At 60.2% G+C, this 114188-nt stretch carries 104 protein-coding genes and 4 pseudogenes (1 of these 108 running past the window's edge); 57 read left to right on the top strand and 51 right to left on the bottom strand.

Annotated features, from left to right (window positions below):
* The first annotated feature begins 4 nt into the window (after positions 1 to 4).
* From QKE52_RS04760 to QKE52_RS04730, 7 genes are all read left to right on the top strand, one after another.
* Positions 5 to 985, top strand: coding sequence for a 1,4-dihydroxy-2-naphthoyl-CoA synthase (locus QKE52_RS04760; protein WP_347948271.1), 981 nt, complete (start codon positions 5 to 7; stop codon positions 983 to 985).
* A 1377-nt stretch (positions 986 to 2362) separates the two neighbouring features.
* Positions 2363 to 3001 carry an HAD-IA family hydrolase gene (locus QKE52_RS04755; protein ID WP_347948270.1) on the top strand — a complete coding sequence of 213 codons (639 nt, stop codon included), beginning with the start codon at positions 2363 to 2365 and terminating at the stop codon, positions 2999 to 3001.
* Between the two features lies 1 nt (position 3002).
* Positions 3003 to 4082, top strand: a complete 1080-nt coding sequence (ugpC, locus tag QKE52_RS04750; RefSeq protein ID WP_347948269.1) for a sn-glycerol-3-phosphate ABC transporter ATP-binding protein UgpC — start codon at positions 3003 to 3005, stop codon at positions 4080 to 4082.
* On the top strand, positions 4082 to 5035 hold the full coding sequence (locus QKE52_RS04745) for a sugar ABC transporter permease (protein ID WP_347948268.1): 954 nt from the start codon (positions 4082 to 4084) through the stop codon (positions 5033 to 5035). The genes ugpC and QKE52_RS04745 overlap by 1 nt, the downstream gene beginning before the upstream one ends.
* 8 nt (positions 5036 to 5043) lie before the next feature.
* A complete protein-coding gene (locus QKE52_RS04740; RefSeq protein ID WP_347948267.1) occupies positions 5044 to 5874 on the top strand; it encodes a carbohydrate ABC transporter permease in 831 nt (276 codons plus the stop codon).
* Positions 5874 to 7181, top strand: coding sequence for an extracellular solute-binding protein (locus tag QKE52_RS04735; protein WP_347948266.1), 1308 nt, complete (start codon positions 5874 to 5876; stop codon positions 7179 to 7181). The genes QKE52_RS04740 and QKE52_RS04735 overlap by 1 nt, the downstream gene beginning before the upstream one ends.
* Positions 7182 to 7204: 23 nt before the next feature.
* Positions 7205 to 7900 carry a DUF1868 domain-containing protein gene (locus QKE52_RS04730; protein ID WP_347948265.1) on the top strand — a complete coding sequence of 232 codons (696 nt, stop codon included), beginning with the start codon at positions 7205 to 7207 and terminating at the stop codon, positions 7898 to 7900.
* Between the two features lie 60 nt (positions 7901 to 7960).
* Here QKE52_RS04730 and QKE52_RS04725 read toward each other — a convergent pair whose 3' ends face one another.
* Positions 7961 to 9019 carry a LacI family DNA-binding transcriptional regulator gene (locus QKE52_RS04725; RefSeq protein WP_347948264.1) on the bottom strand — a complete coding sequence of 353 codons (1059 nt, stop codon included), beginning with the start codon at positions 9017 to 9019 and terminating at the stop codon, positions 7961 to 7963.
* 522 nt (positions 9020 to 9541) lie between these two features.
* Between QKE52_RS04725 and QKE52_RS04720 the strand changes: the two genes are divergently transcribed.
* From QKE52_RS04720 to menE, 5 genes and pseudogenes are all read left to right on the top strand, one after another.
* A complete protein-coding gene (locus QKE52_RS04720) occupies positions 9542 to 11473 on the top strand; it encodes a glycerophosphodiester phosphodiesterase family protein (RefSeq protein WP_347948263.1) in 1932 nt (643 codons plus the stop codon).
* Positions 11474 to 11497: 24 nt separating this feature from the next.
* Positions 11498 to 11872, top strand: a pseudogene (locus QKE52_RS04715) (enoyl-CoA hydratase-related protein); the annotation flags it as partial.
* Positions 11873 to 11975: 103 nt separating this feature from the next.
* A complete protein-coding gene (locus QKE52_RS04710; protein ID WP_039673551.1) occupies positions 11976 to 12194 on the top strand; it encodes a hypothetical protein in 219 nt (72 codons plus the stop codon).
* Between the two features lie 84 nt (positions 12195 to 12278).
* A complete protein-coding gene (locus QKE52_RS04705; protein WP_010189743.1) occupies positions 12279 to 12440 on the top strand; it encodes a hypothetical protein in 162 nt (53 codons plus the stop codon).
* Positions 12441 to 12451: 11 nt separating this feature from the next.
* A complete protein-coding gene (gene menE / locus QKE52_RS04700) occupies positions 12452 to 13600 on the top strand; it encodes an o-succinylbenzoate--CoA ligase (RefSeq protein ID WP_347948262.1) in 1149 nt (382 codons plus the stop codon).
* Here menE and QKE52_RS04695 read toward each other — a convergent pair.
* Positions 13597 to 14286, bottom strand: a complete 690-nt coding sequence (locus tag QKE52_RS04695) for a metal-dependent transcriptional regulator (RefSeq protein WP_046647781.1) — start codon at positions 14284 to 14286, stop codon at positions 13597 to 13599. The two genes, menE and QKE52_RS04695, sit on opposite strands and share 4 nt — an antisense overlap.
* Positions 14287 to 14393: 107 nt before the next feature.
* Between QKE52_RS04695 and QKE52_RS04690 the strand changes: the two genes are divergently transcribed.
* From QKE52_RS04690 to QKE52_RS04670, 5 genes are read left to right on the top strand one after another with little or no spacing between them, the layout of a single operon-like run.
* Positions 14394 to 15320, top strand: coding sequence for a zinc ABC transporter substrate-binding protein (locus tag QKE52_RS04690; RefSeq protein WP_070521016.1), 927 nt, complete (start codon positions 14394 to 14396; stop codon positions 15318 to 15320).
* On the top strand, positions 15320 to 16030 hold the full coding sequence (locus QKE52_RS04685) for a metal ABC transporter ATP-binding protein (protein ID WP_010189751.1): 711 nt from the start codon (positions 15320 to 15322) through the stop codon (positions 16028 to 16030). Before QKE52_RS04690 ends, QKE52_RS04685 begins: the two co-directional genes overlap by 1 nt.
* Entirely contained in the window at positions 16027 to 16881 is an 855-nt protein-coding gene (locus QKE52_RS04680) for a metal ABC transporter permease (protein ID WP_010189752.1), read from the top strand. Before QKE52_RS04685 ends, QKE52_RS04680 begins: the two co-directional genes overlap by 4 nt.
* On the top strand, positions 16878 to 17732 hold the full coding sequence (locus tag QKE52_RS04675) for a metal ABC transporter permease (RefSeq protein ID WP_010189755.1): 855 nt from the start codon (positions 16878 to 16880) through the stop codon (positions 17730 to 17732). Before QKE52_RS04680 ends, QKE52_RS04675 begins: the two co-directional genes overlap by 4 nt.
* Positions 17733 to 17737: 5 nt before the next feature.
* Positions 17738 to 18622, top strand: coding sequence for a 1,4-dihydroxy-2-naphthoate polyprenyltransferase (locus QKE52_RS04670; protein WP_347948261.1), 885 nt, complete (start codon positions 17738 to 17740; stop codon positions 18620 to 18622).
* A 6-nt stretch (positions 18623 to 18628) separates the two neighbouring features.
* Here QKE52_RS04670 and QKE52_RS04665 read toward each other — a convergent pair whose 3' ends face one another.
* A complete protein-coding gene (locus QKE52_RS04665; protein WP_347948294.1) occupies positions 18629 to 18970 on the bottom strand; it encodes a DUF4229 domain-containing protein in 342 nt (113 codons plus the stop codon).
* 43 nt (positions 18971 to 19013) lie between these two features.
* Here QKE52_RS04665 and QKE52_RS04660 point away from each other — a divergent pair, with 43 nt between their 5' ends.
* Positions 19014 to 19307: a hypothetical protein gene (locus tag QKE52_RS04660; protein WP_347948260.1), complete on the top strand. Its 294-nt coding sequence runs from the start codon at positions 19014 to 19016 to the stop codon at positions 19305 to 19307.
* On the opposite strand, the gene QKE52_RS04655 is transcribed toward QKE52_RS04660, so the two are convergent.
* The 7 genes from QKE52_RS04655 to hemL form a co-directional block, all read right to left on the bottom strand.
* Positions 19304 to 19570 (bottom strand): helix-turn-helix transcriptional regulator, encoded by a 267-nt coding sequence (locus tag QKE52_RS04655; RefSeq protein ID WP_070537506.1) that lies wholly within the window; start codon positions 19568 to 19570, stop codon positions 19304 to 19306. The genes QKE52_RS04660 and QKE52_RS04655 overlap by 4 nt on opposite strands.
* Positions 19571 to 20587 carry a c-type cytochrome biogenesis protein CcsB gene (ccsB, locus tag QKE52_RS04650; RefSeq protein WP_039673531.1) on the bottom strand — a complete coding sequence of 339 codons (1017 nt, stop codon included), beginning with the start codon at positions 20585 to 20587 and terminating at the stop codon, positions 19571 to 19573. It abuts the gene before it with no gap.
* A 125-nt stretch (positions 20588 to 20712) separates the two neighbouring features.
* Positions 20713 to 22344 (bottom strand): cytochrome c biogenesis protein ResB, encoded by a 1632-nt coding sequence (locus QKE52_RS04645; protein WP_347948259.1) that lies wholly within the window; start codon positions 22342 to 22344, stop codon positions 20713 to 20715.
* Between the two features lie 14 nt (positions 22345 to 22358).
* Positions 22359 to 23177, bottom strand: a complete 819-nt coding sequence (locus QKE52_RS04640) for a cytochrome c biogenesis CcdA family protein (protein ID WP_347948258.1) — start codon at positions 23175 to 23177, stop codon at positions 22359 to 22361.
* Positions 23174 to 23773 (bottom strand): TlpA disulfide reductase family protein, encoded by a 600-nt coding sequence (locus QKE52_RS04635; RefSeq protein ID WP_347948257.1) that lies wholly within the window; start codon positions 23771 to 23773, stop codon positions 23174 to 23176. The genes QKE52_RS04640 and QKE52_RS04635 overlap by 4 nt, the downstream gene beginning before the upstream one ends.
* Entirely contained in the window at positions 23773 to 24381 is a 609-nt protein-coding gene (locus tag QKE52_RS04630) for a histidine phosphatase family protein (protein WP_204099037.1), read from the bottom strand. The genes QKE52_RS04635 and QKE52_RS04630 overlap by 1 nt, the downstream gene beginning before the upstream one ends.
* A gap of 32 nt (positions 24382 to 24413) precedes the next feature.
* Positions 24414 to 25751 (bottom strand): glutamate-1-semialdehyde 2,1-aminomutase, encoded by a 1338-nt coding sequence (gene hemL / locus QKE52_RS04625; protein WP_347948256.1) that lies wholly within the window; start codon positions 25749 to 25751, stop codon positions 24414 to 24416.
* Between the two features lie 204 nt (positions 25752 to 25955).
* On the opposite strand from hemL, the gene QKE52_RS04620 reads away from it, so the two are divergent.
* From QKE52_RS04620 to QKE52_RS04600, 5 genes are all read left to right on the top strand, one after another.
* On the top strand, positions 25956 to 26462 hold the full coding sequence (locus QKE52_RS04620; RefSeq protein ID WP_347948255.1) for a hypothetical protein: 507 nt from the start codon (positions 25956 to 25958) through the stop codon (positions 26460 to 26462).
* Between the two features lie 144 nt (positions 26463 to 26606).
* Entirely contained in the window at positions 26607 to 28214 is a 1608-nt protein-coding gene (locus tag QKE52_RS04615; protein ID WP_347948254.1) for an HlyD family efflux transporter periplasmic adaptor subunit, read from the top strand.
* A complete protein-coding gene (locus QKE52_RS04610) occupies positions 28211 to 28885 on the top strand; it encodes an ABC transporter ATP-binding protein (protein WP_347948253.1) in 675 nt (224 codons plus the stop codon). Before QKE52_RS04615 ends, QKE52_RS04610 begins: the two co-directional genes overlap by 4 nt.
* Entirely contained in the window at positions 28882 to 30177 is a 1296-nt protein-coding gene (locus QKE52_RS04605) for an ABC transporter permease (RefSeq protein ID WP_347948252.1), read from the top strand. Before QKE52_RS04610 ends, QKE52_RS04605 begins: the two co-directional genes overlap by 4 nt.
* Positions 30178 to 30318: 141 nt before the next feature.
* Positions 30319 to 31044, top strand: coding sequence for a hypothetical protein (locus QKE52_RS04600; RefSeq protein WP_284807303.1), 726 nt, complete (start codon positions 30319 to 30321; stop codon positions 31042 to 31044).
* A gap of 136 nt (positions 31045 to 31180) precedes the next feature.
* Here QKE52_RS04600 and QKE52_RS04595 read toward each other — a convergent pair whose 3' ends face one another.
* Complete coding sequence (locus QKE52_RS04595) at positions 31181 to 31495, bottom strand: SMR family transporter (RefSeq protein WP_070669568.1); 315 nt, start codon at positions 31493 to 31495, stop codon at positions 31181 to 31183.
* Positions 31496 to 31568: 73 nt separating this feature from the next.
* Here QKE52_RS04595 and QKE52_RS04590 point away from each other — a divergent pair, with 73 nt between their 5' ends.
* From QKE52_RS04590 to QKE52_RS04565, 6 genes are all read left to right on the top strand, one after another.
* On the top strand, positions 31569 to 32408 hold the full coding sequence (locus QKE52_RS04590; protein ID WP_347948251.1) for an NAD(P)-dependent oxidoreductase: 840 nt from the start codon (positions 31569 to 31571) through the stop codon (positions 32406 to 32408).
* A gap of 407 nt (positions 32409 to 32815) precedes the next feature.
* Positions 32816 to 33394, top strand: coding sequence for an ATP-binding cassette domain-containing protein (locus QKE52_RS04585; protein ID WP_347948250.1), 579 nt, complete (start codon positions 32816 to 32818; stop codon positions 33392 to 33394).
* Positions 33394 to 34410, top strand: coding sequence for an ABC transporter permease (locus QKE52_RS04580; protein WP_347948249.1), 1017 nt, complete (start codon positions 33394 to 33396; stop codon positions 34408 to 34410). The genes QKE52_RS04585 and QKE52_RS04580 overlap by 1 nt, the downstream gene beginning before the upstream one ends.
* Before the next feature lie 84 nt (positions 34411 to 34494).
* Positions 34495 to 36006 (top strand): ATP-binding cassette domain-containing protein, encoded by a 1512-nt coding sequence (locus QKE52_RS04575; RefSeq protein ID WP_347948248.1) that lies wholly within the window; start codon positions 34495 to 34497, stop codon positions 36004 to 36006.
* Positions 36007 to 36074: 68 nt separating this feature from the next.
* A complete protein-coding gene (locus tag QKE52_RS04570) occupies positions 36075 to 36332 on the top strand; it encodes a type II toxin-antitoxin system prevent-host-death family antitoxin (RefSeq protein WP_070701461.1) in 258 nt (85 codons plus the stop codon).
* Between the two features lie 5 nt (positions 36333 to 36337).
* Entirely contained in the window at positions 36338 to 36592 is a 255-nt protein-coding gene (locus tag QKE52_RS04565; RefSeq protein WP_010189797.1) for a Txe/YoeB family addiction module toxin, read from the top strand.
* A 195-nt stretch (positions 36593 to 36787) separates the two neighbouring features.
* Here the strand turns inward: QKE52_RS04565 and QKE52_RS04560 are convergent, their stop codons facing one another.
* The 9 genes from QKE52_RS04560 to QKE52_RS04520 all read right to left on the bottom strand — a co-directional run bounded on the left by QKE52_RS04560 (position 36788) and on the right by QKE52_RS04520 (position 46004).
* Positions 36788 to 38170: a protoporphyrinogen oxidase gene (locus QKE52_RS04560; protein WP_347948247.1), complete on the bottom strand. Its 1383-nt coding sequence runs from the start codon at positions 38168 to 38170 to the stop codon at positions 36788 to 36790.
* Positions 38171 to 39211: a uroporphyrinogen decarboxylase gene (gene hemE, locus QKE52_RS04555; protein ID WP_102234349.1), complete on the bottom strand. Its 1041-nt coding sequence runs from the start codon at positions 39209 to 39211 to the stop codon at positions 38171 to 38173.
* A 38-nt stretch (positions 39212 to 39249) separates the two neighbouring features.
* Entirely contained in the window at positions 39250 to 39747 is a 498-nt protein-coding gene (locus QKE52_RS04550; protein WP_046647804.1) for a hypothetical protein, read from the bottom strand.
* Positions 39744 to 40457 carry a hypothetical protein gene (locus tag QKE52_RS04545; protein WP_102234350.1) on the bottom strand — a complete coding sequence of 238 codons (714 nt, stop codon included), beginning with the start codon at positions 40455 to 40457 and terminating at the stop codon, positions 39744 to 39746. Before QKE52_RS04545 ends, QKE52_RS04550 begins: the two co-directional genes overlap by 4 nt.
* 10 nt (positions 40458 to 40467) lie before the next feature.
* Positions 40468 to 41445 carry a porphobilinogen synthase gene (gene hemB / locus QKE52_RS04540; protein ID WP_049154862.1) on the bottom strand — a complete coding sequence of 326 codons (978 nt, stop codon included), beginning with the start codon at positions 41443 to 41445 and terminating at the stop codon, positions 40468 to 40470.
* A gap of 85 nt (positions 41446 to 41530) precedes the next feature.
* Positions 41531 to 43213: a uroporphyrinogen-III synthase gene (locus QKE52_RS04535; RefSeq protein ID WP_347948246.1), complete on the bottom strand. Its 1683-nt coding sequence runs from the start codon at positions 43211 to 43213 to the stop codon at positions 41531 to 41533.
* A 178-nt stretch (positions 43214 to 43391) separates the two neighbouring features.
* Positions 43392 to 44282 carry a hydroxymethylbilane synthase gene (gene hemC, locus QKE52_RS04530; protein ID WP_070513451.1) on the bottom strand — a complete coding sequence of 297 codons (891 nt, stop codon included), beginning with the start codon at positions 44280 to 44282 and terminating at the stop codon, positions 43392 to 43394.
* Positions 44283 to 45659, bottom strand: a complete 1377-nt coding sequence (locus tag QKE52_RS04525) for a glutamyl-tRNA reductase (protein WP_347948245.1) — start codon at positions 45657 to 45659, stop codon at positions 44283 to 44285.
* Between the two features lie 105 nt (positions 45660 to 45764).
* Positions 45765 to 46004, bottom strand: a complete 240-nt coding sequence (locus QKE52_RS04520; protein ID WP_070513456.1) for a glutaredoxin family protein — start codon at positions 46002 to 46004, stop codon at positions 45765 to 45767.
* Between the two features lie 106 nt (positions 46005 to 46110).
* Between QKE52_RS04520 and QKE52_RS04515 the strand changes: the two genes are divergently transcribed.
* Positions 46111 to 47127 (top strand): HAD-IB family hydrolase, encoded by a 1017-nt coding sequence (locus tag QKE52_RS04515; protein ID WP_347948244.1) that lies wholly within the window; start codon positions 46111 to 46113, stop codon positions 47125 to 47127.
* On the opposite strand, the gene QKE52_RS04510 is transcribed toward QKE52_RS04515, so the two are convergent.
* The gene (locus tag QKE52_RS04510; RefSeq protein ID WP_070681434.1) at positions 47124 to 47702 is read right to left on the bottom strand and encodes an LURP-one-related family protein; all 579 of its coding nucleotides are present in this window, start codon (positions 47700 to 47702) and stop codon (positions 47124 to 47126) included. The genes QKE52_RS04515 and QKE52_RS04510 overlap by 4 nt on opposite strands.
* A 152-nt stretch (positions 47703 to 47854) precedes the next feature.
* Between QKE52_RS04510 and QKE52_RS04505 the strand changes: the two genes are divergently transcribed.
* Entirely contained in the window at positions 47855 to 49120 is a 1266-nt protein-coding gene (locus QKE52_RS04505) for an HNH endonuclease signature motif containing protein (RefSeq protein ID WP_347948243.1), read from the top strand.
* A gap of 119 nt (positions 49121 to 49239) precedes the next feature.
* On the opposite strand, the gene QKE52_RS04500 is transcribed toward QKE52_RS04505, so the two are convergent.
* From QKE52_RS04500 to QKE52_RS04480, 5 genes are all read right to left on the bottom strand, one after another.
* On the bottom strand, positions 49240 to 49341 hold the full coding sequence (locus QKE52_RS04500; RefSeq protein WP_003855542.1) for an AURKAIP1/COX24 domain-containing protein: 102 nt from the start codon (positions 49339 to 49341) through the stop codon (positions 49240 to 49242).
* A 242-nt stretch (positions 49342 to 49583) separates the two neighbouring features.
* Positions 49584 to 49772 carry a helix-turn-helix domain-containing protein gene (locus QKE52_RS04495; protein ID WP_010189818.1) on the bottom strand — a complete coding sequence of 63 codons (189 nt, stop codon included), beginning with the start codon at positions 49770 to 49772 and terminating at the stop codon, positions 49584 to 49586.
* 200 nt (positions 49773 to 49972) lie between these two features.
* On the bottom strand, positions 49973 to 50764 hold the full coding sequence (proC, locus tag QKE52_RS04490; RefSeq protein WP_070681431.1) for a pyrroline-5-carboxylate reductase: 792 nt from the start codon (positions 50762 to 50764) through the stop codon (positions 49973 to 49975).
* 216 nt (positions 50765 to 50980) lie between these two features.
* Positions 50981 to 51850: a hypothetical protein gene (locus QKE52_RS04485; protein WP_347948242.1), complete on the bottom strand. Its 870-nt coding sequence runs from the start codon at positions 51848 to 51850 to the stop codon at positions 50981 to 50983.
* 9 nt (positions 51851 to 51859) lie between these two features.
* Positions 51860 to 52789, bottom strand: coding sequence for a Ppx/GppA phosphatase family protein (locus QKE52_RS04480; RefSeq protein WP_083312729.1), 930 nt, complete (start codon positions 52787 to 52789; stop codon positions 51860 to 51862).
* A gap of 33 nt (positions 52790 to 52822) precedes the next feature.
* On the opposite strand from QKE52_RS04480, the gene QKE52_RS04475 reads away from it, so the two are divergent.
* On the top strand, positions 52823 to 53704 hold the full coding sequence (locus QKE52_RS04475; protein WP_347948241.1) for a hypothetical protein: 882 nt from the start codon (positions 52823 to 52825) through the stop codon (positions 53702 to 53704).
* On the opposite strand, the gene QKE52_RS04470 is transcribed toward QKE52_RS04475, so the two are convergent.
* The 3 genes from QKE52_RS04470 to QKE52_RS04460 form a co-directional block, all read right to left on the bottom strand.
* Entirely contained in the window at positions 53701 to 54399 is a 699-nt protein-coding gene (locus QKE52_RS04470) for a response regulator transcription factor (protein WP_347948240.1), read from the bottom strand. The two genes, QKE52_RS04475 and QKE52_RS04470, sit on opposite strands and share 4 nt — an antisense overlap.
* Positions 54396 to 55661: an ATP-binding protein gene (locus QKE52_RS04465; RefSeq protein WP_347948239.1), complete on the bottom strand. Its 1266-nt coding sequence runs from the start codon at positions 55659 to 55661 to the stop codon at positions 54396 to 54398. The genes QKE52_RS04470 and QKE52_RS04465 overlap by 4 nt, the downstream gene beginning before the upstream one ends.
* Before the next feature lie 75 nt (positions 55662 to 55736).
* Complete coding sequence (locus tag QKE52_RS04460; protein ID WP_102234371.1) at positions 55737 to 56486, bottom strand: phosphoglyceromutase; 750 nt, start codon at positions 56484 to 56486, stop codon at positions 55737 to 55739.
* 147 nt (positions 56487 to 56633) lie between these two features.
* Between QKE52_RS04460 and QKE52_RS04455 the strand changes: the two genes are divergently transcribed.
* Positions 56634 to 57665 carry a hypothetical protein gene (locus QKE52_RS04455; RefSeq protein WP_102234358.1) on the top strand — a complete coding sequence of 344 codons (1032 nt, stop codon included), beginning with the start codon at positions 56634 to 56636 and terminating at the stop codon, positions 57663 to 57665.
* Here QKE52_RS04455 and QKE52_RS04450 read toward each other — a convergent pair.
* Entirely contained in the window at positions 57662 to 58174 is a 513-nt protein-coding gene (locus tag QKE52_RS04450; RefSeq protein WP_257995546.1) for a TetR/AcrR family transcriptional regulator, read from the bottom strand. The genes QKE52_RS04455 and QKE52_RS04450 overlap by 4 nt on opposite strands.
* A gap of 254 nt (positions 58175 to 58428) precedes the next feature.
* On the opposite strand from QKE52_RS04450, the pseudogene QKE52_RS04445 reads away from it, so the two are divergent.
* From QKE52_RS04445 to QKE52_RS04435, 3 genes and pseudogenes are all read left to right on the top strand, one after another.
* Positions 58429 to 58809 (top strand): annotated as a pseudogene (locus tag QKE52_RS04445) (flavin reductase family protein); the annotation flags it as partial.
* Positions 58810 to 58879: 70 nt separating this feature from the next.
* Positions 58880 to 59311 (top strand): LLM class flavin-dependent oxidoreductase, encoded by a 432-nt coding sequence (locus QKE52_RS04440; RefSeq protein ID WP_219722557.1) that lies wholly within the window; start codon positions 58880 to 58882, stop codon positions 59309 to 59311.
* The gene (locus QKE52_RS04435; RefSeq protein ID WP_219722559.1) at positions 59308 to 60198 is read left to right on the top strand and encodes an LLM class flavin-dependent oxidoreductase; all 891 of its coding nucleotides are present in this window, start codon (positions 59308 to 59310) and stop codon (positions 60196 to 60198) included. Before QKE52_RS04440 ends, QKE52_RS04435 begins: the two co-directional genes overlap by 4 nt.
* Before the next feature lie 248 nt (positions 60199 to 60446).
* Here the strand turns inward: QKE52_RS04435 and mshA are convergent, their stop codons facing one another.
* A complete protein-coding gene (gene mshA / locus QKE52_RS04430; protein ID WP_102234361.1) occupies positions 60447 to 61712 on the bottom strand; it encodes a D-inositol-3-phosphate glycosyltransferase in 1266 nt (421 codons plus the stop codon).
* Between the two features lie 76 nt (positions 61713 to 61788).
* On the opposite strand from mshA, the gene QKE52_RS04425 reads away from it, so the two are divergent.
* Both QKE52_RS04425 and QKE52_RS04420 read left to right on the top strand, forming a co-directional pair.
* Positions 61789 to 63501, top strand: a complete 1713-nt coding sequence (locus QKE52_RS04425; protein WP_347948238.1) for a long-chain-fatty-acid--CoA ligase — start codon at positions 61789 to 61791, stop codon at positions 63499 to 63501.
* Positions 63502 to 63679: 178 nt separating this feature from the next.
* The gene (locus tag QKE52_RS04420) at positions 63680 to 65419 is read left to right on the top strand and encodes a long-chain-fatty-acid--CoA ligase (protein WP_049154639.1); all 1740 of its coding nucleotides are present in this window, start codon (positions 63680 to 63682) and stop codon (positions 65417 to 65419) included.
* Here the strand turns inward: QKE52_RS04420 and QKE52_RS04415 are convergent.
* A complete protein-coding gene (locus tag QKE52_RS04415; RefSeq protein WP_293776285.1) occupies positions 65416 to 66342 on the bottom strand; it encodes a hypothetical protein in 927 nt (308 codons plus the stop codon). The genes QKE52_RS04420 and QKE52_RS04415 overlap by 4 nt on opposite strands.
* 371 nt (positions 66343 to 66713) lie before the next feature.
* Here QKE52_RS04415 and QKE52_RS04410 point away from each other — a divergent pair, with 371 nt between their 5' ends.
* From QKE52_RS04410 to QKE52_RS04400, 3 genes are all read left to right on the top strand, one after another.
* Positions 66714 to 75692 carry a fatty acid synthase subunit beta domain-containing protein gene (locus QKE52_RS04410; protein ID WP_347948237.1) on the top strand — a complete coding sequence of 2993 codons (8979 nt, stop codon included), beginning with the start codon at positions 66714 to 66716 and terminating at the stop codon, positions 75690 to 75692.
* Positions 75693 to 77175: 1483 nt separating this feature from the next.
* Positions 77176 to 78237 carry a ThiF family adenylyltransferase gene (locus tag QKE52_RS04405; RefSeq protein WP_347948236.1) on the top strand — a complete coding sequence of 354 codons (1062 nt, stop codon included), beginning with the start codon at positions 77176 to 77178 and terminating at the stop codon, positions 78235 to 78237.
* Positions 78238 to 78258: 21 nt separating this feature from the next.
* A complete protein-coding gene (locus QKE52_RS04400) occupies positions 78259 to 79494 on the top strand; it encodes an MFS transporter (RefSeq protein ID WP_083280740.1) in 1236 nt (411 codons plus the stop codon).
* A gap of 262 nt (positions 79495 to 79756) precedes the next feature.
* On the opposite strand, the pseudogene QKE52_RS04395 reads toward QKE52_RS04400, so the two are convergent.
* The 3 genes and pseudogenes from QKE52_RS04395 to QKE52_RS04385 form a co-directional block, all read right to left on the bottom strand.
* Positions 79757 to 79909: pseudogene (locus QKE52_RS04395) on the bottom strand (IS3 family transposase); the annotation flags it as partial.
* Positions 79910 to 79940: 31 nt separating this feature from the next.
* A protein-coding gene (locus QKE52_RS04390; RefSeq protein WP_347948235.1) for an IS3 family transposase occupies positions 79941 to 81133 on the bottom strand; the annotation gives its coding sequence in 2 pieces (ribosomal slippage) (positions 79941 to 80854 and positions 80854 to 81133; 1194 coding nt in all).
* Between the two features lie 73 nt (positions 81134 to 81206).
* Positions 81207 to 82163, bottom strand: a pseudogene (locus QKE52_RS04385) (IS3 family transposase); the annotation flags it as partial.
* A 201-nt stretch (positions 82164 to 82364) separates the two neighbouring features.
* On the opposite strand from QKE52_RS04385, the gene QKE52_RS04380 reads away from it, so the two are divergent.
* On the top strand, positions 82365 to 83642 hold the full coding sequence (locus tag QKE52_RS04380; protein ID WP_347948234.1) for a Fic family protein: 1278 nt from the start codon (positions 82365 to 82367) through the stop codon (positions 83640 to 83642).
* Positions 83643 to 83782: 140 nt separating this feature from the next.
* Here the strand turns inward: QKE52_RS04380 and QKE52_RS04375 are convergent, their stop codons facing one another.
* Positions 83783 to 84943 (bottom strand): RtcB family protein, encoded by a 1161-nt coding sequence (locus QKE52_RS04375; protein ID WP_347948233.1) that lies wholly within the window; start codon positions 84941 to 84943, stop codon positions 83783 to 83785.
* Positions 84944 to 85457: 514 nt separating this feature from the next.
* Here QKE52_RS04375 and QKE52_RS04370 point away from each other — a divergent pair.
* Together QKE52_RS04370 and QKE52_RS04365 are read left to right on the top strand one after the other, a co-directional pair.
* Positions 85458 to 86093 (top strand): hypothetical protein, encoded by a 636-nt coding sequence (locus tag QKE52_RS04370; protein WP_071410249.1) that lies wholly within the window; start codon positions 85458 to 85460, stop codon positions 86091 to 86093.
* Positions 86094 to 86257: 164 nt separating this feature from the next.
* A complete protein-coding gene (locus QKE52_RS04365; RefSeq protein ID WP_347948232.1) occupies positions 86258 to 86461 on the top strand; it encodes a hypothetical protein in 204 nt (67 codons plus the stop codon).
* 179 nt (positions 86462 to 86640) lie between these two features.
* On the opposite strand, the gene QKE52_RS04360 is transcribed toward QKE52_RS04365, so the two are convergent.
* Positions 86641 to 87833 (bottom strand): IS3 family transposase gene (locus QKE52_RS04360; RefSeq protein ID WP_347948231.1). Its coding sequence is split into 2 segments (ribosomal slippage): positions 86641 to 87554 and positions 87554 to 87833, totalling 1194 coding nucleotides; the frame shifts between segments, so codons are not numbered across the junction.
* Positions 87834 to 87879: 46 nt separating this feature from the next.
* Here QKE52_RS04360 and QKE52_RS04355 point away from each other — a divergent pair.
* The gene (locus QKE52_RS04355) at positions 87880 to 88908 is read left to right on the top strand and encodes a hypothetical protein (protein WP_347948230.1); all 1029 of its coding nucleotides are present in this window, start codon (positions 87880 to 87882) and stop codon (positions 88906 to 88908) included.
* A gap of 2 nt (positions 88909 to 88910) precedes the next feature.
* Here the strand turns inward: QKE52_RS04355 and QKE52_RS04350 are convergent, their stop codons facing one another.
* Complete coding sequence (locus QKE52_RS04350) at positions 88911 to 90077, bottom strand: YihY/virulence factor BrkB family protein (RefSeq protein WP_070510563.1); 1167 nt, start codon at positions 90075 to 90077, stop codon at positions 88911 to 88913.
* 84 nt (positions 90078 to 90161) lie between these two features.
* On the opposite strand from QKE52_RS04350, the gene QKE52_RS04345 reads away from it, so the two are divergent.
* Positions 90162 to 90638 (top strand): S-ribosylhomocysteine lyase, encoded by a 477-nt coding sequence (locus tag QKE52_RS04345; RefSeq protein ID WP_046647829.1) that lies wholly within the window; start codon positions 90162 to 90164, stop codon positions 90636 to 90638.
* Positions 90639 to 90675: 37 nt separating this feature from the next.
* On the opposite strand, the gene QKE52_RS04340 is transcribed toward QKE52_RS04345, so the two are convergent.
* Positions 90676 to 90873, bottom strand: coding sequence for a hypothetical protein (locus QKE52_RS04340; protein ID WP_070682411.1), 198 nt, complete (start codon positions 90871 to 90873; stop codon positions 90676 to 90678).
* Between the two features lie 74 nt (positions 90874 to 90947).
* Positions 90948 to 92069, bottom strand: a complete 1122-nt coding sequence (locus QKE52_RS04335) for a UDP-N-acetylmuramate dehydrogenase (protein ID WP_347948229.1) — start codon at positions 92067 to 92069, stop codon at positions 90948 to 90950.
* Positions 92070 to 92093: 24 nt separating this feature from the next.
* Here QKE52_RS04335 and QKE52_RS04330 point away from each other — a divergent pair, with 24 nt between their 5' ends.
* The 3 genes from QKE52_RS04330 to QKE52_RS04320 are packed head-to-tail and all read left to right on the top strand — an operon-like array spanning position 92094 to position 94243.
* Positions 92094 to 92585 (top strand): DUF2505 domain-containing protein, encoded by a 492-nt coding sequence (locus tag QKE52_RS04330; protein ID WP_046647832.1) that lies wholly within the window; start codon positions 92094 to 92096, stop codon positions 92583 to 92585.
* Positions 92586 to 92612: 27 nt separating this feature from the next.
* Entirely contained in the window at positions 92613 to 93422 is an 810-nt protein-coding gene (locus QKE52_RS04325; RefSeq protein ID WP_347948228.1) for a class I SAM-dependent methyltransferase, read from the top strand.
* Positions 93423 to 93445: 23 nt separating this feature from the next.
* On the top strand, positions 93446 to 94243 hold the full coding sequence (locus tag QKE52_RS04320) for a DUF2993 domain-containing protein (protein WP_046647834.1): 798 nt from the start codon (positions 93446 to 93448) through the stop codon (positions 94241 to 94243).
* A 3-nt stretch (positions 94244 to 94246) separates the two neighbouring features.
* On the opposite strand, the gene QKE52_RS04315 is transcribed toward QKE52_RS04320, so the two are convergent.
* From QKE52_RS04315 to QKE52_RS04290, 6 genes are all read right to left on the bottom strand, one after another.
* Positions 94247 to 94696 (bottom strand): deoxyribose-phosphate aldolase, encoded by a 450-nt coding sequence (locus QKE52_RS04315; RefSeq protein ID WP_070510557.1) that lies wholly within the window; start codon positions 94694 to 94696, stop codon positions 94247 to 94249.
* Positions 94696 to 94986, bottom strand: coding sequence for a DUF2516 family protein (locus tag QKE52_RS04310; protein WP_049154440.1), 291 nt, complete (start codon positions 94984 to 94986; stop codon positions 94696 to 94698). The genes QKE52_RS04315 and QKE52_RS04310 overlap by 1 nt, the downstream gene beginning before the upstream one ends.
* 13 nt (positions 94987 to 94999) lie before the next feature.
* The gene (locus QKE52_RS04305) at positions 95000 to 95461 is read right to left on the bottom strand and encodes a CGLAU_01105 family protein (RefSeq protein WP_049154438.1); all 462 of its coding nucleotides are present in this window, start codon (positions 95459 to 95461) and stop codon (positions 95000 to 95002) included.
* 15 nt (positions 95462 to 95476) lie between these two features.
* On the bottom strand, positions 95477 to 96811 hold the full coding sequence (locus tag QKE52_RS04300) for a DUF445 family protein (RefSeq protein ID WP_049154436.1): 1335 nt from the start codon (positions 96809 to 96811) through the stop codon (positions 95477 to 95479).
* A 115-nt stretch (positions 96812 to 96926) separates the two neighbouring features.
* Positions 96927 to 97412, bottom strand: coding sequence for a hypothetical protein (locus tag QKE52_RS04295; protein WP_049154434.1), 486 nt, complete (start codon positions 97410 to 97412; stop codon positions 96927 to 96929).
* Entirely contained in the window at positions 97409 to 97732 is a 324-nt protein-coding gene (locus tag QKE52_RS04290) for a phage antirepressor KilAC domain-containing protein (protein WP_232761147.1), read from the bottom strand. Before QKE52_RS04290 ends, QKE52_RS04295 begins: the two co-directional genes overlap by 4 nt.
* A 311-nt stretch (positions 97733 to 98043) precedes the next feature.
* On the opposite strand from QKE52_RS04290, the gene QKE52_RS04285 reads away from it, so the two are divergent.
* Together QKE52_RS04285 and QKE52_RS04280 are read left to right on the top strand one after the other, a co-directional pair.
* Positions 98044 to 98961, top strand: coding sequence for an Abi family protein (locus QKE52_RS04285; RefSeq protein ID WP_070682406.1), 918 nt, complete (start codon positions 98044 to 98046; stop codon positions 98959 to 98961).
* A gap of 436 nt (positions 98962 to 99397) precedes the next feature.
* The gene (locus QKE52_RS04280; RefSeq protein ID WP_347948227.1) at positions 99398 to 99670 is read left to right on the top strand and encodes a hypothetical protein; all 273 of its coding nucleotides are present in this window, start codon (positions 99398 to 99400) and stop codon (positions 99668 to 99670) included.
* Positions 99671 to 99897: 227 nt separating this feature from the next.
* Here QKE52_RS04280 and QKE52_RS04275 read toward each other — a convergent pair whose 3' ends face one another.
* Genes QKE52_RS04275 through QKE52_RS04260 form a run of 4 tightly spaced genes read right to left on the bottom strand, consistent with a single transcriptional unit; the run spans position 99898 to position 103858 of the window.
* On the bottom strand, positions 99898 to 100269 hold the full coding sequence (locus QKE52_RS04275) for a membrane protein (protein ID WP_049157597.1): 372 nt from the start codon (positions 100267 to 100269) through the stop codon (positions 99898 to 99900).
* 47 nt (positions 100270 to 100316) lie between these two features.
* Positions 100317 to 101066: a succinate dehydrogenase/fumarate reductase iron-sulfur subunit gene (locus QKE52_RS04270; protein ID WP_046647843.1), complete on the bottom strand. Its 750-nt coding sequence runs from the start codon at positions 101064 to 101066 to the stop codon at positions 100317 to 100319.
* Entirely contained in the window at positions 101066 to 103087 is a 2022-nt protein-coding gene (locus QKE52_RS04265) for a fumarate reductase/succinate dehydrogenase flavoprotein subunit (RefSeq protein WP_046647844.1), read from the bottom strand. The genes QKE52_RS04270 and QKE52_RS04265 overlap by 1 nt, the downstream gene beginning before the upstream one ends.
* A 15-nt stretch (positions 103088 to 103102) precedes the next feature.
* Positions 103103 to 103858 carry a succinate dehydrogenase cytochrome b subunit gene (locus QKE52_RS04260; RefSeq protein ID WP_046647845.1) on the bottom strand — a complete coding sequence of 252 codons (756 nt, stop codon included), beginning with the start codon at positions 103856 to 103858 and terminating at the stop codon, positions 103103 to 103105.
* 401 nt (positions 103859 to 104259) lie between these two features.
* On the opposite strand from QKE52_RS04260, the gene ramB reads away from it, so the two are divergent.
* Complete coding sequence (gene ramB / locus QKE52_RS04255; RefSeq protein WP_046647846.1) at positions 104260 to 105666, top strand: acetate metabolism transcriptional regulator RamB; 1407 nt, start codon at positions 104260 to 104262, stop codon at positions 105664 to 105666.
* 498 nt (positions 105667 to 106164) lie between these two features.
* Here ramB and lpdA read toward each other — a convergent pair whose 3' ends face one another.
* Positions 106165 to 107577 (bottom strand): dihydrolipoyl dehydrogenase, encoded by a 1413-nt coding sequence (gene lpdA, locus QKE52_RS04250; protein ID WP_070511293.1) that lies wholly within the window; start codon positions 107575 to 107577, stop codon positions 106165 to 106167.
* Positions 107578 to 108252: 675 nt separating this feature from the next.
* On the opposite strand from lpdA, the gene QKE52_RS04245 reads away from it, so the two are divergent.
* The 5 genes from QKE52_RS04245 to QKE52_RS04225 all read left to right on the top strand — a co-directional run.
* Positions 108253 to 109674, top strand: a complete 1422-nt coding sequence (locus QKE52_RS04245; RefSeq protein ID WP_070511291.1) for an alpha/beta hydrolase family protein — start codon at positions 108253 to 108255, stop codon at positions 109672 to 109674.
* Between the two features lie 38 nt (positions 109675 to 109712).
* Positions 109713 to 110792, top strand: coding sequence for an alpha/beta hydrolase family protein (locus QKE52_RS04240; RefSeq protein WP_070511289.1), 1080 nt, complete (start codon positions 109713 to 109715; stop codon positions 110790 to 110792).
* Between the two features lie 94 nt (positions 110793 to 110886).
* The gene (locus tag QKE52_RS04235) at positions 110887 to 112245 is read left to right on the top strand and encodes a M1 family metallopeptidase (RefSeq protein WP_049157605.1); all 1359 of its coding nucleotides are present in this window, start codon (positions 110887 to 110889) and stop codon (positions 112243 to 112245) included.
* 20 nt (positions 112246 to 112265) lie between these two features.
* Positions 112266 to 113261: a dTDP-glucose 4,6-dehydratase gene (gene rfbB / locus QKE52_RS04230; protein WP_347948293.1), complete on the top strand. Its 996-nt coding sequence runs from the start codon at positions 112266 to 112268 to the stop codon at positions 113259 to 113261.
* 6 nt (positions 113262 to 113267) lie between these two features.
* Positions 113268 to 114188, top strand: partial view of a bifunctional dTDP-4-dehydrorhamnose 3,5-epimerase family protein/NAD(P)-dependent oxidoreductase gene (locus QKE52_RS04225; RefSeq protein WP_070511285.1) — the 5' portion only. Its footprint extends 444 nt past the window's final position; the window shows 921 of its 1365 coding nt (coding positions 1–921); the start codon lies at positions 113268 to 113270; its stop codon lies off the right edge, out of view.

The following is a 114188-nucleotide window of genomic DNA, read 5'->3' as shown; positions in this document are numbered from 1 at the left end:
TGCCATGAGCGAGCAGAAGAACTACAGCACCGATAATCCTTTCAAGCCGGAGCTCTGGCAGACCGTCGAGGGCTTTGAGGACCTGACGGATATTACCTATCACCGGCTCATCAGTGATAGTCCGAAGCCACAGCGTAAAGATGGCATCGTCCGCATCGCTTTTGACCGCCCCGAGGTGCGCAATGCATTTCGCCCGCACACGGTGGATGAGCTTTACCGCGCGCTGGACCATGCGCGTCGTACCCCGGATGTTGGCACAGTGCTGCTGACTGGCAACGGGCCATCCCAGAAAGACGGCGGCTGGGCATTTTGCTCCGGCGGTGACCAGCGCATCCGCGGCCGCTCCGGGTACCGCTACGCCACTGAGCACGCGCACGATGACGCGACTGCAGACGAATCCACGGTAGACACCGCCCGCGAAAAGGTCGAAGGCGGCCGCTTGCACATCCTAGAAGTCCAGCGCCTCATCCGCACCATGCCCAAGGTGGTCATCGCCGTGGTCAACGGCTGGGCCGCCGGCGGCGGTCACTCCCTACACGTGGTGTGCGATATGACCATTGCCTCCCGCCAAGAAGCACGCTTCAAGCAAACCGACGCCGACGTCGGCTCCTTCGACGCCGGCTACGGCTCGGCCTACTTAGCCAAGATGGTGGGCCAAAAGTACGCCCGCGAAGTCTTCTTCTTGGGGCGCACCTACGACGCCCAGCGCATGTACGAGATGGGCGCGGTCAACGAGGTGGTTGACCACGCCGAGCTGGAGGACGCCGCCATCCAGATGGGACGTGAAATCAATATGAAGTCCCCCACCGCCCAGCGCATGCTCAAGTTCGCCTTCAACCTCACCGATGACGGGCTCATGGGCCAGCAGGTCTTTGCGGGCGAAGCCACGCGCCTGGCCTACATGACCGATGAGGCCGTCGAAGGCAAGGAATCCTTCCTGGAAAAGCGCGAGCCCAACTGGGATAACTTCCCCTACTACTACTAGGAAAAGTACGGGAACGCGTTGCGCCCTCAGAGTTCGCTTCAGTTTTCTCGTCGAGCCCAAACGGACGGTCTCTCCGTCGGCAAGAAAGAGACGAGGGGTTAAAGCACACGCACCATTGCTACTCCTGGAAACACGAGAATCAATTCGACCAGACGCGATATCTGAAGGCGCTGGCGTGATGTGCCCAACAACCCTCAAGCTTCAATTACCTGACCGCAGATGCTCGTGCCGGCGAGCATGCAGATCACGATCATTCCCGTACCAAGCATCGGCGCGAGCATTGCGTCACTGACAGCCAAAAGGCGCCGAAAATACCGCCAATTCACATCCACCACGGTCCGAGTTCAACCCCAGAAAGAATCTCTCTACGTGAGTTGAGCAACGAGAGGCTCAGAATGCACAACAGAGTCGAACCGTCTGCCAGATTCACCGATCCAACTTGGAGAGAACTACTAGAACCGTTCCCAGATATCGGTTGACCGTGGTTTAGGTGGCTAAGCACATTCCCATTATCGCGCTAATTGCACGCCAAAACTACACAGATGCCTTCCCCGCATCTCCTTCTGCGGCAGGGACTGAGAACTCTCCGGGGCGCGCACTGCATGGACCAACATGGTTCCTCCAACAACCACAGAAGCACCGAAGAGGCGCCAAAAGCTGACCCGTTTTAAAATGCCCCAAACAAGGCCAAGTGGTCAATCGCCAACGCCATCATGACTTGACCAAGAAACGGAATGACGATCGTCTCAACCATGCCCAGCTTGGGAAAGATGATCACTTTTCCAGATATGAAGACCACCTCTATGATTCCCCCGATCCAAACCCACCACGGCTCTCCTGCGGCCCGTGCAAACTCAAATAAGCCGCAAGCGACCAAAAGGGGCGACTAAACCTGTGCATGAGAAGGCGGAAAGCACCGAAAAGAACACTGTGGGGATGGGAGCACCGATACTGGCGCGCAAACGATCGTTGACGGCTGTCTGAAAAGGTACGAACTCCTCTAAGGCGAGAGCTCTTCAAAAAGCATGGATCGCACTTCTTTCTAAGGGGCCAGTTTCCATTGCCCAAGGGAATGCTTCGGCTACACCTCGTTGCAGAAGGGCTCCTATTATCACCGGTCGCAGAGGCAGCCTCGGAGAGACTGTTACTTTTCTCGAAGTCCCCTCTCTTTCGTTGATGCGAGCGCAAGAGCAAGTCTTCGAACGGTAAGACGAACCGCGAGTTGCAAACTAACTCCGTGAGCAAAATCTACTACGCTACCGGCATGAAAGCGTTCCCAACCGTTTAGAAGATATTCAACTGAATCTCACCTTCCGGACACCCCCTTGAGGTTTATTGAGAACGTTCCCATATATTTGCTCAAGGAAGGGGAGACGGATGACTGACGTTGTCGTTTTCGACATCGGTGGAGTTCTGGTGCCAGAAGGAAATCGAATGGAACAGCTCCAGGAATTTCTTGTTTCGCATGTTGGTGAGTTCGACCGCGATGCGTTCAAGACGGCTTACTGGGACCACCGTGATGACTACGACCTCGGTCTGTCCGATTCCCTCTTCTGGTCCCCCGTTTTAGATGCGGCGGGGGTCGACGCAAATGGAGCGGTCATCGAGCTTGCGGCGGAAAAAGATGCAAGCCTCAACTCTCAGATTGCGCGGGAACCCCTTCAGTTGGTCAAGGATCTCGTGGCAACCGGTGTGCCACTTGGAATTTTGAGCAACGCTCCACGCCGGATGGCGGAGCAGGTGCGTCAGAGTGAGTGGGCGTCAAACTTTTCCCACCTCTTGTTCTCTTCGGATCACGGGATCAAGAAACCTGACGCAACTATCTACGCACATGTGCAAAACCAGTTCTCCGGCGTGGAGTCACCCATCTTCCACTTCTTTGATGACCGAGAGGTCAACGTGATCGGCGCTAACGAAGCTGGTTGGCAAGGCCATCTTTGGACTTCATCCGAACAGGCTCGTGATGTGCTTCAAGACCACGATGTCATTTCAAAGAACAACCCAAAGGGGAAGTGACATGGCAGCAATTACCTTTGACAAGGCGACCCTCCAATACCCCGGCAACCCCCGCCCAACCATCAACAACATGGATTTGGAGATTCGCGACGGCGAGTTCGTAGCCGTCGTCGGCCCCTCCGGGTCGGGAAAATCAACCACACTTCGTATGGTTGCGGGGCTCGAAAAGTTGACGGGAGGTGAAATCTTTATCGGTGATGTCCCTGCGTCTACCTTGGCACCGTCCAAGCGTGACGTGGCGATGGTGTTTCAGTCGTACGCCCTCTACCCACACATGACTGTCGCGGAGAATATGGCGTTCGCCCTGAAAATGCAGAATATCAAGAAGGATGAACAGGATCGCCGCGTGGCGGAAGCCTCGCGCCTACTCGATCTCGACCAGTATCTTGAGCGCTACCCTAAAGCACTTTCCGGCGGCCAGCGTCAGCGCGTAGCGATGGGTCGCGCTATCGTTCGCGATCCACAGGTGTTCTTGCTCGATGAGCCACTGTCCAATTTGGATGCCAAGCTGCGCGTTTCGACTCGTGCGGAAATCAGTCAGTTGCAACGTCGCCTGAACACCACGATGCTCTACGTCACTCATGACCAGACCGAAGCCATGACTATGGCTGACCGGATCGCGGTTCTCGAGGGCGGCAACATGCAGCAGGTCGGAACCCCTGAAGAGCTGTATATGCAACCTGCCAATGCTTTTGTTGCAACGTTCATTGGCACTCCTTCTATGAACCTGGTCACGGGAACGATAGAGGGCGATCAGATTGCGATTGGTCACATTCACTTGCCTCTCCCTGTACTCAAGAGCCAGCCAACTGCCGACCGTGTTCTCGTGGGCATGCGTCCAGAGAACTTTCGTCTTGTTTCTGCGGAGGAGAGTTCAGCGAAAGCACGTGCCGAGTACGTGGAGAATTTCGGCGCTGACAAATACGTTCACCTATCCATCGACGGATTGAACGACCTCGGTGACTTCCTCATTCGCGTACCGAACACGACCAAGGTCATGCAGGGAGACGTACTAGGCATCGAATTCGATACCAAGTACATCCACCTCTTTGATGGAGAAACGAAGGAGAGGCTGAACTGATGACAACGTCGTTGAAGGGCAATGCGGATAAAGCTCCGGACCAAAATACAGAACTCGAAAACACGAAGGTAAAAGGCGCCCCTCGAGAGAAGCCTGAACCGTGGGCTTGGTTTTGTCTCTTACCAGCTCTGCTGTGCTTTTGTATCTTCGACTTCTTCCCTTTTTTTCGGGCGATTTACTTGTCGTTCTCCTCGACTGACTTGTTTGGCCGTCCGGCCGGGTTCGCAGGGTTTGATAACTACGCGAATATGTTTGCGGACCCGACATTCCTTTCCACATTTGCACGCACCCTGATCTTCACAGTGCTCTCGGTCATTTTGAAACTGGTGCTTGGGCTCGCAATCGCGCTGCCTCTGTCCTACCGGTTGAAGGGCACCTTCTGGATGCGGCCGGTCGTGCTTGTCCCGATGGCGGTTTCCACTGCTGTGGGAACACTCGTTTTCCGTCAAATGTTCGCCCCCATCGTCGGATTTTTCGACCAAGCCGCCGGCCTAATGGGATTCGGACAAGTGGGATGGTTAACGAGTCCAAAGGTGGCGATGATCTCGGTCTTAATTACCGATGTGTGGATCGGTATCTCTTTCGTGGCGCTGCTCATGATGGTGGCAATCGATGGAATCTCTAGCGAAATGATCGAAGCAGCAAACCTCGACGGTGCAACTGGCTTTAGGTACATCCGCTACATCATTCTTCCGTCCATCGCTCCGATGCTGCTCGTGCTTTCAGTCACGCAAGCTATGGCAGCAATGAAGGAATTCACCATCTTCCAGGTGCTCACGGGTGGAGGTCCCGGAAACTCGACTCGCACGATGGTGCTGGATATCTATGACCTGGCGTTTGGCGGAGGCACAGCCGATTTCGCCGCAGCTTCTGCTCGAGGCATGGTCCTGTTCCTCATCATCCTTGTCCTCACCCTGATCCAATTCCGGCTGACAAGCCGAGAAAAGAAGTAGGTGCAGCAATGAACAACAATCTGCGCTCTCCCTTTGCAACTGTCGTAATATGGATTTGGCTGCTGCTTGTCTGTCTGAGCATTGCGTTTCCTGTGCTCTACGCGCTTATCGGCTCATTCCGCGCATCCGGTGATATCCAGGCCGGTCTACAATCCCTCTTTTTCGGAGACCCGACCTTCGATAACTATCCCCGCGCATGGAATCAGTCATCGATCGGGCAGCAGCTCATTAATTCCGTAATTGTGACCATTTGCCAAACTACGGGGCAGTTCATCACGTCTGTCCTTGCCGCATACGCGCTGGTCTTCGGACGTCTTCCATCGGCATCGAAATGGCTCATTTTCTTCTTGCTCCCGATGATGATCCCCTCCGAAGTCGCCGTCATCGGTAACTACTTGACGGTGCGACAGCTGGGCTTCTATGACACTGTAATTGGCATCTTCTTGCCCTACCTCGCATCCAGTTTCACCCTGTTCCTCTTCTATCAGGCGTTCCGTGATTTCCCTAAGGAGATCCAGGAGGCAACCGTCCTAGAAGGCGTTGGACCATTCAAATTCCTGTGGTCCTTCCTTCTTCCCCTCAACCGTTCAGTCTGTATGACCGCGATTGTCACCGGGGCAATCGCCGCATGGAACGGCTACATGTGGCCGTTGCTGATCACCCAGTCAGCATCGGTCCGAACCATCCAACCCGGTATCAAGGCGCTCGCAGACGAAACTGCTGTGGATACCGGCCTCGTTCTCGCCGGTCTCATGATCGCCGTCATCCCAACTGTCCTGCTCGTGGTCTTTGGTCAGAAATATCTGACACGCGGGCTTACCGAAGGAGCTGTTAAGTAATGAAGAAGTTTCTCGCACTCACCACTGCCACCCTTTTCGCCTCTACCACCCTCGTTGCCTGCGGCGGAACCGGCGGCGACACCGTGAAGAACGAAGACGGAGAAATCATTGTCGATTTCTGGCACTCGGCATCCGGCGCTGCTGCGACTACCCTCGACGAACTCGTGAAGGACTTCAACACCGCCCACGAAGGTGAGATTGAGGTCAAGGCTTCGTACCAAGGTTCTTACGAGGACTCCATCTCGAAGTTCATTGCCTCCGTTCAAACCGGCGAGTTGCCGGCCATGCTCCAGGCTTCCGACGTTCAAACCGCTTACCTGCGCGATTCTGGAGTGATTTCCCCAGCAGAAGAAATCACCGACGACTACAACTACGACAATCTGGTAGCCGCGGTGAAGAACTATTACCAGTTCGATGACAAGGTCTATTCGATGCCGTTCATGGTTTCGCAGCCAGCCATCTACACAAACGATGATGATCTACAGAAGGCCGACATTAGTTCCGATGATCTCAAAACCATCGAGGGCATGCTTGACGCAGCAGAGAAGATTCACGAGAAAACTGGCCACGCGGGTCTGACCTTCCATCAGTCCGGTTGGTATATGGAGGAATTCCAGTCATCGATGGGCGACTTCATGTGCTCTCCCGAGAACGGAGTCAGCGAAAAGGCTACCGAATTCAACCTCGAATCTGAGGACAACGTAGCCCTGTGGAATCGCATCGGAGAACTGTACTCCAAGGGCGTAATTCACAACCCCGGTACCGACGGTTCCGCGGCAACGGGCGCTTTCCTGTCAGGTGAAGCATCCATCCTGCTCAACTCTTCGGGTAACTACGGCAACATCATGAGCGGTAATCCCAACTTCGCTTGGTCAATTCGCTCTCTGCCACGTAATACCGACGAGGCTGGTGCCGTCCCAGGTGGCAACTCGCTCTGGTCCATCAAGGAAGGGCACTCTAAGGAAACCCAGGAAGCCGTTGCAGAGTTCATGAAGTACGTGGGTTCGGACGATGTCCAGAAGAAAATCTTTGAGGAAACCGGATATCTCCCCACCACAACCGGTGCAAGCGAGAACCTTTCTGGACTCTCACCCCAGCAAGACGCACTCATCGAGCAGCTTCAGAGCACACCTGAGAACACAGTGACTGCTGGCTGCAAGACCGGTGCTCTCAATGCCGCACGTAAGTCCTACCAATCCGCCATGTCCTCCATTGCGAATGGTTCCGACGCCGAGACCGCTCTCGCTGAGGCCCAGCAGGGAGCGAACAACGAGATCACGTCGTACAACGAGCGCGCTGGCAAGTAATTTCGATCGGAAGTTTCACCTTAATGTCTGTACTCCCACTCGCTCCAAATCAGAAAACATTCGAGAAGTTCACGCCGAACGGCGTTGCGAAGAGGCATCGTGGCTCGACCTTTGTTGCTCACGTAGTTCCAAATAGCAAGAGCTACCAAATGTGCGAGCGCATTCAGAAGGATGTCCGCGAACGCGGGCTTGGGGAGCACTTCGCGTTGCTTCCTCCTTCAAGCTTCCATATGACGGTCTACCCTGGGCTGAAGGGTCGAGAGTTCGAAGGCGAGGAAGATCGGTGGCCCGACTGGCTCAAGGCGGCACCGACCATGACCGCGGCGGCAGGACTCATGTACTGCCGCCTGCGAGAGAATTCCCACCAAATTCCAGAGCTGCCGGAACTACGTATGCGACCCACGGGAGTCTATGACCTCGGAATCTCCCTCACTGTGGGTTTAGAACCGGCAGACGATGATATGGCCGTCGCATTAAACCATTTTCGAGAGACGCTCCGAGATCTTCTTGAAGCCAAGGATAAGGACCTCGATAGCTACAAATTCCACTGCAGTCTTGGTTACCGTCTGACCGATCCGGAGCTCACGAGCAATGTCAATCGAGAACTCTCCGAGCTCTACACAAGTTGGGCAAAAGAATTGAACATTTTGGAACTGGAACGACCGGCATTCAACGTTTTTGATGACATGCTAGCTTTTCCTCCACTGATGTTCTTCTAAACCAAACCGATTAAAGTCGCCTCCGAATAATGGAGGCGACTTTTTCATTAATCAATGCCATCACTTGGGGCGAGCCGTCGTTCTCCCCACGATGAGTTCGCCTGCATGATACTCGTGCAACGGACTGGAAATACAATCAGGAGAATCCACAAGGCGGACAATCCGTTTCGCGGCTCTTCTGCCGACAGTTTCGACCGGTTTCTTGATGGTCGTCAACCCGATGAGATCGAGACCATCCAAGACTCCATCCGACCCGGTCACAGAGACATCGCCCGGAACGTCGATCCCTAGATCGTTTGCAGCACGGAGTACCTCGAGTGCTTTTCGATCATATAGCGCGGTTATCGCCGTAAACCCGAGATCCAAAGTTTTCTCGAGCCACTCCCGAAGTTCCGTGCCATGCATACCGAAAACGTTCTCGCTGCACACCTCTAATCCAATGGATTTTGCATACCTCTTCTGTGCTTCCGCACGGGTCCATGTGCCCATCGACCGATCTTTCGGCGCACCCTGCATCATTATTCGTTCATGCCCCAGCGCGACGAGGTGGTCGATTAACATACGTGCGTGCTGTTCCTCGTCAAAGCCGATTGCATTCAGGGATCTGGTGGGATCCGGACGCCCCACGACGACGAGAGGAAGCCGATCAGCGAAGCGACGAAGTTGCTCGGGCTCGGCCCCACCCACTGATACGACCATTCCCTGGATCGGCATCCGTGCAAGATTCTCCATCACCGCTTCACGGTTTTCGTGTGACGAATTGACGATGGTGTTCTGGATGACGTGATATCCCTGCGCTGCGAGCTCCTCATGCAGATAGCGATTGAGTTGCGCAAACAACGGAATTTCGACGGAGCTCAAGAAAAGCCCAATGGTCGGAGCGGGCTCTGCCCGCATCATCTGAGCTGAAAAAGCCGGAACATACCCGAGCTCCGCTATCGCTGCTTGAACGGCTTCCCTAGTTTGATCAGCGACCCTGGAATCCTCTTGGATGACTCGGGAAACTGTCGATTTGGAGACACCCGCGACTTTGGCGACATCCAAGATTGTGGGCTTTACATCTTTTCCTCGCCCTCGTCGTGCACGTTTCGGAAGGACAAGTTTCTTCTCGGTAGACATTTTAGGCTTTTAGGTTGCTCGTAGGTCCAACAGTAATTCACATGCCGAGATCTTTAAAAGGCAATGATCGCAAAACTAAATCCTTAATCTGCGGGACAAGATCTGAAACACAGTATTTTCCTTCTTTATAACTAGTCACTAAACCCGCTTCGCGCAAGATTCGAACGTGCCGAGAGAGGACTGCAGCGGAAACGCCTAAATGCTCGGCGAGTGCGACGTGGCGCACAGGACCCTTACACAATACACGAACAATATGCCACCGTACTGGATCGCAAATTGCCCGCAACACCACTCCACACCCTCCTGGGATGGTGTAACAGTCACTAATTCGCCTGAGTCTTGACTCCAAGAAGAGGTATCTCGTTGTGTTCACGCAGGAAAGAATATCCGCATTCGGGTCAAACTCTTACAAAATCAAAGGATTCTACAACTGAGATATAGCTCATAACCTGCGGAGACTCGTCGAGCTTATGTTGTTTTCAGCGTTCAATCCCGAACGTAACAACAGAAAGGAAAGATAACATGAGGAGATTCTCTGCATCCGTTCTCATAGTTCTTTTCCTGTTGGCATATCATGCCGCCAGGGAAGAGATCAATGCGTCCGCTCAACACGTGGAATGTACTTCTTGGAAAACGCAGTACAGTGAGCTCGTTTCCCCCTCGAATAACGACAAGGTAATAGCTGCCCGCCACCGTGGATCATTCGATGAATCGTTACCGGAGAACAGCCTTTCAGCGTTTTTGAAATCCTTCGCCGAATGCAGACCAGCAATCGAAACCGATGTTCGGCTAACTCAGGACGGAGTTCCAGTTCTTTTCCACGACATCCGCCTCGGACGAGTATTGGAACCAGATTATGACCAGGAAACCAATAAAGGCCCAAATCAGCTTTTGTCCGACACCACTCTGCCAGAGCTGAAATCAAAGTCACTGCTACGAAGCGACCGACATGCCTCAAAAGAAAAAGTCCCCACAGTTGCGGAATATCTCCAATTGATCGTAGAGGAAGACCCCGGAGCGATTTCGCACCTCGAGGTTAAGGAAGCTGCGGCCATCATCCCGACCGCTCGCGAGCTCTACGAGTTCGACAAAGCCCATCCCGAAGTTAAGATCCTCCAGCGCGTCATACTGAAGATTTCTATGAACGAGTTTCCAACTCCTGAGGCTTGGGAAGAAGCAGTCTCTTACGCAGGTATTCCCGCTGACTATCTCCTGATGCCGAAGATTAATCCGAGTATTGCAGCAGCTATTGATAAGCAGAAAGAGATTCCCGATGTCGAGGAACTTCATTTTGACAGCAATGCCGCGCGTGCCGTAGCTCAGTGGGCCGCAGCGCCACACGGTTTGGCTCCCGCAATCGAGGTAAACCTCAAGGATTCATCCGAGTTCCTGCGCACTTCCCCCTCCATAAAAAGCAATTTCGGGAACTTTGATGATCCTGTATCAACGGGGCTGGACAACACCAGAAAGCATTCGATGGCCGAAATGGCTAGCATCGTCCATTTCTTTGAGAAGAAGCTAGCTGCATTCGTCCCGGTCCCCGATTATCTGCTGTTCACAGAAGGCCCCCGGGCTGGCTTCACCGTCCCCAATCTTTTCGGCGATAGGAAACCTATTCCGGCAACTGAGGCGTTTTCCCACAATGATTCCAGTTGCTGCTACCGCCTCTCCGACCGTCGCGTATCGAGTCCATACGCCGCTGAAAAACATGACTGGCGCGACAACCTCGACTGGCAGCGATCCGTCGGAGCGAACCTACTGACTTCTGATGACACAGACACGATTGAGCTTTATGCGAAGCAGAATGGATATCTGAATGAAACAGCTCGCCCAACCGTCACTCCTCCCCCAAAGGAAATGAACTCAAGCTTATACACACGCATGCGTGGATTCTCCGTACCCGATTCAGATATCGTCAGGATCAAAGGATGGAACGGGGAAGCTGCTTCGGCATGGGGAGGTCAAGTATGCCTGTGGAGTGACCCTGGATATTACCTGTGGACCGTGGCATGCCAGTACGAAAACCCGGCGTTCAACAAAGACTTAGAAATCCGGAGTATTGGTGAGGGCCATATGCAAATTCGTGATCCCTATAGCGGGCAATGCATTTATTCAGACCCTGCGAGGGATGACATAGTTCGTTGGCACCATGACTGCAATTCACCACGTGCTCGTTGGACACGGACATCAGACCATCGTTTGATCGATGCTGATGGACGACAACTCAATTTCCAGTGGGATGACCGATATGCATACGGATACCCCTACGCCTACAACTATCTCACTCGCGGCGACACCAGTACCTGGTCGATATGGAAATTCGAGTCCACACGAATTTCCGATTCCCTACCAGGTCAAGGAGACGCGGATCTAAAGTCGCCCCCACTCAGCCCCGAAAGCGGTAACCGTCCAGGCCCACAGCCTCATGAGGAACAGCGGCATCCGGTGGGCTGAGACCTAGAGTTGCTAGAAAAGTAGTTCGACGCCGGCTACGGCTCGGCTTACCTGGCCAAGATGGTGGGCCAGAAGTACGCCCGCGAGATCTTCTTCCTGGGCCGCACCTACGACGCCCAGCGCATGTACGAGATGGGCGCGGTCAACGAGGTGGTTGACCACGCTGAGCTGGAGGACGCCGCCATCCAAATGGGGCGCGAAATCAACATGAAGTCCCCCACCGCCCAGCGCATGCTCAAGTTTGCATTCAACCTCACCGATGATGGTCTCATGGGCCAGCAGGTCTTCGCTGGTGAAGCCACGCGCCTGGCCTACATGACCGATGAGGCCGTCGAAGGCAAGGAGTCGTTCCTGGAAAAGCGCGAGCCCAACTGGGATGACTTCCCGTACTACTACTAGGCCTCCATCGAGGGCTCGTGCCTTCTCTTCCACCCGAAATAAAAAACGAGGGTAATACCCGGGACAGTTAACGCCAGTAACTATAGCTCCCACGGAGGCAACCTTGACCACGGAGAAAATCAATCAGATAACCCGCCCAATCGGACTTGTCCTCTGCCTAATCCTTTTGGTTTCCCTGCGGCACTTTACCGAATGGTCCTGGCTGCTAAGGGCGGGCGTCGCCGTTGGCGCAACCATCGCCGCCATGCTGGTGCTGATTTTTGTCCTAGGTTGCTTCTCCACGGAAGAAGACACCCCCGAGACACACGAGGCCACTTCTTAAGGCTTAAGCCAGTAGGGAGGGCAGGTAGGGACCTGCCAGCTATCCTAATTACCACCAATCACCTTCACCCAGGGAGAGCCTGAAGTGCTGTATTTCGCCATTGCCCTCGCGGCCATCGCGCTCATTGCCGTCATTGCATCGCGAGTGTGGATGTTGCGGCGCATCCAGCAGGCTCAGAGGGACGGTGAGCGCCCCTTCGATCAGGAGGACGAACTCATCAACCCCTATGAGCACCGCGGGCGGTAACCTAACTAACCGTGACTTTCCTCTCTCCTCTGCCCGTCGATCCGCGTGACCCTGCCGCCATCCTCCCTGATCTGGAAGCGGCCATCGCAGGACAAGCCACCTTCCTGCCCATTCCGGCGGAGGACCGCACCCGCGCGCAGCTGCTGCGCAACCACATGCGCGCAGGAGAACCTATTGACTCCTCCATCGCACTCGTCGTGGCCACCTCTGGGTCCACGGGCACACCGAAGGGCGCGCAACTCACGGCCGCCAACTTGGTGTCTAGTGCCGATGCCACGCACCGGACTTTAGGCGGCACCGGTCAGTGGCTACTAGCCATGCCCGCCTCCCATATCGCGGGCATCCAGGTATTGGTGCGCTCCCTCGTCGCGGGCGTGGAGCCGCTCTGCCTTGACCTGTCGGAAGGTTTTTCCATCCCCAGTTTCGCCCGCGCCGCGCACGAGCTGGCCGCCACTGGGGATCGCTCATACACGGGCCTGACCCCGATGCAGCTAGCCAAGGCCATGGATTCGCTAGAAGGAATCGAGGCCCTGCGCACCTTTGATGCCATCCTCGTCGGAGGTGCTGCCACCCACCCGCAACTATTGGACTCTGCGAAAAAGCTGCGCATCAATATCGTCACCACCTACGGTTCCTCAGAAACTTCCGGTGGATGCGTCTACAACGGCCGTCCCCTCGATCGCGCTCTTGTTCGCATCGGCGACGAGGGGCGCATTTACCTTGGCGGGCCCATGATTGCGCAGGGCTATCGAAACGTGGACTCAGATGCCTTCGTGGTCGATGAGTCCGGCACCTCGTGGTTTGCTACCTCCGACGCCGGCGCGCTTCACGACGGCCACCTCACCGTCACCGGGCGCCTCGACAACATCCTGAACACCGGCGGGCTCAAGCTCCACCCAGAGCAGCTCGAGCAGCACATCCTTCGCGTGCCGGGAGTGGACGGCGTGTGCGTGGTCGGCATCCCCCACCCACGCTTGGGACAGATGATCGTCGCTGCCTATACCGGATGGGCGGATGTCGGCGATATCCTTGTGGCTCTCGACGATAGTGGCCTTCCCCGGTGGCAAATCCCCAAGGACTTCAAGCGCCTGGCCCAGCTCCCCACCACCGGTCCCGGCAAGGTTGACCGCCTCGCCGTCGCCCGCATGTGGGACAGCTAAGCCTCCGCTTCGCCAAAGCTGCGTACGGCAATGCCGCGCGCAGCGGATTCCCCGAGGGGGAAGTGTGAACCTTCATCGACGGCAACCTCGAGCACACCCGCAACCGAAGGGGCAACGACGGTCAATTCTACTCCCGGCCGCACTCCATATTTATCCAGGTAGCGCAAAAATTCGCCATCAGCGTCAGTGACCTGCTCCACGGTGACGGGGGTCTGCGCGGGGACGTCGATAAGCGTAATGCGCGAGACCGGCTCGGCAGTGCCATCCGGGGCAGGTATGGGATCACCATGCGGATCGCGGGCGGGGTTGCCCAGGAAAGAATCAAGACGTTCAACGAGCCTGTCGGACGTCGCGTGCTCTAGCATTTCTGCCTCATCGTGCACCTCATCCCAGGTATAGCCCAGAGTGCGCACGAGGAAGGTTTCCAGGAGCCGATGCCGGCGCACCATTGCCACAGCCAGCCGCCGGCCTTCCTCAACAAGCCGAACACCGAAGTAGCGTTCGTGTTCCACCAGCCCCTTCGCGGCCAGGCGCTTGACCGCCTCCGACGTGGTGGGCAGCTTCTGCCCCGCCGCTTTAGCTAGGTCCCCCAGCGGCATCGCGGTATTAGCGCCCTCTTTCTCCTCATAGGTCCAGAGGATCTTGAGGTAATCCTGGGTGCGTTCGGGCAGCTCACTGATGTGCATACCCCCATCGTAGTTCAGCCTATTGCTCCCAAAGGTTTCAGGACTTATGCTCTTTCAAGTTCAATCTATTGAACATCGACATTCACTTTTAATAAGAGAGGTTTCCCGTGAAGAAACTTATTGCGCTTCCCCTCGCTTCCCTCGTGGCTGCCACCGCGCTGACTGCCTGCACCAGCAGCGACTCCGCCGAAGCCCAGGACGACAATCTGACGATCTTCGCCACGACTGGTTACTTGGCTGATGCGGCCGCCAATATCGCCCCGGACGCCGACATCACCACCATGGTCGGTCCCGGCGGCGATCCGCACACCTACCAGCCCACCACGCGCGATATTGAAAAGATGCAGGACGCCGACCTCGTCCTCTGGAATGGCCTTCACCTCGAGGCGCAAATGGTGGACCAGCTCTCCTCCCTCGGTGAGAAGCAGCTAGCTGTCGGCGAACAGCTCGATACTGCTGACCTTCTGCCGTGGCCCGAGCAAGGTGACAAGGGCGAAAAACTCTACGACCCGCACATCTGGAATAGCCCCGAGCTGTGGAGCCAGGTCGTCGATCACATCGGCACCAAACTCGGCGAAATCGACTCTGACAATGCCGAAGACTATGCCGCGGCCGCCGATGAATATGAAGACAAGATTGCAGCCGCGCATGACAAAGCGGCTAAGGAACTCGAAAACGCCTCCCCGCGCGTCCTCATCACCGGCCATGACGCCTTCAACTACTTCGGCAAGACCTTCGACTTTGAAGTCCAAGCCACCGACTTCGTGACCACCGAAGCCACCAAGTCCGCCACTGAGATCTCCGAGCTCGCGGATACGATCGCGGAGAAGAAGGTCCCCGTTATCTTCCAAGATAACCAGGCGAACCCACAGGCCATCACTTCTCTCAAGGAAGCCGTAGAAACCCGCAACTGGACAGTCACCATCTCGGATGAAGAGCTCTTTGCCGATACCCTCGGCCCGGAAGCCCCAACCGATACCTACCTCGGAGCCTTCGAACATAACGCTAGCGCCGTGGCGAAAGCACTAAGCTAATGCTCAGCGTAGGAAACCTCACCGCCGGCTATCCCCGCACGCCGGTGCTTCACGACGCCTCCTTCACCCTCACCCCCGCGACTATCACCGGGCTGGTGGGTGCGAACGGGTCGGGAAAGTCTACTCTGGTCCGCACGCTGGTAGGGCTCCTTCCGCCTCTAGCCTGCGGGTCGATGACCTTCGATGGCGTCGATCTGGCACATTTTCGGCAGCGTCTCGGATATATGCCACAACATGCGGATATCGACTGGAATTACCCTGCCACCGCCTTCGACATCGCCCTGATGGGCCGCACCGCCGGGCTGCGCTGGTGGCAGTGGCCCAGCCGCGCTGACAAAGACGCCGCTCACGCCGCGCTTTCCCGCACCGGAATGCAGGCACACGCGCAGCTGCCGATTTCCGCCCTGTCTGGTGGTCAGCGCCAGCGCGTGTTGTTGGCGCGCACGCTCGTTAGCGAGCCGGAATTCATCATCCTCGACGAGCCCTTCGCTGGTGTCGATGCCGCGAGTCAGCGCGCCATCATGGATGTACTCAAGGAACTGCGCGAGAACGGCGTGACCATCCTGCTGGTGCATCACAACCTGGCGGAGGTCGCCGACTTTTGCGATGAGGTCCTCATGGTCGGCCACGGCCGGCTCATTGCTGCTGGCCCCACCGAGCAGGTACTTACCGAGTCCGCCATTGCCGACATGTTTTCCCTGCCATCATGAACCCACTCGAGCTTCTTCAGAACTACACCTATACCCAGGCACTCCTGGGCACCGTGCTCATCGGTGGCTGCGCTGGCGCGCTAGGCCCACTGGTATATGTTCGCCGCACCAGCCTGCTGGCCGATGCCATCTCGCATTCTTCCCTGCCTGGACTGCTCACCGCCTTCCTCGTGGCCACCGCCATTGGCTGGGACGGGCGAAATGTCTGGCTTCTTTCTTGCGGCGCCCTGCTCACCGGAACCCTCGCGGTGGGGTGCATTCACCTCATCCCGCGGTTAACTCCCCTGGGGCAAACCACTGCGATGGCGGCCACGCTAACCACATTTTTCTCGGTGGGAATGCTGCTCATGCAGTATATTTCCCGCCGACCATTGCCTGGCAAGGCCGGAATCCAGGATTATTTGCTGGGAAATGCCTCCACGCTCACTCGCGCGGATGTACGGTCCACACTCATCATCGGTGGCTGCGTGCTGCTTTTTCTTTTCCTCATTCACACCCGGCAGGCCGCAGTCACTTTTGATTCAAGTTTTGCCCAGGTAGCCGGCATCCGCACCTCGTTCCTCAACGCGGCTAGTTTCTTCGCCCTCACCGCCATCACGGTGCTCGGCGTCAAAGTCGTCGGCGTAGTGCTCATGGTCGCCGTGGTCATCAGCCCTGCCGCCGCTGCCCGCCCCTGGACCACGCGCTTGCTACCTTTCATCGCGCTCTCCGGGTTCTTCGGCGCGGCCACCGCTGCTCTCGGCTGCTATGTCTCCATTGCGCACGGCCCGCTGCCCACCGGTCCGGTCATCGTCCTGGCTCAGGCGGCGCTCGTCACTATCAGCCTCACCAGTAGAAAGCTAGCCTCATGACCCTCGCCGCGACCGCTTGTCTCCTTGCCGTTCTGACGGCCTTGGCCTGTGCTATCCCCGGCACCTTTGTTGTCCTCAAAGGCCAGGCCATGCTTATCGACGGCATCGGCCATGCCGTCCTTCCCGGAATTGCCGTCGGCTACCTCTTTACCGCAGATCTAGATTCACCCATCTTGCTCGTTACCGCGGCCGCTGGCGCCTTGGTGGTGGCGTTGGGAACTGACGCACTACAGCGCAGCCCGCTGGTGACTGCTGATTCCGCCCTCGGATTGGTCTTTCCCGCCCTGTTTGCCGCCGGAGTCATCCTGATTTCTACGCACATGAGCCACGTGCACCTTGATGTCCACGCCGTTCTCGTCGGTGATCTCAACCTCGCGGCCTTCTCCAATCCCAACTATTGCTACATCATGGCCGCAGTGCTGGGTATCAATGCTCTCTTCCTCGCCCTTACACTGCCGCGTTTATCCGCCACGACTTTTGACGCCGATTTTTGTGCCGCACGCGGGGTGCCCACGCGCGTTCTTCACATCATATTTATGACCGTGGTTGCCTGCACCGCCACCGCCGCCTTTCACGCTGCCGGTGCCATGCTGGTCATCGCTCTCATGGTATTCCCGACGATGACCGCGCGGCTGCTTACTCAGCGCGTGCCCACGCTGGTGTTGACCGCCTGTGGCGTTGCCGCTATCAGCGCGGTCGTGGGATTTTGGGTTGCCTATGTCCTTGACGCGGCTACCTCTGCCGCAATGACAGTCACCAATGCCGTTATTTTCGTTGCAGTGCTCATCATCTACCGCTTTCGCCAACGCACCAGCTCATTGCCGCAGCACACCACACCAGTGGCACAATAGTGAGCATGTCTGCCTTTTCCGCCACTCCTGCCGATTGGCTCCAGGGTGCTCGCCCGCACACCTGGGCCAATGCCTTTGCTCCCGTTATCGCTGGTACCGGTGCCGCTGCCGCGGCCCACGGCCTGCACTGGGGCCGGGCGTTGCTGGCGCTCATCGTGGCCTGGGCGCTTATCATCGGCGTGAATTACGCCAACGATTACTCCGATGGCATCCGCGGCACCGATGATGACCGCACCGGCCCCCAGCGGCTTACCGGGGGCGGGCTGGCCAAACCACAGCACGTCAAGTTCGCCGCCTTCGTCTCCTTCGGCGTGGCGGCCATCGCCGGCATTTCGCTCTCCCTAGCTGCCAACGCGGCCTGGTTCATCCTCGTCGGCGCCGTGTGTATCGCTGGCGCCTGGTTCTATACCGGCGGCAAGAACCCCTACGGCTACCGTGGGCTGGGCGAGGTTGCCATCTTCATCTTCTTCGGCCTCGTCGCAGTCCTCGGCACCGAGTACACGCAGGCCGGCCGCATCACATGGACGGGCCTTGCCTTGGCCGTGGGCATCGGCGGTATGAGTGCCGCGGTAAACCTGGCCAACAACATCCGCGACATCCCCTCCGATGAGGCCACCGGCAAGATCACCCTGGCTGTGCGCCTGGGTGATAAGAAGTCCCGCACGCTATTCATGACCCTGTTGCTGCTCCCAGTGCTGCTTACCGTGGGCCTGGCCTTCGATTCCTGGGCGGCGCTGGCCTCTTTGCTCTACTTCCCCCTCGCACTAGGCGCTATCCGCACCGTCAACCGCGGTGCGCGCGGGCCCAAACTCATCCCGGTGCTCGGCATGACTGGCCGCGCAATGCTGGTGTGGGCAATCATTAACGCCCTAGCGCTTGCCTTTGTCTAACTGCTTTTAGCGGCCAGCCAGTTCTGCCTGTACCCACTCCTTGTGGGCCTTGCGCTGTGCGGAATACTCCGCCAGAGTCTGGGTAGCTTCCACGCGCCACGAGGAGAAGATCAGCATCGACAGCGGCAGCGCCACGAACAACGCCAACAGAGCCGACACCAGCACGGGGATGGCCACACCAATAGCCATCGACAGCAGCTGAATCACCACGGTCAGCAGGATGAAGAGCACCAGGCGGGCGGCACCATACTTCCACAGAGCCACACGTGAGCGGCGCTTGAGCGCCGGGTCCGGCTGGGGTGGCTCAGGGATCTGGGACTCGTTGGTCATGTTGTCTGTCTGGCTCATCATTCTCACTTCTGCTTCGCGGGCATTCCGTAGAATACAACGCATGGGTCGTTTGATACTACTAGTCCTGTTTATCCTCGTGGCACTTCTCGTGTGGAAGGCATTTGGGCCATCCAGCTGGAAGAATAAGGCGCAGCAGCAACAGCAGCCGCAGCGCCCCGCAATCAAGGGCCCCGATGATGACGAAGAGTTCCTCTGGAACTTGGAAAAGCAGCGCTTCAAAGAGCGCCGCGCGAAAGAGCGCGAGGCACAGCGCAAAGAAGAAGAAGAGCGCCGCCGGCGCGCACCCAAGCCTCAGAAGCCGGAAGACCCTGACGCTACCGGGGAAGACAACTAGTTCTTTGGTGTCTTAGGCGTAAACGTCATCTCCAGGTCGAGGGCCTCCGCCACCGCCGCAATCTTCTCCCAGCGCACACCGGAGCCGCCGTGCTCGATGGTGTGCAAGGTAGAGCGCGACAGACCGGCTTTCTCAGCTAACTCCTGCTGCAGAATGCCTAACTCGCGGCGTCGCTCAGCAAAGACATCACCTAAAGCAATGAGCTGCGGGTTATCGCCAGCCGGTTTACCCTGTTTGTGCCGGGGTTTATGTGTATCCGCCATTTAGTTCAGCCCCGCGTAGGAGTGCAGGCCGGAGACAACCATGTTGATGAAGAACAGGTTGAAGACCATCAACAGCATCGCCGCGATGTTGAGGTACGGGGCAGCTTTGCGAAACGCCGGGGTGGCGCGGGCATGCAGGTAGGCAGCGTAGAGGATCCAGGTGGCAAAGGAGACAGTTTCCTTCGGGTCCCAACCCCAGTAGCGGCCCCACGCGGACTCCGCCCAAATAGCGCCCAGCACAATACCCAGACCCAAAGTCGGCAGGGTCACCACTCCTAGGCGGTAAGCCAGCTGATCCAACTTCTTTGCTGAGGGCAGCGGGCGGGCAATCGCACCGAAGAAACCATGCTCTCTTCCCTTGCCCTGGTGCACGCGCAGCACACTGAGCAAGGAGGCAATACCGGAGACGATACCGATGGAGGCACCAAGCGAAACCACGGTGACGTGGATGGGCAGCCAGTGAGACTGCAGCGCCGGCACGACGGGGGCGGACTCCGCATACAGCTTCGTGGAGCCGTAGAACATGAGCGCCAGGATCGGGGTCAGCAGCCATGGCCACAGGGTGCGCCACTCCTTGCGCTGCATCGCGATGGTCGCCACCACCATGACGCCGGCAGTCACCATGAGCACGTACTCGTAGAGGTTGCCAAACGGGAATCGACTGGTGGCCAAGCCACGCAACACAATCGCCGCTAGGTGCAGGGCAATACCCAGCCACAGCAGCATCTGCGTCATTCCGCCGAGCTTGTCGGCCTTCTCTTGCTTCTTGGCAAGGTCGGCGTCCTCGCTAAGGCCGGCCGAGGGGGCGTCGCCAAGCACCGCGTCCCCTGCCGGGCCGCCGACGGTAGCCAGCTCGCGCTGCTGGGCCACGGCGGCAGAACGCGCGCGCAGGCCCTCAATGATGCCCTGCATACGGCCGTAGTAGACCAAGGACAACACCAGCGCGAGGGCGTAGATGACGAACGCGGTCTGGACGGCGATGTCGGAGAAGTTGGACAGATTCTGATCAATCTGCATGGATGAGAAACCTTGCCTTCACAATGCTCAAGAAAGTGCTCACTCAACGGAGAGATGAATAGTGCTCATAAGGCTACCCCTCTTCCCTGGCGGTATCCAACTTTTGACTGATAGGTTGCTCACCTTTAGTCGGCGGAATACAGCACGTCTTCCTCAACCTCATCCGGGTCCGGCAGCTCGAGAAGCTCGCGGTGCAACGCGTAGAACTCTTCAGACCAGCCGGCGCGGTCGGTGCGGGCAAGGCCACCCATCTCAATGTCGGTTCCACCATCAGCTGCCGGGCGGATACGTACCCACACGCGGCGGCGCTTAATCACCAAAGAACCAACGAGGGAGACCAACATAATGAGCGAGGACACCAGGACCCATCCCTGGAAGGGGTCATAGGAAATCTGGTAGTTCGCAAACTCGGAGGCACCGTCGAAGCTGATTTTCGTACCGTCATCGAGCGTGACTGACTCGCCCTGGGTGAGGTTGACGCGGTCAATCTTCTGCAGCTGGCCCGACTGGAGGAGACTCGGGTCAAGAGAGAAGAAGCTCTGGGGACGTCCCGTGTCTAGGCCGGCATCGCCGCGATAGATATCGATAGCCACGGCCGGATCATTCATTGCTGGGAAGGAAGACTGCAGGAGTTTTCCGTTTTCGCCCGACCACTCAGCAGTAGGGGCAAAGAGCCCCTGGATGGCGATCTGGTTTTGGCGGCGTTCATACAGGTCCGGGTACATGCCCGCGGGCGGGTCGAAGCGCATCGCGCCCGAGGACAGGAAGTAGGTCATGTCGTTGGGCTGGAATTGAATGGTCTGCGTGCGTTTTTCGCCATTCGGCCACTCCACCGTCATCGTCGGTGCAAAACCGTGGCCCTGGAGATAGACGCGGTTGTTCTCAATGCGCAGCGGATGGTTGACCTGGAGTTCGTAGTCCTCCCAGGTCTCCGGGTCGGTGAAAATATCGTCACCAGCAGCATAGGACACGTTGGAGGTAAACATCTCTGCCTGGCCATTCGGCAGGTAGTCCGCGGTGAAGTCGTGCGCCAGGAAGCAGAAGGGGTGGAGCCCGGTGCCGTCGAAAAGCGGGCCTGCACGGAAGGAGTCATACACCGAGGTAGAGGTGTTACAGAACTCCGTGGACTGCGTCTGTTCTTGGGTCTCACCGCGTGAGTTCTTTTCCGTGACAACGATGACCTGGCCTTCGTAGGTGACCAGACGGCCGGCCGCCATGGTGAGCAGGATGGCCACGAGCGCGATGTGGAAGATGAGGTTGCACAGCTCGCGGGCATAACCGCGCTCCGCAGAGAAAGACTGCGCACCTGCGCGGTCCTCCTCCGGAGATACCTCCGAGACGCGCCACTTCTTCAGCATGGTCGTCGTTGCCGCGGCGATCTCCTCCGGGGACTTCTCTGAGTGCCCGGTGGCGTTGAGGGGCATCTTTTCCAGGTACTTCGGTGCGCGCGTAGGCGGGGTCTTCCATGCCTTGTAGTGGTCCCAGGAGCGCGGGATGATGCAGCCCACGAGCGACAACATGAGGAGGACATAGATGGCCTGGAACCAGACGGAGGAGAAAACATCGAAAAGCTGTAGCTTGTCGTAGATTTCCGCCACCTTGCCGTTGGTTGCGATGAAGTCATCGACGTTGCTCTCGTTGAGGGCACGCTGCGGCAGGAGGGATCCCGGGATCGCGGCGATGGCCAGCAGGAAGAGCAGCGCTAGTGCGGTGCGCATGCTGGTCAGCCAGTGCCAGGCCTTGCGGATGTACCTCACGAAAAAATCTCTCCTTAAATCAGCGTCGTGCCGTTGGACTCAGACCATGACACAGTCCACTGGCGGATGGCGTTGATAAAGCTCTCCCACAGGCCGGTCAGCAAGGCTAGGCCCACGAGGATCATGGCGATGCCACCAATAATCTGGATGGCACGGGAGTGTTTGCGCATCCAGGAAATGGTGCGCATGGCTTTGGCCGAACCAAGTGCCACGAGCAGGAAGGGCAGGCCCAGGCCCAGGCAGTATCCAATGATGAGGATGGTGCCGCGCAGCGCCGTCGTGCCCTCAGTGCCTGCAGACACGGAGAGGATGGCAGCCAGCGTGGGCCCTAGGCAGGGAGTCCAGCCCAGCGCAAACACTCCTCCGAGCAGCGGGGCGCCGAGCCAGGTGGTCCAGCGCTTCGGCGTCATGCGCGTATCCTTCTGCAGCACCGGAACCACGCCCATGAACACCACGCCCATGAGGATGGTGATGATGCCGCCAGCGCGCATGAGGATGTTCGCATTGAGCCTCAGCGCCGAGATGGCACCGAAGACGGACACCGTGGCGAGCACGAAGACGACGGTAAAGCCCAGCACAAACAGTGCTGCGGCAGCGACGACGGCCCATTGCCTGCGCTTGCCGACGCCCACCCCCAACTCCTCGTCATAACTCACCTCACCGCCGACCACGGAGGCGAGGTAGGACATGTAGCCGGGAACCAGCGGAATCACACAGGGCGAGGCAAAAGACACCAACCCCGCCGCGGCAGCGGCCAGAATTCCTAGGAGAAGGGGGCCGGCTGCGGCGGCGTCGGCAAAGCTCTGCCCTACCCCATCGGCGGCAAGGATCACTGTTCCTTCTCCAGCTCGTCGACGACCTCGAGCACCTTCTCTTCCGTAATCTCAGTCAGAAAAACTGCCGCCGGGCGGTGCTGCTTATCCAGCACGATGGTGGTGGGCACCACGGACGTCGGTACACCACCGAGGGCCGCGGCCGTCTTGAAGGGCGGATCGTAGATAGACGGGTACTCCAAGCCGTTATCAGCCATGAAGTCCCGGGAAATCTCCGGATTAAAGTCCTTCACGTTGATACCCAGCACGGTGCCGATATCGCGCTTCTGTAGTTCTGCGTGAACTGCCTGCAGGTCATCCGACTCGGAACGACACGGCGCGCACCACTGACCCCAGGAGTTGAGCACGACGATCTGGTCCTTGAAATCAGATAGGCGAATCGTTGTGGACTCATCCCGCAAATCCTCACCGGAGAAATCCTTCAGCGGCTTGCGGTCAGCTTCGTCATAACGAATGGTGGTCTGACCACCGGGAGAGATGAACTGGAAGGTGCCGCCGGAGGCCACTGCGTTCTGCGAATTCTCCTCGCTCTGCGAGCAGCCCGCAAGCAACAGGGCAGCGAGAACAACGGCAATGCCGCTTTTCAGATGTTTCATTAGATATCCTGCGCGGGCGCGGAATAGAAGATGTCCACGATCTCGCGGTCGCGGTAGACCAGCGAGGTCACCGAGGCCAAGTCGCATTCGCGGTCCCACGGCGCATGAGCCAGGCGCTTGCCCAACACAGTGCGCTGCACCATCACGATGGGCAGCTGGTGAGACACCACGATGGCCTCATGGCCCTCAGCCTTGGCGCGGGCGCGCTCGGCGGCATCCATCATGCGCGCGGCAATCTGCTCGAAAGGCTCGCCCCACGAGGGCTTGAGTGGGTTGACCATGAGCGGCCAGCGCTGCGGGTTCCACAGCTGTGAGTTCCAGCCCTTGGTGCGCAGGCCCTCGAAACGGTTGCCGGATTCGATGACGCCCTTATCGACGTCCACCTCAAGCCCCGTCACCTTCGCAATCGGTTGCGCAGTTTCCTGCGCGCGCTGCAGCGGCGATGCCGCCAGGTAGGTGACGTCGTGGCCCTCGAAGGCCTGCGCGGTGCGTGCCGCCATGGAATGTCCGCGGGAGGATAGGTGGTATCCCGGGATGCGTCCGTAGAGGATCTTGTCCGGGTTGTAGACCTCGCCGTGGCGGACGAAGTGGACGATAGTGGTGGACATAAGCCTGGTGGTATCCCCTCGTAGTGGTTGATTTACTGCGGGCGCTGCGCGCTAGCGGCGGCCTGGGCGGCAGGCTTCAGCGCGGCCTCGATTACCTCAAAATCATTGTCCGTCAGCGCATCGGACACAAACCAGGTCTCGAAAGCTGACGGCGGAACGTACACACCGCCCTCCAGCAGAGCGTGGAAGAAAGGCGCGAAACGCCAGGTATCGGCCGCCTGCATGTCGGCAAAGTTATGGCCTTGGCCCTCCGCAAAGCGAATGGAGAACATCGACTCTGCTCGCTGAATGTGGTGCGCCACGCCGGCGGCATCGAGTGCCTCAGTGATGAGACCGGTAAGGCGGTCAGCATTGGCCTGCAGGCGCGGGTAGAGCTCTTCGTTGGCCAACTCCAAAGACGCCAGACCGGAGGCCATGGCGACCGGGTTTCCGGAAAGCGTTCCTGCCTGGTAGACGGGGCCTGCCGGCGCCAGCGATGCCATGACATCAGCGCGGCCGCCGAAGGCAGCTGCCGGCAGACCGCCGGAGACCACCTTGCCGAAGGTCACCAAGTCACCAGCCACGCCATCGACACCGAACCAGCCCTTGTGGGAGGTGCGGAAGCCGGTCATGACTTCGTCGAGAATAAGCAGGGCGCCGTCGGCATGCGCGATCTCCTTGAGTGCCGCATTAAAACCCTCCTGCGGTGCAACCGTGCCCATGTTGCCGGCAGCAGCCTCAGCGATAATGCAGGCAATCTCCCCCGGATGCGCAGCGAAAGCCTCGCGCACGGCATCGAGATCGTTGTACGGGACGACGATGGTATCGGCAGCCGAGGCTCCAGTCACGCCCGGGGAATCCGGCAGCGCAAAAGTAGCCACGCCGGAGCCTGCCGACGCCAACAGCGCATCCACGTGTCCGTGATAGCAGCCTTCAAACTTGAGGACTTTCGCGCGGCCAGTAAAACCGCGGGCAAGGCGCACAGCAGACATCGTTGCCTCAGTACCAGAGTTAACTAGGCGGACCTGCTCAGCGGCAGTGCGCTCCACGATGCGCTCCGCCAACAGCGTCTCGCCCTCAGTCGGCGCGCCAAAGGAGAGGCCATCGGCAGCCGCCTTCTGCACTGCCTCCACGATGGCGGGGTGAGCGTTACCGTGAATCATCGGGCCATAGGAGCTCACCAAGTCGACATATTCGTTGCCATCGATATCCCACAAACGGGATCCCTCGCCGCGGGCGATAACGCGGGCTTGGCCGCCCACGGAGCCGAAGGCACGGACCGGGGAATTCACACCACCTGGGGTGACCTTGGTGGCGCGGTCAAACCACTGGGCGGACTGAGTCGTGTTTTGGGAGGAATTCTGCTGGCTAGAGTTAGGCATAGCCCACATTGTATCGGTTTTAGCCCTATACAAAAGTTTGAGTCCCTGCCAGTAGTTATCCTCCTACCCAGACGCTTCATCCTCTCACTGTCCTGTTCTCATCCTGCAGCGTTACCCCAGTACCGCTATGCTGGCAGCACAACCACAGTCTTATGACTCGTCCTTCGCACAGGGGGTGCGCTGCGGACGAGCCTTACACCGAGGGGGATCCACATGGCCACGCGCCGCATTCTCATTATTCTTGCCTGTCTTCCACTCGCTTCCTGCGCTACGGCGCAGACGGAATCCACTGAACCAGATCAGCCCACGTCCACTGCTGGCCATTCACCGGCCGCTGGAATTGCCACAGATTCTTGGCAGCCGGGTGCTGCGCCCCAACCCGTCACGCGCTTCGGCGACACCACGTCCGTAGCGCCGACGCCTGATGACGACGAGGAGCCACCCGCACCGCCAGCAGCCGAGCCGCCAGTCGAGACACCAGCTGCAGCACCTTCGCCTACCCACGTGCCTTCGCCACAGGTGGCCACCGTCACCGTTCATGCACCGGCTCCGCGTCCCGCGCCACCGCAGCGCCGCAAGCCCAAACTAGAGCTCCCGGAGCCACCACGTGTACCAACATCTATCCCGATCCCGCCAGAAGTTCAGGATGGCCTTGACCAACTCCCCAAGCTGCCACCTCTGCCCAAGGCGGAGGACATTTACATCGACGTGCCTTTCTAAACGCCACTACACCGCATAGCCCACAAACCTCTAGGGGTATACCCTGATCTACCTCCGATATTCCCCCGCCGTGCATGACAAGGAGTGCTTACTAGAGTTAACCTAAATCCGGTTTTTCATTCACGGCGTAAAGGTTAGGGATACATGAACAAGAAAGCTCTCGGCATCACAGCAGGCGCCCTCGCGGCGGTTCTCCTCGCCGGCGGTGGTGGCTACTACGCGCTCACCAGTGGTTCCTCTGATATCCAGTTGACTGCCGCCGACGTCACCACTGCGGCCAAAGAGGACCTCATCAGCTCGGTGTCCGCAACCGGCACGGTAGCCGCTGAACGCGAGCTTTCCCTGACGACCTCCCTCACGGGCCCTATCCAGTCCCTCGACGCCAAGGTCGGTGACCGCGTCGACGCCCAGCAACTGCTGGGACGTATGGACACCACCGACACCGAGCGCGAGCTCGAGGCACAGCGCACCGCGCAGGAGGCAAGCAAGCTGGAGTCCGTCCACCAGATCGAGGACGCCCAGCTGCAGCTGCGCCAGCTACAAGACTCCCTCGACCAAGGCCTCAATCCTGAGGTCAACAGTGCCCAGTCCGCCGTTAATTCGGCGCAGACTGAGTACGCCGAAGCGCAGAAAAAGCTCGATGAAGCCCTCGCTACCAAGGGCGACCGCCCCGAAGTTGCGGAAGCCCGCGCTGCCGTGGACCAAGCACGCAATGGGGTGCGCGACGCCGAGTCGAAGTCCTTCCAGTCAGCGCTCGCCTCCATTGGCACTGCCGCTGAAGATCCCTCTGGCGTTCAGACCGCCAGTGCTATCTTGAGCTACCTCGACTCTGACGAGGCCGTGTCAGAAGCCGAGCGCCAGCTTAAGAACACCGAAGATTCCTACCACCGCGTCCTCCGCGGCATCGACCGCGAGCTCGGCGAGCAACAGCGCGCCACCTCGGCCTCCTACCAGGCAGTGTCGGATGCCGAACGTGCACTGCAGGCCAGCAACCTGGCCATCGAGCAGCAAATCGCCTCCCAATCCCAAGCGGTGAACCATGCGGTGGAAACGGCGACGTCGGCAAGCGCCAGCAACGCCAAGGAAAATGGGCCACTCGAATACAGGCTCTCCCAGGCCGATCTGCGCTCCCCGTTGGCTGGTGTCATCACCGCCGTCAACGGTCAAGCCGGCATGCCCGCTGAGGGCCCCATCCTCACTGTGGCCGACGACTCCACCCTGTTGGTGAAATCCACCGTCAAGGAAGGCGACATCGCACAGATCAAGGTCGGCGACGAAGTCACGTTCACCACGCCGTCGAGCCCTGGCAAGGAATACAAGGGAAAGGTCACCTTCATCTCCCCCACTGCTGAGCAGCCCATGGCCGCTGAATCCGGCGCTGGGTCCTCCAGCAAAGGTGGCAGTGGCGGATCCTCCAAACCCGAATTCCCGGTGGATATCCGCGTCGAAGGTAACCGCGAGGGCCTGCGCCTAGGCTCCACCACGAAGGCCAAGATCATCACGGAACAAAACAAGAACGCCATCACCGTGCCGTTATCCGCCATTTTTGAGGACCACGGAAAGAAGTCCGTCCTCGTTGTGGAGAATGGCGAAATCCACGCCCGCACGGTCACTGTAGCCACTGAGTCGGCCTTCGCCGCAGCTATCGCCTCCGGCGTGAAGGAAGGCGATACCGTCATCACCCAGGCCGATATGTACAAGGACATGGTCGGCCAAGCAGCTTCCGTCTCCGGCGCGGATGAGAACGCATGAGCCGCCTCATTGAGATGCGGGGCATTGTCAAACGCTTCAACGAGGGCCTCGATAGCGAGCTGACCGTCATCCCCGGCCTGGATTTCTCAGTTGAGGAAGGCGAGTTCGTGGCCGTGGTGGGCCAGTCTGGTTCCGGTAAGTCCACGCTCATGAACATCATCGGCCTGCTCGACCGCCCCACCGCCGGCGAGTACCACCTGGCTGGCGTGGATGCACTGGCGCTTGGCGACGACAAACTGGCCTCCTTCCGCGGCCAAAAAATCGGTTTCATCTTCCAGAACTTCAACCTGATCGGCCGTATGTCCGCGCTGAAGAACGTGGAGATGCCCATGGTTTATGCAGGTGTTTCCGCCCACGAGCGCACCCAGCGTGCACAGAACCTCTTGGAGATGGTCGGCATGGGCGACCGCATGAACCACCTCCCCAATGAGCTCTCCGGTGGTCAGAAGCAGCGCGTGGCTGTGGCCCGTGCCTTGGCCAACCAGCCGGATATTCTCCTAGCGGACGAGCCCACCGGCGCACTGGATTCGCAGACGGGACGTATGGTCATGGACTTATTCCACGAACTGCACCGCACGCATGGAAAGACCATTTTGTTCATTACTCACAACCCGGAATTGGCTGATGAGTGCAGCCGCACCGTCACGATGAAGGACGGTGTTCTGTCATGAATTTCGCTGAATCCACCAAGATGGCGCTGACGAGCCTGCGCACCAACAAGATGCGCTCGGCGCTAACACTCTTGGGCGTCATCATCGGCATCGCTGCGGTCATCGCCATCGTCACGCTGGGCCACTCCTTGCAGTCTTCCGTGCAAAAGGACTTGGACAAGGTGGGCGCCAATAACTTCACCGTCCAGGTCAAGGAGCGCCCAGAGGAAGGCGAAGAGGAAGAGGCCGATGATCCTTTCATGGGTGGCGGCTTCGTCGAAGACGAGTCCTCGATGCTCACCCCGGACATGCTGGATCGCGCTAAAGAGGTCATGGGGGATCAGATCGCCGGCATCAATATCGGCGAATACAGTTCTTATTCCGGCACCCTCGTGGTCGAGGACCAATCCGGGGAAAAGACCGCCAATCTTCTCCTCCGCCCCACTAACCCGGACTATGTCTCGGGCTCATCCTATTCCATCGTGGCTGGGCGCTTCCTCAACGAGGATGATATCGATTCCAGCCGGTCAGTAACCATGCTGGATAAGGAAACGGCAGCCAAGCTTTTCGGCGCTCCTGAAGACGCCATTGGCCAATACGTAAGCTTCGAAACCTACGAGGCCTCCCCGATTGAGCTGGCCGTCATCGGCGTCTTTGAAGAGCCTCAGACCGGACCTCTGGTGGGCGGCGGCCCCAGCCAATACGCTTTTATCCCCTACCCACTTGAGGCCGAGCTTTCCGATTCCCCCGGTGCCGGCACCGCGTTCAGCGAGGTCACCGTTCGCGGCAACCCGGACTTGGACAAGGCCACGGTTGCCAGCAACCTGCAGCGCGTCTTCGATAGCTACTACGAGGACAACACGGACTACATGGTGAAGGTGAGCGACTTCAGCGATGACCTCGCGTCCCTGAACCAGATCTTCACCACGATGAGCCTGGTGCTCGCGGCCATCGGCGGCATCTCGCTGCTCGTCGGAGGCATCGGCGTGATGAACATTATGCTCATCACCGTCACCGAGCGCACCCGCGAAATCGGCATCCGCAAGGCGCTTGGCGCACGCCGCCGCGATATCCGCATGCAATTCATCACGGAGGCCATCGTCGTCTGCCTCATCGGTGGTCTCATCGGCATCGCCATCGGCTCCGCCGCCGGCATGGCGGGCGCAGCCGCCATCGGCGCGCTCGTGGCACCACCGCTGTGGGCAGTCATCCTCTCGCTGCTCTTCTCGCTGGCTATTGGCCTCTTCTTCGGCTACTACCCTGCCGGAAAGGCAGCGAAGCTGGACCCGATTGAGGCGCTGCGCTACGAATGATTCCACTCATCCTCCCGACTAATCAGGTATTCTGAAGCCCAAAAGTTCGGGGGGACTCCATATTGGATAAGCGGTGTGTGTCTGAGCTCTCCGCATTTCCAGCCCCCCTCTTGCCGGTACTTCCACTATCAAGAGGCACTCATGAAACTCATACAGCAGGAACTGGGTCATTCTGAAGCAGAGACCATACTTGGCGCATTGCCGTTGCCTCGCCGAAGCACCTACCTCAACTTGGCTAAACAGCACGGAGACACCGGTACCGACATCGATATACTCGCAGCTCATCTTTATGTTTGGAATGGCTTCATGGCATCTGTTGTTGACAGAACAACTGGTGAAGTTGAGGTTCTCTTGCGCAACTTTATCGATTCAAGATTTAGAGAGTGGAACTCCTCGCCTCCTAGAAATGGCTCGCCAGACTGGTTGGAACACCCAGAAGCACCGCTTACTCAACTTGTGCTACCGGAAGGCCGCAGTCGGCTTGCGGACCTAGCGCATTGTGAGAGCCCCTTCAGCCCACCGAGTCACGATGATTATGTTGCAGGTTTGACCTTCGGTATATGGGTTCACCTACTACCTAAACCTCACGCTGGAAACAAAAACCCACGAGTGATTCTCTGGAATGAGGCTCTCGAACCACATGTTCACAAACTAAACCGAGTTGAATTCCAGCAGTACGCAATGCTGGTAAAGGACATGCGCAACCGAGCGACGCACCGTCGCCCGCTCATTAAAGACATCCCCAAACTAGAGAAGACCCATCAATTCTCTATCGAGCTAGTTAAGGCCATAAATCCCAAAATGGGCGTCTGGATGCGCTCGGAACGGTGGATTCCTGAAGCGCTAAAGCAATTCCCAGCGAAATAAAAGATGGCCCCAGCATCGCTGGGGCCAGAGCCTATTTGCCTTACGGCTTGATATCCAGAAGCCTACTACGCAAGTACATAGGTGTCCACTCACCGATCTATCGATTCTCCTACGTCGTCTCACTCGACGACGCCTCCTAATGCACCACCTTCAGGCCCACAATTCCGCCAACAATCATGGCCAGGAACAGCACCTTCCACACCGTGGCTGCCTCCTGCCCCGTGGCGAGGGAATAAACCACGGTAACGACCGCGCCCACACCTGCCCACACCGCGTAGGCTGTGCCCACGGGAATGAACTTCATGGCCCAACCCAAACCACCCATGGAGATGGCGCAGGCAACGAAGAAAACGACCGACGGCCACAGGCGGCTAAAGCCCTCCGATTTATCTAGTGCCGCCGCCCACACAGCTTCGAAGGCCCCGGAGAAAATCAACACAAACCACGCCATTTCTCAGCCTTCCTCGTCCGGGGCTCGCAGGAATCGCGGCGAACCTGCCCACAATGATGGCACACTGGGCGGCATGAAGATTGCATTCCTGGGTACTGGCCGCATGGGTACCGAGCTCGCCCGACACCTCCTCGACCACCATGAGCTCACTGTTTGGAACCGCACCGCCGAGCGCGCACAACCGCTAGTTGATGCCGGTTCCGCTCTTGCTGATTCCCCTTCCGCCGCCGTAGAGGGCGCAGAGGTCATCATTACCTCTCTCTTCGGCCCGGATGACATCCGCGAGCAAATCATCGAGACCGATCTCATCCCAGAGGGCGTGACTTGGATCGACACCACGACCATCTCCCCCGATGCCGCCCGTGAATTCGCTGCCGCGGTGGAAACGTACGTCCATGCACCCGTCGTCGGCTCGCTGGACCCGGCGCGTGAGGGAAAACTCGGCGTCTATGTGGGCACGCCTGACGACGACCGCCGCGAGCTCGCCATGACCATTGCCGAGCTCTGGGCCGACGAGAACAAGCTCATCGGCGTCGAATCCGCCGCCACCGCGGCAATCGGCAAGCTCCTGGCCAACCTGGCCCTCGCCGTCACTGCAGAGGGTCTGCTCGAGGCTCTTCAGCTTGGCGAGTCCGAAGGCCTTGATTCTGAAGTCATCCTCGAGATGCTCGACATCACCGGCCTCGCCTTCATGAAGAACATGAAGGGCCCATTCATCACCGGCGAGCGCAACACCACTCCGGGCGACTTCACCGTGGACGCCCTGTGCAAGGACGCCAAGCTCATGGAGATGACCGCCAACAAGCCACTCCCGGCCCTCGCCGCCGTCATTCAGCGCTTTGAGGAGCAGCAGGCCATGGGCCACGGCGACCAGGATTTCTCCTCCATCTTCGTCTTCCGCAACAAGGGCTAGGCCCGCACCTAGGTGCTGCGCTTTCCGACGAACTCTCGCTCTACTTCAGCGAAGCCCGCCGAACACGAGCGATTGCTTCGTCGGCGGATAATGTCCCTGCGGCCACTTCGCGCGCCAATTGCCGAACATGCTCCTCCGTTACATCGTGGCCTGCCAAACGTAGGGCAGCATCACTCAGCGCTAACGGATCACGGTCGCTACTATTGCTTTCAACTTGAATCGGCTTCGACATTGCTACCCTCCCGAGTTACCAGCTTTAATTGACCTCATTTTAGCAGCTCATAACACCAATCCCAAGGGCGTTTCCCATCTCGAGAACAACGTTCAGGGCGTGCGTTTTGCTAAACTTCATCAATAAGTTTTAACTATTGTCTTGTCACACAATGTAAGGAGATCGCTGCCCAGCAATGCTTTCCATCGACGCCGATTATGGGCATTCCACGCCCCTTGGACACCTTGAGAAGAACTTCGCCTCAGGCCACATTTATGGCCTTGCTGGCCCCAATGGTTCGGGTAAGTCCACGTTGCTCGCAACGCTCGGCGGGGAGCTTGCGCCTCTTGATGGTTCAGTGCAGTGTGACGGCCATCCCGTCGGCACGAAGGAGCAGCCCGGTGCTGTGGTTACGGTGGCCGAGCCGGTTTTTCTCCCCGATCTCACCGTGGGTGAGCACCTGGACTTGATAGGGAAGGCGGCAGGGGTGGACGTCGCCAAGCTCTGCGAACTCTGGGCACTCGATCCTCTCCTTCCGCACCCAGCCTCGCGCCTGTCCTCGGGCCAGCGCCAGCGCGTATTCTTGGCCGCGCAGCTATACCAGCCGGCACGCGCAGTGCTTATCGACGAACCCGAGCGCCACCTCGACGCCACCTGGACCGAGTTCCTCGCAAGCGAATTGCGCTACCTAGCCGACGAGGAGGAGCGCTGCATCGTCGTGGCCACGCATTCCGACACCATCACCCAGGCCTGCGACGAGGTGGTGCAGCTGTGATGCGCGCGCTATCACGGCTGGGTGATGGCATTTGGTATCTCATCCTCGCCGGCATCGTCTTCGGCTTCGGTTACACAGTCTGGCAAGCAGTCGGCGCAGTCCTGCCTATCATCCCGGCCCGCATCGCGCTAACTAGCGTCGCCCCGATTGCCGGCATCGTGGGACTGCTCGCGCTTATGGTGCTCACCGAGGCTCTCTATCCCCTGCGCGCGCTGTCGCGGGAACGCTGGGTCTACGCTGATCGCCCGCGCGGCAAGCTCCGTGGTACGGACTGGATCACATGGACGCAGCTGATCGGCTTCGGGGTCTTGGGCCTCGGCATCTGCGTGTCCACCGGGCTATCCCCGTGGTTCGCGCTGGCAGTCCCGGCCCTGCGTTTCGTCGTGGGGTGGCGCTCGTTCACGCTGGCTTCGCTTCTCAGCGCTGGGCGCACGCGCCTGGTCGGCGGTTCTGGCCTAGGCCTTCTCGATTCGGAGGTCACCTCTGATGCCATTGCGAGCCAATCCGCGTGGATTCCTCGTCGCGCCCATGCGCCCTCCACGTTAGCGGGTCTCTTCTTCCGTCGTTTGGGACGACGGTGGTACATCGGCGTCGGTGCGCTCGCGGCCCTCGGCTTGTCGTTGGGGTTCGCCCCGCAGCTCGGGGCGCTGGCTATCGTCGGATTCATGTCTGCGTGGAGCATCATCGGTGCGGCGGTTGGGCGCGCCGCCTCCTTCGGCCGCGTCAGCGACGATGCATGGCCCGACTGGGGCCTTCCCCTTATAGCTTCCGTGGGCACGGCACTCCTTGGTGCCGGTGTCCTCCTCTTGGTGTGGAATCTTTCCGCCATCGCAGTGGCGCTCATCATCGCCGGTCTTAGCTGGGCATCGTTTAAGCGCTCCCGCCCGGCAAGGGTAGACAGCATGTCCATGCTGGATAGCGGCGGCTTCGGCGTCTCCTTCTCCCCCGAGGTGCTGCACTACATTGCCCGCGGTGCTCTCGGCTTTGGCGTGGCGGCCCTTGCGCTGGGGTATTAGCCGGGGCTAGTCTTTCAGGCATGAAGATTCATTCCTAATTCGACGTCACTCTTTTACGCGACTTACTCGAAGGTGGATTTCTTCATGCCTATTTCTTTTTCTCATCTCACCGTCGTTTGGCCCGACGGCACCCCCTGTTTCACGGAACTCACCGGCACGTTTTCCTCCCACTTCACGGGCTTGGTGGGTGCGAATGGTTCCGGAAAATCAACGCTGGCCAAGGTACTTGCGGGCCTCATTGCCCCGACTTCGGGAACGGTATCCGCGGGCTCAGTCAGCTATGTCGACCAGGATTTAGGCCTCCATACGTCTGACAGCATCGCCGATGTCTTTGACGCGACAGAGATTCTCAGCGCCATTGCCCGCATTGAGGCTGGCGAATACTCGGAAGAGCTCGCCGCCGCAGTTGGTGAGCAATGGGATCTAGGAGAACGCATCGAGGCGGCTCTCGACGCTGCGGGTATCCCCTTCCCCTTAGAGCGCACCATCGGAACACTGTCAGGCGGTGAAGCCGTGACCGTGGCGCTGACCGCAGCTTTCTTTCGCAACCCGGATTTCCTGATCCTCGACGAGCCCACCAACAACCTGGACTCCTCATCACGCCAGCGCCTGCTCGAACTCATTCGCACCGCACCGATGCCGGTTCTCGTCGTCTCACACGACCGCGAACTCCTCGAGCACGCGAATAGCATCGCGGAGCTCTACCACGGAACCCTGCGCGAGTTCGAAGGAAACTACTCCTCGTACCGCGCAGCAATTGATGCTGAGCAGGATTCCGCGCAGGCCAAGGTCAGGGAAACCAAAGCCGAACACCGCAAACAAATCCGCGAGCGCGCCGCTATGCAGACCCGCATTGCACGCGATGCCCGCCGCGGCAAGAACTTCGCCGCCTCGAAGCGCAAACCCGGCATGGCCATGGGCTTGGACAAGAACCGCTCTGAGCGCTCGGCCGCTGGGCGTTCTCAACAGGCCAACGATGCAGTCGCTGCCGCCCAGTCAGCACACGACAAGGCACAGCGCGCGCTTCGCGACGACACCCATGTCCACATCGATCTCCCCGGCACTGAGCTTCCCGCGGGCACCCGCGTGCTCGTCAGCGATCTGCTGAGTATTACTGGCCCCGAGCGCGTTCGCCTCGCTGGGCCCAATGGCAGCGGCAAGACCACCTTCCTCAACCGCGTCGCCCGCGGCGACGTCGACTACGCGCTGCCCTGCGGATACATCCGCCAACGCATCGTCTTGCCCGCGGAGAAGTCTGTGCTCGATATCGTGCGGGAGGCCAACCCCAGCGCGGACCCGCAGTTCCTGCGCGACCAGCTGGCCCAGATGCTCTTTATCAACGACAAGATCCACCAGCCCGTGGGCCAGCTTTCTGGTGGCGAGCGCTTCCGCGTCGAAATCGCCCGAGTCTTGCTCAGCCACCCAGCCCCGCGCTTTCTGCTTCTTGACGAACCGACGAACAACCTCGATATCCCCACCACCGACTGGCTGATTGAGGTGCTCACGAGCTACCGCGGGGCATTCATCCTGGTCAGCCACGACGAGCACGTATGCGAGCAGCTCAATCTGACGCGCACCGTTCACGTGGCCCCATAAACTGAAACCTCTCTAGCGCTCATCCTCTTTTCGTTGTACAGTTTCTTGTACAAGAAGGGAGAAGGCTGATGAAAACCATGTCTTACTCGGAATCGAGAGCACGGTACGCCGAAGTTTTGCAGTCTGTTGTTGATGACCGTGAGGAAGTCATCATCACTCGTAGTGGTCATGAGTCTGCAGTCATCGTTTCCTTAGATGACTACAACTCTCTTCGCGAAACCGCATACCTTCTGCGTTCCCCTCGCAATGCCCAGCGCCTGCTTGACTCCATCGAGAGCCTCAACGCCGGGGAAGCAACGGAGCACGAGCTCGTTGAGGAAGATTAAGCTTCATGATTCTTTCGTGGACAGAGGAAGCATGGGAGGACTACCTCTGGTGGCAAGCTCACAACAAGAAGATCCTCAAGAGAATCAATAGCCTCATTAAAGACATTGCACGAAACGGCAATGAAGGGATAGGAAAGCCCGAACCACTCAAGTTCGAGTTGGCCGGGTTCTGGTCTCGGCGAATTACGGAAGAGCACCGACTGATCTATCGCATTAAGGGCGTGACCATCGAGATTGCTGGGTGCAGATACCACTACTAGCTAGCGTCAACTTCCCGTATCGCCTCTGTCTAAAAGGCATCTGACAAAAGGCATCAGTCATAAGGCGTTTTCACGGCCAAAAACGCCTTTTATGCTTGGCAAATGGCGTTTTTAGACCCAAAGATGCCTTTTATCAGATGCCTTTTGCGGCGCGCCCTTTGTGTGAGGTGCCAAAAGGCAGGCGCCGACAGCGAGCTAGCTGACGAGTGCTTGCGCGGCAGCGCGGGCGCCGGCAATAACGGCGGGCACGCCGACTCCATCAGCCCAGGCGCCGGCGGTGGCGATACCGGGGACGTCGGCAAGCGCGGCACGCACGGCGGCAACGGTGGCCAGGTGCTTTTCGTCATAGCGGGGGATGCCGCCGAACCAGCGCTGCGTGTAGATCTCCTCCACGCCGGCGGCGCGGCCGTCGAAGCCTGTGATCTTCTGCAGGTCATCGAGGGCGTAGTCCACCAGGTCATCCTCCTCCGCGCGCACGAGGGCGTCATCGCCGAAGCGGCCGAAGGAGGCGCGCACGAGGAAGCCCTCGCGCTCGTTCAGGTGCGGCCACTTATTAGAGGAGAGAGTGAAGGCCTTGGCGCGCAGGTCAGGCTCATCGGAGGCGACGAGGATACCGGTGGCCTCCGGAAGGGAGTTGCCCTCCGGATCCGTGGCGGAGGCGAAATTGAAGCCGACAACCACAGAGGAAGCCAGCTGGACGGTGGACAGCTCCTGGGCGGCCTCGGGGGCCACGGCCTTGAGCAGGCGCGCGGTTGTGGGAGCTGGGGTGGCAAAGAACACGCGATCGAAGGGACCGATATCCCCCGGCGCGCCCTTGACCTCGAAGGCATCGCCCTTGCGCGTGACACCAGAGACGAAGGTGTCCAGGTGGATCTGTGCGCCGGACTTCTCAGCCAGGGCTTCGTAGAGCTCGGCGTAGCCGCCCTTGAAGGTGCCGAAGACGGAGCCTTCGGCTGGGCTGCGGCCGGACTCAATCTGCTTGATTGCCGCCGACAGCGTGACGGGGCCGTCCTTCGCCAACGTGTCCAGCGTGGCCGCCAGGTGCGGGACCGTGGCGCGCAGGCCCAGGTCATCGGCCGAGCAGGAGTAGACACCGCCGAGCAGCGCAGAGACCACGTGGTCCACCACGTCATCGCCGTACTGTTGGCGCACGAGCTGACCCACAGAGACATCCCCGCCGATCTCCCACTCGAAGGGCTGCTCGTTGGTGATGCGCTCGTTGGTCGCCTCGGAGAAGAAGTCCTGCGGCTCGGAAGGAATACCCATGACCCCGCCCTGCGGCAGGAAGTGCAGCTCGCCGCCGGTGTACACGCGCGGGCGCAACTCCGGATTGGGCTCCACGAAGGAATCCTGCAGGCCGAGCTCCGTGAAGAAGTCCACAGCGTCCTGGCGGCGGCGGATGAAGGCCTCCGCGCCCATGTCCGTCGGACCGCCGTTGAAGGCCACGGTGTGCAGCTTGCCGCCGATGCGGTCGGCTGCTTCGAAGACGAAGATGTCGTGGGAGCCCTCAGTGTTCTGCTTGATTTCCCATGCCGCGGTCAGGCCTGCGAGGCCCGCACCGATGATCGCGATCTTCATTTAGCCCTCCTCGTGGATGATGGCGACGGCACGGGTAATGGCCTCCGCCTCCGTGGTCGGCAGCACGCCGTGGCCAAGGTTCCAGATGTGTCCACGCAGGTTGCCTGCCGCGCGGGCGGCATCTACTTCAGCCTTGATGGCGCGTACTTCCTTGCGCACCGCATCCTCGCCGGCGAACAGCAGAGCCGGGTCGAGGTTGCCCTGGAGAATGTCCGCGTTGACGCGGGCCGCGGCGGCATCCATGCTCACGCGGTAGTCCACGCCCATGACCTCAGAACCGGCCTCCGACATCGCGCCGAGCAGCTCGCCGGTCCCCACGCCGAAGTGAATGCGCGGCACGCGGCCCTCCGCGACCTTGAGGATCTGCTCCGAATAAGGCAGCACGAACTCGCGGTAATCGCGCTCGTTGAGGTAGCCCGCCCAGGAATCGAAGAGCTGCATCGCGTCGATGCCGGCATCCAGCTGGAGCTCCAGGAAGGAGATGATCGTCGGGGTGAGGCGCTCCATGAGGTGGTGCCAGGTGTCCGGATCGGAATGCATCAGGGCCTTGGTGCGCTCGTGGTTCTTCGAAGGGCCGCCCTCGATGAGGTAGCTGGCCAAGGTGAAGGGAGCACCGACGAAACCGATGAGGGCCTGCTTGTCGGTGAGCTCGCTCAGAATGATCTCAATGCCCTGGCGGACCTCAGCCACGTCGACGTCGAGGATAGGCAGGTTGGCAACATCCTCCGTGGTGCGCACGGGTGCATCCATGACGGGGCCGCGGCCGGGGACAATCTCCACGCCAACGCCCGCGGCCTTGAGCGGGACGACGATATCGCTGAACAGGATGGCGCCATCAACGTCGTGGCGGCGCACCGGCTGCAGGGTGATCTCCGCGAGGAGCTCCGGCATGAAACAGGAATCCAGCATACTGATTCCCTCGCGCACCTTGCGGTACTCCGGCAAAGAGCGCCCCGCCTGGCGCATGAACCAGACGGGCGGGCGGGAGGGCGTGTGGCCAGTAGCGGCAGCAATCAGCGGCGCATCAGACAGTCGAGACATACCGTCCATTATGAATCAAAAGTTGGAGTAGGCGCCAATCAGGAGTTTTGGGCACGACGGGCCTTGATGAAAGCCGTTGAATCCGGGTGAAAGAGGAAGTAGATGGCCACCATGAGCGCCATCGGAATAAGCAGTAAGAGCAACCCACCCACGCCCGCGATCAGCGCCGCAATACTGACGAACATGGTGTAGGCAGACACCGCGGTGATGATGCGGCGCGCCCATACTGAACCGCTTGCCAGCTGCGCGGAGCAGGCCGCGATGATGACGGCACCCACCACGTTGGAGATGGCCGCAAAACGCGTGTTGAAGCGGATATAGTCCACCTGCTCCGGGCTGAGCTGGGTGTTCGTCACCGATGTATAGGAACCAAAGATCCCCACCATTCCGGCGGTGAGCATGACAATTGCGGCAATCACGCAGACCCAGTAGGCAATGCGCAGCTGCGAAGGCCAGGTGGAAAAGTCTTGCTCACCCTGCTTCTTAGGGCGGCGTGGGCGGCGGTTATAGTCCGCGGGACCGGGGCGCTCGCTCATCGCTTGCCGTCCTTGCTGTCTTCTTTCTCCCTGTCCTTGTTTTTATTATCTTTATTCTTCTTCTCGCGCTCCTCCAGGTTTTCCTGGCGGCGCTGTTCCTCCATCTCCTTGCGCATCTGGCGCAGCTGCTCCATCTCGCCGGTGTACTCGAGTATCTCTTCCTTGGTGGAGAACATCAAGCCCATCACGGCCGCCACGCCGACAAGGATCTGCACGGCACCATCGAGCAGGAATAGCCAGTCCGGCACGTTCGCCCCGGCGGGACTACTAATGAAAACGATGAGCACGCGGAGAGCAAAGTAGAGGGAAAAAGCGAACCACAGTCGCCGGCCAGTACCGGCTGCCTTGGAGTTCTTGTGGATAAAGCCCAGCATGATGCCCAGCAGCACGACGATGGCGAGTGAAATCAGCGAGCTGAACGCCACCGAGCCATAACCCACGAGCTGTACGAAGGCATCGCTGACGTCCTGCCCGGACTTCTCCGCCGCAGACTCCGCGGTCTTGCGGGCCTGGGCAAAGAGCTCATCGCGGTTCAGCAAGGTGAGCACGATACTTAAGACCAGGTGCACCACCTCGAGCACCAGGGCAACGGTCCACACCTTGAGCATGAGGGAGACGGCTTCGGTGCGCTTGGCGTGCTCCTTATCCGGCTCCTTATTCTGCCCCGTCGGCTTGTGTGCCGACGGCGTAGTGTTCGGGCTGAACGTCACGATTCTCCTTTTACTTGAGCAAGCGGGCGGCGTCCGTGGCGAAATAGGTCAGGATCTGATCCGCACCCGCGCGCTTGAACGCGGTCAAGGACTCCAGCATAACGGCCTCGCCGTCAATCCACCCGTTCTGGGAAGCGGCCTGAATCATCGCGTACTCACCGGAGACCTGGTAAACAGCTACCGGCACGGAGGAACGCTCGACGGCACCGGCCAGCACATCGAGGTACGGCAGGCCAGGCTTCACCATGACAATGTCCGCGCCTTCCTCGATGTCCAGGTCCACCTCCAGCATGGACTCGCGGAAGTTGCGCGGGTCCTGCTGGTAGGTGCGGCGGTCCCCCTCTAGGGAGGAGCCCACGGCATCGCGGAAGGGACCGAAGAAGGCCGAAGCGTACTTGGCCGAGTAGGCCATGATCGCCACATCCTCGTGGCCGGCCTCATCGAGGGCCTCGCGGATCGCGGCAATCTGGCCATCCATCATGCCGGAGGGGCTGACCATGTGCGCGCCAGCACGTGCCTGGGAGCGGGCCATGTCCTGGTAGAGCTCCACGGTTTCATCGTTGAGCACGCGGCCCTGGTCATCGACCACGCCGCAGTGGCCGTGGGAGGTGAACTCATCAAGGCAGGTATCCGCCATGACGATGAGGTCATCGCCAAATTCCTGGCGCAGCTCCGCAATCGCCACGTTGAGGATGCCCTGCGGGTCCCAGGCCACGGAGCCGGTCGCGTCCTTATCCTCTTCGCGCGGCACGCCGAAGAGGTCAACGCAGGTCACGCCCGCATCAAGGGCCTCGTGCGCAGCACGCTTGAGGGAATCCAGGCTGTGCTGCTGCACGCCCGGCATGGAGGGGATATCACGGGGTTCATTCAGACCGTCGACCACGAACATCGGGAGGATGAGGTCGGAGGGGCGCAGCGAGGTTTCCGCAACCAAATCCCTAAAAGCCGGGTTCTGACGTAGGCGGCGGGGGCGGCGAGCAATGCTCATGAGTAAAAACTCTCCTTTGAGCTACGAGAAAATTGAACTACCTTCTCGACTCTAGTCGCCCCTCTCCTGCCCGCCCAGAAGCGGTCTACGCCGTCTTCTTGCGCGAGCGGCGCTTCTTGCGCGGAGCAGGAAGGTTGCCGGCAGCGCGCAGGGCCGCGACGTGGTCAGCGAGGGCGTCGACAAGCATCGGCACGTCCGCGACCTCTGGGACCACGTCCACGCGCAGGCCCACTTCCTCGGCCGCCGCCTTAGTGGAGGGGCCGATGCAGGCGATGATGGTGCGGGCATGCGGCTTGCCGGCAATGCCGACGAGGTTGCGCACCGTCGACGGCGAGGTAAAGGCCACGGCGTCGAAACCGCCAGTCTTGATCATGTCGCGGATCTCCGCGGCCGGCGGGGCCGCACGAACCGTGCGGTAAGCCACGACATCATCGACCTCCCAGCCCAAGTCCAGCAGGCCAGTCACCAGCGCCTCGCCGGCAATATCGGCGCGCGGCAGCAGCACACGCCCCACAGCGTCGATGTCTTCAACATAGTTGGGGAAAACCTCGACGAGACCCTCGGCGTTCTGCTTCGTTGCCGGCGGCAGCAGCTCCGGCACCATGCCCTTGGAGCGAATCGCATCGGCGGTCTTCTGCCCCACCGCGGCGAGGTGCACGCCGGCGAAATCGCGGGCATCGAGGCCGAGTTCCGCAATCTTCTTCCACACCGCGCTCACCGCATTCACGGAGGTGAACACGACCCACTTGTAACGGCCCTCGACGATGCCCTTGATGGCGCGATCCATCTGCGCCGGGTTGCGCGGCGGTTCCACGGAGATGGTGGGCACCGACTGCGGGATAGCACCGTGACCAGCCAGGCGCGCGCTCATTGCCGCGGCCTGCTCCTTCGTGCGCGGCACCAGCACACGCCAGCCATAGAGCGAACGGTTCTCCCACCAGGAATACTTCGAGCGATCATCAAAGCTACGCCCCAGCGTCACCACGAGCTCACCCGGCAGCTCAGCATCAAGTTTGCCCAGCGTGCCCAGCGTGGTCTCGTGGGTGCGCTGCAGGCGCGTGGTGCCGTGAACGGTGACATATGCTTCCGTCTCCGCGGGCATTCCGCGCTCCACCAGCTCGGCGGAAATGACCGGCAGGTCATCCGCCGTGGCCTGCAAAACCAGCGGCTGCGTCGCGGTGGCCAGCGCGTCCCAGTCCGCCCCTTCCGTGATGTCGGCCTCGGTGTACGTGGCACCGAGAGCAATGCCCGCAAAGGAGGGAACCGTCGAAGGCAGGGACATACCCGGGACCACCTGGAATTCCATGCCCGCGTTGGCCACGGCGGTAATCTCCGCCTTGATGGATTCGCGGTTGAGCGGGTTACCGGTAACTAGACGGATCACGTCGTGGCCCTCGGCGCGCTCGAGCGCGTTACGCAGTTGCTTGACGACGTCCCCCTCGACCTCCTCAAAGACCGCCGCCGTCGGCGGTGCTGGGCGCGGCGGCTTGCGGCGCGCGCCCGCTTCCTTGGCCGCGGCGCAGATGCGCTCGTACTCTTCCTCGGCGGCGTCGAGAAGCTCCTGCGGAACCGGCACCTGCTGCGCCACCATGTCGCGCACGCCCTGCGAAACCCCCGCGTCGGTGACAACGTTAGCGGTGGTCTCCAGAACCTCGCGGGCGCGGACGGTCAGCAGATCAGGATTACCTGGGCCGGCACCGACGAAGACGACTTTGCCCAGATCAGACTTACCCAGCTCAGGCTGGGTATCCGGCACGGCATTGCTCATAAGGTTCTTTTCTAGTTTGTGGGTTCCGAGTGCCCCGGCGCCGAAGCGTGGCAGGCGCGGGATGGAGATAAGAAAGCCCCTCACTCGCGAGTTAAGGGGCCCTTAATCATTGCTCTCAATGATCGTGTGCTAGATACACACTAAAGGAAAAGGCCCGAAACCAAAAATCTACGTGCGATTACTCCGCTGCCAGTAGGTCTGCAGCTCCCTGCGCGAAGAGCTCCTTGGAGACCGCGCGCCCCAATTCTTCAGCCTCGTCCGCTGTTCCCTGAGCCTGAGCGATGAGCTGGCGGGAGCCGTCGAGAGCGAAGACCCCACCGCGCACGACAAGCTGATCGCCCTCCCAGTGGGAGGTAGCGGCCACCGGCGCGGTGCAACCGGCCTCCAGTTGGGAAAGTACGGTGCGCTCGGCGCGGGTGGCGGCGGTAGCGGGGGCGTCGGCAAGCAGGGCGATGGCCTTCGCCGCCTCGGTCCCCTTGACCGCCTCGATGGCCAGGGCACCCTGCGCGGGCGCGGGCATGAAGATCTCCGGATCGAAGACCTCGGTGGCGCGATCCGCGTAACCCGCGCGCACGAGGCCGGCGTAGGCCAAGAGGACGGCGTCGAGCTCGCCGCTGGTGACCTTGCCCATCCGGGTATCAATATTGCCACGCAGCGGACGGATGTCCAGGTCTGGGCGTATCGCGCGCAGCTGGCTGATGCGGCGCGGGGCAGACGTACCCACGCGCGCGCCCTCCGGCAGTTCCTTGAGGGTCAGGCCATCGCGGGCAATAAGTGCTTCGCGCACGTCCTGGCGCTGCGGAACCACGAGGTCGAAGCGCTCGTCGGCAGCCGTGGGCAGGTCCTTAAAAGAGTGCACTGCGATCTCGCACTCGCCGCGGGCGACGGCCTCACGCAGGGCCTGGGTAAACACGCCCACGCCGATGCGCTCCACGGGAGCCATATTGACGTCACCCTGCGTGGTGACGATGTGCAGCTCAGCCTCATAGCCTTCCTCTTGCAGCCACTCTTGCACGTGGCCCGACTGAGTCGTGGCCAGGAGGGATCCTCGGGTACCGATCTTCAACATCTATGCGTCCTTTTCTTCCTTAGTGCTTTCCGCGGCTTCCATCTGCGCGGCGTCCGGCAGCTCCGCCACGTCCACGGCGACGCCGCTGCCCTCCAGGTGGAGTCCAAAAAGCTCCTGCAGTGCGGTCTCGTGGCTCACGGTGCCAGAGTTCGCCGCGAGCTGCTTCGCGCGGACCGTGGGCTCGTGCAGCAGCTTATCCGCAACGCGCTTGAGGGCGCGATTGATATCTCCCATCTGGCGCTCATCCAGCTCCGGGTGCTTCTGCTCCAGCCGCGCTACCTCGCACTGGACCAGGTTCGCGGCCCGCTTGCGCAGAGCTGAGACCGCCGGGACGACGTCGCGGACGCGTTGCTCAGAGGCATAGGCTTCCAGCTCTTCGCTGACGATGCGCCGCGCCTGCGCGTGCGGGCTGGTACCGGCGGCCAGGTCGGTATCGGCTGCCTGCAGGGAGTTGCTGAGCCTCTCGATGTTGACCAGATCGACTCCCTCGACCTCTGCCACAGCGTCATCAATATCGCGCGGCAGAGAGAGATCCACGAGCATCAGCTCGCGGTCGGCTACGTGATAGCGCTCGACGTCGGCCGCCGTAATAGTGAAGCCCTGGGCTCCCGTGGCGGAAATTGCCACGTCCACATCGCGCAGGGCCTGGGCGCGCTCCGAGAAGTCGATAACGTCCGCGTACACGCCCGCCTCATGGGCATGCTGTGCCACGCGCTCCGCACGGGCAATGGTGCGGTTCGCGATAATTAGCTGCGCACCCAGGCGCCCCGCGTGCGTTGCCGCGAGCGAAGCCATCGCGCCTGCGCCCAAGATGAGCACGCGCTTGCCCGCGAGATCTTCCCTGCCCATGCGGCTCAGCGCCTGATCAAAAGCAAAGGAGACCATGGAGAAGCCCGCCTCATCGATCTCGGTTTCGGAATGCACCCGCTTGCCGGTGCGCAGCGCGGACTGCGCCAGCGCATGGATGCGCGGGCCGACGGTTCCTTGCTCCGAAGCAAACTGGTAGGCGGTGCGCACCTGGCCGATGATCTGCTGCTCCCCTACCACCATCGAGTCCAAGCCTGAGGCCACCATCATGAGGTGCTCAGCGGCGGCGTCGGCATAGCGCACATAGAGATAGGAGCGCAGCTTCTCCTCCTCCACCCCGGAAACGTCAGCGAGGTTGCGCACGACATCCTGGACCCCGGTGTGGAAAGAGTTGGTGACGGTGTATACCTCGAGGCGGTTGCAGGTGGAGATAATCATCGCCTCGCTCAGCGAGCCCGCCGACACCATGGCCCGGCAAGTGTCATTCTGCACGGTCTCGTCCATGCTCAGCTTTTCCAGCAGCGCCACCGGCGCCGACTGATGCGACATGCCCACGACGAGCACACTCATGCACAACCCTCCAGTTTTGCATCATCCCTTTGGATGACATAGATCATCCAAAAGACTACTAGTTGTCATCTCGTTTCCGAAACTCACGGAAGTGCCCACAGAAAGCTAGTCCGCCAGCGCCTGCGCTAGCTCCTCATTGTCCACTTCCCAGCAGGAGAATTCCTCTCCGTCAATAACCACAACAGGAACGCGATCGCCGTATTCCATGGCCAGCTCTGCATCCTCATCGACGTTGCATACCTTAAGCTCTGCCCCAGCGTGACGAACCACCGGGGTAATCTGCTCCAGCACGCGCGCGCAGGAGCCGCACGTGGTACGCACCATCAGTTCGACGACGTGGGACATAAAGCTCTCCTCGGTAGGACGTAGAACGTTTCGCGGTTTACTATGGACACGTTAGTCCGCCCACCCTATGAAAGCTGAACGCGTGCCCCTCCCGCTCCCTCCTGGTATGCCCGATTCTCCCCGCGAGTTCCTTGCCAATTGGACCGCTAGCAGGGGAAACTTGCGCAATTTCCTGGAGCAACAGGCTTTCGCCCCGCTCGGCGAAGAGCACCAGCGCGCGGCCGGTGAGGCGTCGGCAGCCGCCGCCGTGGAGCACCTCTTCGGTATCGACCTGGACGCCTTCTCCTCCGGCATCGATTCCGTCCAGGGTTCCTTCGAATCGGCGGGGTCGCGCCCCATAACCGAGCCCGACCCAGACATCCCCCAAGACGCCGGCGCTGCTGCCTTCTTCGACGTGGATAACACCTTGGTCCAAGGGTCCTCGCTCGTGTCCTTTGCCTTGGGCCTCGCGCGGCGTCGCTACTTCAAGCTCTCAGAGATCCTTCCCATTGCCTGGAAGCAGCTCAAGTTCCGCATTTCCGGATCGGAGAATGCCGCCGACGTGGCCGCTGGGCGCGTGCAGGCGCTCGAGTTCGTCAAGGGTCGCTCGGTAGATGAGATGGTGGCCTTGTGCGAGAGCATCGTGGACCAATCGATGGCCCGGAAGGCCTACCCGGGCACGAAGCAGCTGGCGCAGATGCACCTCGACGCCGGCCAGCAGGTGTGGCTGGTCACCGCCACCCCCGTGCAGCTGGCGCAGATTCTGGCGCAGCGCTTCGGTTTCACGGGCGCGCTCGGCACCGTGGCGGAGGTTAAAGATGGTCGCTTCACCGGCCGCCTCGTCGGCGATATCCTCCACGGCCCAGGTAAAAAGCACGCCGTGGCGGCGCTGGCCACCTTGGAGAACCTCGACCTTGAGCGTTGCACTGCCTACTCCGACAGCGCCAACGATGTCCCGATGCTCTCCATGGTGGGGACCCCCGTGGCCATTAATCCCGACTCCAAGTTGCGCGATATCGCCGAGGAAAAAGGTTGGCTCATCCGCGACTACCGCTCGGTACGCAAGGCCGTGCGCACCTACGGCCTCCCGGCACTCGCCACCGCGCTCTTCTCCTATGGCAGCTGGCGCTTCGTGCGCCGCTAACTGCTGTTTTGAGCCTTAGTGCGCAGCATGTCCATGCACATGACCGCACCAATCAACCCTGCATGCTGCTGCGGGTCCAGCCCCGGCGCGATGCTGAGGCGGTAGGTATTCTTACCGGCTAGGAACCTGCCCACGCCTCCCCACTCGTTGCGCACCTCTGCCAGCGGCTGCCCCTGGCTGGTAATCGTGATATTCCAATCCCAGACATCGCCTTCAATCTCGATCTCCGGGAAGCCCTCCATTTCTAGGCTCAGGCGCGTCTTGAACATGGCAAACCGCTTGGTCACGATCGCCATGGGCTTCTCGACGCCCGGCAGATACACCTCATAGGTATCCTGCACGAAGTTGGGCGGATCCTTGATCACCATGAGCGGCTGTTGCGGGTTTCCCTGCTCATCCGTGAAGGCAACTTGGAGGCTGCGGGAGGCGTTGAAGAACATGTCCTTCAGGCTCGTCGACTGCAGAATCGTCCCGACGGGCACGCCCTCGTCATCGGCGATCAGGAATTCATCTTGCATGAAGGACTTGGTCTGCGAAATAACCAGGCTGTTAAGAGTGAGGAGTCGAGGCAACATAGTTCGCCATTTTACGTACGCGATGAGCTCCTGTGGGGCGAGAAGGATGGCACTCCCCACTCGGTGTATAGCGACAAATACAGGCTCCATAACCCCCTCCCAGATATCCCAATAATGCCAGGTAGAGATAGATGTCCGGGACATGTTTTATAGTGCGCTTAGAACATATCATCGACACGTCAAACCCGGGGGATACCGTGAACACCGCCACCCAAACCGCCTACTTTTCCCATATGAACCCTGACTGCGCCCTCGCCGTAGAACGCAGCGCCGCTCGCCGCGCAGACTACCGCTCGTGGGTAGCCGCCATGCCAGACCTCGATGAGGATTTCGGTGTCGCGTGTCAGAGGCTCGTCACCAAGCTTGGCGTCGGGGACTACACCGTTAGTGAATGCTGTCTAGCCGTGCACCGCCTCACGGAGCTACCGCAGGTCAAGGCCCTGCAAGACAGCCAGTTCTTGCTCGACATGAAAGCGCTCATCACCATCGACCGCACCTTGACCAAGCTGGGCGCGCTGCCTGCGGAAACACTCGCGCTTATCGACGACGCCCTGGTCACCTTCTTCACCCCTACCTCGCCAAACCAGGTCTTTCCTACCCCGGCGCAGATTGGACGAAAGGTGCGCGATATCTGCAAGAGCATCAACAAGTCTTTTTCCTTCCGCGATTCCCCGAAGAAGGACTCATATACTTTTACCGATACTGGCGAGCGCGGCATCCTCGAGCTCAATACGGATAGCGCCACGGGCATGATTCTGGATGGCTACATCAAGCAGGCAGCAAAGGAGAACGGCCTCTCACAGGCTGACGCCCTGAAGAAGCTCATCGCCGGCAGCATCTCTCCGCCCGCGACCGTCATTCTGCACACCTATCAGGCCACCGACATTGACAACGCCCCTACCTTCGTCCAAGGGCATGGTTGGACGTCACAGGACATTCCCGCAACACGCACGCGCGACCTTTCCTCGCAGCCGCCGGAGTCAGCCAGCTACGTTTGCTCAGAGCTCATCCGCAAATACGTGGAGGGCAGGGACGGCACCTGCCGCGCTCCAGGATGCAACCGGCCGGCCTACCTGTGCCAAATGGACCACCGCATTAACTACGCCGATGGCGGTGCCACACATCCGCGTAACCTGGCCAGCCTGTGCCAGCACCATCACAACATGAAGACTGATGGGCGCGCACACTACATCATGGATCCGCATACCGGGGACATCGTGTGGCTCTACGAGGATGGGACGTGGGCCATGACGGAGCCGACCGGCCCGCTGGCAAAGAAGAACAAGCGTTGGGCCCAGACGGTAGCCCAAAAGATTTCGGCCACCCGCGAGCGCGCCCAGCAGGAAGCTAAGGAAGCACAAGCCGCTGCCGAGGAACCCCGTACCCCCAGCACCCCGCAGGAAGATATTCCGTTCTAAGCAGCTTCGTCGTCTGAAACGACGGCGCGGTTATCTGAAATGACGGGAAGGAGAAAAGATAACAGAAACTCCCCGCCACGATCCCAAAAGGACCATGCGGGGAGTTGCAAGGCGAAGCTTTACTTGCCCAGCTTACGGCGCTGAACGCGGGTGCGGCGCAGCATCTTGCGGTGCTTCTTCTTGGACATGCGCTTGCGGCGCTTCTTGATGACAGAACCCATAGCAGGTTTCCTCACTTTCGGTATCAGTACGTACGTAACCCGGCCGGCAACGCCTGGAATAAAACCACCCACGGTGCACTCGAGGCGGCCCCGCGAAACGGGGAGACACAGGCATACCAGTGCCGAAACGAATGTTCACTATCTTACCTAGTGGCCTGCCCAGCACCAAAACTAACGGCAGCGCCCACCGCCGTGGACCGCGAGGGTCCGCAGTGGTGGGCGCTGCCAGAGAGAGGTGTGCGTTAGGCTCCGTACACGGAAGCCTCAAGGTATTCCTTGACGGCAGATTCGTGAACGCGGAACGAGCGTCCCACGCGCACTGCCGGCATGTCACCTGCATGAACCAACCTGTACACCGTCATCTTGGAGACACGCATGATCTCCGCAACTTCGGCGATGGTCAGGAAAGTTCCCTTATCTTCATTCGTCATAGTTTATTTAACCCTTCAGCACGTGACGCGCTGTAGGCTTCCCCTCCCACAGGACTATCACGCACGCGCTCCTGCCAGCTTAGCGTGAAACCTGTGACTAATGCGACCCAAGTGCCAATTTTTTCCTCTTTCGCACCGTTGTTCCCCATCAAGCCCGAATGACAACAGGTGTCACATCGCTCCCAGGGCGGTGGAGAACTCTAGGCAAGTTCCTGCGCACGCTGGGAACATGCCTCAGCGGCGCGGAAGAAGGCGCCTCGAAGTCCGGACTCCTCGAGCTCGCGAAGGGCAGCGGCAGTGGTTCCCCCCGGGGAGGTTACCCCTGCGCGCAAAGCGACCGGATCCTTACCGGATTCAGCCAACATTTCACCCGCGCCCTGTGCAGTGCGGGTGGCCAGCTTCTCGGCAACGTCGCGGGTGAGGCCGAGTTGTACGCCGGCATCAATGAGCGCTTCGGTGACCAGGAAGTAGTAGGCAGGTGCAGAGCCGGCCAGGGCGGTAGCGGCATCAATGTGTTTTTCTTCGATGACGGCGACCTCACCGACGGCCTCCAGCAGTTTGACCACGCCGTCGAGCTGCTCCTTCGTGACGTGGGCACCACCCGCGCAGGTGCACATGCCCTTGCCCACCAGCATGGGGGTGTTCGGCATGACGCGGACGACGGGAACGTCCTCGCCGGCGGCCTTCTCAAGTGTGTCGAGGGTCAGACCAGCCGCCATGGAGGCGACCACCGCTGTCTTGGGAATGTCGAGGCCCTCGAGAAGCTCGACGATGGCATAGGGCTTCACACACGCAAAGATGTAGTCGGCGCCGTCGATCGCCGCGGCGTTATCGCTGGTAACACTCACACCGTAAGCGTTCTTCAGCTCCTCACCGCGCTCGGAGCGGCGGTTGGTCACCACAATGTCTGCGGCCTCGTAGCCTGCATTCACGAGCCCGGAAACTAGGGCCTCGCCGATTTGTCCTCCACCAAGTACTGCAATTTTTGTCATGCATCCCAGGGTGCCAGAAAGGCTGGAACGCGGCCACCAGGTCAAGGCTTTGCCCGCAGGTTGACCCCGCGCATGCAAAAGGCATCTGTCAGAAGGCGTTTTCTGCTCTAAAAACGCCCTTAGCAAGGGATAAAAGGCGTTTTCAGGGGCAAAGATACCTTTTAACAGATGCCTTGTGACAGATGCCTTATAGAAAGTGTCTTGTGGAACAGGTGCTTACATCACAACGAGCAGCGGGCCGAAGGTAAGCACGAGGCCAGTGACGGCTGCGAGGAACATCGACAAACCATCGCGGCTGGTGCGCAGTGCGTGGACGATTCCGACGATGACGCCGGTGACAACGACGCCGAGCACGACGACGACGAGGCGGTCGAAGCGGTCCCAAAGAATTTCAAAGCCCTTGAACACGATGGCACCGAGCACGATACCCACGAGGGCGAGCAGGACGACAGCGAAGGGGTTGAGCTTGCCCTCCTCCTCGTCGTCGTAGTCCTCGTCGTACTCTTCAAGGTCCTGATCCACTGCCTCGAGCTCACCGGTGGTGAAGGTGTCATCCTCGGTTGCTTCCGCAGCCTGTGGTACGGGCTTGTCTGCGACCTTTGTTTCGGCCTTATCGTCGGTTTTTTCTTCGACCTTCGGCTCGGCCTTAGCCTCAGTCTGCTTTGTCTCAGCCTTCTTCTTAGGCTCGTCCTTGACTTTCTGGATAACGCGCGTGTCCTCGTCAGAGGGCTGGGAGCGCTTGGTCTCCGACTCAGCTGGCTTCTCTACGGGGACAGCGACAGCCTGAGGCTTGTCAGCCTTCTTCTTGGATTCCTCCTGCTGAGGAGTCTCCTGCTTAGGCTGTTCCTTCTGCTCCTTCTTCGGCGCAGGAATGACCGGGGCCGTTTCATCGATGGAGACGCTGGAGTGCTTTGCCTCGGCCGGAGTTGCCTTGACCTTCTCCAGATTGCCGGTCAGCTCCGCAACCGAGATGCCGCCTTCATCAAGGCTGCGACGACGGCGGCGCGGGGTCTTCTCCTCGCCGGGTCGGTTCTTCGCGTTACGGGCCAGCAGCTCCGCAACTGTCAACTGTTTCTTGTCAGCCACGTTTCTTTCCTATTCCAGTCCCTTATCGGTACGGCGCAAAATGACACCTTCTCGGAGAGCCCAGGGGCAGATCTCCAACTTTTCGATTCCCAGGGCACGCATGCTCGCCTCGGCAACAAGCGCGCCGGCGACGATCTGATGCGATCGGGTAGAACTTACACCCTCAAGGTCTGCCCTGTCAGCTGCAGTCATACGAGAGATGAAGGAAATCAGCTGGCGCAGACCCGGTGCAGTGAGGGTGCGCTTGACGTAGGGACCCGCCGATGACGGTGCGGCACCGGTCAAACGAGCCAGCGTGCGGAAGGTTTTCGAGGTTCCCACGGCCAAACCAGCGGGGCCCAGCGCGCGCATTTTATCGGCCACGCCGACCAGTTCCGCGTCAATGTAATCCCGCAGCAAGTTCACCTTGGATTTCTCCGGCGGGTCAGTATCAAACCAGTTGTGGGTCAGGCGGCCAGCTCCCAGGTCGAGGGAGAAGGCCATCTCCGGATGCTCGTCGGTACCGGTGGATAGCTCCAGCGAGCCACCACCAATATCGAGGTTGGTAATGCGGCCAGCGGACCAGCCGTACCAGCGACGCGCTGCCAGGAAGGTCAAGCGCGCTTCCTCTTCGCCCGACAGGATCTCTAGGCGCACGCCGGTTTGCTTTTCCACTTCGTCAAGGACCTTGGCCGAGTTCGTGGCCGAGCGCACGGCGGAGGTAGCAAAGGCGATGAATTCATCACAGCCCAGCTTCTGGCCCAGCTCAGCGGCCTCACCCACGGCGGAAATGAGCTTCTTCATGCCCTTCTCGTGGATGTTGCCGTCCTTGTCTAGCTGTTCCACCAGACGCAGCGGGGTCTTCCAATCGCTCATCGGCGAAGGCCGCCCACCGGTTGCGGCGTCGACCGCAACAAGATGGACGGTATTACTTCCGACGTCTAATACACCTAATCGCACGCCTCTAGAGTAGTAGGTCTACCGTGGGTAGGTGTGAATCGCCCGAAATCGAATGAAGTTTACCTGGGTTTTCCTGCCTCCTCCCCCGCGGCAGCATCCATCTTGGCCGGCCGCGAAAAGGCCCCCGACTTCCCCAGAGAGTGGTTTGAATTTACGGATCCGAACGATCCACTCCATGTCTTCTCTATCGACCTGACCTGGCTCGAATCGCACTATGCCTGCCAGTTTGGAACGGAGAGGTGCCACGGCATCGATAAGCAACAGCCCGACGTCGGCTGCTGCGTCCACGGCGCCTACATGGCTGATGAGACAGACAGGGAGCAGCTTCACGACGCCGTCTCCCGCATGCCCGCCCGCTTCTGGCAGCACCGCCCAGAGGGGGTAGATGAGTTCCTCCAACACGGAGAATCTGAGGAGCTGGAACCCTGGCTGGAATGGGATGAGCTCGACGGCGATGATGGCGAGCCGGAACCGGCGCTCAAGACGCCGCTTGTCGACGGCGCCTGCATCTTCGCCAACCGCGCCGGCTGGCCCACAGGCGCGGGCTGCGCTATCCACCAGTGGGCGCTCGAGGCGGGCGAGGAACTCACCGTGGTCAAGCCCGAAGTGTGCTGGCAGCTGCCCATTCGCCGGCACGAAGACTACGAGGAGCGCCCCGACGGGGAGGAAATCCTGCGCACAACCATCGGCGAATATGACCGTCGCGGGTGGGGCAACGGCGGCGAGGACTTCGATTGGTATTGCTCGGCGGATCCCTCCTGCCACATAGCGGATGAGCCACTGTGGAAGTCGCAGAAAACCGAGCTCATCGCGCTACTCGGCGAGGAGAGCTACGAGATTCTGGCCAAGCACTGCGAGGCCCGGGGGCGCTCCGGGGTCGACTTCCCGCGGCACCCGGCGGATCCTCGCGCTTAAGCCTCGAACTTGTAGCCGAGGCCACGCACCGTCACGAGCTGCTGCGGGTGGGAAGGCTCGGCTTCGATCTTGGAGCGCAGGCGCTTGACATGAACGTCGAGAGTCTTGGTGTCACCCACGTAGTCGGCGCCCCAGATGCGGTCGATGAGCTGACCGCGGGTCAACACGCGCCCAGCGTTGCGCAGCAAGTACTCGAGAAGGTCGAATTCCTTGAGCGGCATGGAGACCGGTTCACCGGCGACAAGCACGGTGTGGCGCTCGACGTCCATGCGCACGCGACCGCCTTCCAGAATCTGATCGTCCGGCTCCTCCTCGGCGTGGTCAGATGAGACGTCGTGGCCGCGGCGCAGCACCGCGCGGATGCGGGCGATGAGCTCGCGGGAGGAATAAGGCTTAGTTACGTAGTCATCAGCGCCAAGCTCGAGGCCCACGACCTTGTCGATTTCAGAATCGCGCGCAGTCACCATGATCACCGGCACGGAGGACGTCGCACGCAGCTGCTTGCACACGTCAGTTCCGGACATTCCCGGCAGCATGAGGTCCAATAGGACGATGTCCACGTGATTCGCCGCGAACTGTTCTAGCGCACTAGGCCCGTCTGGGGCGAGGAGTACGTCGAATCCCTCCTTTCGGAGGAGGAAGGCGAGGGGATCGGCCAGCGACTCTTCATCTTCAACGATGAGGATGGTGGTCATTGCGCTTTATCCTTTCGACGAGCTGCTACACGCGCCACGGCGCGCTGCAAACCAGGGGCGGCAGAGCTGACGGCTCCGTCTTCTATATTATCCCGATTAATAAGATTATCTGTTGGCTTTTCTTCGGCATATATAGGGAGCTCGATAGTGAACGTCGAGCCGGTGCCAGGACGCGACCACAGCTTGATGTTGCCGCCGTGATTAGCCACGACGTGCTTCACAATGGCCAGGCCCAGGCCCGTTCCGCCGGTCTGCCGGGAGCGCGCCTTATCCACGCGGAAGAAGCGTTCAAACACGCGCTTTTGATCCTCTGGGGCGATGCCAATGCCGCGATCCGTGACGCGAATGTGAACGACCTTGTCTCCGACCACCTTCTGCGTTACCGACACCGGTAGTTCATCTGGCGAATAGTGGATGGCGTTCGAGATCAGGTTGGAAATCGCCGTCACCAGGAGGGACTTATCTCCCATCACCTTGACGCCTGCGGATTCGCCGCGGGTGAGCTGGTTGTGGTGGGAATCGGCGGCGAGTTGGTTGCGGGTGATGGCTTCATCAATGACCTCATCGAGGTCGAGCGGCTCCATCTCCGGGAGGGCCTCCGCACCCTGCAGCTTGGACAGGGAGATGAGCTCGCTGACCATGTCCGCCATGCGCGCCGCTTCCTTCTGCACCTTGCTACCGAAGTACTCGACGTGCTCGGGGTCCCCGGTGTCCTGGAGGAGTGCCTCGGCTAGCAGGGCGATGCCGCCCACCGGGGTCTTCAACTCGTGCGACACGTTGGCCACGAAGTCACGACGAGCGGATTCCATGCGCACCGATTCGGATTCGTCGGTGCCGTAGACGATGACGAAGCGATCATCGTTGAGCGTCAGCGGCTGGACCACTGCGCGCACCTGAATCACGCGGTTGCCGGTGCGCCGTTTGGGGATAGCAAGGTCCAGTGTGCGGGTCTCTTTGTCTTCGAAGACCTCTTCCGCGACCTTCCAAATGTCGGGGTTCACCGCACGGTCATGCACCATCGACATTTCATGGGCAGCGGGGTTAGAGAAGATGACCTCTTTCGTGCGCGAAAGCACGGTCATTCCAGATGGGGAACCACCCACGGCGAGGTGCAGAACCTGGCTAACACTGGTGACCTGGTTAGCGTCTGCATCGCGGACGCGGCGGCGCTCCATCCGTTCACGGATCCGGGTGATCACCGGTATGGCCAGGCCGCAGGCCACCACACCGGCGAGGAAAGCGAGTACCAGTTCCACAATCATTCACACCCCTACAAAGAATCCCCAAGGAGTATAGGCTCCCTGGGGATCGTCCGCAGCACGCAGCTTCCTGGGCGGTTACTTCTTTCCGCCCTGGGCAGCCACGGCAGCGGCGCCGGCAGCGGCAGCTTCCAGATCCAGGTACGTGCCGCCCGGGTTCACAACCGAACCGTCCTCGGTGATCTCGTAAACCAGCGGGATACCGGTCGGAATATTGAGGCCGGCAATCTCCTCATCGGAGATCTGATCCAGGTGCTTGACCAGCGCGCGCAGGGAATTACCGTGCGCGGCGATGAGAACGGTCTCGCCCTTCTTGGCGCGCGGGAGGATCTCCTCCTCGAAGTAAGGGACGAAGCGCTCGACGACGTCCTTCAGGCACTCGGTGCGCGGGACGGTCTCCAGGTTGGCGTAGCGGACGTCGTTGGCCTGGGAGTACTCGGAAGAGTCCTCGAGCTCCGGCGGCGGGGTGCCGTAAGAACGGCGCCATGCCATGAACTGCTCCTCGCCGTACTTATCCTTGGTCTCTGCCTTGTTAAGGCCCTGCAGGGCACCGTAGTGGCGCTCGTTGAGGCGCCAGTCACGCACAACCGGGATCCAGTGGCGGTCCGCTGCGTTGAGTGCAATATTGGCGGTGCGGATGGCACGGCGCAGCAGGGAGGTGTAGACGATATTCGGCAAGATGCCCTGTTCCTTGAGCAGCTCGCCGCCACGCTTGGCCTCGCCCTCGCCCTTGGCAGTGAGGTTGACATCAACCCAACCGGTGAACTGGTTGGACTCGTTCCATTCGGACTGTCCGTGTCGAAGAAGAATCAGCTTTCCGTTACTCATAAACACCAGCATGCCAGGTTTTGGCACGTCGCGCCGCCCATCCGCGTGGCCCAGTCCCCCGCCTCCCCCACAATGCGCCGTTAGTCATGGTGAATCGCCCCAGGTGGTAAGAATTGTCACAGACCATCTCTTTTCAAAGGACCTTGTTTGCACATCATCACCATCGCCCCGCCCCACCTGGAGTCCAACGAGCAGCCGTCCCTCGCCATCCGCACCAACAACGAAGCCTTCAATGCCTTGAACGGCTACCTATCCGGAGGCGAAGACTTCAACCGCTCGCTCGACCAGGAGCTCGCAACCCTGCGCCCGAATTCACAGCGAGAAAATGTCCTCATGGCGTGCGCCGAGCGCGAGGGCACCGTCCACGCCCAAGAGGACGAGACCGACCTGAAGTTCCGCGGCTTCGCGCAGCTGTCCTTCCCCCTTCTTAGCGATACCCACGTGGCACACGCCGTCTTCAACTACGTCGATGACTTCGCCCCGGAGGTCTTCGATTCCCTCTTCACTGCGATAAAAGACGAGATGTCGCAGCGCCAGCGGACCACGCTCTATGTGCAGATGAACATCGCTCTCGATGGGTTAGAGACCGATCCTCGGTGCGAACTTCTCCGTGGCGCAGGCTTCGAGCTCGGCGTGGTGGAGCAGGCCTCCGAGCTGGACCTCGCGCTCGCCCAGGATCCAGAGATCCCCGCCGGACTGCGCCCCGTGTATTTCGCCGGTTGGATGCCACCAGAGGAGCACATCGAATCTTTCCTCCGCATCATGGAGATGTCTTGGGAAGACGTGCCCGCCACCGACGAGGCCGAGCCGCAGGTGTGGACCCGCGAGATGATTGAGGAGCTTCACGCCGAGAACGCGCGCTCAACCAAGGACATCGCCAACGCGCTGCTTGTCGACGCCGAGGGCATCGCCGCCTACTCCTGCGCCACCATCGATCACGACCACCCCGAGGCCGTGAGCCAGCAGATTACCTTCGTCCACCGCCGCGCCCGCGGCCGGGGCTTGGGGATGCTCATCAAGCAGGTTCTCTACCGAGAGGTCAAGGACCGATTCCCTGATGCGCGGCGCATCGTGACGTTTAACGCGCTCGATAACGAACGCATGTTGGCAATCAATGAGAAGTTGGGCCTGCGGCCGAAGTTCCGCGAGACGTCCTGGAAGCTGGTCATCAACGGCTAAGTGGTTTCTGAATGAGGCGGAGCAGCCCAGCCGCGACGCAGCAGGGCGAGCAGCGTGGTTGATTCTCCCCCGTTCTCTGCGGCCCACGACATCCCGAGCGTCGCGAGGTAGAGCTCGCGTGCGTCGACACCCGCGCGTGCGGCCCCCGTCCGCTGCGCATTGTCGAGTAGTCGCTGCAGCGTCGTCACCATATCATCGCAGGTCGCGGTCAGCGGCGAGTCCTGACCGTTTATCGCGTCGCGCATGGGGGCGGCCGCCCCGTCATACGAGGTAGACCACTCGGCAATGACGGCGAGCCAACGCTCGACCGCTTCGGCGGCGTCGTCAGCGGACTCCAAGCGCGCACCCTCCGCCGCCACGTTGGGCGCGCAGCCTTCCAGGACCGCGCCGAAGAGTAGTTCCCGGTTGGGGAAGTGCCGGTACAGGGTTCCCGCGCCGACTCCGGCCGCCTTGGCGATCTTGTCCATTGACACGTCAAGCCCGTTGTTCGCGAATTCATCGCGCGCCACCGCGAGAATGGCGTCGCGGTTGGCCTGCGCATCCTTGCGCGGCCTTTTCGCTGGTTGCGGCACAGTTTCCTCCCAAGTCTTGAAACGGAGACATTCTCCGTTTGCTTTCTAGATTAGCCACGGAAGGACACAATGACAACAAGTAATACCACGCACCCACTCACCACCCACCTGAGTCCGCGCGCGCTCCGCCACGCCTTCGGGGCCTTCCCCACCGGCGTCGCCCTCGTCGCCGCGGACCTGGACGGCGCCCCTCGGGGATGCTTGCCAACTTCTTCACCAGCATCTCCCTCGACCCGCCGTTAGTCCAGATAAGCTTCGGCAACGCCTCCACCACGTGGCCCGCGCTGCGCCAAGCGCCCCTCGTAGGCATCTCCATCTTGAGCTCGCTCAATGGCGACGAGGCCGCCCTCCTGCGCCGCCCCGCCCAGCAGCGCTTCGACGGCGTCCACTTGGATCACCACGACGGCGGCGCGCTGCTCCTGCCGGACGCCATAGCCACGTTCCTGGCGGAGCCCTACCAGGACATACCCGCGGGCGACCACACCATTCGCCTCTTTAGGGTCCTCTCGCACCACCGCGACGAGGGATTGCTCCCACTGCACTTCTTCTCGGACTCGAACACTACGGATTAGCACAACGTCAGGGCGCACGACGAGTGCCTTCGACACCCCCAATTACACCACTTACCCAGGAGAGACTCCCATGACCACCACTAACAAGCAGATGCTCATCGGTATGCAACTCGGAAACGGCTACGGCTCCCAGTCCACGGCCTGGCTAGCACCCCAGGCCGACGTTGAAAATTACGTTAACCTCGACGCCCACGTGCGCTACGCACAGAAGGCCGAGCGCGGCAAGTTCCAGTTCGTGTTCTTCCCCGACTCGCCCAACCAGACACAAAAGCAGGCCGGCGAGTCGCCCCAGATGACGCTCGATCCATTCATCACCATCGCCGCCATCGCGCACGAGACCACCCACATCGGCTTGGCGTCCACGGCCTCCACGCAGTGGAACGAGCCGTACACCATCGCCCGCCAGCTCAAGACCCTGGACGTCATTTCCGGCGGCCGCATCGGCTGGAATGTCGTGACGGGCTCCGACCCGCGGGCGCCGCCAACTACGGTCAAGAGATGAAGTCCTCAGAGGAGCGCTACCAGCGCCTCCACGAGTTCGTACAGATCACCCAAGCTCTCTGGGGTTCCTGGGAGCGGGACAACTGGCCACCCAATAGGGAGACCGGCATCTTCGCCGACCTGTCCAAGATTCAGCCCATTAACCTGCGCGGCGAATACCTCGCCTCGCGCGGTCCCCTACCCATCCCGCCGTCCAAGCAGGGCCAGCCAGTCATTTTCCAGGCAGGCGGCTCCCCTAACGGAGTCGCCGTCGCCGGTCGCTACGCCAATGATGTCATCGGCGCGACGTTTACCAAGGAGGATTCCAAGGCGCAGCGCGACCGAGTCCGCCAGGCCGCTGCAGACGCCGGCCGCGACCCGGCCGAGATCAAGTTCGTCGCGGGCATCATGCCAACCATCGCGCCAACGGTCCGTGAGGCCCTCGACCGCCACGGCTTCTTGGTGGAGCCCAACCTCCGCCAGCGCGTCCACTACCTCGGCATGATGCTCTCCACCTCGCTGGACATGAGCTCGCTCGACACCACTCTCACCGACGTCCCGTTGCGCGCCAACCTCTCCGATCCCCGCTCCGATAAGGCCCTGGAACTCGCCCGAGAGGGCTGGACCGTGCGCGACATCCTGAACCACGGCGTCATCGACTACCATCCATCCCCCATCGGCCCAGCTGAGGTCACGGCAGATCACATGCAAGAGTGGTTCGAGTACGGCGCCTGCGACGGCTTCTGGTTCAGCCCGGACATCTACGAAGACGGCATCGATGCCTTCGTCGACGGCGTGGTCCCCATCCTTCAGGAACGCGGTCTCTTCCACACTGACTACGAGGCCGAAACCCTGCGCGGCCATCTGGGAGTTCCCGAGCAGTACGGCAGGGATCCGCGCCTGGCCTAACCACCAAAGAACACCGTAGAACGCCACGTCGAGCGATGAGTCAAGCCCGGCATCCGGCCACCAGCAACAGCACGTACTGACTACGCCCCGCATCGCACACGTGGCCCTATAAACCGTTGACCTCAAACCGTTGACGTCCGGGAAAATCTACACGAAATCCAGCGCGAAAACTCGGAGGTCAACGTTTTGAGGTCAACGGTTTAGCAGGCCCGGTTTAGGGTCAACGGTTTACAAGGCCCAAGAATCAGCTAGTAGCCAATCGCCCGGCGCGCGTGGCAGTCCGGAATCTCGATGCTCATGGCGTCGGCGTAGATGGCCTCGAGCTGCGTGGCGGCGGCGGCCCAGCTGAACTGCTGGGCGTGCTCGACGGCGGCCTCGCCCATGCTGATGCGACGCTCGTCGTCGTCAAGCAGCTCCTCGAGCGCGTCGGCCCAGTCGGAGGGGTCGTGGGAGCGGACGAGCAGGCCAGTCTCGCCGTCGTCGACGGCAATGGGCAGCCCGCCGACGGCCGCTGCCACCACGGGAGTTCCGGAGGCCTGCGCTTCCATGGCCACCAGCCCGAAGGACTCGTTATAGCTGGGCACCGCAACAATATCCGCAGCCTGGTAGATGGCCACGAGCTCTTGGGGTGGGCGCGGACTCAGGAAGCGCACGACGCGCTCCACCCCCAGCTCGCGGGCAAGGTTGTGGTAGGCATCCGGCGAGGAATTCGCCCCGGAGGCCCCACCACAGATAACGACGCGCAGGCTACGGTCCGGATCGCGCTCCATCAGCTCCGCGGCGGCACGGATGAGCACGTCAGGGCCCTTGAACTTTTGCAGGCGGCCCACGAACGCCACCACCTTGGTGTGCAGCGGGATGCCCAGCTGGCGGCGGGCACGCTCCGTCATGCGGTCCGTGCCCGGGGTATACAGATCGGTGTCCGCACCCGGGGAGACCACGACGATATTCTCCGGCGAGGCGTCGTAGTGCTCGATCAGATCACGGGTTTCCTGGGCGGTGTTGACCACCAGGATGTCGGCGTTATCCACCAGTTGCTGCTCGCAGATGCGGCGGGCTTCGGTTTCCGGGGTGTCATCGAGCGTGCGGTGCACGTTCTTCACTGCGGCCAGCGTGTGCGCGGTATGGACGAGAGGGATATCCCACAGATCGCGCAACAACCATCCCACCTGGCCGGAGAGCCAATAGTGTGAGTGGATGACGTCATACTCCACATCAAAACAGCGCGCGAAGTTGAAAATGCCGCCCGTGAACGCGGCCAGCTGGGTGGGCAGCTCCTCTTTACTGAGACCTTCATAGGGCCCCGCCACAATGTTGATGACGCGCAGGCGCTCCTCGACGTCCACCACTTCCCCCTGACTGGGGCGCGTGGCGCGGGTGAAAATATCGACCTCTACGCCGAGGCGCGCGAGCTGACGGGCAGTGTTGAGGACGTAGACGTTCATGCCGCCCGCGTCCCCAGCTCCGGGCTGCTCGAGGGGCGAGGTGTGCATGGAAATCATCGCGATGCGCATAGTTTTCCAGTGTATCCCGAAACAACCCGCGTTATACTGGCCCGTACCTCAACCTACGCGACCGAAAGGTGAATCGATGTCGGCATACGAGTCCAAGGCGTGGCTCCAGTACTACCCGGAGTGGACCCCGCATAGCTTGGAGTACGGGGACACCACGCTCCTCGACGTTTACGACAACAACCTCGCGCTCCACCCCGACAAGTCGGCAACCTACTTTTTCGGTCGCACGCAGACCTACGCCGAGCTGGACAAGCAGGTCCGCCGCGCAGCCGCCGGTCTGCGCGCCTTCGGCGTGCGCCCGGGAGACCGCGTTGCCATCGTCGCCCCCAACTGCCCGCAGTTCATCTCCGCTTTCTGGGCCGTGCTCAAGCTGGGCGCTATCGCGGTACTGCACAACCCTCTTTACACCGCCCATGAGCTGGAGGGGCTGTTCAAGAACCACGGCGCACGCATCGCCATCGCCTGGGATAAGACGGCGTCCACCTTGGAGAAGCTGCGCCCGACGACCTCCCTGGAGACCGTCGTCTCCATCAACATGATCAACGCGATGCCGACCCCGCAGCGCCTGGCCCTGCGCCTGCCGATTCCGCCGTTGAAGTCCAAGCGCGATCAGCTCACCGCCCCAGCTCCGAATACGGTGCCGTGGGAATCCCTCGTGGGCAACGCGATTGGCGGCGACGGTTCCGATGTCATCACCCCGGAGGACGTCACCAAGGACACCACCGCGCTCATCCTCTACACCTCCGGCACCACCGGCAACCCCAAGGGCGCGGAGCTGACCCACGGCAACCTCTTTTCCAATATCTTGATGGGCAAGCACTGGGTACCAGGCTTGGGCGATTCCCCTGAGCGCATGCTCGCCGCACTCCCCTTCTTCCACGCCTATGGCCTGACCATGAACGCCACCCTGGCGCCGCTCATCGCCAGCGAATTGGTGCTGCTTCCTAGCCCGCAGATGCCGCTCATCATGGACCTGATGAAGAAGCACACCCCGACCTGGGTTCCGGGTGTACCGACCTTGTACGAGCGCATCGTGGCAAAGGCGGAAGAAGACGACGTTTCCCTCGACGGCGTACGCGCGGCCTTCTCCGGTGCGTCCACCCTGCCGGTCAACACCGTGGAGAAGTGGGAGAAGTACACCGGCGGCATGCTCGTGGAAGGCTATGGCCTCACGGAGTGTTCGCCGATCATCGTGGGTAACCCCATGAGCGATGATCGCCGCCCCGGCTACGTGGGAATCCCTTTCCCGGACACGGAGATTCGCATCGCCAACCCGGACAACCTGGATGAGACCATGCCCGATGGTCAGGAGGGCGAGGTTCTCGCTCGCGGCCCGCAGATTTTCAAGGGTTACTTCGGCGATGAGGAAGCCACCGAGAAGGCCTTCCACAATGGCTGGTTCCGCACGGGTGATATGGGCGTGATGGAAGAGGACGGCTTCATCCGTCTGGTCAGCCGCATCAAGGAGATCATCATCACCGGCGGCTTCAACGTCTACCCCGGCGAGGTTGAGGAAACGCTGCTTGATCACCCAGACGTGGCGGAGGCCGCCGTGGTGGGCCGCCCGCGTTCGGACGGTTCCGAGGACGTCGTGGCCTGTATCGTGCTAAACGACGGCGCCGCGCTCGATCCCGACGGCCTCAAGAGCTTCTGCCGCGAGCGCCTCACCCGCTACAAGGTTCCGCGCACCTTCTACCACTTCGAGAAGCTGGCCACGGACCAGCTGGGCAAGATTCGCCGCCGCGAGGTGCAGCAGGACCTGCTCGAGCGCCTCAAGGCGGAGAAGTAGCACTCCATAACCCCGGAGCGATCCCTGCGTGATAGACGCACATCGCCGGGGTTATTGATTTGTCCCGAAAAGATTTCGTTACGTTAAGCAACTTTGCTAAGTTTTGCGAGACTTCTGTCACAGATTGGCTATACTGTTCCAAACATAACAAGTTTGACCACCTAAGGAGTTCGCGAACATGACCGAATCCCCTGCCCAGGCCTCCTCCGCCTTTGAGTCGAAAGCCTGGCTCCAGTATTACCCTGAGTGGACTAAGCCCAATCTGGATTACGGCACCGAAACGCTCTTGGACTCCTACCGAGAAACCGTGGAAGAGTTCGGCGAAAGGCCCGCCACGTGGTTCTTTGGCCACCAAATGACCTACCGCGAACTCGATACCCACGTGCGCGCCGCCGCGGCGGGCCTCAAGGCCTTCGGTATTCGCCCCGGCGATCGCGTCGCCGTAGCGCTCCCCAACTGCCCCCAGCACGTGGCGGTCTTCTATGCCATCTTGAAGCTCGGGGCGACCGTCGTGGAGCACAACCCGCTCTACACCGCGGCTGAGCTCGAGCCCCTCTTCCAAGATCACGCCGCCCGCGTGGCCGTGGTCTGGGATAAGGCGAGCCCGGTCTTTGAGGAGCTGCGTGATACAACGCCGCTCGAAACGATCGTTACGGTCAACATGATCGAGGCCATGCCGCGCCCCAAGCAGCTGCTACTGCGCTTGCCACTTCCCATCATTAAGGACAAGCGCGCCGAGCTCTCAGTTCCCGCTCCTAACACCGTTCCGTGGAGCACGCTCACCGGGCGCGCCATCGGCGGACAAGGCCAGAAGCTACAGGATGCCAAGGTCAACCGCGAAGATACCGCGCTGATCCTTTACACCTCCGGAACCACCGGCAAGCCCAAAGGCGCGGAGTTAACCCACTCCAACCTGTATTGCAACATGAAGATGGCGGAAGCGTGGGTCCCCGAAATCGGCAAGAAGCCCGAGCGCATGCTCGCTGCCCTCCCCCTCTTCCACGTCTATGGCCTCACCCTCATCGCAGCCCTCGGCGTACACATTGGCGGCGAGTTGGTCCTCACCCCGGCGCCAAAGATTCCGCTGCTCCTCGACATTATGAAGAAGCGCCGCCCCACGTGGATGCCGGGTGTACCCACGATCTACTCCAAGGTCATGGAGGCAGCCAAGGAACAGAACATCGATCTCCACGGCATCGAAAACAGTCTCTCGGGTGCAGCGGCGTTGCCAGAGGACATCGTTGAGGAATGGGAAACACTCACCGGTGGCCTACTCGTGGAAGGCTACGGGCTCACGGAAACCTCGCCGATTGTCGCTGCAAACCCGCTCAACAAGAGCCGCCGCCCCGGCTACATCGGCATTCCCTTCCCGGATACCGAGGTGCGCATCGGCAACCCAGACAACCTCAGCGAGACCCAGCCGGATGGCACCGCGGGCGAGCTCCTCGTGCGCGGGCCGCAGGTATTCAAGGGTTACTTCAACATGCCGGAGGCCACCGAGCAGTCCTTCCACGATGGTTGGTACCGCACGGGCGACATGGCGATCATGGAGTCCGATGGCTTCATCAAGATCGTCTCCCGCATCAAGGAGATGATCATTACCGGCGGCTTCAATGTGTACCCTGCCGAGGTGGAAGACGTTATCCGCCAGCACCCGGACGTCACCAACGTGGCCATCGTCGGCCGCCCGCGCGCGGATGGCTCCGAGGATGTCGTGGCCTGCATCATCCTGGAGGATGGCGCGGTGCTCGATCCGGAGGGCCTCAAGGACTACTGCCGCGAGCGTCTGACCCGCTACAAGGTGCCGCGCACCTTCTACCACTTCGAGCACCTGGCCTCCGACCAGCTGGGCAAGGTCCGCCGCCGCGAAGTGCAGAAGGACCTCCTAAAACTGCTCGGCGAAGAGGCCCCCGCCTAGGCCGCGCGGTCGATATAGCGCATCACGCGCGTGGGGTTGAAGGTTCGGTAGAACGCTTCACCAGCACCGACAAGCTGGCTCACCAACGTGCTGAGCTGCCAATCTAGCTGTTCGTCGGTGTAGCCCCACTTCGTGGGAATGCGGGCCGTGGTCACCAAGACGAGGTCCTGCTCTTGGCCGCCATCGAGGTTCACGGCCTCGATGCGCGCGGAGTAAACGTATTGATCATCGTTCATAAACTCAGTCCAGCGCACGAGCGCATCCAGGTCACACGCGCAGCGGCCGGAGGGGGTGACGAGGCTGAGCTCAATATCCCCGGAGCCATCGAGGGCGGATTCAATGGCGATCGTGTGCTCATTGATGAGGATGCTCACGGCCCCGTTCTTGTTATCCACCACGTGGATGGGCGTGCCGATCATCGCCAAGCGTGTGGCGCGTTCATGTACCCGCCACATCCCCACTACTGACACCCCATAGGCCTCACTGAAATAGTGAGGCGACACCGGCTTGAGCCCAGAGCCTTTCCGCGGCTTTGAGCGATCTTCCGGAAATTGCTCATCCAAGCGCGCGAAGACCGCTGACATCTCGGCCGCATAGCCCGCGATAATGCTCTTGAGCTGAGCATTCGTGGCCGTCGACGGCAGATAGGGCGGCGCGAAGACCCGCAGGTGGGTATGCATAGCGGAGCTTCCACAGGGCTCGGCCACGAGGCTGCCGGATATTGCACCGCCGTTGAGATCGTTGACTTCCATACGCAACGGCTGCCGGTCCGGGTCGAAGCACACCGCGCCGCCCCAATACCCAAGGACGCAGAGGCCGCCCATCTCTTCGTTGACGTCGATGCTTAAGAATCCGCCCGCAATCTTGATGGTGGGCATGCCGGTCGAGGAATCCTCCTCAAGCTTTCCGGCCAGCTTTGTCATGGTTTTGATAACTCGGCTTTTGCTGAGCCGAGCCGGTGTCTTAGTCGTTTTCTCTGGTGTTGATTGAGACATAGTCCCCCCTAGTTTTTCTTTTCATTCATGCTGCGCGGGCCGATGCCGAGCCACCCCTGCTCCTCCCCGAGCCGCTGCAGTGAGCCCGAGGATACAAAAGGTTGGGCAACTTCGCGCGGTAAGAGCTGAGAGAGTGCCCCCACCACCAAACGTGAGAAAAACCTCACATTTTCCGCGCGGGAGACAGCTTTGCACGAAAGCTTCGACTACGGTGGCACATCATGATTGTTCTGTAGGGCTAACTAATCCTGCCCACAGCTCTTCATAAAACCGTTCCCCATCAGCTCAAAAGAGGAAAGATGCCTGTTACTATGCTGCATTCCATGCCCCGCTCGGCCGTGCTTTTCGCCGGACAAGGCTCCGATTGGCAGGGTTTCATCACCACTGCCGCGCAGACTGCCGCCACCGCTGACTCCCTGCGCGAGACCCTCGCCCAGGCCCGCAGCCTCACTGGCCCCGCCGCACGCACCATTGCCTCCACGTGCCCCGGTGCACTCGAGCGCCTCGAGCAGCTCATTGATGGTTCCGTCGAGCCCAACGCCCTCGACTCTCTGCCGGCAGTGTCCATCCCCGGCATCGTCCTTGGCCAGATTGCTGCCATCGAGCAGCTGCGTGATCTCGGCGTCGACATCGACGAGCGCGCTGGGCATTCGCAAGGAAGCTTGGGCGAGATGGCCGTCGACAAGCCAGTAGAAGCCCTGGCTCTGGCCATCCTGATGGGCACCGCAGCCAGCGCGGTCAACGGCTCCGACCCGCGCCCCCAGATGCTGTCCATCCGGGGCCTGGAACGCAGCTTCGTCACTGAGCACCTACACGGCACCGCCGCCATCGCCGTGGTCAACGGCCGCCGCCACTTCGCGCTGTCCGGCAGCCCGGAGGACCTGGCTGCCACCCGCACCACCATCGAAGAGGCCGTGAAGAGCTTCAACGCCGAGCTGGAGAAGCGCACCGTCGGTGGCGATGAGCTCAGCCCGCGCTTCGATGAGCTGCCCGTGGCCCTTCCCTTCCACAACGCGGTTCTCGCGCCGGCGGCTGAGCGCACCGTGGCGCTGGCTCAGAAGTGCGGCCTCGACGTGGATGAGGCCCGCACCCAGGCCGAGGCCATCCTGGTCAACGAACACGACTGGCCGGCCACGCTGGCCGCGCTCAACTCCGAGCATCTCATCGTTCTCGACCGCGCCTTGGCGAACATCACCCGCCGCGTGGTGCAGGGAACCGGGGCGACGGTGGTCTCGGCCGCCACCCCGCAGGAGATCGATGCGCTGGCGACGCCGGGCAATGAACTGCCCAAGGCCCTGAACTACGCTGACTTCGCCCCGCGCACCATCGAGCTTCCGAACGGCCGCACCTATACCCAGACCCGCTTCTCCGATCTCACGGGCCTGTCCCCGATCATGCTGGGTGGCATGACGCCGACCTCCGCTGATGGCGAGATCGTCGCCGCGGCAGCCAACGCCGGCCACTGGACGGAGATGGCCGGCGGCGGCATGTACTCCGATGAGGTTTTCCGCGCCCACCTGGCCACAATGGAACAGCACCTGCGCCCGGGCCGCACGGCGCAGTTCAACACCATGTTCTTCGACCGCTTCCTGTGGAACCTGCACTTCGGCCAGGCGCGCATCGTGCCCAAGGCACGCGCGGCCGGTGCGTCTTTCAACGGCGTGTGCATCTCCGCCGGCATCCCGGAAGTAGAGGAGGCCGGCGAGCTGCTGGACCGCCTCCACGCCGACGGTTTCCCCTTCATCTCCTTCAAGCCCGGTACCGCAAAGCAAATCCGCGATGTCCTGGCCATCGCCACGGCCTACCCAGAGGATCGCATCATCATGCAGGTCGAGGACGGCCACGCCGGCGGCCACCACTCCTGGGTCAACCTGGATGACATGCTGCTGGATACCTACGCCGAAATCCGCCAGCACCCCAACGTCTACCTGGCAGTCGGCGGCGGCATCGCCTCCCCCGACCGCGCCACCTCCTACCTCACCGGTGAGTGGGCGAAGAAGCACGGTATGCCGGCCATGCCTGTCGACTCCGTCTTCCTCGGCACCGTCGCCATGGCCACCAAGGAGGCCAAGGCCACCGATTCGGTGAAGGACCTGCTGGTCAACACCGCCGGTATCAGCCCGGAGCAGAACGACGGCTGGGTAGGCCGCGGCACCGGTGCGAACGGCGTGGCATCCTCGCAGTCCCACCTTTTGGCGGATATCCACGACCTCGATAATTCCTTCGCCGCAGCTTCTCGTCTGATTACGAGCCTGAGCATCGAGGAGTACCCGGCACACCGCCAGGAAATCATCGACGCCCTGGCCAAGACCTGCAAGCCCTACTTCGGCGATGTCGAGTCCATGACCTACGCCGAGTGGATCGAGCGTTTTGTGAAGCTGGCCCACCCGTTTGTGGATCCGACGTGGGATGACCGCTTCTTCGATCTTCTCCACCGCGTCGAAGCCCGCCTGAACCCGGCGGATCACGGCCAGATTGAAACCCTCTTCGCAAGCCTTGACGACGTCCACGACGCCCCCGCAGCCGCAGCGAAGCTGCTGGAGGCTTACCCCGCCGCACGCACCACCGAGGTCTCGGCGCGCGATGCCGCCTGGTGGATTTCCCTGCACTACAAGCACGTCAAGCCCATGCCGTGGGTACCGGCCTTGGACGGTGACCTGAAGTCCTGGTTCGGCAAGGACACGCTCTGGCAGGCGCAGGATGAGCGCTACACCGCTGACCAGGTGCGCATCATCCCCGGCCCCGTGGCCGTGGCGGGCATTACCAAGAAGAACGAGCCGGTGGCGGAGCTGCTTGCCCGCTTCGAGCAGGCCACCACGGATGCGCTGCTGGAGCAGGGGGTCAAGCCACAGAAGGCCTTCTCCCGCCTGAACTCCGCCGCCGATGAGGCCGCGTTCCTGCGTACTTCCCCGACCCTGCTGTGGCACGGCCACCTCATGGCCAACCCGGCCTATGAGATGGATGAGAACGCCTTCGACCTGCGCCAGGATGCCGAGGGCAACTGGGAGATCGTCATCACGGCCGACTCCTACTGGGATGACCTGCCGGAGGAGCAGCGCCCCTTCTACGTCCGCGAGGTCACCGTCCCTGTGGACCTGCCGGAGGATGTAGCCACGGGTGGCTCCCCGGTGGTCTCCGAGGAGCGCCTGCCCAACTCCGTCTTCACCCTCCTGGAGGGTCTGGCTGGTGTCGGCTCCACTGCGGAGCAGGGCGATGAAATCACGGAGATGCCCACCGTCGAGTCGGGCTACTCCTTCCACTTCCCTGCCTCGCTGCTCTCCGCACACAGCGCGGTGACCTGCGGCGATGCTGCAGCCGAGAAGGCCGGCACCCCGGATGTTATGGTCGGCCCGTGCTGGCCGGCCATCTACGCCGCGCTCGGCTCCGGCCGCCTGGAGGACGGCTACCCGGTCATCGAAGGCCTGCTCAACGCGGTGCACCTGGACCACGTCATCGACCTGCGCGTGCCGCTGGAGCAGCTTGCCGACGGCCGCCAGATCGACGTCACCTCCTCCTGCACCGCCATCGAGGAATCCGTCTCCGGGCGCATCGTCACGGTGGAGCTCGAGCTCAAGGATCACGCCTCCGGCGACATTGTGGCCACGCAGATGCACCGCTTTGCCATCCGCGGCCGCGCCACCGGTACCGCCGCACCGAGCCAGGCACCGGAGTGGGGCGGCGGCAAGTCCGCCACCAAGGTGGTGCCGACGCCGCGTTCCTTCGTCGACCGCGCCACCGTCACCGCCCCGCAGGACATGACGCCCTTCGCTCTAGTCTCCGGTGACTACAACCCGATTCACACTTCCTATAACGCGGCCCAGCTGGTGAACCTACAGGCACCGCTGGTGCACGGCATGTGGCTCTCGGCCGCCGCACAGCAAGTGGCCGGGCGCCATGGCCGCGTGGTGGGGTGGACCTACTCCATGTACGGCATGGTGCAGCTGGGCGATGACATCGAGGTCACCGTTGAACGCGTCGGCCGCAAGGGCATCCACCAGGCCCTCGAAGTCACCTGCCGCATCGACGGTGAGGTGGTCTCCCGCGGCCAGGCCCTGCTCGCCGCGCCGACCACGGCGTATGTCTACCCCGGCCAGGGCATCCAGGCTGAAGGAATGGGCAAGGGCGACCGCAAGGCCTCCCCGGCAGCGCGCGAAGCGTGGCGCCGTGCTGATGCGCATACCCGCGAGAACCTGGGCTTTAGCATCCAGAAGATCATCGATGAGAACCCGACGGAACTCACCGTTCGCGGCACCACCTTCCGCCACCCGCAAGGCGTGCTGCACCTGACCCAGTTCACGCAGGTGGCCCTGGCTGTAGTGGCCTATGCCCAGACCGAGCGCCTGCGCACCGAGGACGCCCTGGCTCCGACCTCCTACTTCGCCGGTCACTCCCTGGGCGAGTACACCGCGCTGGCTTCGCTAGCGAATATCTTCGACCTTGAGGGTGTCATCGACATCGTCTACTCCCGCGGCTCCGCCATGGGCAGCCTGGTCCCGCGCGATGCGGAGGGCAACTCCGAATACGCCATGGCGGCACTGCGCCCGAACATGGCGGGCATTGATGCCGACAACGTCGACGCCTGGGTGGCTGAGGTCGCCGAGGCCACCGGCGAGTTCCTGGAGATTGTTAACTACAACATCCGCGGCCAGCAGTACTCCGTCGCCGGCACCAAGAAGGGGCTCAAGGCCCTGGTGGACAAGGCCAATGCCATCGCCCCGCGCGCGGCCGTCATGGTCCCGGGCATCGACGTTCCTTTCCACTCCCGCGTGCTGCGCGAGGGCGTTCCGGCCTTCGCGGAGAAGCTCGATGAGCTCCTGCCGCAGGAGCTGGATCTGGACGCCCTGGTAGGCCGCTACATCCCGAACCTGGTGGCCCGCCCCTTCGAGCTGACCCAGGACTTCGTCGATGCCGTGGCACCGCTGGCTCCCTCCGGCAAGCTGGACGGGCTGAAGGTGGAGGACCTCTCCGAGCACGAGCTCGCCCGCCTGCTGCTCATTGAGCTGCTGTCCTGGCAGTTCGCTTCGCCTGTGCGCTGGATTGAGACCCAGGAGCTCCTCTTCGGCAAGGTCGAGCAGATCATCGAGGTCGGCTTGGCTTCTTCCCCGACGCTGACCAACCTGGCTACCCGCTCGCTGGCCGTCGCCGGCATCCCGGAGGGCACCATCCGTGTGCTCAACGTGGAGCGCGACCAGGAGCAGGTCATGCTTGCCGACGTCTCCGAAGCCCCAGCCGCCGAACCGGCTGCGGAATCCGACGCCGAGGAGGCACAACAAACCAACGAGGCACCAGCCGAGGCTGCCGAGGCTCCGGCTGCGGCTGCGGCCGCGCCAGCTGCCGCACCTGCTCCTGCACCTACCGCGTCAGCTGCGAGCGACGCCCCCGAACTGCGCTTCGGCGCGGCGGAGGCCATCATGGTGCTCTTCGCCTTCCAGAACAAGATCCGCGTGGACCAGATCACGGACTCCGATACCGTAGAAGAGCTGACCAACGGCGTGTCCTCGCGCCGCAACCAGCTGCTCATGGACATGTCCGCGGAAATCGGCGTGCCGGCCATCGATGGCGCCGCCGATGCCGACGTGGCCACGCTGCGCGAGAAGGTCGCCACCGCCGCCCCGGGCTACTCCGCTTTCGGCCCAGTGTTGGGCGAGGCCATCGGCGCGCGCCTGCGCCAGCTCTTCGGCGCTGCGGGCCTCAAGCCCACCGCCGTGGCGGACTACGTCACCGGAACGTGGGGCCTGCCCGAATCCTGGGTTGCCCACGTCGAGACCGAGATCCTGCTCGGCTCCCGCGAGGAGGATTCCGTGCGCGGCGGCTCGCTGAGCACCGTGCCGGCGAGCGCTACCTCGAAGTCCGCAGCGCACGAGCTGATCGACGCCGCCGTCCAGGCCGTCGCCGCCACCCACGGTGCCTCCGTGTCCAAGGGCGCTGCCGCCGGTGGTGCCGGTGGCGGTGCCGTGGTCGACTCTGCTGCTTTGGATGCTTTCGCCGAGACCGTCACCGGTGAGAACGGCGTGCTAGCTACCGTCGCCCGCCAGGTTCTTACCCAGCTGGGCTTGGACTCCGAACCGGAGCTCATCGAGGCACCTGATACCACCGTCATCGATGCCGTCGAGGCAGAGCTCGGCTCCGGCTGGCTCAAATCCGTCACACCATCCTTCGATGCGAACAAGGCCGTGCTTTTCGACGACTCCTGGGCCATCGCTCGCGAACGCCTCGCCCGCCTGGCACTAGGACAGGCCGAGTACCCGGTGGACAGCTTCCGCGGTGCCGGCGAAGACTTGGCGCGTCAGGCACGCTGGTGGAAGCGCGAGGATATCGCCAAGGCCGCCGTGGACACCGCCCCCGGCGCGTTTGCCGGTGAGGTTGCCCTAGTCACGGGTGCCGCCCCTGGTTCCATCGCCACCGCGCTGGTGGAGCGCCTGTTGGAAGGCGGAGCCACGGTCATCATGACTGCCTCCCGTGTCAGCCAGGCCCGCAAGGAATTCGCGCGCACGCTCTACGCCGAGCACGGCGCTGCCGGTTCCGCCCTGTGGCTGGTCCCGGCGAACCTGTCGAGCTTCCGCGATATCGATGCGCTCATCGACTGGATCGGCTCCGAGCAACGCGAGTCCGTGGGCAACGAGGTCAAGATCCTCAAGCCGGCCCTCACTCCGACGCTGGCCTTCCCCTTCGCCGCGCCGAGTGTCTCCGGCTCACTGGCGGATGCCTCCGGCACCACCGAGGCTCAGGCCCGCCTACTGCTGTGGTCCGTCGAGCGCACCATTGCGGGGCTGGCAAGGCTGAGCCAGGAGGATGTGGACAAGCGCTGCCACGTTGTCCTGCCGGGCTCGCCCAACCGCGGCACCTTCGGTGGCGACGGCGCCTACGGCGAGGTCAAGGCAGCCCTCGATGCCATCCTCAACAAGTGGAAGGTCGAGGCCGGTTGGCCGCAGGGAGTCACTCTGGCGCAGGCCAAGATCGGCTGGGTCGCCGGCACGCACCTCATGGGCGGCAACGATGGGCTGGTGCCTGCCGCCGAGAAGGCCGGCATCAAGGTGTGGAGCCCGGAGGAGATCTCCGCCGAGCTCATGGACCTGGCCAGTGCGGACTCACGCGAGCAGGCAGCTCACGCCCCGGTGGAGAAGGACCTCACCGGCGGCCTGGAGGGCTTCTCCCTCAAGGAGCTTTCTGCCGGTGCGGAGCCGGCAGAAACCGCTGGCGCAGTTCCGCACGAGGGGCAGGACGCCCCCGCCACCATCACCGCGCTGCCCAACCAGGTGCAGGCAGTACAGCCTGGGCTGGAGGAAGAAGTTGGCCAGGTCACCACGGACCTGGAGGACATGGTGGTCATCGCCGGCATCGGCGAGGTCTCCTCGTGGGGCTCCGGCCGCACGCGTTTCGAGGCCGAGTATGGATTGCAGCGTGATGGTTCCGCGGAACTGACCGCCGCTGGCGTACTGGAGCTGGCCTGGATGACCGGGCTGGTGGAATGGCGCGAGGACCCGCACCCAGGCTGGTTCGTGGTGGAGAGCGATGAGGAGATTGCCGAGGAGGACATCTTCGAGCGCTTCCGCGATGAGGTCGTCGCACGTTCCGGCGTGCGCACGCTGACGGATAAGTATCATCTCACCGATCGCGGCTCCATCGACCTGACCACCGTCTTCCTGGACCGTGACGTCACCTTCACCGTGGATTCGGAGGCCACCGCCCGCGATATCCAGGAAGCGGACCCGGAGTTCGTCAGCATCGTCGAGGTGGACGGCGAATGGCAGGTCACCCGCCGCCAGGGTGCCACCGTCAAGGTCCCGCGCAAGGCCACGCTGACCCGTACCGTCGCCGCCCAGATGCCGGATGACTTCGACGCCGCCAAGTGGGGCATCCCGGAGCACATGCTCGACTCCCTGGACCGCATGGCGGTGTGGAACCTGGTCAGCGCGGTGGATGCCTTCACCCAGGCTGGCTTCTCCCCGGCGGAGCTGCTGCGCTCCATCCACCCGGGCCAGGTGGCCACCACGCAGGGCACCGGTATCGGCGGCATGGAGTCCCTGCACAAGGTCTTCGTCACCCGCTTCCTCGGTGAGGAGCGCCCGTCCGACATCCTGCAGGAGGCGCTGCCGAACGTCATCGCGGCGCACACCATGCAGTCGCTGGTGGGTGGCTACGGTTCCATGATTCACCCCATCGGCGCCTGCGCTACCGCAGCGGTGTCGATTGAGGAGGCCGTGGACAAGATTGCCCTGGGCAAGGCCGACGTGGTCGTGGCCGGCGGCATCGACGATGTCCAGGTGGAATCCCTCCAGGGCTTCGGCGACATGAACGCCACCGCGGAGACCGCAAAGATGACCGCCAAGGGAATCGATGATCGCTTCATCTCCCGCGCCAATGACCGCCGCCGCGGCGGCTTCCTTGAAGGCGAAGGCGGCGGCACCGTCCTGCTTGTGCGAGGTAGCCTCGCGCAAGAGCTGGGCCTTCCGGTGCTCGCCGTGGTCGCCCACGCCGCTTCCTACGGCGACGGCGCCCACACCTCCATCCCGGCCCCTGGCCTGGGTGCACTGGGTGCTGGCCGCGGCCGGGAGAACTCCCGCCTCGCGCGCTCGCTGCGCGGTCTGGGCCTGACGCCCAACGACGTCAGCGTCCTGTCCAAGCACGACACCTCCACCAACGCCAACGACCCCAACGAGTCGGAACTGCACTCCCTGCTGTGGCCAGCGATTGGCCGCGATGAGGATCAGCCGATGTTCGTCATCTCCCAGAAGACACTCACCGGCCACTCCAAAGCGGGTGCCGCGCTCTTCCAAACCGGCGGCATCATCGACGTCTTCCGCACGCACCGCATCCCGGCGAACGTGTCCCTGGACTGCGTCGACCCGCTCATCGCCCCGAAGGCGCCGAACCTGGTGTGGCTGCGTTCGCCGCTAGATCTGGCAGCCGCGGGCCACAGCGTGAAGGCCGCGGCACTGACCTCGCTTGGCTTCGGCCACGTCAGCGCGCTCATCGTCTACGCCCACCCCGGCGTGTTCGAGCAGGCCGTGTCCCAGCAGCGCGGTGCGGATGCAGCTGCCGAGTGGCGGAAGCGCGCCGAGCAGCGCTTGCGTACTGGCCGCGCTCACTTCGAGGCCGGCATGCTGGGCCGCGCCCCGCTCTTCGAGGTCATCGACGGCCGCCGCATGCCGCACGCCGACACCAAGGTGATGATTGACGGCTACGGCCTCGTCGACGCCGACAAGGCCGCGGAAATCTCCATGCTTCTCGACGCCGATGCGCGCCTGGGCGCAACCGGTGAATTCCCGAGTGCGTAGCCTCTAGCAATTAGGGCCAGTTCAAGTACGAACTGGCCCTTTCCTTTCGGACTAACCTCGTTTCGCTCTATGTCGCGACGATATTTGCTCACCAACGCTTTTCAATTAAATGTTCCATCACACGCTTTCAAACATCCGCCGAAAAATATTGACAAGCATGATTACGGAATCAGCGATTATGCCAGCTTCACGGCGCGATGAGTTCGGTGCGTGTTTTATCGAATGAGCTAACGAAACTGCCTTACGAACAAAACTACGCAGTTCACTATTCGCTGGTCCTGGAAGTTCTACTTCAACAACTCGTGCCAGCCGATTTTTTGAGTTTCCCTCATTAAATTTATCCGCATCATCACCATTCCGTAAGTGACGAGTTTCGTCAAAGGCTACGCGGTTCAATTCATGTTGGCGGACATGAAAAACTGACCAGTGGCGGACACGGGATTTAGGGGTTTAGGGAGTTTTTATTGGGGGTAGGAAAATAAGGGGTCTTCATCCGATGTTCGATAGAAGAGTCTAACCGGACTCATCTAGCGAAAAGCATGGACGGACCTGACTCCGTCTCTAATCAGCAGCAATTGTCTTCTAGAAGAAGTAGGGGTGAAGTTGAGGTGTCAGGTCTGTGGCCCCGCCGTCGCCGATGGTGACTCCAACACCGGGTTCCTCGTGCCTATCGAAGGCAACCACAGCACGCGGCCGCGCCGTCGGCACGTTCCGTGAAATCACATGTGCCAAGCTTCACGGACCTCATGCCACAGGTGCGCCCGACACCGAACAACACGGCTCCCATCGGTCGGCTGATGCACCACGTCATCGTCGTTCGAACTCGAGGAGCATCCCAGCGCTAGATCGACGTCACAACAGGGCTCTGAACCAGAGGGGATAAGTTCGCTTACCATACTCCAACAGGACGAGTCAATCATTCGAACACGCCCTGCCCCCGTGGTGTCCGCCACTGGTCAGTTTCTCATGGCCATAGGTGGACTTTTTTATGTCCGCCTCCGGTCAGCTTTTCATGTCCGCTAACAATTCATCGAGAATGCGAACCCCCCAATTACCGACATCACTGAAGTCACTTTGAAGCGTTTTAACGTCATAACACTAACACTAAAACACCACTCAACCACCGCAATCATTGGGCAAGTTGGCCATAGTCAAAGCTGTGACCCTGGAAATTCGAAAGACGTCACAGCAACAAACCACCACCCCAGACAACCTTCACATGAGATGCCTTTTAAACATTATGATATATGTCCTACGTTCACCCCTTAGAGATTTAAATTATATTTTTCATTGACTGTGCTTTGGATCCCTGCTACTCTGTCTGTAACTTCACTTATGAAAGGAGGAGGCCAATGTCATTCGATTTTGAAGTGATTTCCACCCAGAATCTGATGGAAGCCCACCGCGTTGGACAGGCATAAAACATCAGACAACCACGGGGACCTGAATACATTCGGGCCCCCTTTTTACTTTAAGGAGAACAATGTCCTTGATATCATTCCGGACCGCCCATGAAGTTAGGCCTCTAGGGGATGGCAGGTCAGTTGTTGGATCAAACACGGCAGGAATCGGCCACTATGTCCAAGATCCAGACCACCATCTCCAAAAATTGAATAAAATTTTAAACGGCACCCTAAATCAGCAAGAAGCTACCGAACAGATCGCTAAGCAAACGGGACTTTCTCCCTTTAATGCACATACTCTGCTCGAGAAGCTAATCCAGCTAGGACACATTGAGGCCATTTCTCAACCCAACTTAACCCCAGAACAACAGACTCGTTTTTCTCGCAGTACTGCGCTCTACTCATGGCTAGGCGGATTTGGGAAATTTGATCGATGGGCTCCTCAAGAAATTATCTGCTCGTCGAGCATTTGCATTTTAGGGGCCGGAGGCATTGGATCTAGCATCGCGTTACAGATGGCCGCAAGTGGAATAGGAAAAATAACTCTCGTTGATTTTGACACTGTCGAGTTGTCCAACCTGAATCGACAAATTGCTTATTCGGAAAAATCTATCGGCAAATTAAAGACTGATGAACTCAAAAATAGGATTAGAGAGTTAAATAGCGATTGCTCAGTACGTACGATCGAGCGAAAAATTGAAGGAGTAGAGGAATTAATTCCCATTTTCAAGGAAGCAGATCTAGTTATAAGAGCAATCGACAACCCACCCGAATCGGCATATTGGGTATCAGAAGCCGCAATAGCCACCAAAAGGCCCTGGATTGACTGCAGCTACGCCGGGCCGATGGCGGTTTGCGCGACTTTTGTCCCCGGAACGACAGGGTGCTACCGATGCCTTCGAGAAAGTGAAAAACAACGGCTGCAACAGAATAATATTTCTGGACTCTATGAGGAAACCCCTCTTGGAATTAACGCTGCGATAGCACCTATCGTGTCAATAGCCAGTGCATTGGCTTCACTCGAAGCCTTAAGGTTCTTAGTCTCAAGAACCAACTTATCTATGGGCAAAGTTCTACATCAAAACCTTGCAGACTATTCAAATCAATATTCCATTGATTTCCCCTCGTCTTGCCAACATTAGCCTTCATGAAAGGACTAAGAAATGGCCACCTTAATGAGTATTCCTGGCTATCGCCGCTTAGTCGGAACAATGGCGTTCAACCAAACTGGTTATGCAATGGCTTCAGTAATAGTTCCACTATTGATTTTTGACATAAGCAAAAACGCCACACTGGCAGGATCAGTATCAGCTTTTGGAACAGGTTCGCTTATTCTTTTGAGCCTGTTTGCCGGTGCATTAACAGATAAGTTTCATCCCTCAGTAGTGCTAAAACGAGTTACTCTCGCTCAAACGATCATTTGGATCAGCATTGCTCTCATGCTCTCCTTTAGTGATCTTCCGTTACTCCCCATAGTTTTATGCATCGTTCTCGCTTCCGCGCTCTCTGCATTCGACGCACCAAGCGAACAAAGTCTCATCAAGCAGATGGTCCCTACAAGCGATCTAGGTACAGCAAATGCTATCGCGCATGGACGTGAATCCACTGCGGAAGTTTTCGGCGGACCGAGCGCCGGACTTCTTTACGGTTTAAACCCCCACTTAGCTCTTTTTGTCCAGGGAGCATTCCATGCCATCGCCTGCGCTCTCGTTCCTCGAAAGCCTAATTCAGCGTCAGCAAATCAGCTACCCGAAGAACACGACACAAATGTTTCTGTTCTAAAGTCCTCGACTGATGGGTTCCGTTTTGTATTTAGCCACACAGGGCTGCGCGCAATCACTCTCGTGGCAGCCGTTGCCAACATTCCAATGTCAGCTTTTATCTTGGTACTGATTTTTTCATACCGCGCTACAGGAGAATCTGCATTCATTATCGGTTTGATTTCAGCATCTTTTGGATCCGGTGTCATCGTAGGTTCTTTTTTGGCCAGCAAGCTAGCAGAGGTTGTACCACTAGGAAAACTTGGCACTATAGCTTTACTTACCTTCACAATAAGCCTTATTGTGCTTACCACACTACATAGCAATACGGTCGCCACCATCATTGCTTTGTTTATCGCGGGTCTACCCCTAGCGTCTTTTAATACTGCAATTGGGGCTTTTACTGCCGCCATTACCCCTGACTACCGAATGGGCGCAGTAACCACAGCTTCTACCATTCCTGGAATATTTCTCATGCCATTCGGAGCATTTCTCGCTGGCTTTGGATTTGAGCACTGGGGAGCTTCAACAACACTCGGACTCATTTCAACAATCGCGCTCATTGCCACCATGATGACGCTAACCTCAGCGGTTCGCGGAATACCATTGCTATCTCAACTCGACGAAGTTCAATCCTGATAGTTCCACTCTGCACTGTAATGCTCTTAAAATAAGGATTACCCCATAGAACGATTAAGCCAAATAACTTTCGACGACATATACCTCATCTCCCCGTCCAGTTGGAATGATTGAAACACCGTAATGCTCCCAGACCTAATCAAAATTCAGGACTTCCAGAAAGAGAACTCTGGGCGGCTGGTGAGCGACGGTTTCAAGGAGCCCGACCCCGGAAAGTAGACACCGTGGGGTGAACAAAATGTAGGTGTAAGCCTATCAGACCTTAAGCGGCTTGGGACTCGAACTCATCGGGAGTTTTATACCCGCACCAAGTGTGCCGACGGCACGTGTTGTAGCGCACGCACCACCGGAAGACGTCTCGGCGGCAGATCAGTTGATTGGCGAATGTCTTCGCATCTTTGAGGACCTGGGCCTGGCCCCCGGAAAGTAGACACGTCGGGGGTTAGCTATGCTGCTTGGGTCAGTGTAGCTGATGTGAGTGCTTCGAAGGTATCGGGGGCTAGAAGGTTGCACCAGGAATGCCGTCTGCGCGTGTTGTAGCGCATGCACCATCGAAAGACTTCTTGGCGGCAGGTAATGGGATTGTCAAAGACTTTCCGATCACGCAGGACTTCACGCTTTAAGGTAGCGTTAAAAGATTCTGCCAGGGCATTATCGGCACTCGTTCCCACTGCTCCCATGGATTGGCGCACGCCAAGCTGGGCGCAGTGATCTTGAAATGCTTGTGAGGTGTACACACTGCCATGATCAGAATGGAAAATTACCCCTTTAAGGCTTCCACGAACCTTGCTGGCATGGGTCAAAGCTTCGATAACCAGCGATACCCGCATGTGATCGGCGAGTGCATGTCCGACGAGTTTGCGCGAGTAGACGTCGATGACCGTGGCCAGGTACATGTTCTTGCCTCCCTTACACGGCAGGTACGTAATATCGCCTACATAGACCTGGTTCGGCTTATCAGCGGTGAATTTGCGGCCTACTAAATCTGGCATGACGCGGTGGCCAGGCTTGCGCCTGGTGGTGATGCACCGACGCCGTTTAGTAAAGCCTTTCAGGCCCATGGATTTCATGATGCGTGCGACCTTCTTGTGATTGATCGGAGGAAAGTCCGTATCGTCGTTGAGGCTTGCAGCGATGCGTTTAGCACCATAAAGCCCGTGCTCATCATCGAAGATGGTCTTGATTTGTGCGCCAATAAGGGCATCGGAACACGTCTTTAACCTGCGTTTTTCACGGGTATTGACCCATTTGTAGAACGAGGAGCGATTGAGCTTTAACACGTGGCACATCCGCTTGACCGAGTATTCGGTTCGGTGGTCATAGACAAACTGGAAGCGGATTACCAGCGTGTCTCTTCGGCAAAATACTTCGCGGCCTTGCGCAGGATGTCGCGTTCTTCGCGCAGCTTTGCGTTCTCTTTTTCTAGCTGACGGATTCGTTCAGAATCAGTCGTCGCCTGGGCCTTGTCGCGCATGGTTTTCGTGCGGGCACGTTTGCCGGTGCCGTACTGCTTAAGCCAGGAATAAAGTGAGGAACGATTGACTCCAAGCTCTGCTGAAGCCGCGTGGAGTGAGAGGTCCTCATTGTTTTCGTAGAGGGCCACAGCATCACGTTTGAACTGTTCGGAGTACCTAGGCATGGTGGTAGATTACCTTTCTTCCCAACCCAACCGGGCTGGATATCAGGTGTCTACCTAACAGGGGTCAGGTCCCCTCCCGTATCAGAGCCGCGTTGAACGACTCAGCCAGCGAATTATCCGCGCTGGTTCCCACCGCGCCCATCGACTGGGTAACGCCCAAGCGCTTGCATGTTGCCTGGAACTGCGACGAGGTATACACGCTTCCATGATCCGAGTGGAAAACCGCACCATCAAGACCTCCACGCAGATGGGAAGCGTTTTCGAGGGCTTCTTCTACCAGTTCGCAACGCACGTGATCTGCGATAGCAAAGCCGACAAGTTTGCGGGAAAAACAATCAATCACTGTTGCCAAGTACATGTTCGTTCCGTCTGCGATCGGCAGATACGTAATATCGCCAACAAGCACACGATTTGCAGCGCAGGCTGTGAAGTCACGGTTGACCAAGTCTGCAAACACGCGCCGGCCTTTGTCGCGCACAGTGGTCTAGACCCTGCGCTTCTTTTGAAATCCGAACAGGTTCTGGGCCCGCATCAAACGTGCCACCTTTTTGCGATTGATCCGCTTGGCAGGGGTTGTAGCACCGTCGCGACGTGTGGGGTCGTTGAGTTCGGCGGTGATGCGACGAGCGCCCCACACGCCGTTTTCAGCGTCGAAAATGGTCTGGATCTCCGCGGCCACCACAGCGTCATCTAAAAGGCGCGCACGGCGCCGCGGAGCCGAGTTCTTCCACTTGTAATACGAAGACCGATTTAAGCCCAGGACTGTGCACATCCGCTTGACCGAGTAGTCGGGGATATGGTCACAAGTGAACTGGAAGCGGATCACCAGGTCGTCTCTTTAAGCAAAATACTTCGCGGCCTTGCGCAGAATATCGCGCTCTTCACGAAGCCGCTGGCTTTCGCGCTCTCGCCGACGGATTCTTTCCGTATCAGCCAGCTTTTCTGTGGGCGACGCTGCATCATCATCCTCGGCGACGTTGGTGCCGAATTGCTAGTACCAATACCCCAAAATCGAGCGATTGGTTCCGATAATCTTTTCCACTCATCCAGAACCATACGAAGCATAGGACCGTATCAAACGTCTTTAACAAAGCGGTGACTCACGATAAGAGTTATCTGGCGCATTGCGCTCGCAGTCCACCGGGATAACGGCTATCCCGGTAAACTAGGATATCAATCTACCAAGATAAACCTTATCCCCAATGCCCCAAGCGCATGAGAGGAGTCAACTGTGGCAAAGACAGTCGAATTGGAATGGATCCCCGCTGATGGCAGCGGTCTTTCTCGACGCGCCAAACAAGGAGGTAAGTATCACGCTTTCGTTCCCGATCCACTTGCAGGCATGTCGTTAAAGCTTCCGTCCGAGCTCTCGCGACGTATCGTTCGCATCGAGCGGGAGATTCACAATCTTGGGATGAGAGACAATACCCATCCCCTTGAAGGCGTTGCGCGACTCCTGCTCCGTTCTGAGGCCGTCGCTTCCTCCCGGATCGAGGGAATCGCTCCTAACTCCGACAAAGTGGCCATGGCGATCCTCGCGCGTGAATCAGATTCCGGAATTCGGGGTTTCAAAGAATCCGCAACAGCTGTCGCCCGCAATGTCGCCATCCTCGACACCATCAATGCAGACTTGGCTTACAAAGACGAGCTAGTCCTGGATGACATTGTTGCAATGCAGACAGCGCTCGTTGCAGAAAAGCCTTTACAAGGAGTACGTACTACTCAAAACTGGATTGGCGGGTCTGACTATCACCCCATCGATGCAGCTTTTGTTCCCCCGCCTCCCGTGCAAGTCCCAGAACTCCTCGATGATCTCATTGAATACTTCAACGGGGCAGACCACGCCGCGCTCGTTCAAGCAGCGCTCGTTCATGCACAGTTCGAGACCATCCACCCATTCCCGGATGGGAATGGGCGCGTGGGACGAGCCATGATTCACGCACTTTTGCAGCGCAGAGGGCTCACCGATGCTGCGGTTCTCCCCGTCAGTATGGTTCTGGCAACGCTCGGTGACCGTTACGTCAACGGACTCACGAAATTCCGCGAGGGTGACGTGCTGGCATGGATCTCTTTCTTCGTCGAGGCTGCACAAGTCGCCACCACCAAAGCAGCTGAACTTGCGGATAGCGTCGCCGCGCTAGAAGCAGAATGGATGGACAAGGTCAATCACCACCGCACTGCGCAAGGAAGCAAGCGCGCATTGAAATCGAATTCAACGGAGTTCCAACTGCTCAAGAAGCTTCCTGCCATGGCTTTGGTCACGGTGTCCATCGTGAAGTCCGAGCTGGGGATTTCATCGACAAGCACGGCCCGAGATGCTCTCGATTCACTCACCGACGCTGGCATTCTGCGTAAGAAAGTCATCGGTGCGGGCGGGCTTCTCGGTTACTTCGCTGACGATGTTTTCATGTTGGTCGACGATGCTGAACGCCAACTCGCCTCGACGCAGTTTAATACTCAGCTTTCACCCCCGACCGGCCGAGCAGTTCCAGCCCTTCGCGATAAATAAGCAGTAATCAATAGTGGTCACGCACTTCGTTTCCTTGCATAAGGCAAAGCGTCGTGCTGATGCGACGCTGCAGGAGGAGGGGGCGTCGGAAAGCTCAAAAGAGACCGTCACTAAAAGTGACGGTCCCATCATGGCGCAGGTTAGGTGCCCTTGACGTTGAGGATCTGGCGCAGGGTGTGCTTGACCTCGACGAGCTGGGCGGCATCGGCCATCACGCAGTCGATGTCCTTGTAGGCGTCCGGAATCTCATCGACGAACTCGGCGCCGGGACGGTAGACGATGCCTTCCATGCGTGCGGCAAGGTCCGCCTCGGTGAAGCGGGCCTTGGCCTGGGTGCGCGACATGACGCGACCCGCGCCGTGCGGCGCAGACTTGAGGCCCGGCGGGTAGCCCTTGCCTTCCACGACGTAGCTAGCGGTGCCCATCGAGCCGGGGATGAGGCCGCGGTCGCCTTCGTCCGCCTTGATGGCGCCCTTACGCGTGAGCCACACGTTCTTACCGTAGTGGTTCTCGCGCTGGGTGTAGTTGTGGTGGCAGTTGATGCGCTCGAGCTCGAGGGCCTCGCGATCCGCGCCAGACCAGGTGGCGACGCAGTCGAGGAAACGATCCATCATCTCATCGCGGTTGAGCAGCGCAAAGTGCTGTGCCCAGTGGAGATCCGCAATGTAGGAGTCGAACTCTTCCGTGCCCTCGACGAGGTAGGCCAGGTCCTTGTCCGCGAGCTGGATCCAGTGCTTCTCGCAGTGACGCTGCGCGGCCTTGATGTGCTTCTGGGCAATCTTGTTGCCCACGCCGCGCGAGCCAGAATGCAGGAACAGCCAGACGCGGTCGGATTCGTCGAGACACAGCTCGATGAAGTGGTTGCCGCCGCCCAGGCTGCCCAGCTGCTGACGCCAGTTTTTGGAGTGGCCGAGATCCACGCCGGTGTCCTGGGCCAGCTGCGAGAGCTCGCGCGTGCGGGCCTCGGTGCGCGGGTCCATGATCCAACCGTTGTAGTTTCCGGGCGAGAGCGGAATGGAGTCTTCGACCGCGGTGCGCAGGTCCTCGAGAGCGAAGTCCTGGATGTCCGCGTGGGTGAGCCCCGTGCGCACGGCAATCATGCCGCAGCCGATATCCACGCCGACGGCCGCCGGGATGACGGCGCGCAGCGTGCCGAAGACAGTGCCGACCGAGGAGCCCTTGCCAAAGTGGGCATCAGGCATGAGCGCCACATGTGGGTAGACGAAGGGCAGGTCAGCGACGAGTTGTGCCTGCGCCACCGTCTTGTCTTCAACAATGGAGGCGAAGTTGTGCAGGCGCATAAGAGAGCCTTTCTCTGCGTTTGCGTAACGCAGTTCGTGAGAAAGGGCCTGCTTGGGCGGCTGACTTATAAGTTGTGCGCGCGGGTCGCGCGGCTGGCACCAACGTCCGGGATAAGCAGGGCCGCTTTCCCGGGAAATGGTCAAGTCAGCCTGTTAGAAGAGTTGCTTAAAGAGGCGTCCTAGCGGCTGATTGTTATGGGTCATCATCGCGGTTCGCCTCCTTTATGCTTTCTTGTTCTTCTTCTTTCGGGCTGTTAGTGCTGCGTGTGAGCCTACACGATCTACGCGATTTCTACATGCGATTGATGATGCAAGGAAATTCACCCAGCCACGAAAACTTGACACCGTCCATTCAACCGCATTCACTGCCTGCTCATTTGTTCGTCCGTCTGGCGGGGTGTCGTGCGCCGTGACAAGCTTCGTTTAATCGTTCAGCCCGCCTCGCCCTAGTCGAGAGTGGGCTGGATCTTTATCTGGGTTATGCAGCAAGAGTGCACTGGGCAAGGCCGACGTCGTGGTCGCCGGCGGCATCGACGAGCGCTTCATCTCCCGCGCCAACGACCCGAACGAGTCCGAGCTGCACTCCCTGCTGTGGCCAGCGATTGGCCGCGATGAGGATCAGCCGATGTTTGTCATCTCCCAGAAGACACTCACCGGCCACTCCAAAGCGGGTGCCGCGCTCTTCCAAACCGGCGGCATCATCGACGTCTTCCGCACGCACCGCATCCCGGCGAACGTGTCCCTGGACTGCGTCGACCCGCTTATCGCCCCGAAGGCGCCGAACCTGGTGTGGCTGCGCTCCCCGCTGGACCTCGGCTCTGCGGGCCACAGCGTGAAGGCCGCGGCGCTGACCTCGCTCGGCTTCGGCCACGTCGGCGCGCTCATCGTCTACGCCCACCCCGGCGTGTTCGAGCAGGCCGTGTCCCAGCAGCGCGGGGCGGACGCCGCCGCCCAGTGGCGTGAGCACGCCGAGCAGCGCCTGCGTACTGGCCGTGCACACTTCGAGGCCGGAATGCTGGGCCGCGCCCCGCTGTTTGAGGTCATCGAGGGCCGCCGCCTCCCGGCACAGGACGCCAAGGCCGCCGAGATTGCCATGCTTCTCGACGACTCCGCGCGCCTCACCGAGGACGGCACCTACCCCTCCGCCTAGGGCGCTGGCCCCTAACAGCAAGCCCTAAGAACAAGCCGAGGACGTCCGCAAAGAAGCGGGCATCCTCGGCTTCTTTTCTGCCTGCACCCTTCGCCTCGTGATAGTTTTTCGCATAAGGCACCGTTTACTTAATTGCGAGACTTCTACGAACCAGAGGACGAAGCATGGATAATGAAAAATTCCTCATAACAGCGGTCAGCTCACTCAGCGTCATTTCCCTTGCCGGTTGGCTCATCGCTGATTACGAGTGGTCAACCAGAGCCACAACGGTTATGGGGTTTGGATTCCTAGTCTCAGCACTGATTAATAAGCGCGGGCAAGAAAAGGCCGCGGGCCACCGCCAGGTTTCGGAAGAATCTGCGCAGTAACAGTGTGCCGGGCAGTTAGGAGCGCTCCCCGGCTAGCTGCTTTCCCAGGTGCAGTAGCCATGCGGCGATTATTATCGGGACTCATCTGACGCTCTCCTGAAAGAAGCTACTCATGACCCAACCTCCGTATCCGCCGCACACGGGCCTGGCCCCCGGAAAGTAGACACGTCGGGGGTTAGCTATGCTGCTTGGGTCAGTGTAGTTGATGTGAGTGCTTCGAAGGCATCGGGGGCTAGAAGATTGCACCAGGAGTGCCGTCTGCGCGTGTTGTAGCGCATGCACCATCGGAAGACTTCTTGGCGGCAGATGATGGGATTGTCAAACACTTTCCGATCACGCAGAACTTCACGCTTGAGACTGGCGTTAAACGATTCTGCCAGGGCATTATCGGCACTTGTACCCACTGCTCCCATGGATTGGCGAACACCAAGTACAGCGCAGTGCTCTCTAAATGCTTGTGAGGTGTACACACTGCCATGATCGGAATGGAAAATTGCCCCTTTAAGGCTTCCGCGGACTTTTCTGGCATGAGATAAAGCTTCGATAACCAGCGATACCCGCATGTGATCGGCTAGTGCATGGCCGACGAGTTTGCGCGAGTAGACGTCGATGACCGTGGCCAGGTACATGTTCTTGCCGCCCTTACACGGCAGGTAGGTGATATCGCCTACGTAGACCTGGTTTGGCCTGTCAGCTGTGAATTTGCGGCCTACTAAATCTGGCATGACTCGATGGCCAGGCTTGCGCCTGGTGGTGATACATCGACGCCGTTTACTAAAGCCTTTCAGCCCCATGGATTTCATGATGCGTGCGACCTTCTTATGGTTGATCGGGCCGAAGTCCGTATCGTCGTTGAGGCTTGCAGCGATGCGTTTAGCACCATAAAGCCCGTGCTCATCATCGAAGATGGTCTTGATTTTTGCGCCAATAAGAGCATCAGAGCACATCTTTAACCTGCGTTTTTCGCGGGTGTTGACCCATTTGTAGAACGAAGAGCGATTGAGCTTTAACACGTGGCACATCCGCTTGACCGAGTACTCGGTTCGGTAGTCATAGACAAACTGGAAGCGGATTACCAGCGTGTCTCTTCGGCAAAATACTTCGCGGCCTTACGCAGGATGTCACGTTCTTCACGAAGCTTAGAGACTTCTTTTTCTAGCTGGCGGATCCGCTCAGAATCAGTCGTCGCCTGAGCCTCATCGCGCAAGGTCTTCGTGCGGGCACGCTTGCCGGTGCCGTACTGCTTAAGCCACGAATAAAGTGAGGAACGATTGACTCCAAGCTCTGCTGAAGCCGCGTGAAGTGAGAGGTCCTCATTGTTTTCGTAGAGGGCCACAGCATCACGTTTGAACTGTTCGGAGTACCTAGGCATGGTGGTAGATTACCTTTCTTCCCAACCCAACCGGGCTGGATATCAGGTGTCTACCAAACAGGGGTCAGGTCCCACTCCACCCCCAGGCCCCGGTCAGCAGAGACCGCACCAGCACGGGGGACCGCAGCAGAACCCCTACGCCAACCAGCCTTTCCCACCCTTAGGCACTCCCCATAACAATCCTGGCGGCGGTTACGGGGCTGCCCAACCCCAGCCAGAGCCACCAAAGAAAAAGTCCGTCGTTGGAATCATCGCCACGGTTCTCGCCGTTCTCGGCACAATCATCGCCTGCATCCCCGGCATCTACGCCGCAGGCTGGATCCTTCTCCTCGCAGCGCTTATTGCCGGCGCGGTCTCACTTTTCCTCAGCAACCAGTCAACTGTGTGGGGAGCAGTCGCCCTGATCATCACTGTGGTGGGCAGCTTGATCGCCTCGGTAGTCTTTTTCTTCTTCATGGCCGCAAAATTCATCGGGTCGCTTCCGGACACTACGCAAACACCCGAAATATCAAGTTCTATCGTGGGCACGACGGTGCGCCCCTGGGATGAGGAGGAGACGCTGGACAGCACGGGCTCTCCCACCCCAACAGCGACGGAATACTACGAAAGCGTTCCTGATGAGAACGGAAACCAAGTCATTGAAGAAGGCACGCCCGGTTCGCGTTCTAACCCGCTACCGCTCAACACGACGCTGGAAGGGCCGGAATGGCACGTGGATGTCAGCAACCTCAACTTCGATGGCACGGACGAAGTCATGGCCGCGGACCCTTCCTACAAGCAGCCGGACGAGGGGAAGAAATACCTGGTCTTTGATTTGACCTTGACGTACGTGGGCAACGAGACCGACGCCGGCTCGGAAATGGCGTTCCTTTACTTCGGCCCGGGCGAGGAATCGAATGGGCAGCCCCTCATGTGGGATGTCAATGGGTTTATCGACGTAGACACTCCCTTCCAGCCGCAAGAGAAACGTACCGGCCGAGTGGCTGTCAGCGTGCCGGAGAACGGCGCGGAAGACGGCACGTTCGGCATCGTCGTGCCGGGCACCGAGATTCCCTTCCACCTCGCTTTGAAGTAGGGCTACATCCCTGCCGTCTCGTCCTGTGCCTGCCGCGCGTTGTCTGAAATCTCACGCGCCCTCTGCTCTAGGCTCTCTTGGGCGCGGGCCTGGGCTTGGGAGGAGTTATCAGAGCGCGGCGGGGCTTGGATAAAACGCTCGGAGTGTAGCCCCAGCTGCAGTTCCTTGGCACGCAACACCTCAGCATCAATCTTGATGCCGACGATGAGCACGGTGTTCATCAACCACATAGCCATGAACACCGCCATGACGGTGCTTAGCGCACCATAGGCGCTGGCCGCAGCGAGGTACTTCAGGTAGAGGCCCACCAGCCCCCAGGACACTACTGTGCCCACGAGCGCCACCACCGAACCATAAGTAATCCACCTAAAGCGCCCAGGCCGCACGTTGGGGCCGAAGTGATAGAGCACTGCAATGAGCGTGAGCACCACGATCACAGTGACGGGAAAGCGCAGCCAGTTCCACACCGGAAGGAAGATTCTTACCAAGTACGTGGCGGTATCTTCTAGCCCTACGTTGCGCGCGAGCGGAATCAACCCTTCGTTAAGAACAGCATCACGCAGCAAGTTGGCAAAAAGCACGATGACCGCGCCCACCACGATGACTGCTGTCAGCCCCCACATCAGCGCCCACGTGCGGATGATCCCGCGGCCTTCCACCCGGCCGTACACGGTATTGGCAGTGCGCGAGAAGGCCCGCACATACGCCGACGCTGAAAACAGCGAAATGGCCAGGGAAATGATCAGTGCCAACGTGCCCTGCGCGCTAGAGCCGATGATCGTGCCGACGACCGTATGGGCTTGCTCAGAAAGCGAGCCAGGGACGTACTGTTCGATGAGCTCTGAGGTCAGCTGCTCCACTTCCGCTTGGCGGGAGGAGAAGATGAGCGTGGCAATGGAGTAGGCGGCCAGTACCGTGGGCGCAAAAGCCATGAGCGTGAAGTAGGTCATCCCGGCGGCACGGTCCATGAAGGCATCGTGGAAAAAGTCATTCCACGTGCGGCGGATGATCAGCCCCCAGCTCTCCTTGCGGAGCCGGTTGTCCCTGGAGAAAGGGTCGCGTTCCTCATCGTGGCCCTGGACCTCAAGGATGGTCGAGCTCTTAAACGGCACGATGGTCTCTGGCTCTTCGGCCGGAATAGCGTTGCCGCCAATCTCCTCTTCGCTCATATCTGACCAGCGTATGCGGCACAGCCCGCATTCAGGGGAAGGACACTCGGGCCACAGGCTAAGCCGTGGTTACACTGGGAAAGCATGACTGAGAAGAACACCGAGAACAAGATCAACGTAAAGTCCTTCGAGCTCGACCACCGGCTTGTCGACGCCCCCTATATCCGCGTCGCCGACCGCACCGACCTGGGCGGCGGAGTCGAGATTATCAAGTATGACCTGCGCTTCTGCCAGCCCAACAAGGAGCACCTCGGCACCGAGGCAATCCACTCGGTGGAGCACATGATGGCCAACTTCATGCGCAACTACACCAACAAGCTCATCGGTTTTGCCCCGATGGGCTGCCGCACCGGCTTCTACGCCATCACCAACGGCATGGAGCAGGACGAGCTGCTCCGCGCCGTCGAGGGCGCACTCAATGACATCCTCAACGCCACCGAGGTTCCCGCCGCCAACGAGGTACAGTGCGGCTGGGGCGCCCACCACTCACTCGAGGGCGCACAGGAGGCCGCACGCGATTTCCTCGCGGCCAAGGATGAGTGGCTCAACGTCATGGCCTAAGCGGCGGTGAAAGCTTGGGGCAATGGAGCCCTAACAGCTAGTGCTCGAGGCGTCGGATCTGGATGCGGGAGAAAAACAGCCCGGCGACGCCGAGCCCCAAGACGCTCGCCATTAAGGTGCAGCGCGCTGCGCTGAACTCCGCGAACAGGCCTGGGACCAACAGCATCGCCACCGCGCAAAGAAGGGCCGAAACAAAGAGGAGGATGGCAAAGAGTACGTCTTTGGGGATGTACATGCGAGGTCCTTTCTGGGCACCTAGTGTTTGCGGCGGCGAGCTAGCAATTCAACGCTATTTTAAATATTTCGCACTTATATTTCTACCCCTAGCCAGATGGGCTCCGGCTCCAACGTCACGCCGAAGGCCTTTTGAACCCCGGCGCGAATCTCGCGGGCCAGCGCAACGATGTCATCTGCGGTGGCCTCACCGCGGTTGGTCAGCGCCAGGGTGTGCTTGGTGGACAGGGTTGCCTTCGCACCTGACTCTTCACCCGGGTAGCCCTTGGCAAAGCCGGCTCGCTCGATGAGCCAGGCGGCGGAGAGCTTTTCCTTTCCTTCTCCAGATGCGGTGCCGCTTGTCGGCACCGCATGGCGCGGCATGCGGTCCGCATCCTCGTCGCCGCGGGCGGCGCGGACGGCTTCCTGGATGGAATCGGCAAGCTGCGGTTCCACGATGGGGTTGGTAAAGAAGGAACCGGCTGACCAGGTGTCGTGGTCTTCTGGGTCGAGCACCATGCCCTTGCCGCGACGCAGCTTCAGCACTTCCTCACGGACTTCCGCGACCGGGCGGCGCTCACCGGGGTTCTGGGTGAGCTGGCCAAAGCGCAGGGGTGTGGACAGTCCATCGGTGGTCAGCTGCAGCTCAATAGCCAGCACCACGCCGCGGCCGGTGAATTTCAGGTTGGAGTAGCGATACGCCAGCTCCAGGTCCGCGGCCGGCACCCACGTCGCGGTGCGGGTAGCGCGCTCGTAGAGGTAGACCTGCGTGAGGACGTCGGAGGTCTCCGCGCCATAGGCACCGACATTCTGCACCGGCACGGCACCCGCATTGCCCGGGATGCCGGAAAGGCATTCGATGCCGCCCAGACCGCAGTCCACGGACAAAGCCACGACGTCATCCCATACCGCGCCCGCATCAGCGCGCACGAGGCCGTTGGCCACGGTGACATCGATATCCTCGAAGTCGAGCACCACGACCACGACATCCAACTGGCCTTCCGCCACCACGAGGTTGGAGCCGCCGCCGACGACGAGGTAGTCCTGGGAGGCGTCGTCAAGCGCTGCTAACGCAGCAATTGCCGCCTCAGCGCTGGCGCAGCGCACCGTCACCAGCGGTGCACCACCGATGCGCAGCGTCGTGAGATCGGCGAAGGTGGTCTCGGAATCCAGCGTGACTCCGTCAATGTCAGCGAGGGTCAGGAATTTATCTAGCACGTCTACCAAGGTAGTCTGTAACTCATGTCAACCCGTAGCGAAAACACCGTTATCATCAACCAGCCCATCGATAAGGTGCACAAGGCACTGACCACTCAGGAGTACTGGGACTTCATCGTGGCCAAGCTGTCCCCGGAACCGGGTACCGTGCACGAGTTCACCGGCAACACCGCTGTGCTCTACGAAATTCTTCCGACCTCCCTCCTTCCGGAGGCCGTTCGCGCCATGGTCTCCCAGGATCTGAAGGAAAAGCGCACCGTGACCATCGGCGAGTTGGTCGACGAGCAGATTTCCGTCTCCTTCACCGCTGACGTCAAGGGCACCCCGGTCGACTTCAAGGGTGACATCACCTACAAGGCCCAGGATGAGACCACCGTTCTGGATTACGTCACCGAGGTTTCCGTCAACATCCCGATGATGGGCGCTGCCATCGAGCCGAAGGTCGCTGAAGCTCTGCAGGAGCTCTACACCAACGAGGGCAAGCTCACCGAAGAGTGGATCTCCAACAACCTCTAAACAACTCCCTACACCACAGTTGTTGCCATGGCCGATCACGCGCATAACCTGAAGGCTCAGGAAAGCGCTGGTCGGCCTTTTGGCGTTGTTACCCGCGGCACCACCAACCCCAACCGCCTGCGCCGCTGTGATCGGTGGATGGTGGCGCACCCGGAGATCTCCTCGCTACTGCGCTCCACTCCGGAGCCGCTGGCTCTCGACGTCGGCTACGGCGCTTCCCACACCACCACCGTGGAGTGGGCCGGCTGGCTGCGCAGCGTTAACCCGAATACCCGGGTAACGGGCCTAGAGATTTCCCCCGAGCGCGTCCTGCCGCCGCGCGATGGCGTCACATTCGAGTTGGGCGGCTTCGAGCTTGCCGGCTACCGCCCGCAGCTGGTGCGAGCCTTCAACGTGCTGCGCCAGTACGACGTCGACCAGGTAGAGAAAGCCTGGACCACGGTGACCTCACGTCTTGCTCCCGGCGGGTTCTTCGTGGAGGGAACCTGCGACGAGCTGGGACGCAGATCGGCCTGGGTGCTTCTCGACGCCTCCGGCCCGCGCACGCTGACCCTCGCCTGGGATCCCTTCGACGTGGAGCGCCCCAGCGATATTGCGGAGCGCCTTCCCAAAATCCTCATCCACCGCAACGTGCCGGGTGAACCGATCCACGAGCTCTTGCAAGCGGCCGACGCCGCCTGGGACCGCGCCGCCGGCTGGTCTCCATATGGCCCGCGGGTGCGCTGGCGCATGGCGCGCGAAGAACTCCGGCAGACAGTCCCCATCCACCCGGTGAACCGCCGCCTGCGGGACAACGTTCTCACAGTGGATTGGGACCTGGTAGTTGGCCAACTTTAATCCAGTGCGCCACACTAGTAGTCATGGCTTCTTCTAAATCTCCCGCCTCGACGGCCTGGAAAATTTTCATCGGCGTACTGGTGACGCTCCTGCTCATCATTTTGCTAGCTGAGCTCGGCCTGCGCTGGTTCTTGGGTTCTCAGATGAAGAGCCAATTTACCCAGTCCGCCAAGGAGCAGGGCGTGGAGACCTCCGAGGAACCGGAGGTGAGCTTCGGTGCCAGCCCCATGGTCTTTGGTTTGCTCAACGGCAAGATTCCGCAGATGGATATGAAGACCCCGTCCACGCTGAAGATTGAGGGCACCACCATCACCGGCCAACCGGCCGCTGATGTCCACGTCGAAGACATGACGCTGTCCAAGGAGCCGGTCGCGGGCACGCTGCGGGCTTCGACGACGGTGCCGGATCAGTTCCTGCTCGCCAGCTTCCAAAAGGCCATTGCTGAGCAGTCTGGCTATGACGCCTTGGGCAACCTGGTAGTCACCGCGATTACCGCCAACGATGCCGAGGATGACCTCGAGGTGGAATTTGCCGGTGGCCTGGCCACGCTGTCACTCAAGCCGGAGGCTCGCGACGGCAAGCTCGCCATCGATGCGAAGGAAGCATCGCTCTTCGGCTTCGACCTGCCCGAGCAGGCGACCTCCGCGATCTCGAATGCCTTGGCCGAAGGCATGGAGGAACAGCTCGCGGGCCAGCAGCTGACCTTCGAGTCCGTGGATGTTGGGGCTGGCGAACTCACGCTCACCCTCATTGGCCACGACGTTCCGATGAGCGAACTCGATTCCGCCACCGCGCCAGCACAGCAGGCACCGGCTAATTAAGAATTAAAGGCTCTCTATGGAGAGCTGCGTATCCAGGGCTTCGTCGTCTGAAACGACGGAGCCCGTTTCAATGAGGCACTGATAGCCCGCTTGCTCGGCAGCACGCGCATACTCCGGCAACGGCAAAGCCGGACGCTCAGGAAGAATGAGCCCCAAGCGCACTGGCAGCGGGCAGGCTTCGCGGAGAGTGACGAGCTCGGAGAGGAGCGAGGTGGCATCCCCTAGCAGCTCATCCACCGCAACCCACACCTCGGCGGCACCTGACTGAACTGCCAGCCGTGCCTCCGCCGCCTTCACCAAGGAGTGGTGGCGGCCGGTGGGATAACCGGCAACAGCAATAACGTGCTCGGCGCCCTCAGCGGCAAGCACGTGGTGCGGGGAGACCAGCACTCGCTGTTGCCCCGCCGACTGGGTTCGCACCTCCTCCACGGAGGCCTCAAGCAGATTCAGCATTAGTAGGAATAATCGCCGTTGATGATGGCCTTGAGCTGCGGGCGCACGTCAAACCAATACACGCCGGTGATGATGGCACCAATCCAGCTGACAAAAGGCAGCGGCAGGTTCATCAACAGGGCGGAGCCGAAGAGCAGGCCGACCCATACCCACTTGTTCTGGCGGTCACCGGCGCGGAAGGCATCCTCCCGCGTCATCGCCGCTAGGACGGCACCAAAGAGGGCGAAGAGAGATACCGCGATGAAAATGTAGTGCGGTATCGACGCAATAATGTTAAGAAAAGTGTGCATCAAGAAAGACTAACTAGTTTTCGTCAACTACTTCGCCGTCAATGACATCGTCATTCGGCTTCTGTGCGTAGGGGTTGCGCGGGCTCTGCGGCTCTTGCGGCTGCTGGGCATGCTTGCCCTCCGCGCGCTGCTCCTTGGCGTTGTTGATAGCGCCCTGCACACCCTCACGGGTCTCGTTGAAGGCCGTGGTGAAATCCTCACGGGCCTTTTCAAAAGACTCCGAGTTGCGGGTCTCGCGCGCTGCGGAGGACACAGACTCCCCAATGTTCTTGGCCGTGGAGGTCACGCGGTCAAAGAAGGACTCTTCCTTCGCGGTGCCATCACCCATGCCCGCCTCATCGGCGGCGCGGGCAATGCGATCCGCCTGCGCGCTCTGGGCTTGGTTCTGGCGCTCCTCCTTGAAACGGCCACCAAAATCCTTGGCCACATCAAAAGCAGAGGAACCGGCATTCTTGATTGAGTCAAATACGGACATGGTCGTCACTCCTTGTTAGACGCCAAAAAGCAGATGATTAACAGTGTAGATAACCAACCCCGCCAGCGCACCCACAACCGTGCCGTTGAGGCGGATGAACTGCAGGTCCTTGCCCACCATGAGCTCGATATTCTCGGAAGCCTCCTGGGCATCCCAGCGCTTAATGGTCTCCGGAATAATCGCGATGATCTCCGGGGCGAATTTCTCCACCGCGTAGCGCGCGGCCTTGTCCACCAGCTCGTTGGCCTGGGCCAGGAACTCGGAATCCTCCAGCAGGCGGTGCGCCAATTCCTTCACCTTGGCGGTGATCTTCTGGCGCAGGAAGGACTCTGGGTCGGTGAGCTGTTCAATGAGCGTGGAGGAGACCGTCGCCCACATCGCCGCCGGCGCCTTCTGCGCCTGATCGGAGGCCAGCATCTCCTGCTTGATGCCTTCGATGCGCCCGCGCATGTCCTCATCCCACTGCAGGTCCGAAGCCAGCTTGGACAGGTTGCGGCGAATGGCCAGGCGGGCTTCGTGGTTGCCGTTGCGGCGGACCTCATCGGCGAATTCCACAAGCTCGGCGTAGACCTTCTCCCCCACCATCTCGCGGGCAAAGCGCGGCGCCCAGCCGGGCATGCGCTCATCAATGGCGGTGACCACCGTGGATTCCATGCCGAGGATCTTGCCGTGCGCCCACTCAATGAGGTCATCTTCCAGCGGCCGCGCCTTGCCTTCCGCGATATAGCCCTCCAGCAGGCGCCCCAGCGGCGGGCCCCACTCCGGCTCTGCCAGACGGTCCATGACTTGGGTGCGGATGAACTGCTCTGCCTCCGCCGGGTCTAGGTCTGCGACCACGCTGGCTGCGCGCTCACCAATCCACGCGGAGACCTCCTCCGCCCGCCCAGGCTCCACGCCCTGGCGCGCCAGCCACAGCGGTATCTCCGCCTCCCGCACCTTGGCGCTGAGTGCATCCGCGGTGAGGAAGTTCTCCTCCACGAAGTCCTTGAGCGCATCACCCACGCGGTCCTTGTTGTTGGGGATGAGCGCGGTGTGCGGGATGGGCAGCCCCATGGGGCGGCGGAACAGCGCGGTCACCGCGAACCAGTCCGCCAGTCCACCGACCATTCCTGCCTCCGCTGCCGCGCGCACGTAGCCCACCCAGACGGGAGCCCCGCTTGCCGACGCCTGCCACCACGAGCACCCCAAAAAGATCACCGCCGCACCAATCAGGAAGGACAGCGCAATCGCCTTCCAGCGGCGCAGGTCCGCCCGGCGCGCCTCCTGGTTTCCTGGCTGCGGCACAAACGACGTCTGCGCCGCCGACGTTTCCCGAGCCGGCTCAAGCCCTGCGTCTGCGCGGTGCGTCATGGGTTGGTTCTCCTTGGGTCTGCGTAATGATGGGGAATAGTGAATCCATTAATCAACATTAGTGGGCGTACCGGACACATTCGATTGCCACCAACACTAAGATCGACTCCTAGCTTTATGAACGCCAGCCTGCCGAGGGCCCGTTTGTGGTTCCGTAGATGAACCGTCCGGCATCCAACGCCTGCTGATCAAAGAAACCGAACCTAGCCGCCAGCACGCCTTTCGCCTTCTGGTGGTTACGGGAAGTGGCGGTCATGAACACCACACCCGCTATCAACTCGGCGAGCTTCTCCAGTGTCACCCAGTTGGATGATTCCTCGGTGTGGTCGTTGTCGATGTCCATCACGACACAGTCCGAGGAAATGAAGCTCGCAGACGAGCGCCGGTCGTTGGTGTAGGTGGCGGCGACGTGATCCAACCTGGCCACCTGCTCCAGCCCGGCTTGGTCGGTGATCTGGTGGTGGTTCGGGATGTCCATCTGGTGAGCCCAGTCGATCTCGGCGCGCTGAATCGCTTTCAGGGCCCGGTAGCAGGTCGGGTCAGGGTATCCTTCGACGTTCTTCTTCGGTATTCCGATATCAAGAAGCGCAGTGGTGGTCATCTGGCGTCCTCGCCTTCACGCTCGACCACCGGCAGCAGGCCACGGATGTTCTTCAACAGGTCATAGATGAACAGGCGGCCTTTCTGCGTCCAGTACATGTGGGTGCAGGTCTTGCCCTCGTCGTACTCGTACGTCTTGGACTGGGTGTAACCCTTCTCAGTAAACTTGGCGTAGAGGAACCAACGCCCGGGCTGGTGAAACTGCACCTGCTCCCCGCGCAGAATCTGGTTGAGCTTCTTCGCCGACAGGCCGTAGTCCTTGGCGATCTCGGTGGTGGTGATCAGCGACGGCGACGCCAGCACCACGTCGTAATAGGACACCTTCGCTGGTAAACCTGACCTGCTGGATGCCACCAGCCGTTTCAAGGGGGTAGTGATTAACGACCCCCTGCAATGACGCGCCAGGGCATCTTTCGTGTTGGCGTAGCCGAGGGCGGTCGCCACGTCCCAGCCGCAGAACAGGACCTGTCCGCCCGAGGTGATGGTTCGGATCGTACCGATGGCTCCATGTCCCGTGCTCTTGCCTCGGCGTCATCAACCAGGTAACCTCGTAGTCAACATGACCGGTTCCGCTGCCCGCCTCAATGGGAGTCCAGGGCCGGTCTTCGTTTTTGTATCAAACAGGGGTGTGCGTGGAGCAGGTGAAGCAGTTCAAGACCTACGGTGAACAGGTCGAATTGCTTCGTCAGCGTGGGATGCGAGTGGATGATCCCAAGCATGCTGAGACGCTGCTGGCTCAATTGAACTACTACCGCTTGTCCGGATACTGGTACCCGATGCGCCGTTTCTCCCAAGACGACGGCACTGCCCGAGATGAATTCGTTGAGGGAGCATCGTTTGACCTGGTGGTAGCCCTCTATGGGTTTGACGAACAATTGCGCCACAGCGTGTTCATCGAGCTTGATCGCGTGGAGTTGGCTATTCGAACCAAGCTCGGTCACGAGCTGGGTCGCCTTGACCCGCTGATCTATTTGGATCCCCAGCGTTTGAGCGCCCGGGCACGGCAGCGAAACAAAGACGGGCGTAGCGTGCACGAGGTGTGGCTGAGAAAGTACCAGTCGGCATTGAAAGCGTCGAAGGAGGACTTCGTCGCCCACCACAAATCCAAATATGGCGGGACTCTACCCATCTGGGCGGCTGTCGAAATCATGGATTGGGGGATGCTGTCGTACCTGTACGGCATGTCACCCAATATCGTGCGCAAACGGATTGCCGAGCCCTGCGGCCTAACTGGTCCTCAGCTTGAATCATGGCTGAAATCCTTGAATATTCTGCGTAATTACGCAGCTCATCATGCAAGGATGTTCAACCGTGTTTACGACATCAAACCGAAACTGAACAATGACGTCAGGCTGGCTCCGGTAGCTGAAGGAATGAATCGCGTGTTCGGGCAGCTCTCCCTTATCCAATACTTGCAGCGCCAACTGGAATTGTCTCCAGCCGACCGGCTACCGAAGCTGTTCCACACCTACCCGCACAATCCCATCGTGCCGTTTTCTCGCACAGGAGCACCTGACAGCTGGGGCGAGTTGCCTCTCTGGCGCGTCTAATCTTTGCGGTAGTAGTCGCATTCGTACCCGTCTGCGTCGAGTGTCATGGCGTGGACGAGTAGGTCACGAGCGACTGCTTGGACGATGTTCTCGACGAGTTTCTCGCCGTAGTTCTTCAGCCGCCCCCACTTGCATCCGGTTGTGACACCGCTGTAGGACTCACTTCCAGCACTCCCATGTTCGGGCTAGACGCAGCCTGCGCGGAATCGGCAAGCAAATAGCGAAAGCCAAACGCGCTGTTGACGGCGATATCGCAATCAAGCGCAACCGCTATATCGATCTTTCCGCCCCAAACAAGAAGGTCAACTACGCTCTTGCCGCCAAACACCGAGCCCTAGCCGGAATTAAAGGCTATGAAACCGACCTGACTACTCTTCCCGCTAGTGAGGTTATCGGGCATTACCGCAGGCTATTCAACATTGAAAAGTCGTTTCGGATGTCGAAATCAGACCTGAAAGCACGCCCAATCTACGCCAGGAAACAAGACTCGATCACAGCCCACCTCAACATCGTCATCGCAGCCCTAGCCGTGGCCCACCTGATGGAGACCCGCAGTGGTCAATCCATCAAACGCCTCGTGAGAACACTCAAGAAATACCGCAGCTTTCAACTCGTCGTTGGCGGCGAAACCATCCATGCCGCCGTACCACTACCCCCGGAAATCCAAACCCTCGTCGACAACATCACCGCCCCAACCCTTCGGCACTAATTTGAGCCAAGTCAGGTTAGTGTTCGCGTCGCTCCCTGCGGCGCCATTCACGCGTATGGCACCGTAGGGGCGTCGCCAAGCGCCCGCTCCCCCTCTCCGCCCGCCCAGCACCCACCCCAAACGCCAACAACCCCCGCCTCCTCACATGGTCTCCCATGTGTGTTTGGAGGTGGGGGTTGTGGTGGTGTCAGTACAGAAACTTAGGCGTTCAACGGCCTAGGAGGTGCCTAGTTGATGCGGCCGGTTTCCTTGCGGTACTGGCGGTAGTAGCGGCGGCCATACTTGACGGAGACGATAGCCAGGATGGCTACGACGACGCTGGCGATGGCGCCCACAATCAGGTTGATCTGGTAGTCAGCACCGGCGGTGCCCTGCGGGTACAGCTTGGTGCCGAAGCCCCAGATCAGGATGCCCAGCGCCGGCAGGATCGAGAGAACCAAGCCCATGCCCACCCAGGTGGAGGTGCGCAGCAAAGAAGAGTGCGGTGCACTGTAAGAAACGGGGTCATATCCCTCGATGTAGGAGTCCTGAATCTTACCGGAGAACTCCGGGTAGGTCTCGCTGTGGTGATCAGCAACTGCCGGGTTGAGGTCGCTCATGGCTGAAACTTTCTCTCGTTCCTGTTAATCCTGTGAATGACTATAGCTTAGTCGTCCTTGCCGCGGAAAGCAGCACGTGCACGTTCGCGGGTAACCGCGGAAACCGCGGTCAGCGGCACACCAGCCGGGCAGACGTCGGCGCACTCGCCGTAGAGCGAGCAGTGGCCGAAGTTCTGCTCCAGATCGTCCACCATGTTGCGTGCGCGGCGTCCACGCTCTTCCTTGCCCAGCGGCATGAGGGAGAGGTGAACCAGCTTGGCGCCGGTGAACAGGTGAGCAGCACCGTTCGGGCAGGATGCCACGCAGGCACCGCAGCCGATGCAGGCGGCGTGATCCAGGGCGTACTCGGAGGTCTCGTGGTTGACGTGCAGGGTGTCAGCGTCCGGAGCGGTACCCGCATCCATGGACACGTAGCCGCCCTGCTCCATGACGTGGTCCAGCTTGGCGCGGTCCACGATCATGTCCTTGATGACCGGGTAGGCAGCGGAGCGGAAAGGCTCCAGCTTGATGGTGTCGCCATCCTTGAACTGGAACAGGCGCTGCTGGCAGGCCGGGGTGTTCTGACCCGGGCCATGCGGGCGACCGTTGACCAGGAGGCCACAGGTACCACAGATGCCCTCACGGCAGTCGGAAGCGAATGCGAACGGCTCGGTGCCGGCCTCAATGAGGCCGTCGTTGACGTGGTCGAGCAGCTCCAGAATGGACATCTGCTCGGCGGCGTCGTCAACCTGCACGGTTTCGAACTTGCCTTCTTGCGTCGGTCCGGCTTGACGCCAGATCTCAAGTGTCAGTTTCATTACTTGTAGTTCCTTGTCATCAGCGGGATCGAATCAAAGTACAGCGGCTCAGCGTGGCGGATGAACTCGCCCTCAGCAGCGCCCGGCTCCCATGCGGAAACGAAGCACCAGTTCTCGTCATCGCGCTCGGCCTCGCCGTCCTCGGAGAGGTGGTCCTCGCGGAAGTGAGCACCACAGGACTCGTCGCGGTCAAGGGCGTCAATACACATGAGCTCACCCAGGTCGATGTAGTCAGCAACGCGCAGACCATACTCGAGGACCTGGTTCATGTCGTTAGCGTCACCAGTGATGCGGACGTTAGCCCAGAAGTCCTTGCGCAGTGCGCGGACCTTCTCGATGGCAACCTTGAGGTCCTCGACATTACGGGACACACCACAGCCCCAGTAGAGGATGTCACCCAGCTGGCGGTGGTAGTACGCCGGGCCGTGCGGATCCTCGCCCTGGATGGACATGAGGCGGTCGATGCGAGCCTGTGCGCGAGCAACGGCGTCGTTAGCCTCGGCGGAATCCTCGGCCAGCTTGGCCTCACCCAGGTGGTGAGCCAGGTAGTTCGGGATAGTGAACGGCAGGGTGAACCAGCCATCAACGGAAGCGGACAGCAGGGAGTTAGCACCCAGGCGGTTCGCACCGTGGTAGGTCCAGGAGCACTCACCGGCGGCGAAGAGGCCGTCGATGGCGGTCATCTCGTTGAAGTCCGTCCACAGGCCACCCATGGTGAAGTGGCAGGTCGGAGCGATACGCATCGGGGTCTCGTAGGCGGACTCACCGATGGCCTCTTCGTACATCTCGATGAGGTTGGAGTAACGCTCGCGGATCTTGTCCTTGCCCAGACGCTCGATGGCGTCGCGGAAGTCCAGGTACACGGAGTTGTGCAGCGGACCAACGCCCAGACCCTTGTTGATCTGCTGGGAAATGGCACGGGAAGCCACGTCACGCGGGACGAGGTTACCGAAGGCCGGGTAGCGGCGCTCTAGGAAGTAGTCGCGCTCCTCTTCCGGAATCTCGTTAGCAGGACGGTCATCGCCCTCCTTGATCGGAGACCAGATGCGGCCGTCGTTACGCAGCGACTCAGACATGAGGATGGTCTTGGACTGCCACTCGGAATTGACCGGCAGGCCGGTCGGGTGGAACTGGATGAATGCCGGGGAAGCCAGGTAAGCACCAGCCTCGTACGCACGCATCATGGCGCCAGCGTTGGAGTTCTTAGCCAGCGTGGACATGTGGTAGACGTTGCCGTAACCGCCGGTACCGAGGATGACTGCGTGGCCGGTGAAGGCCTTGAGCTCGCCGGTGATGAGGTTACGGGTCACAATGCCGCCGGCACGCTTGGTGCCGTTGTCGTTGTAGGTGATGACGTCCTGCATATCGTGGTGAGCGAAGAGCTCCACGTTGCCCAGGCCAATCTGGCGGTACAGCGCAGAAGTGGTGGACAGCTGCAGCTGCTGGCCTGTTTGACCACGGGTGTAGTAGGTGCGGGAGACCTGCACGCCACCGAAGGAACGGGTAGCCAGGGTGCCGCCGTACTCGCGAGCGAACGGAGCGCCGATGGCGTTCATGTGGTCGATGACGCGGATGGACTCATAAGCCAGGCGCCAGCAGTCGGACTCGCGGCAGCGGTAGTCGCCGCCCTTGACGGTGTCCTTGGTGTGGCGGTAGGCGGAGTCGTTATCCACCTTCTTGTGGCGGGAAGAGTTCACACCACCCTGCGCAGCAATGGAGTGCGCGCGACGCGGGGAATCGTGGTAGGTGAAGACCTTCACCTTGTATCCCAACTCGCCGAGGGCAGCCGCAGCGGAACCAGCAGCCAGGCCGGTACCGACGACGATGATTTCGAACTTGCGGCGGTTCAGCGGGGAGACCAGCTCCATGTGGTCCTTCTGGTAGCTCCACATGTCCTTCATCGGGACGCCGTGCGGCTCGTGGGACTCCAGGATGCGGCCCGGCTTGACACCCGGGACGATGGACTGCGGGTGCGAGAAGTTCGGGTGCTCGCGCTTGAGTTCAGTATTCGCGTTAGTCATGGGTTCAAAACTCCTTTAGCTGACCCAGCCCAGGGCGACGGACAACGGCATAACGATGTTTGCCAGGCACACGACGGCCGGGACGATGTACGCCAGGATGACAAAGACCTCGCGCCACTTAGCACCGGTAATGCCCAGGTCGGAAGCCGCAAGGCGGATGCCGTGGGTCAGGTGCAGGAAGAGGCAGAGCATGGCAACGATGTAAATGATGGTCACCGGCCAGCGGGAGAAGGTAGCGATCATGTTGGCCTTCACTTCGCCATGAGCGAAAGCCTCCGGAGCGATCGGCTGAACACCCATCGTCAGGTCCAAGATGTGGAAGACGATGAACAGGAGCAGCACGACGCCGGTCACCAGCATGGTCTTCGTTGCGAAGGAATCCATGCCGCCCATCAGGTTGGTGCGCTTGAACTTACCGCGGGATGCCTTGGAGCGAGCGGTCAGCGCAAAGGCGCCGTAAATGTGGGCGATCACGCACGCCAGCAAGACGATGCGGATGATCCACAGAAGGTGCCCGCTCGGAATCAGCGGATCACCCATGCTGCGCAGGAATGCGCCGTAGGCATCGATGGCTTCCTCGCCATTGTGGGCCGGCAGGTAGAGCTTCAAGTTGCCGGCCATGTGTCCTACAACGAACAGCGCGAAGAACAGACCGGTAATTGCCATCGTCAGTTTCAAAGCCCAGGACGGAATTCCTGGCTTAGGACGAATCGTTTCATTAGTAATGCGGCCGTGAGCAAGGGCTTCACGGTCAGGATTTTTTACAGACATGACACCTCCATTGTCGCCCTTACCTTACGCAGGACTGCGCGCTGACCACTACTTATCCCTTTGCTTTTAACGCCCCCTCCCCCACCTACAGGCCCCTGACAGAAATGAGTTAAGGCAAGGGTTGCCTTAAGTGTCCCCCGACTTATGCCGGTCTACCTTGATCACTTCGCTTTACGCAATATTAACCTTGCGAAAACATTTCGCGGTTGAGACTTTTGTCACAGGGTGTGACTCGAGTGACGACCCTACCCCTTTAGGTGTCAAACTTTCGCTTGGTACACACCCCTCACCGCCCCTTCACGCCCCGCTAACACCCCCACTTCGCAGCGAAGTTAAAATGCTTCACACATTCCTTGCAAAACTATTGTTATGACCGAAAGGCACTAGGTAACCTAGCTCACATGAGCAAGACATACGTAGGTTCGCGCCTGCGCCAGCTGCGCCGCGAACGTGATCTCAGCCAAGCCTCCCTCGCCGCTACGCTGGGGCTTTCCGCTAGTTACGTTAATCAGATTGAACATGACGTACGCCCCCTCACCGTTCCGGTCTTGCTTAGGATTACTGAAGCATTTGGTGTGGATGCCACTTTCTTTTCCCGTGACGATGACTCGCGGCTACTCGCCGAGATTCAAGATGTCGTCCAGGACCAAGAAATCTGCCCCTCCCCCGTGGAATTACAGGAATTGTCCGAACTGGTTTACAACCACCCCACCGTTGCGCGCACGCTCGTCGACATTCACCGCCGCTACCGCAATATCCGCGACAAGCTTTCCCTCGCCACCGATACCCGCCGCTCCGACGGCAACCAGGCGCTGTCCATGCCGCACGATGAGGTTCGGGATTTCTTCTATGCCCGCCAGAATTATCTCGATGAGTTAGATCAGCATGCAGAGGCGATCTCCGCGGAGCTCGACGTCGTCCCCTTCCACATCCGCGACATCGAACAGGCTCTGGACGACAGACTCACCACCCAGCACGGCGTGGAGATCCTCACCACCGATCGCATGGATGGCACGCTGCACCGCTTCGACAAGGACAGCGGGACCCTTCGCCTTGCCAGCCGGCTGAGCGTCGGCCAGCGCGCCTTCCGCATGGCAGCTGAGCTTGGCTTCCTCGAAGCGGGCGCGCTTTTCGACGAGCTCGTGGAGGAAGAACCGTTTACTTCAGAGGCCTCCATCAACTTGGCCAAGCGGGGTATCGCCAATTATTACGCTGCGGCCACGCTCCTCCCGTATGGCCTCATCCATAGCGAAGCCGAACAGTCGGGGTACGACGTGGAATACCTCTGCAATGTCTTCGGAGTGGGCTACGAGACGATTGCCTCCCGCCTCTCCACGCTGCAGCGCCCCAACAAGCGCGGCATCCCCTTTACCTTCGTGCGCGTTGACCGCGCCGGCAACATGTCCAAACGCCAATCCGCCACCGGCGTGCACTTCTCCAACTCCGGCGGCACCTGCCCCCTATGGAATGTGTACGAGTCCTTCTCACACCCCAACACCATTTCCCGCCAGTTGGCGCAGATGCCAGATGGGCGCAATTACCTATGGATCTCACGAACGGTGAGCTACCCACAAGGCCGTTTTGGGGATACGAACAAGCTCTTTTCCATCGGTCTGGGCTGCGAGGCACGCCATGCTAATCGCACCGTGTACGCCCAGGGGCTAGACCTCAATGCCCTTTCCGCCGCCACTCCCATTGGCGCCGGCTGCCGCACCTGCCCGCGCCAGAATTGCTCCCAGCGGGCATTTCCCGCCATTAACGAACAGCTTGTCGTCGACGCCCACCGCTCTGCAGTGGCACCCTATTAACTAAAGCTAGTTAACGGCGTAATCGCGCAGGTTTTAAATCATCCATCTTTACGCCGTTAACGCAGATGAATCTTAAAAGCTGGGGAGCACTCTCCATCGAGCGAAAGCCTCCGAAGAAAGATACTGAAGCAAGAAAGGGGCCTACTTAGTGCGATGAGCTGGAATTATGACCCAAACCCTCGGCGCTATACATTGTCCTACAAGCCCCACCCCATGGTTTTCATTGCCAAATCTGATGGATTTTCCCGACTCGGTTGTTCTATCATGGTCAGCGACCGATAATCACCAACAGAAAGGATTATTATTATGTCCAGCTTTGGCGAGAACTTCCTTGGCCAGATCCAGAAGCTCGTGCTGACGATCGTCAACGCACCGTTCGCACTGTCTTCCAAGCTCTTCGGCTAAGGCCAGTCGCGCTTCGGCGCTAAAACCAACACTCCCCCTCACCGCCACCGATTCACGTCGATGGGATGAGGGGGAGTGTTCTTGTTTTAGTTCTTAGAGGTTAATCATGTGGCCGCCGATGCCCTCGGCTGCTTCCTTCATAGCCTCAGACAGCGTCGGGTGAGTGTGAACGTTGCGTCCGATCTCCTCTGCAGTGAGATCGAAGCGCTGCGCCAGGGTCAGCTCCGGCAGCAGCTCGGACACGTTCGAGCCCACCATGTGACCACCAATGAGCTCACCAAACTCGCCGTCGGCGATGAGCTTGACGAAGCCCGCGGTCTCATTCAGACCAGCTGCCTTACCGTTAGCGGAGAACGGGAAGGTAGCAACCTTGATGTCGCGGTCAGCGAACTTCTCACGAGCCTGCTCCTCGGTGTAGCCGAAGGAGGCCACCTGCGGGTTGCAGAAGGTGGCGCGCGGCATGTTCATGTAGTCACCCAGCAGCTGGGTCTCAGCGCCGGCGATGACCTCAGCAGCCACAACGCCCTGCGCCTCAGCCACGTGAGCGAGCTGCAGCTTCGCGGTGACGTCACCAATGGCGTAAATGCCCTCAACGTTGGTGCGCATGTAGTCATCAATAGCGATGGCGCCGCGCTCAGTGAGCTCGACACCGGTGTTCTCCAGGCCGTAGCCCTCGGTGCGCGGGGCGAAGCCGATGGAGACCATGCAGCGATCCACGGTCAGCGTATCGGTCTTGGAGCCGTCCTTGGACTCGACCTCAACGGTGACATTGTCACCGTTATCCGTGATGGCGGTGGTCTTGTAACCAGTCAGGAGCTTCACACCAAGCTTCTTGTATTCCTTGGCGATAGCCTTGGATACATCCTTGTCCTCGTTCGGAAGGACGCGGTCCATGAACTCCACGATGGTCACGTCTACGCCATAGTTGGCCAGAACGTACGCAAACTCCATACCGATGGCGCCTGCGCCAACGATGACCATGGAATCCGGGGCCTCATCGCTGAGGATCTGCTCCTCGAAGGACACGATGTTGCCGCCGATTTCCACGCCCGGAAGGGAACGGACGACGGAGCCGGTGGCGATAATGCAGTTGTCAAAGGTAACGGTCTTACCCTTGTCATCGCCCTCGGTAATCTCGATGGTCTTGGCGTCCTTGAAGGAGCCGAGGCCATTGATCTCCGTAATCTTGTTCTTCTTCATCAGGTAGTGCACGCCCTTGACGATGCCCTCCGAGACCTTGCGGGAGCGCTTGTGCGCAACACCGAAGTCGAAGGAAACATCGCCGGAAATACCAAAGGCCTTCGCCTCATGGTTGAAGGTGTGTGCAACTTCAGCGTTCTTAAGAAGAGCCTTGGACGGGATGCAGCCCACGTTGAGGCAAACACCGCCCCAGTACTGCTTCTCAATAACGGCAACCTTCTTGCCCAGCTGGGCAGCGCGGATGGCGGACACGTAGCCGCCGGGGCCCGCGCCGAGTACTACAACGTCAAAATGTTCATTAGTCACGCCCTATAGGATACGTAACTTTGTGCCCGCTGTCCCACCACCCCCATGCTGTGCTCTCGTATCAGTCCATAACATTCCTGATACGCAAGCCACAGTGCACTGATGCGTAGAGGGCACACAACGCACAAAATAACCCCCAACCACCCGAGGGGGCGATTAGGGGGAGAGAAACGTGGGGCCGCACGCCCCGCAGCTGTTTAGTAAAGACCCCAATCCAGGGCGATCTTGGAGGAAGTAGAGGAGCCGGAGTGAGCGAACTGGCCCAGCACCTGGTTGATGGAAACGAGGATGGTGTCAAAGAGGTTCATTCTTCTTCTTTCTGTTGGTCTTCTAGCAGCCTTCACGGCCTCGTGCGATGTCACTATGCGGCACTGCCACCTTCTGCCTTGCAGGACGGCCGCCGCAGTAACGGTCTCCGCATCTGGTTCGACTAACGAATAGGCCGGGCATTGCGTTACATAGCCCACGTTAACGCACGGAAAGATTATGACACGGTTTCCACTTCAATACCACCATTAACTTTAATATCTTGGTATGTTTAAACACGTTACCCTTATCTTGGGGTGCTGAAATTCCCATCTACCAGCACTATTGCCCATCTCATGGGTGGCGTGTCCGGAGCATCTTTTACACTTGCCCCTACATTTCCGCTCATCACTTAGAAAGCGAGATTCTATGAAGATTGCGCGCTCTCTCACGACGCTTGCGGCAGCCACTGCCCTAGCACTTGGCGCCGTAGCATCCCCTACCGCGGGCGCATCCGAGGTCACCCCGGAACAAATCCGCGGTGATGCCACACCGTCCACCATTTCCGAGCTCGACATCTACGGGGAGATTGAAAAGTACCTGCCCAAGGACTCCGCCGGAAACCCGTCGCCCTCCCGCCAAGAATATGAAGACGCCATTGGTAAGAACGTCACTTTTAAGGACGTTGACGTCAATGAGATCCCGGACAGCAAGCAGTGGATGGGCTACGTCCTGAAATACCCGGACTACCGTCAGAGCGTCAAGGCCCTCAATGCCACCGCACCAGCGATGGACCGCACCGTCCCTCTTGCAGTAATTACCCCAGACGGCACCTTTGATTCTTCCCGCCCCACCCTTTATCTACTCAACGGTGCTGGCGGTGCCGAGCAGGGCATGGACTGGCTGATAGCCACCACGCGCGAAGACTTGGATCCCAACAAGGAGGGCACCCAAGAACTCGATGACTACTACGGTGACCGAAACGTCAACGTCGTCATCCCGCAGGCAGGCGCATTCTCCTACTACACCGACTGGGTTACCAGCCCGGACCGCAGCTACCTCAAGGGCCCGCAGAAGTGGGAGACCTTCCTCACCAAGGAGCTACCGGGACCGCTGGAGAAGCACATCAACGCCAACGGCAAGCGCGGCATCGCAGGCATGTCCATGTCTGCTACCTCATCGCTCGTCTTGGCCCAGCACAACCCCAACTTCTATGACGCTATCGGGTCCTTCTCTGGCTGTGCGGCCACCTCGACTCCACTGCCGAACTTCTACACGCAGCTGACCGTGAATCGTGGCGGTGGAAGCACCGAGCAGATGTGGGGACCGATGGGCGGTGACTACAACCGCTACAACGATGGACTCATCAACGCCACAAAGAACAACATGGGTAATTCCCAGGTCTACGTCTCCGCTAACTCGGGGTTTGCCGGAATGAACGATTTGGGTTCGTCCAGGATTGAAAAGCAAGGCCTGGCCGGAGCCTTGAAGTCCTCCTCCACCCTGGTGGTGGAAGGCGGCGTCATCGAGGCAGCGATGAATGCGTGCACCCACGACCTGCAGGCAAAACTGCAGCGCGAAGGTGTCAAAGCGGATTTCAACCTGCGCAATACCGGTACCCACTCCTGGCCGGGCTGGTTCGATGACATCAACTCCTCCTGGCCCACCTTCGCTCGTGCCTTTGGTCTGCCGGTGGAGCCGGTCTCCACGCGGGCGTCGGAAAGCGCGGTGAACACGGACGCTAACGCCAAAGCTGAGGATGCCGATAAGCAGAATATGGAAGAGGCCGAGAACGATCCCAAGACCCCGGCCGACTCCCGGCCAGTAGCCCCTGAGGCCATCGAACAGTAAGCTCAACTCGCCATATTGATTGTTAAATAAGGAACGTAATGAAGCGTCTTAGCTCTCTCCTCGCCGCCGGCGCGCTCTGCGCTGCCGCGCTTATCAGCCCCGTTGCGGGTGCGGCCACCATCACCCCGCAGCAGGTTGCGGGTGACACGCCGCTGTCCACCATCTCGGACTTGAACGTCACCCCGGAGGTGCAGAGCCAGAAGTGGTACGAGCACTTCAAAGATGACGCCCGCGTTCTCAAGCTGGAGGCTACGTCACCGGCCATGAACGGCCGCGCGATTCCGCTGGCTGTTATCCCTGCTAAGAACCCGGACCGCCCGACCTTGTACCTGCTCAACGGCGCCGGTTCCGCGGAGCAGGACTCCGATTGGCTGTACATGTCCGATGCCGTGGACTTCTACGCGGACAAGGACGTCAACGTTGTCGTTCCGCAGGCAGGTGCTTTCTCCTACTACACCGACTGGCTGGAGGAGCCCAACGGCAAGTACCTCAAGGGCCCACAGAAGTGGGAGACCTTCCTGACCAAGGAGCTGCCTGGCCCGCTGGAGTCTCGCCTGAACGCAAGCAACAAGCGCGCCATTGCCGGCATGTCCATGTCCGCAACGTCTTCCCTGCTGCTGGCGCAGCACAACCAGGGCTTCTATGACGCGGTTGGCTCCTTCGCCGGCTGCGCCGCAACCGCCTACCCCACGGAGTACCAGTTCCTGCGCCTCACCGTGAACCGCGGCGGCGGAGAACCGGAACAGATGTGGGGCCCGATGGGCGGTGACTACAACCGCTACAACGATGCCCTGATGAACTCCGAGAAACTGCGCGGCACCAAGCTGTACATTTCCTCCGCATCGGGCTTCGCGGGTGAGCAGGATACCCCGTCCTACTACATGAACAAGGGCTACAGCCCGCTGGCCGCCTACGCGGGTTCGGCACAGCTGCAGGTTGAGGGCGGCATCATCGAGGCCGCGGTCAACCACTGCACCCATATGCTCAAGGCCAAGCTGGATAAGCAGAACATTCCAGCCACCTACAACTTCCGCAACGTGGGCACGCACTCCTGGCCGGGCTGGCGCGAGGACCTGGTGAAGTCCTGGCCCACCTTTGAGGAAGCTTTCAACTCCTAAAAAGTGAGCGGAGCGTGTCGCCCCACGGTCTGGCGCGGCGTGCTCGCTCCCCTGGCTTCGGATAACCCAGACAGGGCGGTAGGATAGCGGCATTATGAAGCTGCTTTCTACCGCCCTTTCGCATATCTCCGCCGCTCGCGACCGCGCTGCACTTACTCGGGATAGCTACACGAGGGTGGATTTCAACCTCGGCTTCGAGGTCACCCACTATGACTTGGACCTGACCTACCGCGTGGAACCCAACATGCTGCAGGGCGAAGCCATCCTCCACATTCGCGCGCTGGAGGACTTTGACAAACTCACGCTTGACCTCGGCGGCGCCATGGTGGCTCGCCGCATCACGGCGAAACACGCACCCCGCGTGGCCAAGTTTCGCCTGTCCGCCGGCAAACTGCGGCTGACCTTTGCCGACACCATCGTGGAGAACCAAGAGTTTGAGCTGCACATTCGCTATGGCGGCTCGCCGCGGCCACTGCGCACTCCGTGGGGTGAAATCGGCTGGGAGGAAACAGATTCCGGCTCCCTGGTGGCCAGCCAACCCAACGGTGCACCCAGCTGGTTCCCCTGCGATGACACCCCGTCGGAAAAGGCCACCTACGATATTCGCATCACCGCTGACGATCCTTTCGTGGTGATTTCCAACGGCAAGCTGGTCTCCCGCCGCAGCGCAGGCGGTTCCATGACGCGCTGGCACTACCGCGTCAAGCACCCTATGGCCACGTACCTCGCCACGGTGCAGATCGGCGAATACTCAGAGATTGACCTGGGCCGAGACGTCCGCGCTTGGGCGCCGGCTCGCCTGAAGCAGGTAGTCCTCGAAGAGTTCGCCCAACAGCAGGAAATGCTGGACTTCTATTCCTCGCTCTTCGGCCACTACCCTTTCCCCGACTACCAAGTGGTCATCACCGATGATGAGCTGGAGATCCCGCTGGAGGCCCAAGGCCTGTCCATTTTCGGATCCAACCACGTCAAGGGCGACCACCTCTTTGAGCGACTCATCGCCCACGAGCTGTCCCACCAGTGGTTCGGCAACTCCGTGGGCCTTAGTGAGTGGAAGGATATCTGGCTCAACGAAGGTTTTGCCTGCTACTGCGAGTGGCTGTGGTTCGAGCACGCGCATGGCCGTCCGGTGCATGAATCGGCGCGTTCGCACTATCAAGTGCTCGCACGCAAGAAGCAGGACATCGTGCTCGGTGATCCGGGCACGCGCGACATGTTCGATGACCGCGTCTACAAGCGCGGCGCGCTGACTGTTCACGCACTTCGCCGCCTCGTGGGCGATGAGGTCTTCTTCCGCACGGTCCGGGATTACCTCACCGCATCCCAGCACTCCGTGGTCACCCCGGAGGATCTCATCAGCCGTGTGAAGAAGGAAGCGGCAGATCCTGCTGCGGTCGATGCTTTGTTGGACGAGTGGCTCAACCACACCGCGCTGCCCAAGTTCCCGGTCTAGACTTGTTCACCATGCGCAGGATGCTTGTTACCGGCGGTGCCGGCTTTATTGGTGCAAACTTCGTGAGGCTCGTAGCCCAGCAACGGCCCGACGTAGACATCACCGTCTTGGACAAGCTCACCTACGCGGGCAACCGCGCCAACCTTGACGGCGTGGACGCCACCCTGGTGGTGGGGGACGTGGCGGATGAGGGGGTCGTCGACAAGCTCGTGGCCCAGACGGATGCCGTGGTGCACTTCGCCGCGGAATCCCACAATGATAATTCGCTGCGGGATCCTTCGCCCTTCCTCCACACCAACGTCATGGGAACCTTCGTGCTGTTGGAGGCCTGCCGCCGCCACGATGTGCGCTTCCATCACGTTTCCACCGATGAGGTTTTTGGTGACTTGGAGATTGGCGCCGATACCTACTTCACGGAGGAGACTCCCTATAACCCCTCTTCGCCCTATTCGGCCACGAAGGCCGGCTCCGATCACCTGGTGCGCGCGTGGGTGCGCAGCTTTGGGCTGCGGGCGACCATTTCGAATTGCTCCAATAATTACGGCCCCTACCAGCACATTGAGAAGTTCATCCCACGGCAGATCACCAACCTGCTTCTGAGCCAGCCCGCCAAGCTTTATGGCACGGGCGAGCAGGTGCGCGATTGGATTCACGTGGATGATCACAACGAGGCGGTGCTCGCCATCCTGGACCGCGGGCGCATCGGTGAGACCTATAACATCGGTGCCGACCAGGAGGATACGAATAACCGCCAGGTCATCGAGATGATCTGTGAGCTGTTGGGTGCTACTGACGACGGCCGCGCGAACTACATCCACGTGGCGGACCGCCCGGGCCATGATCAGCGCTACGCCATGGATGCCAGCAAACTGCGCCGCGAGCTGGGCTGGAGCCCGCGCTACACGGATCTGCGCGAGGGCTTGGCTGCCACCATTGAGTGGTACCGCGCCCACGAGGACTGGTGGCGCCCAGGCAAGGAAGAAGTCGAAGCCAACTACGCGAAGCAAGGACAGTAAATTTCCATGAAGGTGCAGTCAACGGCCATTGAGGGCCTGCTCATTGTGGAGCTCGACGTCCACGGGGATAACCGCGGCTGGTTCAAGGAGAACTGGCAGCGTGAGAAGATGGTGGCGGCAGGTTTGCCGGACTTCCAACCGGTGCAGAATAATGTCTCCTTCAATGCGGAGAAGGGGGTTACGCGCGGGCTGCACGCGGAGCCCTGGGACAAGCTCGTCTCCGTGGCTTCCGGCCGGGCCTTCGGTGCGTGGTGCGATCTGCGCGAGGGCTCTGCCACCTTCGGGCAGCTGGTGACCCACGAGCTGCGCGAAGACGTGGCGGTCTTCGTGCCGCGCGGCGTGGCCAACGGTTTCCAGGCGCTGGAGGCCTGCGCCTACTCCTACCTGGTCAATGACCACTGGTCCCCGGATGCGGACTACACCTGCGTCAACCTCAACATGGTGGACTGGCCGCTGGAGCCGACGGAGATCTCCGACAAAGACAAGGCACACCCCGCGCTTGCCGACGTCTCCCCCATGCCCCCGCGCCGCATCCTGGTCACCGGCGCCAACGGGCAGCTGGGCCGCGCTTTAAAGAAATTCCTGCCCACCGCTGGTCTGGGCGCGGTGGAGTTCTGTGGGCACGAGGATTTCGATATCACCAACCCGCCTGCCCGCCCGTGGAAGCAGTATTCCGCCATCATCAACTGCGCGGCTTATAACGATGTCAACGGTGCGGAGGACGATCGCGCCGCGGCCTGGACGGTCAACGCTTCCGCCCCGGCGAAGCTCGCGCGCATTGCGGCGGAGAATAACCTGACCTTGGTGCACGTCTCCAGTGATTACATCTTCGATGGCTCTAACGAGGTCCACTCCGAGGATGAAATGCCTTCCCCGCTGTCGGCCTATGGGGCATCGAAAGCCGCGGGCGATACCGCCGCGCAAACC

This window comes from Corynebacterium sp. c25Ua_47, from assembly GCF_039907205.1.
Lineage (GTDB): Bacteria > Actinomycetota > Actinomycetes > Mycobacteriales > Mycobacteriaceae > Corynebacterium > Corynebacterium hiratae.
Note: the sequence above shows the minus strand (reverse complement) of the source record. Positions and strands in the feature narration are given on the sequence as shown.

Excerpts from the sequence above, each read along its gene's own strand:
- QKE52_RS04760 (WP_347948271.1), top strand. The coding sequence starts at position 5 with ATGAGCGAGCAGAAGAACTACAGCACCGATAATCCTTTCAAGCCGGAG.
- QKE52_RS04755 (WP_347948270.1), top strand. The coding sequence starts at position 2,363 with ATGACTGACGTTGTCGTTTTCGACATCGGTGGAGTTCTGGTGCCAGAA.
- ugpC (WP_347948269.1), top strand. The coding sequence starts at position 3,003 with ATGGCAGCAATTACCTTTGACAAGGCGACCCTCCAATACCCCGGCAAC.
- QKE52_RS04745 (WP_347948268.1), top strand. The coding sequence starts at position 4,082 with ATGACAACGTCGTTGAAGGGCAATGCGGATAAAGCTCCGGACCAAAAT.
- QKE52_RS04740 (WP_347948267.1), top strand. The coding sequence starts at position 5,044 with ATGAACAACAATCTGCGCTCTCCCTTTGCAACTGTCGTAATATGGATT.
- QKE52_RS04735 (WP_347948266.1), top strand. The coding sequence starts at position 5,874 with ATGAAGAAGTTTCTCGCACTCACCACTGCCACCCTTTTCGCCTCTACC.
- QKE52_RS04730 (WP_347948265.1), top strand. The coding sequence starts at position 7,205 with ATGTCTGTACTCCCACTCGCTCCAAATCAGAAAACATTCGAGAAGTTC.
- QKE52_RS04725 (WP_347948264.1), bottom strand. The coding sequence starts at position 9,019 with ATGTCTACCGAGAAGAAACTTGTCCTTCCGAAACGTGCACGACGAGGG.
- QKE52_RS04720 (WP_347948263.1), top strand. The coding sequence starts at position 9,542 with ATGAGGAGATTCTCTGCATCCGTTCTCATAGTTCTTTTCCTGTTGGCA.
- QKE52_RS04695 (WP_046647781.1), bottom strand. The coding sequence starts at position 14,286 with ATGCACATCAGTGAGCTGCCCGAACGCACCCAGGATTACCTCAAGATC.
- QKE52_RS04685 (WP_010189751.1), top strand. The coding sequence starts at position 15,320 with ATGCTCAGCGTAGGAAACCTCACCGCCGGCTATCCCCGCACGCCGGTG.
- QKE52_RS04680 (WP_010189752.1), top strand. The coding sequence starts at position 16,027 with ATGAACCCACTCGAGCTTCTTCAGAACTACACCTATACCCAGGCACTC.
- QKE52_RS04675 (WP_010189755.1), top strand. The coding sequence starts at position 16,878 with ATGACCCTCGCCGCGACCGCTTGTCTCCTTGCCGTTCTGACGGCCTTG.
- QKE52_RS04670 (WP_347948261.1), top strand. The coding sequence starts at position 17,738 with ATGTCTGCCTTTTCCGCCACTCCTGCCGATTGGCTCCAGGGTGCTCGC.
- QKE52_RS04665 (WP_347948294.1), bottom strand. The coding sequence starts at position 18,970 with ATGAGCCAGACAGACAACATGACCAACGAGTCCCAGATCCCTGAGCCA.
- QKE52_RS04660 (WP_347948260.1), top strand. The coding sequence starts at position 19,014 with ATGGGTCGTTTGATACTACTAGTCCTGTTTATCCTCGTGGCACTTCTC.
- QKE52_RS04655 (WP_070537506.1), bottom strand. The coding sequence starts at position 19,570 with ATGGCGGATACACATAAACCCCGGCACAAACAGGGTAAACCGGCTGGC.
- ccsB (WP_039673531.1), bottom strand. The coding sequence starts at position 20,587 with ATGCAGATTGATCAGAATCTGTCCAACTTCTCCGACATCGCCGTCCAG.
- QKE52_RS04635 (WP_347948257.1), bottom strand. The coding sequence starts at position 23,773 with ATGAAACATCTGAAAAGCGGCATTGCCGTTGTTCTCGCTGCCCTGTTG.
- QKE52_RS04630 (WP_204099037.1), bottom strand. The coding sequence starts at position 24,381 with ATGTCCACCACTATCGTCCACTTCGTCCGCCACGGCGAGGTCTACAAC.
- hemL (WP_347948256.1), bottom strand. The coding sequence starts at position 25,751 with ATGTGGGCTATGCCTAACTCTAGCCAGCAGAATTCCTCCCAAAACACG.
- QKE52_RS04620 (WP_347948255.1), top strand. The coding sequence starts at position 25,956 with ATGGCCACGCGCCGCATTCTCATTATTCTTGCCTGTCTTCCACTCGCT.
- QKE52_RS04615 (WP_347948254.1), top strand. The coding sequence starts at position 26,607 with ATGAACAAGAAAGCTCTCGGCATCACAGCAGGCGCCCTCGCGGCGGTT.
- QKE52_RS04610 (WP_347948253.1), top strand. The coding sequence starts at position 28,211 with ATGAGCCGCCTCATTGAGATGCGGGGCATTGTCAAACGCTTCAACGAG.
- QKE52_RS04605 (WP_347948252.1), top strand. The coding sequence starts at position 28,882 with ATGAATTTCGCTGAATCCACCAAGATGGCGCTGACGAGCCTGCGCACC.
- QKE52_RS04600 (WP_284807303.1), top strand. The coding sequence starts at position 30,319 with ATGAAACTCATACAGCAGGAACTGGGTCATTCTGAAGCAGAGACCATA.
- QKE52_RS04595 (WP_070669568.1), bottom strand. The coding sequence starts at position 31,495 with ATGGCGTGGTTTGTGTTGATTTTCTCCGGGGCCTTCGAAGCTGTGTGG.
- QKE52_RS04590 (WP_347948251.1), top strand. The coding sequence starts at position 31,569 with ATGAAGATTGCATTCCTGGGTACTGGCCGCATGGGTACCGAGCTCGCC.
- QKE52_RS04585 (WP_347948250.1), top strand. The coding sequence starts at position 32,816 with ATGCTTTCCATCGACGCCGATTATGGGCATTCCACGCCCCTTGGACAC.
- QKE52_RS04580 (WP_347948249.1), top strand. The coding sequence starts at position 33,394 with ATGCGCGCGCTATCACGGCTGGGTGATGGCATTTGGTATCTCATCCTC.
- QKE52_RS04575 (WP_347948248.1), top strand. The coding sequence starts at position 34,495 with ATGCCTATTTCTTTTTCTCATCTCACCGTCGTTTGGCCCGACGGCACC.
- QKE52_RS04570 (WP_070701461.1), top strand. The coding sequence starts at position 36,075 with ATGAAAACCATGTCTTACTCGGAATCGAGAGCACGGTACGCCGAAGTT.
- QKE52_RS04565 (WP_010189797.1), top strand. The coding sequence starts at position 36,338 with ATGATTCTTTCGTGGACAGAGGAAGCATGGGAGGACTACCTCTGGTGG.
- QKE52_RS04560 (WP_347948247.1), bottom strand. The coding sequence starts at position 38,170 with ATGAAGATCGCGATCATCGGTGCGGGCCTCGCAGGCCTGACCGCGGCA.
- hemE (WP_102234349.1), bottom strand. The coding sequence starts at position 39,211 with ATGTCTCGACTGTCTGATGCGCCGCTGATTGCTGCCGCTACTGGCCAC.
- QKE52_RS04550 (WP_046647804.1), bottom strand. The coding sequence starts at position 39,747 with ATGAGCGAGCGCCCCGGTCCCGCGGACTATAACCGCCGCCCACGCCGC.
- hemB (WP_049154862.1), bottom strand. The coding sequence starts at position 41,445 with ATGAGCATTGCTCGCCGCCCCCGCCGCCTACGTCAGAACCCGGCTTTT.
- QKE52_RS04535 (WP_347948246.1), bottom strand. The coding sequence starts at position 43,213 with ATGAGCAATGCCGTGCCGGATACCCAGCCTGAGCTGGGTAAGTCTGAT.
- hemC (WP_070513451.1), bottom strand. The coding sequence starts at position 44,282 with ATGTTGAAGATCGGTACCCGAGGATCCCTCCTGGCCACGACTCAGTCG.
- QKE52_RS04525 (WP_347948245.1), bottom strand. The coding sequence starts at position 45,659 with ATGAGTGTGCTCGTCGTGGGCATGTCGCATCAGTCGGCGCCGGTGGCG.
- QKE52_RS04520 (WP_070513456.1), bottom strand. The coding sequence starts at position 46,004 with ATGTCCCACGTCGTCGAACTGATGGTGCGTACCACGTGCGGCTCCTGC.
- QKE52_RS04515 (WP_347948244.1), top strand. The coding sequence starts at position 46,111 with ATGCCCGATTCTCCCCGCGAGTTCCTTGCCAATTGGACCGCTAGCAGG.
- QKE52_RS04510 (WP_070681434.1), bottom strand. The coding sequence starts at position 47,702 with ATGTTGCCTCGACTCCTCACTCTTAACAGCCTGGTTATTTCGCAGACC.
- QKE52_RS04500 (WP_003855542.1), bottom strand. The coding sequence starts at position 49,341 with ATGGGTTCTGTCATCAAGAAGCGCCGCAAGCGCATGTCCAAGAAGAAG.
- QKE52_RS04495 (WP_010189818.1), bottom strand. The coding sequence starts at position 49,772 with ATGACGAATGAAGATAAGGGAACTTTCCTGACCATCGCCGAAGTTGCG.
- proC (WP_070681431.1), bottom strand. The coding sequence starts at position 50,764 with ATGACAAAAATTGCAGTACTTGGTGGAGGACAAATCGGCGAGGCCCTA.
- QKE52_RS04470 (WP_347948240.1), bottom strand. The coding sequence starts at position 54,399 with ATGACCACCATCCTCATCGTTGAAGATGAAGAGTCGCTGGCCGATCCC.
- QKE52_RS04465 (WP_347948239.1), bottom strand. The coding sequence starts at position 55,661 with ATGATTGTGGAACTGGTACTCGCTTTCCTCGCCGGTGTGGTGGCCTGC.
- QKE52_RS04460 (WP_102234371.1), bottom strand. The coding sequence starts at position 56,486 with ATGAGTAACGGAAAGCTGATTCTTCTTCGACACGGACAGTCCGAATGG.
- QKE52_RS04440 (WP_219722557.1), top strand. The coding sequence starts at position 58,880 with ATGACCACCACTAACAAGCAGATGCTCATCGGTATGCAACTCGGAAAC.
- QKE52_RS04435 (WP_219722559.1), top strand. The coding sequence starts at position 59,308 with ATGAAGTCCTCAGAGGAGCGCTACCAGCGCCTCCACGAGTTCGTACAG.
- mshA (WP_102234361.1), bottom strand. The coding sequence starts at position 61,712 with ATGCGCATCGCGATGATTTCCATGCACACCTCGCCCCTCGAGCAGCCC.
- QKE52_RS04425 (WP_347948238.1), top strand. The coding sequence starts at position 61,789 with ATGTCGGCATACGAGTCCAAGGCGTGGCTCCAGTACTACCCGGAGTGG.
- QKE52_RS04420 (WP_049154639.1), top strand. The coding sequence starts at position 63,680 with ATGACCGAATCCCCTGCCCAGGCCTCCTCCGCCTTTGAGTCGAAAGCC.
- QKE52_RS04415 (WP_293776285.1), bottom strand. The coding sequence starts at position 66,342 with ATGACAAAGCTGGCCGGAAAGCTTGAGGAGGATTCCTCGACCGGCATG.
- QKE52_RS04410 (WP_347948237.1), top strand. The coding sequence starts at position 66,714 with ATGCCTGTTACTATGCTGCATTCCATGCCCCGCTCGGCCGTGCTTTTC.
- QKE52_RS04405 (WP_347948236.1), top strand. The coding sequence starts at position 77,176 with ATGTCCTTGATATCATTCCGGACCGCCCATGAAGTTAGGCCTCTAGGG.
- QKE52_RS04400 (WP_083280740.1), top strand. The coding sequence starts at position 78,259 with ATGGCCACCTTAATGAGTATTCCTGGCTATCGCCGCTTAGTCGGAACA.
- QKE52_RS04375 (WP_347948233.1), bottom strand. The coding sequence starts at position 84,943 with ATGCGCCTGCACAACTTCGCCTCCATTGTTGAAGACAAGACGGTGGCG.
- QKE52_RS04365 (WP_347948232.1), top strand. The coding sequence starts at position 86,258 with ATGGATAATGAAAAATTCCTCATAACAGCGGTCAGCTCACTCAGCGTC.
- QKE52_RS04350 (WP_070510563.1), bottom strand. The coding sequence starts at position 90,077 with ATGAGCGAAGAGGAGATTGGCGGCAACGCTATTCCGGCCGAAGAGCCA.
- QKE52_RS04345 (WP_046647829.1), top strand. The coding sequence starts at position 90,162 with ATGACTGAGAAGAACACCGAGAACAAGATCAACGTAAAGTCCTTCGAG.
- QKE52_RS04340 (WP_070682411.1), bottom strand. The coding sequence starts at position 90,873 with ATGTACATCCCCAAAGACGTACTCTTTGCCATCCTCCTCTTTGTTTCG.
- QKE52_RS04330 (WP_046647832.1), top strand. The coding sequence starts at position 92,094 with ATGTCAACCCGTAGCGAAAACACCGTTATCATCAACCAGCCCATCGAT.
- QKE52_RS04325 (WP_347948228.1), top strand. The coding sequence starts at position 92,613 with ATGGCCGATCACGCGCATAACCTGAAGGCTCAGGAAAGCGCTGGTCGG.
- QKE52_RS04320 (WP_046647834.1), top strand. The coding sequence starts at position 93,446 with ATGGCTTCTTCTAAATCTCCCGCCTCGACGGCCTGGAAAATTTTCATC.
- QKE52_RS04315 (WP_070510557.1), bottom strand. The coding sequence starts at position 94,696 with ATGCTGAATCTGCTTGAGGCCTCCGTGGAGGAGGTGCGAACCCAGTCG.
- QKE52_RS04310 (WP_049154440.1), bottom strand. The coding sequence starts at position 94,986 with ATGCACACTTTTCTTAACATTATTGCGTCGATACCGCACTACATTTTC.
- QKE52_RS04305 (WP_049154438.1), bottom strand. The coding sequence starts at position 95,461 with ATGTCCGTATTTGACTCAATCAAGAATGCCGGTTCCTCTGCTTTTGAT.
- QKE52_RS04300 (WP_049154436.1), bottom strand. The coding sequence starts at position 96,811 with ATGACGCACCGCGCAGACGCAGGGCTTGAGCCGGCTCGGGAAACGTCG.
- QKE52_RS04295 (WP_049154434.1), bottom strand. The coding sequence starts at position 97,412 with ATGACCACCACTGCGCTTCTTGATATCGGAATACCGAAGAAGAACGTC.
- QKE52_RS04280 (WP_347948227.1), top strand. The coding sequence starts at position 99,398 with ATGTCGAAATCAGACCTGAAAGCACGCCCAATCTACGCCAGGAAACAA.
- QKE52_RS04275 (WP_049157597.1), bottom strand. The coding sequence starts at position 100,269 with ATGAGCGACCTCAACCCGGCAGTTGCTGATCACCACAGCGAGACCTAC.
- QKE52_RS04270 (WP_046647843.1), bottom strand. The coding sequence starts at position 101,066 with ATGAAACTGACACTTGAGATCTGGCGTCAAGCCGGACCGACGCAAGAA.
- QKE52_RS04265 (WP_046647844.1), bottom strand. The coding sequence starts at position 103,087 with ATGACTAACGCGAATACTGAACTCAAGCGCGAGCACCCGAACTTCTCG.
- QKE52_RS04260 (WP_046647845.1), bottom strand. The coding sequence starts at position 103,858 with ATGTCTGTAAAAAATCCTGACCGTGAAGCCCTTGCTCACGGCCGCATT.
- ramB (WP_046647846.1), top strand. The coding sequence starts at position 104,260 with ATGAGCAAGACATACGTAGGTTCGCGCCTGCGCCAGCTGCGCCGCGAA.
- QKE52_RS04245 (WP_070511291.1), top strand. The coding sequence starts at position 108,253 with ATGAAGATTGCGCGCTCTCTCACGACGCTTGCGGCAGCCACTGCCCTA.
- QKE52_RS04240 (WP_070511289.1), top strand. The coding sequence starts at position 109,713 with ATGAAGCGTCTTAGCTCTCTCCTCGCCGCCGGCGCGCTCTGCGCTGCC.
- QKE52_RS04235 (WP_049157605.1), top strand. The coding sequence starts at position 110,887 with ATGAAGCTGCTTTCTACCGCCCTTTCGCATATCTCCGCCGCTCGCGAC.
- rfbB (WP_347948293.1), top strand. The coding sequence starts at position 112,266 with ATGCTTGTTACCGGCGGTGCCGGCTTTATTGGTGCAAACTTCGTGAGG.